General features: G+C 63.2%; 110 protein-coding genes, 1 pseudogene and 1 riboswitch (1 of these 112 running past the window's edge). Of the genes and pseudogenes, 36 read left to right on the top strand and 75 right to left on the bottom strand.

Annotated features, from left to right (window positions below; genetic code table 11):
* From nadC to ACZ5TB_RS00545, 3 genes are all read right to left on the bottom strand, one after another.
* On the bottom strand, positions 1–348 hold the beginning of the coding sequence (gene nadC / locus ACZ5TB_RS00555; protein ID WP_464792449.1) for a carboxylating nicotinate-nucleotide diphosphorylase. The gene continues 501 nt to the left of window position 1, outside the view; 348 of the gene's 849 nt are visible here — the first part of the coding sequence; its start codon is at positions 346–348; its stop codon lies beyond the left edge, outside the window.
* Between the two features lie 158 nt (positions 349–506).
* Positions 507–1,493, bottom strand: coding sequence for a quinolinate synthase NadA (nadA, locus tag ACZ5TB_RS00550; protein ID WP_464791623.1), 987 nt, complete (start codon positions 1,491–1,493; stop codon positions 507–509).
* Between the two features lie 72 nt (positions 1,494–1,565).
* Positions 1,566–2,444: an MBL fold metallo-hydrolase gene (locus ACZ5TB_RS00545; RefSeq protein WP_464791622.1), complete on the bottom strand. Its 879-nt coding sequence runs from the start codon at positions 2,442–2,444 to the stop codon at positions 1,566–1,568.
* 89 nt (positions 2,445–2,533) lie between these two features.
* Between ACZ5TB_RS00545 and ACZ5TB_RS00540 the strand changes: the two genes are divergently transcribed.
* Positions 2,534–3,430 carry a tyrosine recombinase XerC gene (locus ACZ5TB_RS00540; protein WP_464791621.1) on the top strand — a complete coding sequence of 299 codons (897 nt, stop codon included), beginning with the start codon at positions 2,534–2,536 and terminating at the stop codon, positions 3,428–3,430.
* Between the two features lie 165 nt (positions 3,431–3,595).
* Here the strand turns inward: ACZ5TB_RS00540 and ACZ5TB_RS00535 are convergent, their stop codons facing one another.
* From ACZ5TB_RS00535 to rsmI, 4 genes are all read right to left on the bottom strand, one after another.
* Positions 3,596–4,195 (bottom strand): DedA family protein, encoded by a 600-nt coding sequence (locus ACZ5TB_RS00535; protein ID WP_464778918.1) that lies wholly within the window; start codon positions 4,193–4,195, stop codon positions 3,596–3,598.
* A gap of 105 nt (positions 4,196–4,300) precedes the next feature.
* Entirely contained in the window at positions 4,301–5,275 is a 975-nt protein-coding gene (gene gshB, locus ACZ5TB_RS00530) for a glutathione synthase (protein WP_464791620.1), read from the bottom strand.
* Between the two features lie 30 nt (positions 5,276–5,305).
* Positions 5,306–5,659, bottom strand: coding sequence for a YraN family protein (locus ACZ5TB_RS00525; RefSeq protein WP_464778916.1), 354 nt, complete (start codon positions 5,657–5,659; stop codon positions 5,306–5,308).
* A complete protein-coding gene (gene rsmI / locus ACZ5TB_RS00520) occupies positions 5,656–6,498 on the bottom strand; it encodes a 16S rRNA (cytidine(1402)-2'-O)-methyltransferase (RefSeq protein WP_464791619.1) in 843 nt (280 codons plus the stop codon). The genes ACZ5TB_RS00525 and rsmI overlap by 4 nt, the downstream gene beginning before the upstream one ends.
* A gap of 11 nt (positions 6,499–6,509) precedes the next feature.
* Here rsmI and ACZ5TB_RS00515 point away from each other — a divergent pair, with 11 nt between their 5' ends.
* Positions 6,510–7,712 carry a penicillin-binding protein activator gene (locus ACZ5TB_RS00515; protein WP_464791618.1) on the top strand — a complete coding sequence of 401 codons (1,203 nt, stop codon included), beginning with the start codon at positions 6,510–6,512 and terminating at the stop codon, positions 7,710–7,712.
* Between the two features lie 98 nt (positions 7,713–7,810).
* Here ACZ5TB_RS00515 and ACZ5TB_RS00510 read toward each other — a convergent pair whose 3' ends face one another.
* Complete coding sequence (locus ACZ5TB_RS00510) at positions 7,811–8,590, bottom strand: ABC transporter ATP-binding protein (RefSeq protein WP_464791617.1); 780 nt, start codon at positions 8,588–8,590, stop codon at positions 7,811–7,813.
* On the bottom strand, positions 8,584–9,579 hold the full coding sequence (locus ACZ5TB_RS00505; protein WP_464791616.1) for a FecCD family ABC transporter permease: 996 nt from the start codon (positions 9,577–9,579) through the stop codon (positions 8,584–8,586). Before ACZ5TB_RS00505 ends, ACZ5TB_RS00510 begins: the two co-directional genes overlap by 7 nt.
* Before the next feature lie 125 nt (positions 9,580–9,704).
* Between ACZ5TB_RS00505 and ACZ5TB_RS00500 the strand changes: the two genes are divergently transcribed.
* Entirely contained in the window at positions 9,705–10,544 is an 840-nt protein-coding gene (locus tag ACZ5TB_RS00500) for an ABC transporter substrate-binding protein (protein WP_464791615.1), read from the top strand.
* A gap of 36 nt (positions 10,545–10,580) precedes the next feature.
* Here the strand turns inward: ACZ5TB_RS00500 and ACZ5TB_RS00495 are convergent, their stop codons facing one another.
* Positions 10,581–12,449 (bottom strand): TonB-dependent receptor plug domain-containing protein, encoded by a 1,869-nt coding sequence (locus ACZ5TB_RS00495; protein WP_464791614.1) that lies wholly within the window; start codon positions 12,447–12,449, stop codon positions 10,581–10,583.
* Positions 12,450–12,617: 168 nt separating this feature from the next.
* Positions 12,618–12,878, bottom strand: a riboswitch (cobalamin riboswitch).
* 27 nt (positions 12,879–12,905) lie between these two features.
* Here ACZ5TB_RS00495 and mobA point away from each other — a divergent pair.
* Positions 12,906–13,442 (top strand): molybdenum cofactor guanylyltransferase, encoded by a 537-nt coding sequence (gene mobA, locus ACZ5TB_RS00490; RefSeq protein ID WP_464791613.1) that lies wholly within the window; start codon positions 12,906–12,908, stop codon positions 13,440–13,442.
* 84 nt (positions 13,443–13,526) lie between these two features.
* Here mobA and cobA read toward each other — a convergent pair whose 3' ends face one another.
* From cobA to ACZ5TB_RS00455, 7 genes are all read right to left on the bottom strand, one after another.
* Positions 13,527–14,309 (bottom strand): uroporphyrinogen-III C-methyltransferase, encoded by a 783-nt coding sequence (gene cobA, locus ACZ5TB_RS00485; protein ID WP_464791612.1) that lies wholly within the window; start codon positions 14,307–14,309, stop codon positions 13,527–13,529.
* A complete protein-coding gene (locus ACZ5TB_RS00480; protein WP_464791611.1) occupies positions 14,296–16,908 on the bottom strand; it encodes a molybdopterin-dependent oxidoreductase in 2,613 nt (870 codons plus the stop codon). Before ACZ5TB_RS00480 ends, cobA begins: the two co-directional genes overlap by 14 nt.
* Before the next feature lie 124 nt (positions 16,909–17,032).
* Positions 17,033–17,368: a nitrite reductase small subunit NirD gene (gene nirD, locus ACZ5TB_RS00475; protein ID WP_464791610.1), complete on the bottom strand. Its 336-nt coding sequence runs from the start codon at positions 17,366–17,368 to the stop codon at positions 17,033–17,035.
* A gap of 5 nt (positions 17,369–17,373) precedes the next feature.
* Positions 17,374–19,881 (bottom strand): nitrite reductase large subunit NirB, encoded by a 2,508-nt coding sequence (gene nirB / locus ACZ5TB_RS00470; protein WP_464791609.1) that lies wholly within the window; start codon positions 19,879–19,881, stop codon positions 17,374–17,376.
* Positions 19,882–20,273: 392 nt separating this feature from the next.
* Positions 20,274–21,518 carry a nitrate/nitrite transporter gene (locus ACZ5TB_RS00465; protein WP_464791608.1) on the bottom strand — a complete coding sequence of 415 codons (1,245 nt, stop codon included), beginning with the start codon at positions 21,516–21,518 and terminating at the stop codon, positions 20,274–20,276.
* 350 nt (positions 21,519–21,868) lie between these two features.
* Positions 21,869–23,071 carry a CmpA/NrtA family ABC transporter substrate-binding protein gene (locus ACZ5TB_RS00460; RefSeq protein WP_464791607.1) on the bottom strand — a complete coding sequence of 401 codons (1,203 nt, stop codon included), beginning with the start codon at positions 23,069–23,071 and terminating at the stop codon, positions 21,869–21,871.
* Positions 23,068–23,649, bottom strand: a complete 582-nt coding sequence (locus tag ACZ5TB_RS00455) for an ANTAR domain-containing response regulator (RefSeq protein ID WP_449471103.1) — start codon at positions 23,647–23,649, stop codon at positions 23,068–23,070. The genes ACZ5TB_RS00460 and ACZ5TB_RS00455 overlap by 4 nt, the downstream gene beginning before the upstream one ends.
* A gap of 187 nt (positions 23,650–23,836) precedes the next feature.
* On the opposite strand from ACZ5TB_RS00455, the gene ACZ5TB_RS00450 reads away from it, so the two are divergent.
* Positions 23,837–25,414 (top strand): ABC-F family ATP-binding cassette domain-containing protein, encoded by a 1,578-nt coding sequence (locus ACZ5TB_RS00450; protein WP_464791606.1) that lies wholly within the window; start codon positions 23,837–23,839, stop codon positions 25,412–25,414.
* Positions 25,415–25,424: 10 nt separating this feature from the next.
* On the opposite strand, the gene ACZ5TB_RS00445 is transcribed toward ACZ5TB_RS00450, so the two are convergent.
* The 3 genes from ACZ5TB_RS00445 to ACZ5TB_RS00435 are packed head-to-tail and all read right to left on the bottom strand — an operon-like array spanning position 25,425 to position 29,612.
* On the bottom strand, positions 25,425–26,903 hold the full coding sequence (locus ACZ5TB_RS00445; protein ID WP_464780060.1) for a DHA2 family efflux MFS transporter permease subunit: 1,479 nt from the start codon (positions 26,901–26,903) through the stop codon (positions 25,425–25,427).
* A 56-nt stretch (positions 26,904–26,959) separates the two neighbouring features.
* Complete coding sequence (locus ACZ5TB_RS00440; protein ID WP_464778901.1) at positions 26,960–28,108, bottom strand: EmrA/EmrK family multidrug efflux transporter periplasmic adaptor subunit; 1,149 nt, start codon at positions 28,106–28,108, stop codon at positions 26,960–26,962.
* Positions 28,101–29,612 (bottom strand): efflux transporter outer membrane subunit, encoded by a 1,512-nt coding sequence (locus tag ACZ5TB_RS00435; protein ID WP_464792570.1) that lies wholly within the window; start codon positions 29,610–29,612, stop codon positions 28,101–28,103. Before ACZ5TB_RS00435 ends, ACZ5TB_RS00440 begins: the two co-directional genes overlap by 8 nt.
* A gap of 89 nt (positions 29,613–29,701) precedes the next feature.
* Here ACZ5TB_RS00435 and ACZ5TB_RS00430 point away from each other — a divergent pair, with 89 nt between their 5' ends.
* The gene (locus tag ACZ5TB_RS00430) at positions 29,702–30,373 is read left to right on the top strand and encodes a TetR/AcrR family transcriptional regulator (RefSeq protein ID WP_464778900.1); all 672 of its coding nucleotides are present in this window, start codon (positions 29,702–29,704) and stop codon (positions 30,371–30,373) included.
* 52 nt (positions 30,374–30,425) lie between these two features.
* Positions 30,426–31,049 (top strand): response regulator transcription factor, encoded by a 624-nt coding sequence (locus ACZ5TB_RS00425; protein WP_464791605.1) that lies wholly within the window; start codon positions 30,426–30,428, stop codon positions 31,047–31,049.
* Positions 31,050–31,062: 13 nt separating this feature from the next.
* Here the strand turns inward: ACZ5TB_RS00425 and ACZ5TB_RS00420 are convergent, their stop codons facing one another.
* The 5 genes from ACZ5TB_RS00420 to argH are packed head-to-tail and all read right to left on the bottom strand — an operon-like array spanning position 31,063 to position 35,688.
* On the bottom strand, positions 31,063–32,019 hold the full coding sequence (locus ACZ5TB_RS00420) for a zinc transporter ZntB (protein WP_464791604.1): 957 nt from the start codon (positions 32,017–32,019) through the stop codon (positions 31,063–31,065).
* A complete protein-coding gene (locus tag ACZ5TB_RS00415; protein WP_464791603.1) occupies positions 32,016–32,774 on the bottom strand; it encodes a precorrin-2 dehydrogenase/sirohydrochlorin ferrochelatase family protein in 759 nt (252 codons plus the stop codon). Before ACZ5TB_RS00415 ends, ACZ5TB_RS00420 begins: the two co-directional genes overlap by 4 nt.
* A complete protein-coding gene (lysA, locus tag ACZ5TB_RS00410) occupies positions 32,774–34,039 on the bottom strand; it encodes a diaminopimelate decarboxylase (protein ID WP_464791602.1) in 1,266 nt (421 codons plus the stop codon). The genes ACZ5TB_RS00415 and lysA overlap by 1 nt, the downstream gene beginning before the upstream one ends.
* A 12-nt stretch (positions 34,040–34,051) precedes the next feature.
* On the bottom strand, positions 34,052–34,318 hold the full coding sequence (locus tag ACZ5TB_RS00405; RefSeq protein WP_464792569.1) for a hypothetical protein: 267 nt from the start codon (positions 34,316–34,318) through the stop codon (positions 34,052–34,054).
* A gap of 2 nt (positions 34,319–34,320) precedes the next feature.
* Positions 34,321–35,688 carry an argininosuccinate lyase gene (gene argH / locus ACZ5TB_RS00400; protein ID WP_464791601.1) on the bottom strand — a complete coding sequence of 456 codons (1,368 nt, stop codon included), beginning with the start codon at positions 35,686–35,688 and terminating at the stop codon, positions 34,321–34,323.
* Between the two features lie 58 nt (positions 35,689–35,746).
* Here argH and ACZ5TB_RS00395 point away from each other — a divergent pair, with 58 nt between their 5' ends.
* The gene (locus ACZ5TB_RS00395; protein WP_464791600.1) at positions 35,747–36,343 is read left to right on the top strand and encodes a TlpA family protein disulfide reductase; all 597 of its coding nucleotides are present in this window, start codon (positions 35,747–35,749) and stop codon (positions 36,341–36,343) included.
* Positions 36,344–36,381: 38 nt separating this feature from the next.
* On the opposite strand, the gene ACZ5TB_RS00390 is transcribed toward ACZ5TB_RS00395, so the two are convergent.
* The 7 genes from ACZ5TB_RS00390 to ACZ5TB_RS00360 all read right to left on the bottom strand — a co-directional run bounded on the left by ACZ5TB_RS00390 (position 36,382) and on the right by ACZ5TB_RS00360 (position 41,191).
* On the bottom strand, positions 36,382–36,555 hold the full coding sequence (locus ACZ5TB_RS00390; RefSeq protein ID WP_464791599.1) for a Trm112 family protein: 174 nt from the start codon (positions 36,553–36,555) through the stop codon (positions 36,382–36,384).
* Positions 36,552–37,163: an LON peptidase substrate-binding domain-containing protein gene (locus tag ACZ5TB_RS00385; protein ID WP_464791598.1), complete on the bottom strand. Its 612-nt coding sequence runs from the start codon at positions 37,161–37,163 to the stop codon at positions 36,552–36,554. Before ACZ5TB_RS00385 ends, ACZ5TB_RS00390 begins: the two co-directional genes overlap by 4 nt.
* Before the next feature lie 11 nt (positions 37,164–37,174).
* Positions 37,175–38,086, bottom strand: coding sequence for a tetratricopeptide repeat protein (locus ACZ5TB_RS00380; protein WP_464791597.1), 912 nt, complete (start codon positions 38,084–38,086; stop codon positions 37,175–37,177).
* Between the two features lie 83 nt (positions 38,087–38,169).
* Positions 38,170–39,012, bottom strand: coding sequence for a MipA/OmpV family protein (locus ACZ5TB_RS00375; protein ID WP_464791596.1), 843 nt, complete (start codon positions 39,010–39,012; stop codon positions 38,170–38,172).
* Between the two features lie 72 nt (positions 39,013–39,084).
* Positions 39,085–39,522, bottom strand: a complete 438-nt coding sequence (locus ACZ5TB_RS00370) for a DUF2141 domain-containing protein (RefSeq protein WP_464791595.1) — start codon at positions 39,520–39,522, stop codon at positions 39,085–39,087.
* Positions 39,519–40,247: a sterol desaturase family protein gene (locus ACZ5TB_RS00365; protein WP_464792568.1), complete on the bottom strand. Its 729-nt coding sequence runs from the start codon at positions 40,245–40,247 to the stop codon at positions 39,519–39,521. Before ACZ5TB_RS00365 ends, ACZ5TB_RS00370 begins: the two co-directional genes overlap by 4 nt.
* Positions 40,248–40,300: 53 nt before the next feature.
* Positions 40,301–41,191, bottom strand: a complete 891-nt coding sequence (locus tag ACZ5TB_RS00360) for a prephenate dehydratase (protein ID WP_464791594.1) — start codon at positions 41,189–41,191, stop codon at positions 40,301–40,303.
* A 187-nt stretch (positions 41,192–41,378) separates the two neighbouring features.
* Between ACZ5TB_RS00360 and ACZ5TB_RS00355 the strand changes: the two genes are divergently transcribed.
* Positions 41,379–42,038: a c-type cytochrome gene (locus ACZ5TB_RS00355; protein ID WP_464791593.1), complete on the top strand. Its 660-nt coding sequence runs from the start codon at positions 41,379–41,381 to the stop codon at positions 42,036–42,038.
* A gap of 102 nt (positions 42,039–42,140) precedes the next feature.
* Here the strand turns inward: ACZ5TB_RS00355 and ACZ5TB_RS00350 are convergent, their stop codons facing one another.
* From ACZ5TB_RS00350 to ACZ5TB_RS00335, 4 genes are all read right to left on the bottom strand, one after another.
* Positions 42,141–42,482 (bottom strand): ArsC/Spx/MgsR family protein, encoded by a 342-nt coding sequence (locus tag ACZ5TB_RS00350; protein ID WP_464792567.1) that lies wholly within the window; start codon positions 42,480–42,482, stop codon positions 42,141–42,143.
* 61 nt (positions 42,483–42,543) lie between these two features.
* Positions 42,544–43,212, bottom strand: coding sequence for an aquaporin (locus ACZ5TB_RS00345; protein ID WP_464791592.1), 669 nt, complete (start codon positions 43,210–43,212; stop codon positions 42,544–42,546).
* Positions 43,209–43,577, bottom strand: coding sequence for an ArsR/SmtB family transcription factor (locus ACZ5TB_RS00340; protein WP_464791591.1), 369 nt, complete (start codon positions 43,575–43,577; stop codon positions 43,209–43,211). The genes ACZ5TB_RS00345 and ACZ5TB_RS00340 overlap by 4 nt, the downstream gene beginning before the upstream one ends.
* Before the next feature lie 316 nt (positions 43,578–43,893).
* On the bottom strand, positions 43,894–45,210 hold the full coding sequence (locus tag ACZ5TB_RS00335) for a hemolysin family protein (RefSeq protein WP_464791590.1): 1,317 nt from the start codon (positions 45,208–45,210) through the stop codon (positions 43,894–43,896).
* 153 nt (positions 45,211–45,363) lie between these two features.
* On the opposite strand from ACZ5TB_RS00335, the gene ACZ5TB_RS00330 reads away from it, so the two are divergent.
* Positions 45,364–46,044, top strand: a complete 681-nt coding sequence (locus tag ACZ5TB_RS00330) for a YiaD family glycine zipper/OmpA-like lipoprotein (RefSeq protein ID WP_464778882.1) — start codon at positions 45,364–45,366, stop codon at positions 46,042–46,044.
* A gap of 189 nt (positions 46,045–46,233) precedes the next feature.
* Here the strand turns inward: ACZ5TB_RS00330 and ACZ5TB_RS00325 are convergent, their stop codons facing one another.
* The 10 genes from ACZ5TB_RS00325 to ACZ5TB_RS00280 all read right to left on the bottom strand — a co-directional run bounded on the left by ACZ5TB_RS00325 (position 46,234) and on the right by ACZ5TB_RS00280 (position 55,782).
* Positions 46,234–46,851, bottom strand: coding sequence for a MarC family protein (locus tag ACZ5TB_RS00325; protein WP_196225271.1), 618 nt, complete (start codon positions 46,849–46,851; stop codon positions 46,234–46,236).
* The gene (locus ACZ5TB_RS00320; protein WP_464791589.1) at positions 46,848–47,498 is read right to left on the bottom strand and encodes a YybH family protein; all 651 of its coding nucleotides are present in this window, start codon (positions 47,496–47,498) and stop codon (positions 46,848–46,850) included. The genes ACZ5TB_RS00325 and ACZ5TB_RS00320 overlap by 4 nt, the downstream gene beginning before the upstream one ends.
* Positions 47,495–48,388: a bifunctional methylenetetrahydrofolate dehydrogenase/methenyltetrahydrofolate cyclohydrolase FolD gene (folD, locus tag ACZ5TB_RS00315; RefSeq protein WP_464791588.1), complete on the bottom strand. Its 894-nt coding sequence runs from the start codon at positions 48,386–48,388 to the stop codon at positions 47,495–47,497. The genes ACZ5TB_RS00320 and folD overlap by 4 nt, the downstream gene beginning before the upstream one ends.
* A complete protein-coding gene (locus ACZ5TB_RS00310) occupies positions 48,385–48,708 on the bottom strand; it encodes a DUF167 domain-containing protein (RefSeq protein WP_464791587.1) in 324 nt (107 codons plus the stop codon). The genes folD and ACZ5TB_RS00310 overlap by 4 nt, the downstream gene beginning before the upstream one ends.
* Positions 48,705–48,995 (bottom strand): YggT family protein, encoded by a 291-nt coding sequence (locus ACZ5TB_RS00305; RefSeq protein ID WP_196225267.1) that lies wholly within the window; start codon positions 48,993–48,995, stop codon positions 48,705–48,707. The genes ACZ5TB_RS00310 and ACZ5TB_RS00305 overlap by 4 nt, the downstream gene beginning before the upstream one ends.
* Positions 48,996–49,186: 191 nt before the next feature.
* Positions 49,187–50,092 (bottom strand): acetylglutamate kinase, encoded by a 906-nt coding sequence (gene argB / locus ACZ5TB_RS00300; protein WP_230463238.1) that lies wholly within the window; start codon positions 50,090–50,092, stop codon positions 49,187–49,189.
* Positions 50,093–50,280: 188 nt separating this feature from the next.
* Positions 50,281–51,795, bottom strand: coding sequence for a Ppx/GppA phosphatase family protein (locus tag ACZ5TB_RS00295; RefSeq protein WP_464791586.1), 1,515 nt, complete (start codon positions 51,793–51,795; stop codon positions 50,281–50,283).
* A gap of 6 nt (positions 51,796–51,801) precedes the next feature.
* Positions 51,802–53,940 (bottom strand): RNA degradosome polyphosphate kinase, encoded by a 2,139-nt coding sequence (locus tag ACZ5TB_RS00290; protein ID WP_464791585.1) that lies wholly within the window; start codon positions 53,938–53,940, stop codon positions 51,802–51,804.
* Positions 53,941–53,950: 10 nt separating this feature from the next.
* A complete protein-coding gene (locus ACZ5TB_RS00285) occupies positions 53,951–54,583 on the bottom strand; it encodes a P-loop NTPase family protein (RefSeq protein ID WP_464791584.1) in 633 nt (210 codons plus the stop codon).
* On the bottom strand, positions 54,580–55,782 hold the full coding sequence (locus ACZ5TB_RS00280; RefSeq protein WP_464792566.1) for a heavy-metal-associated domain-containing protein: 1,203 nt from the start codon (positions 55,780–55,782) through the stop codon (positions 54,580–54,582). Before ACZ5TB_RS00280 ends, ACZ5TB_RS00285 begins: the two co-directional genes overlap by 4 nt.
* Before the next feature lie 184 nt (positions 55,783–55,966).
* Between ACZ5TB_RS00280 and purM the strand changes: the two genes are divergently transcribed.
* The 6 genes and pseudogenes from purM to nadB all read left to right on the top strand — a co-directional run bounded on the left by purM (position 55,967) and on the right by nadB (position 61,197).
* A complete protein-coding gene (gene purM / locus ACZ5TB_RS00275; RefSeq protein ID WP_464791583.1) occupies positions 55,967–57,061 on the top strand; it encodes a phosphoribosylformylglycinamidine cyclo-ligase in 1,095 nt (364 codons plus the stop codon).
* Between the two features lie 108 nt (positions 57,062–57,169).
* Positions 57,170–57,748 (top strand): annotated as a pseudogene (gene purN, locus ACZ5TB_RS00270) (phosphoribosylglycinamide formyltransferase); the annotation flags it as partial.
* A gap of 40 nt (positions 57,749–57,788) precedes the next feature.
* Complete coding sequence (locus tag ACZ5TB_RS00265; RefSeq protein WP_464791582.1) at positions 57,789–58,079, top strand: LysR family transcriptional regulator; 291 nt, start codon at positions 57,789–57,791, stop codon at positions 58,077–58,079.
* 141 nt (positions 58,080–58,220) lie between these two features.
* Positions 58,221–59,147, top strand: coding sequence for an ABC transporter ATP-binding protein (locus ACZ5TB_RS00260; RefSeq protein WP_464791581.1), 927 nt, complete (start codon positions 58,221–58,223; stop codon positions 59,145–59,147).
* A gap of 8 nt (positions 59,148–59,155) precedes the next feature.
* The gene (locus tag ACZ5TB_RS00255; RefSeq protein ID WP_464791580.1) at positions 59,156–59,584 is read left to right on the top strand and encodes an endonuclease domain-containing protein; all 429 of its coding nucleotides are present in this window, start codon (positions 59,156–59,158) and stop codon (positions 59,582–59,584) included.
* An 8-nt stretch (positions 59,585–59,592) separates the two neighbouring features.
* Positions 59,593–61,197 carry an L-aspartate oxidase gene (nadB, locus tag ACZ5TB_RS00250; RefSeq protein WP_464791579.1) on the top strand — a complete coding sequence of 535 codons (1,605 nt, stop codon included), beginning with the start codon at positions 59,593–59,595 and terminating at the stop codon, positions 61,195–61,197.
* 11 nt (positions 61,198–61,208) lie between these two features.
* Here nadB and ACZ5TB_RS00245 read toward each other — a convergent pair whose 3' ends face one another.
* Entirely contained in the window at positions 61,209–62,054 is an 846-nt protein-coding gene (locus ACZ5TB_RS00245) for an alpha/beta fold hydrolase (RefSeq protein WP_464791578.1), read from the bottom strand.
* A 158-nt stretch (positions 62,055–62,212) separates the two neighbouring features.
* On the opposite strand from ACZ5TB_RS00245, the gene ACZ5TB_RS00240 reads away from it, so the two are divergent.
* Positions 62,213–63,358, top strand: a complete 1,146-nt coding sequence (locus ACZ5TB_RS00240) for a serine hydrolase (RefSeq protein WP_464791577.1) — start codon at positions 62,213–62,215, stop codon at positions 63,356–63,358.
* 7 nt (positions 63,359–63,365) lie between these two features.
* On the opposite strand, the gene ACZ5TB_RS00235 is transcribed toward ACZ5TB_RS00240, so the two are convergent.
* From ACZ5TB_RS00235 to ACZ5TB_RS00215, 5 genes are all read right to left on the bottom strand, one after another.
* Positions 63,366–64,199: an SGNH/GDSL hydrolase family protein gene (locus tag ACZ5TB_RS00235; RefSeq protein ID WP_464791576.1), complete on the bottom strand. Its 834-nt coding sequence runs from the start codon at positions 64,197–64,199 to the stop codon at positions 63,366–63,368.
* Between the two features lie 35 nt (positions 64,200–64,234).
* Positions 64,235–66,835, bottom strand: a complete 2,601-nt coding sequence (gene metH / locus ACZ5TB_RS00230; protein WP_464791575.1) for a methionine synthase — start codon at positions 66,833–66,835, stop codon at positions 64,235–64,237.
* 116 nt (positions 66,836–66,951) lie between these two features.
* Positions 66,952–67,998, bottom strand: a complete 1,047-nt coding sequence (locus ACZ5TB_RS00225) for a homocysteine S-methyltransferase family protein (protein ID WP_464791574.1) — start codon at positions 67,996–67,998, stop codon at positions 66,952–66,954.
* 162 nt (positions 67,999–68,160) lie between these two features.
* Positions 68,161–69,099 (bottom strand): methylenetetrahydrofolate reductase, encoded by a 939-nt coding sequence (gene metF / locus ACZ5TB_RS00220; protein ID WP_464791573.1) that lies wholly within the window; start codon positions 69,097–69,099, stop codon positions 68,161–68,163.
* Positions 69,096–70,067 carry an ArsR/SmtB family transcription factor gene (locus tag ACZ5TB_RS00215; RefSeq protein WP_464791572.1) on the bottom strand — a complete coding sequence of 324 codons (972 nt, stop codon included), beginning with the start codon at positions 70,065–70,067 and terminating at the stop codon, positions 69,096–69,098. The genes metF and ACZ5TB_RS00215 overlap by 4 nt, the downstream gene beginning before the upstream one ends.
* A 215-nt stretch (positions 70,068–70,282) precedes the next feature.
* Here ACZ5TB_RS00215 and ACZ5TB_RS00210 point away from each other — a divergent pair, with 215 nt between their 5' ends.
* Positions 70,283–70,510, top strand: a complete 228-nt coding sequence (locus ACZ5TB_RS00210) for a circumsporozoite protein (protein WP_464778864.1) — start codon at positions 70,283–70,285, stop codon at positions 70,508–70,510.
* 135 nt (positions 70,511–70,645) lie between these two features.
* Here the strand turns inward: ACZ5TB_RS00210 and ACZ5TB_RS00205 are convergent, their stop codons facing one another.
* Positions 70,646–71,056, bottom strand: a complete 411-nt coding sequence (locus ACZ5TB_RS00205; RefSeq protein ID WP_460987385.1) for a glycine zipper 2TM domain-containing protein — start codon at positions 71,054–71,056, stop codon at positions 70,646–70,648.
* Positions 71,057–71,332: 276 nt separating this feature from the next.
* Here ACZ5TB_RS00205 and ACZ5TB_RS00200 point away from each other — a divergent pair, with 276 nt between their 5' ends.
* Entirely contained in the window at positions 71,333–72,334 is a 1,002-nt protein-coding gene (locus tag ACZ5TB_RS00200; RefSeq protein ID WP_464791571.1) for an esterase-like activity of phytase family protein, read from the top strand.
* 122 nt (positions 72,335–72,456) lie between these two features.
* Here ACZ5TB_RS00200 and rpmB read toward each other — a convergent pair whose 3' ends face one another.
* Positions 72,457–72,750, bottom strand: coding sequence for a 50S ribosomal protein L28 (rpmB, locus tag ACZ5TB_RS00195; RefSeq protein WP_196225248.1), 294 nt, complete (start codon positions 72,748–72,750; stop codon positions 72,457–72,459).
* Positions 72,751–72,905: 155 nt separating this feature from the next.
* Here rpmB and ACZ5TB_RS00190 point away from each other — a divergent pair, with 155 nt between their 5' ends.
* Positions 72,906–73,127 (top strand): hypothetical protein, encoded by a 222-nt coding sequence (locus ACZ5TB_RS00190; protein ID WP_196225247.1) that lies wholly within the window; start codon positions 72,906–72,908, stop codon positions 73,125–73,127.
* A gap of 39 nt (positions 73,128–73,166) precedes the next feature.
* Positions 73,167–73,625, top strand: a complete 459-nt coding sequence (locus tag ACZ5TB_RS00185; RefSeq protein WP_464791570.1) for a nucleoside deaminase — start codon at positions 73,167–73,169, stop codon at positions 73,623–73,625.
* Here ACZ5TB_RS00185 and ACZ5TB_RS00180 read toward each other — a convergent pair.
* Positions 73,587–75,488 (bottom strand): hypothetical protein, encoded by a 1,902-nt coding sequence (locus ACZ5TB_RS00180; protein ID WP_464791569.1) that lies wholly within the window; start codon positions 75,486–75,488, stop codon positions 73,587–73,589. The genes ACZ5TB_RS00185 and ACZ5TB_RS00180 overlap by 39 nt on opposite strands.
* 45 nt (positions 75,489–75,533) lie before the next feature.
* Between ACZ5TB_RS00180 and ACZ5TB_RS00175 the strand changes: the two genes are divergently transcribed.
* The gene (locus tag ACZ5TB_RS00175) at positions 75,534–75,950 is read left to right on the top strand and encodes a GtrA family protein (protein WP_464791568.1); all 417 of its coding nucleotides are present in this window, start codon (positions 75,534–75,536) and stop codon (positions 75,948–75,950) included.
* An 8-nt stretch (positions 75,951–75,958) separates the two neighbouring features.
* Here the strand turns inward: ACZ5TB_RS00175 and ACZ5TB_RS00170 are convergent, their stop codons facing one another.
* Genes ACZ5TB_RS00170 through ACZ5TB_RS00160 form a run of 3 tightly spaced genes read right to left on the bottom strand, consistent with a single transcriptional unit; the run spans position 75,959 to position 78,391 of the window.
* The gene (locus tag ACZ5TB_RS00170; RefSeq protein WP_196225243.1) at positions 75,959–76,759 is read right to left on the bottom strand and encodes a LytR/AlgR family response regulator transcription factor; all 801 of its coding nucleotides are present in this window, start codon (positions 76,757–76,759) and stop codon (positions 75,959–75,961) included.
* Positions 76,756–77,862: a sensor histidine kinase gene (locus ACZ5TB_RS00165; protein WP_464791567.1), complete on the bottom strand. Its 1,107-nt coding sequence runs from the start codon at positions 77,860–77,862 to the stop codon at positions 76,756–76,758. The genes ACZ5TB_RS00170 and ACZ5TB_RS00165 overlap by 4 nt, the downstream gene beginning before the upstream one ends.
* Before the next feature lie 46 nt (positions 77,863–77,908).
* A complete protein-coding gene (locus ACZ5TB_RS00160; protein WP_196225241.1) occupies positions 77,909–78,391 on the bottom strand; it encodes a winged helix-turn-helix transcriptional regulator in 483 nt (160 codons plus the stop codon).
* 111 nt (positions 78,392–78,502) lie between these two features.
* Between ACZ5TB_RS00160 and ACZ5TB_RS00155 the strand changes: the two genes are divergently transcribed.
* The 3 genes from ACZ5TB_RS00155 (at position 78,503) to rplL (ending at position 82,395) form a co-directional block, all read left to right on the top strand.
* On the top strand, positions 78,503–80,608 hold the full coding sequence (locus tag ACZ5TB_RS00155) for a RelA/SpoT family protein (protein WP_464791566.1): 2,106 nt from the start codon (positions 78,503–78,505) through the stop codon (positions 80,606–80,608).
* Positions 80,609–81,423: 815 nt separating this feature from the next.
* Complete coding sequence (gene rplJ, locus ACZ5TB_RS00150) at positions 81,424–81,939, top strand: 50S ribosomal protein L10 (RefSeq protein ID WP_196225239.1); 516 nt, start codon at positions 81,424–81,426, stop codon at positions 81,937–81,939.
* 81 nt (positions 81,940–82,020) lie between these two features.
* Complete coding sequence (gene rplL, locus ACZ5TB_RS00145) at positions 82,021–82,395, top strand: 50S ribosomal protein L7/L12 (RefSeq protein WP_449471019.1); 375 nt, start codon at positions 82,021–82,023, stop codon at positions 82,393–82,395.
* 132 nt (positions 82,396–82,527) lie between these two features.
* Here the strand turns inward: rplL and ACZ5TB_RS00140 are convergent, their stop codons facing one another.
* The 7 genes from ACZ5TB_RS00140 to ACZ5TB_RS00110 all read right to left on the bottom strand — a co-directional run bounded on the left by ACZ5TB_RS00140 (position 82,528) and on the right by ACZ5TB_RS00110 (position 90,029).
* Complete coding sequence (locus ACZ5TB_RS00140; protein WP_464791565.1) at positions 82,528–82,803, bottom strand: Hpt domain-containing protein; 276 nt, start codon at positions 82,801–82,803, stop codon at positions 82,528–82,530.
* Positions 82,800–83,168, bottom strand: a complete 369-nt coding sequence (locus ACZ5TB_RS00135; RefSeq protein ID WP_464791564.1) for a response regulator — start codon at positions 83,166–83,168, stop codon at positions 82,800–82,802. The genes ACZ5TB_RS00140 and ACZ5TB_RS00135 overlap by 4 nt, the downstream gene beginning before the upstream one ends.
* 25 nt (positions 83,169–83,193) lie before the next feature.
* The gene (locus ACZ5TB_RS00130) at positions 83,194–84,807 is read right to left on the bottom strand and encodes a GAF domain-containing sensor histidine kinase (RefSeq protein WP_464791563.1); all 1,614 of its coding nucleotides are present in this window, start codon (positions 84,805–84,807) and stop codon (positions 83,194–83,196) included.
* A 248-nt stretch (positions 84,808–85,055) separates the two neighbouring features.
* Positions 85,056–85,550, bottom strand: coding sequence for an energy transducer TonB family protein (locus ACZ5TB_RS00125; protein WP_464791562.1), 495 nt, complete (start codon positions 85,548–85,550; stop codon positions 85,056–85,058).
* 281 nt (positions 85,551–85,831) lie between these two features.
* On the bottom strand, positions 85,832–87,451 hold the full coding sequence (locus tag ACZ5TB_RS00120; protein ID WP_464791561.1) for an NAD(P)/FAD-dependent oxidoreductase: 1,620 nt from the start codon (positions 87,449–87,451) through the stop codon (positions 85,832–85,834).
* Between the two features lie 65 nt (positions 87,452–87,516).
* On the bottom strand, positions 87,517–89,565 hold the full coding sequence (locus ACZ5TB_RS00115) for a TonB-dependent receptor family protein (RefSeq protein WP_464778851.1): 2,049 nt from the start codon (positions 89,563–89,565) through the stop codon (positions 87,517–87,519).
* 53 nt (positions 89,566–89,618) lie between these two features.
* Positions 89,619–90,029, bottom strand: a complete 411-nt coding sequence (locus tag ACZ5TB_RS00110; RefSeq protein WP_464778850.1) for a hypothetical protein — start codon at positions 90,027–90,029, stop codon at positions 89,619–89,621.
* A 97-nt stretch (positions 90,030–90,126) separates the two neighbouring features.
* Here ACZ5TB_RS00110 and ACZ5TB_RS00105 point away from each other — a divergent pair, with 97 nt between their 5' ends.
* From ACZ5TB_RS00105 to ACZ5TB_RS00095, 3 genes are all read left to right on the top strand, one after another.
* Positions 90,127–90,537 (top strand): MerR family transcriptional regulator, encoded by a 411-nt coding sequence (locus ACZ5TB_RS00105; RefSeq protein ID WP_464778849.1) that lies wholly within the window; start codon positions 90,127–90,129, stop codon positions 90,535–90,537.
* Positions 90,538–90,571: 34 nt separating this feature from the next.
* Complete coding sequence (locus ACZ5TB_RS00100) at positions 90,572–92,374, top strand: acyl-CoA dehydrogenase C-terminal domain-containing protein (protein WP_464791560.1); 1,803 nt, start codon at positions 90,572–90,574, stop codon at positions 92,372–92,374.
* A 307-nt stretch (positions 92,375–92,681) separates the two neighbouring features.
* Positions 92,682–93,758 carry an alpha/beta hydrolase fold domain-containing protein gene (locus ACZ5TB_RS00095; RefSeq protein WP_464791559.1) on the top strand — a complete coding sequence of 359 codons (1,077 nt, stop codon included), beginning with the start codon at positions 92,682–92,684 and terminating at the stop codon, positions 93,756–93,758.
* Positions 93,759–93,838: 80 nt separating this feature from the next.
* Here the strand turns inward: ACZ5TB_RS00095 and dnaJ are convergent, their stop codons facing one another.
* Positions 93,839–94,978, bottom strand: coding sequence for a molecular chaperone DnaJ (dnaJ, locus tag ACZ5TB_RS00090; protein WP_464791558.1), 1,140 nt, complete (start codon positions 94,976–94,978; stop codon positions 93,839–93,841).
* 98 nt (positions 94,979–95,076) lie between these two features.
* Positions 95,077–96,975: a molecular chaperone DnaK gene (dnaK, locus tag ACZ5TB_RS00085; RefSeq protein ID WP_449470994.1), complete on the bottom strand. Its 1,899-nt coding sequence runs from the start codon at positions 96,973–96,975 to the stop codon at positions 95,077–95,079.
* A 175-nt stretch (positions 96,976–97,150) separates the two neighbouring features.
* Between dnaK and ACZ5TB_RS00080 the strand changes: the two genes are divergently transcribed.
* Genes ACZ5TB_RS00080 through ACZ5TB_RS00070 form a run of 3 tightly spaced genes read left to right on the top strand, consistent with a single transcriptional unit; the run spans position 97,151 to position 98,482 of the window.
* Positions 97,151–97,609, top strand: coding sequence for a copper chaperone PCu(A)C (locus tag ACZ5TB_RS00080; RefSeq protein ID WP_464791557.1), 459 nt, complete (start codon positions 97,151–97,153; stop codon positions 97,607–97,609).
* Between the two features lie 3 nt (positions 97,610–97,612).
* Positions 97,613–98,077 carry a vgr related protein gene (locus tag ACZ5TB_RS00075; protein WP_464791556.1) on the top strand — a complete coding sequence of 155 codons (465 nt, stop codon included), beginning with the start codon at positions 97,613–97,615 and terminating at the stop codon, positions 98,075–98,077.
* Positions 98,078–98,122: 45 nt separating this feature from the next.
* The gene (locus ACZ5TB_RS00070; RefSeq protein ID WP_464791555.1) at positions 98,123–98,482 is read left to right on the top strand and encodes a hypothetical protein; all 360 of its coding nucleotides are present in this window, start codon (positions 98,123–98,125) and stop codon (positions 98,480–98,482) included.
* A 5-nt stretch (positions 98,483–98,487) separates the two neighbouring features.
* Here the strand turns inward: ACZ5TB_RS00070 and ACZ5TB_RS00065 are convergent, their stop codons facing one another.
* Both ACZ5TB_RS00065 and ACZ5TB_RS00060 read right to left on the bottom strand, forming a co-directional pair.
* Complete coding sequence (locus tag ACZ5TB_RS00065; protein WP_464792565.1) at positions 98,488–99,477, bottom strand: S66 peptidase family protein; 990 nt, start codon at positions 99,475–99,477, stop codon at positions 98,488–98,490.
* 41 nt (positions 99,478–99,518) lie between these two features.
* Positions 99,519–99,962 carry a cupin domain-containing protein gene (locus ACZ5TB_RS00060; RefSeq protein ID WP_464791554.1) on the bottom strand — a complete coding sequence of 148 codons (444 nt, stop codon included), beginning with the start codon at positions 99,960–99,962 and terminating at the stop codon, positions 99,519–99,521.
* Between the two features lie 50 nt (positions 99,963–100,012).
* On the opposite strand from ACZ5TB_RS00060, the gene dapE reads away from it, so the two are divergent.
* Positions 100,013–101,155 (top strand): succinyl-diaminopimelate desuccinylase, encoded by a 1,143-nt coding sequence (gene dapE, locus ACZ5TB_RS00055; protein WP_464791553.1) that lies wholly within the window; start codon positions 100,013–100,015, stop codon positions 101,153–101,155.
* Positions 101,156–101,158: 3 nt separating this feature from the next.
* Here the strand turns inward: dapE and ACZ5TB_RS00050 are convergent, their stop codons facing one another.
* From ACZ5TB_RS00050 to ACZ5TB_RS00035, 4 genes are all read right to left on the bottom strand, one after another.
* Positions 101,159–102,835: a putative bifunctional diguanylate cyclase/phosphodiesterase gene (locus tag ACZ5TB_RS00050; protein WP_464791552.1), complete on the bottom strand. Its 1,677-nt coding sequence runs from the start codon at positions 102,833–102,835 to the stop codon at positions 101,159–101,161.
* Positions 102,836–102,934: 99 nt separating this feature from the next.
* On the bottom strand, positions 102,935–103,468 hold the full coding sequence (locus tag ACZ5TB_RS00045) for a Smr/MutS family protein (protein ID WP_464791551.1): 534 nt from the start codon (positions 103,466–103,468) through the stop codon (positions 102,935–102,937).
* Positions 103,469–103,480: 12 nt separating this feature from the next.
* Positions 103,481–104,734, bottom strand: a complete 1,254-nt coding sequence (gene mltA / locus ACZ5TB_RS00040; RefSeq protein ID WP_464791550.1) for a murein transglycosylase A — start codon at positions 104,732–104,734, stop codon at positions 103,481–103,483.
* Positions 104,731–105,387, bottom strand: a complete 657-nt coding sequence (locus tag ACZ5TB_RS00035; RefSeq protein WP_464791549.1) for a Tim44/TimA family putative adaptor protein — start codon at positions 105,385–105,387, stop codon at positions 104,731–104,733. The genes mltA and ACZ5TB_RS00035 overlap by 4 nt, the downstream gene beginning before the upstream one ends.
* 186 nt (positions 105,388–105,573) lie before the next feature.
* Here ACZ5TB_RS00035 and secB point away from each other — a divergent pair, with 186 nt between their 5' ends.
* The 4 genes from secB to ACZ5TB_RS00015 all read left to right on the top strand — a co-directional run bounded on the left by secB (position 105,574) and on the right by ACZ5TB_RS00015 (position 109,627).
* Positions 105,574–106,074 carry a protein-export chaperone SecB gene (gene secB, locus ACZ5TB_RS00030; protein ID WP_464791548.1) on the top strand — a complete coding sequence of 167 codons (501 nt, stop codon included), beginning with the start codon at positions 105,574–105,576 and terminating at the stop codon, positions 106,072–106,074.
* A 134-nt stretch (positions 106,075–106,208) separates the two neighbouring features.
* Positions 106,209–107,801, top strand: a complete 1,593-nt coding sequence (gene murJ / locus ACZ5TB_RS00025) for a murein biosynthesis integral membrane protein MurJ (RefSeq protein WP_464791547.1) — start codon at positions 106,209–106,211, stop codon at positions 107,799–107,801.
* Between the two features lie 4 nt (positions 107,802–107,805).
* Entirely contained in the window at positions 107,806–108,810 is a 1,005-nt protein-coding gene (trpS, locus tag ACZ5TB_RS00020) for a tryptophan--tRNA ligase (RefSeq protein WP_464791546.1), read from the top strand.
* 169 nt (positions 108,811–108,979) lie between these two features.
* Entirely contained in the window at positions 108,980–109,627 is a 648-nt protein-coding gene (locus ACZ5TB_RS00015; RefSeq protein ID WP_464791545.1) for a DUF4136 domain-containing protein, read from the top strand.
* Between the two features lie 72 nt (positions 109,628–109,699).
* Here ACZ5TB_RS00015 and ACZ5TB_RS00010 read toward each other — a convergent pair whose 3' ends face one another.
* A complete protein-coding gene (locus ACZ5TB_RS00010) occupies positions 109,700–110,305 on the bottom strand; it encodes a peptidylprolyl isomerase (protein WP_464791544.1) in 606 nt (201 codons plus the stop codon).
* Between the two features lie 37 nt (positions 110,306–110,342).
* Complete coding sequence (gene dnaA / locus ACZ5TB_RS00005; protein WP_464791543.1) at positions 110,343–111,755, bottom strand: chromosomal replication initiator protein DnaA; 1,413 nt, start codon at positions 111,753–111,755, stop codon at positions 110,343–110,345.

The following is a 111,755-nucleotide window of genomic DNA, read 5'->3' as shown; positions in this document are numbered from 1 at the left end:
GGCAATGCCGGTCAGGTGCTGGACGGTGTTGAGCGCGGAACGCTCCGCCGTCAGCATAGCGCGGGCCTTGCCCCGGATGCGCATGATGTCAGTGCCCGGCGCGACGCGGTCGCCGTCCTGGCGGAGCAGCGCGATTTCCACATCCGGGTCGAGCGCGCGGAAGAAGGCGGCGGCTATGGGGAGGCCCGCCAGCGTCACCGCGTCGCGGCTGTCCATCACGCCATCGAAGATCGCATCGGCGGGGATCACTGCCTCGCTGGTGACGTCGCGGCCGTCGGGGCCGAGGTCTTCGGCAAGGGTTGAGGCGATGAAGGCGTCGAGATCGAAGCCGGGCAAGGTGAAGGTCATGGGCGCTCTTTGTGCATTGATCGAGATGGAATAGTAAAGGCTGGTGGCGCTCACCGCTTGGTCATCCCGGCCCTGAGCCGGGATCCCGCTTTCGCACGATTGAACGTTAAGCGGGACCCCGGGTCAAACCCGGGGTGACGGAGAAAACGGGTTACGCTTCAGCGATTGCCCACATCGCCCTTCCCTACCGTGCCGCTGGCCAGTTCCAGCATGCGGTCGAGGCTCTTCTTAGCGGCGAGGCGGAGGCCTTCTTCCATTTCGATGCGGGGCTGGAGGTCGCGGAGGGCGAGGTACAGCTTTTCCATCGTGTTGAGCGCCATGTATGGGCAGACATTGCAGTTGCAGTTGCCGTCCGCGCCGGGTGCGCCGATGAAATTCTTGTCCGGCACCGACTTGCGCATCTGGTGGATGATGTGCGGTTCGGTCGCCACGATCAGCGTGTCGCCGGTCATCGTCTTGGCATATTGCAGGATGCCGCTTGTGGACCCCACATAATCGGCATGATCGACGATATAGGGCGGGCATTCGGGATGCGCGGCGATGGGCGCTTCGGGATGCTGGGCCTTGAGCTTCAGCAATTCGGTTTCGCTGAACGCCTCGTGAACGATGCAGACGCCGGGCCAGAGCAGCATGTCGCGGTTGAACTTGCGCTTCAGGTAGCCGCCCAGATGCTTGTCGGGGCCGAATATGATCTTCTGGTCGCGGGGGATTTGGGAGAGGATCGTTTCGGCGGACGAGCTGGTGACGATGATGTCGGACAGCGCCTTCACCTCGGCCGAGCAGTTGATGTAGCTTAAGGCAATGTGATCGGGATGCGCTTCGCGGAACGCCTTGAACTGGGCGGGTGGGCAGCTGTCCTCAAGCGAGCAACCGGCGTCCATGTCGGGCAGGACGACGATCTTTTCGGGGCTTAATATCTTGGCGGTCTCGGCCATGAAGCGCACGCCGCAGAAAGCGATGACGTCGGCGTCGGTTTCCGCTGCCTTGCGGGACAGTTCGAGGCTGTCGCCGACAAAATCGGAGAGGTCCTGAATTTCGGGCTTTTGATAATAATGGCCCAGGATGACGGCGTTGCGTTCCTTGCGCAGGCGGTCGATTTCCGCGCGCAGGTCGATCCCCTGCGGGATTCCGGTGATGGCGTTCATGTCCCTACTCCTCACGGGCCTTTGCCGCGCCCCTAGCGGGCGGCGCGGCGGTTGGCCAGTAGCTGTTGTCCCTTAACGCAGTTGCCAGCGGCCGTCCCCTGCCGCCTCCGCCACGCCCCGTCCGTCCAAGTCGATGAGATGGGCAAGGACCGAGCGGCCAGCGGCGGGATGGAGGCGCGGATCGATGCCCTTGTACATCTCCGCCACCATCGCCGGGATTTCGGACGCGCCGTTGCGCTCAAGGAAACGCATGATCTGCCCTTCCCGCTGCTTGCGATGCCCCATCATGCCGCGCACCAGACGGCGCGGATTGGGCACGGGATCGCCATGGGCGGGATAGTAGATCGCGTCCTCCCGATCGAGCAACCGCTGCATCGATCGCATATAATCGGCCATGTCTCCGTCCGGGGGCGAGATGACGCTGGTGGACCAGCCCATGACATGATCGCCGGTGAAGAGGGCATTTTCCTGCAACAAGGCAAAGCAGAGATGGTTCGAAGTATGGCCGGGCGTGGCGACGGCTTCGAGCGTCCAGCCCTCGCCCGCAACCTGTTCGCCGTCGGCAAGGATGCGGTCGGGAGAATAGGACGGATCGAAGGCAGCATCGGCGCGCGGGCCGTCATCGTCCAGCACCAGCGGCGCGCAGCCGATGATGGGCGCGCCGGTCTGCACCGAGAGCGGCGCGGCGGCAGGGCTATGGTCGCGATGGGTATGGGTGCACAGGATTGCGCGCACGGGGCGGTCTGCGATCGCGGCGAGCAGCGCGGCCAGATGATCGGGATCGGCGGGGCCGGGATCGATGACCGCCACGTCGTTTGACCCGACCAGATAGGTCTGGGTGCCCGTATAGGTGAAGGGCGATGGATTGGGCGCAAGAACACGGCCGATGCGCGGCGAGATTTGCAGCAGCGTGCCCGTGGGCATGTCGGCCATGTCAGGTGCGGTTGCCATGCGCCTCATGTGCCCATCTGGGCGGGATTTTCAAGAGCCGGTTGATCGGGGGATTCCGTTTGGGCGAGGCTTCGCCTAGACTCCGGGTCATGAGCGCGAGCAGGGATCTTGTGGAGGCATGGCGGCAGCATCTGGCGCTGGACCGGCGGCGTTCGACGCATACGGTGCGCGCCTATATGGCGACGGCGGAGCGGTTGATCGCTTTCCTGACGGAGCATCGCGGGGAAGCGGTGACGGCGGCGGGCTTGGCGCGGGTGGATCAAGCCGACCTGCGCGCCTTCCTGACGGCGCGGCGGATGGACGGGATCGGCAATGGATCGGCGGCGCGGGAATTGTCGGCGGTGCGCGGGTTCCTGAGGTTCGTCGGCGGCGAGGATGCGCGGGTCCCGGTGCTGAAAGGCCCCAAGGTGAAGCGGGGTCTGCCCCGGCCGATCTCGCCCGATGAAGCGGTGGCGCTGGCGGGAGAGATTGCGGAGACGGCGCGGGAGGGATGGATCGGTGCGCGCGACTGGGCGGTGCTGCTGCTGCTCTATGGCGCGGGGCTGCGGATCGGCGAGGCGATGGGGCTGATGGGCGATGTGCTGCCGCTGGGCGATACGCTGCGGGTGACGGGCAAGCGGGGCAAGACGCGAATTGTGCCGCTGCTGCCGCAGGTGCGGGCGGCGATCGAGGCTTATGTGGCGGTTTGTCCTTATCCTGTGGAGCGGGATGAAGCGCTGTTCCGGGGGGCGCGGGGCGGTCCGTTGTCGGCGGCTTTGATCCGGCGCGCGGTGCAGGGTGCGCGAGGAAGGCTGGGGCTGTCGGATCGGACGACGCCGCATGCCTTGAGGCACAGCTTTGCGACGCATTTGCTGGGGCGCGGGGCGGATTTGCGGTCGTTGCAGGAACTGCTGGGGCATGCGAGCCTGTCATCGACGCAGATTTATACGCAGGTGGATGCGGCGCATTTGCTGGATGTTTATCGGAATGCGCATCCTCGGGCTTGAGGTGGGCGAGGCGCTGGAGGTGTATTCCCCTCCCGCTTGCGGGAGGGGCCAGGGGTGGGCGCGAGCGTAGCGAGCTTCCGGCGGTGCTGTTGTAGAAAAGCTTGGACGTTGCGCCAGCCCACCCCCTAACCCCCTCCCGCCTGCGGGAGGGGGAACAAACGACTGTCAGCCTCTCGGCTTCCAGGTTGCCAAGCGCCAGAGGTAGAGCGCGATTGCCCCGACCACGCACGCCGTCGCCACAGGCCCCACATATTTGTCGATATCGCGGAAATTCTGGCCGAGGACATAGCCTGCATAGGCAAGGATGATGTTCCAGATCAGCGCCCCGCCAGCCGTCCAGGCGAGGAATTTCACATGCCCCATGCGGAACAGCCCGGCGGGCAGCGAGATCATGGTGCGGAAGGCGGGCAGGAAGCGGAACACGAACACGACGATCTGGCCATATTTGCCGAAAATATGGTCGAGCGCCTCGACATTCCGCCATTCCAGGGTGGCCCAGCGGCCATAGCGGTCCACCAGCGGCTTGAGCCGTGCGAAGCCCAATATGTGGCCGACCAGATACCAGAAATAATTGCCCACCGTGGTGCCCAGCGTTCCCACGAGCAATAGCCACTCCATCGCCATGCGGCCCTGACCCACGCGGATGCCGCCGATTCCCATGATGAGTTCGGACGGAATCGGGGGAAAGACATTTTCCAGCACCATGAGGGCGAAGATGCCCCAATAGCCGCCCGCGTCGATGAGATGGAGGACCCAGTCAGTCACTTTTCGTCATTCCAGCCAAAGCTGGAATCTCTTTTGGAGGACACGGCTTGGGGCACCAGGTCCCAGCTTCCGCTGGGATGACAGTTCGGAACCGCGCGGAGTGGCTCAAGCATCAACCCTTGCCGCCAGGCGGGCGTCGATCGCATCCCAGATCATGGCGCCTGTGTCGGTGCCGTTAAAGGCGTCGATCGACACGATTCCCGTGGGCGAGGTCACGTTGATTTCCGTCAGCCATTCACCGCCGATCACGTCGATGCCGACGAACAAAAGGCCGCGCTGCTTGAGTTCCGGCCCCATGGCGGCGCAGATTTCCAGCTCCCGGTCGGTCAGCTCCGTCTTGGCGGCCGATCCGCCCACCGCGAGGTTGGAGCGTATCTCGCCCGCGCCCGGAATACGGTTGATCGCGCCTGCGATTTCACCGTCGATCAGGACGATGCGCTTGTCGCCTTGCGCCACGCCGGGGATGAAGGCCTGAACCATGAAAGGCTCGACCCACGAAGCGTTGAACAGTTCCACCAGCGCCGACAGGTTGGCGCCGGATTGCCCGACATGGAAGACCGCGTTGCCAGCATTGCCATAGAGCGGCTTCACGACGATCTCGCCATGTTCGGCAAGAAAGCTCTTCACTTCGGCCAAATCGCGGGTGATCATCGTGGGCGGCATGAACCGCGCATAGTCGAGCACGAACAGCTTTTCGGGCGCGTTTCGGACGGACGCGGGATCGTTCACCACCAGCGTTTCTTCCTGCACCCGCTCCAACAAATGGGTGGCGGTGATATAGCTCAGGTCAAAGGGCGGGTCCTGCCGCATCAGCACAACATCGACGTCGCGGCCGAGGTCCAGCAATTCGGGCTCGCCAAGGGCATAATGATCGCCTTTGACCTTCTGCACCTTCACGGGACGCGCCTTCGCCAGCACGCGACCGTCGCGATAGGTGAGGTCGGGCGCTAGATAATGATAGAGCCGATGCCCCCGCGCCTGCCCCGCCAGCATGATGTGGAAGGTGGAATCGCCCGCGATGTTGATCCCTTCCATCGGGTCCATCTGCACGGCGACGGTGAGGGGGTTGAGCTCAGTCATTTCCAATCCTTGTTCCGGGGGTGGAACAGATTACCCCCCATGCCAGACATTCGCCAGATGGCGCGGCGGACGCCCCGGCGCAAGGAGGATCACGTCGATCCGCATGTCGTCGCCGGGTTTGGCGAGATCGTAGAACAGCATTTCGGCGGCGGACGCGACGCGGGACAGGCGCCGTTCGTCTATCGCGAGGTCGAGGTCTGCGGCGGTGGCGCGGGCCTTTACCTCGACAAAGGCGAGCATTGCGCCGCGCCTTGCGACAAGGTCTACCTCTCCGGCGGGCGTGCGCAGGCGGCGGCCGACAATCTGCCAACCTTTAAGGCGCAGCCACCATGCGGCGATCCGCTCCGCCTGCCGTCCGCGTTGTTCGGCCTGTTGGCGCTTCATCCTTTCAGTTCCAGCGCGCGGTCGTAAAGGGCGCGGCGGTCGAGGCCGAGTTTCTTGGCGACTTCCCCGGCCGCCTTGGAGACGGGAAGGCGCTGCATCGCTTCGAGGAGGGCGGCGTCGGCGTCTTCGGCGCTGGCGGGGGGCGCTTCGCCGGGCGGACCGACGATGACGACGATCTCTCCCTTGGGCGGGGCGTCGGCGTAGCGGGCGGAGAGTTCGCTCAATGTGCCGGTGCGGGTTTCCTCAAATGTTTTGCTGATTTCTCGGCTGACGGCAGCTTCGCGGTCGCCTAGCCCCTCGGCCATCGCGGCGAGGCTTTCCGATAGGCGCGGGCCGCTTTCGTAGAAGATGAGCGTGGCGCGCAGGGCGGCGACTTCAGCAAGGGCGTCGGCGCGGGCCTTTTGCTTTGCGGGGAGGAAGCCCATGAAGAGGAAGCGGTCGGTGGGAAGCCCCGACAGGGTAAGCGCGGCGATGGCGGCGCTGGGGCCGGGCAGCGTTATGATGTTGCGACCGGCGGCGCGCGCGTCACGGACCAGCTTGTAGCCGGGGTCGGAGATGAGGGGCGTTCCGGCGTCCGACAACAGCGCGACCGATTCGCTCGCCATCCGCTCGATCAGGCGAGCGCGGACGCCTTCGGCGCTGTGGTCATGATAGGGGATCATCGGGCGATCCGACCCGGCATGGCGCAGCAGACGTGCGCTCACCCGTGTATCTTCCACGGCGATCACATCGGCAAGGCGAAGGACTTCCGCCCCGCGCGGGCTAAGGTCTCTAAGGTTGCCGATCGGCCCCGCAACGATGTAAAGCCCGGGCTTAAGCCCCGAAGTTGTATCTTCCATAAGGACGCCAAATGACAGAGACGGATGCCCTCCGGCAAGCGGACATGTTCGCTGCAATGAAGCGCGGTGCGCGTATCCTGTTCGCCGCCAGCGCATTGCTGTTGGCCGCCTGTCAGTCGATCGTGCCGCGTGGACCCGGCCCGGTGCGGCCGACGGAGCCTGTTCCCGGTGGTCCCGACGTGACGCAGGGCCTGCCCACCGACACGCTGCGCCATCGCGTCGCGCTGCTGGTGCCGATGAGCGGTCCTAATGCTGGCGTCGGCCAGTCGATCGCCAATGCGACGACGCTCGCCCTGCTGGATACCAAGGCCGACAAGGTGCGCATCACCACCTATGACACCAGCATGGGCGCAGCGGCGGCGGCGAACAAGGCGCTGGCGGAGGGCAATCGCCTGATCCTAGGCCCGCTGCTGGCCGAAGATGCGCGGGTCGTGGGGCCGATCGCGGCGCGGGCGAACGTGCCGGTCATCAGCTTTTCCAACGATGTGAGCGTTGCCGGGAGCGGCGTCTACATCATGGGCTATAACCCCAACCAGTCGATCGAGCGCGTGGTCGAGTTCGCCAAGGGCAAGGGGCTGTCGAAGTTCGCCGCGCTGGTGCCCAAGGGCACGTATGGCGAGCGGTCGGGCACATCGCTGCTGCGCGCGGTCGAGGGCGTGGGCGGGACGGTCGTGTCGATGCAGACGTTCGACCGGACGCCTGCTTCGATGACGGCAGCGGTCAAGAAGTTGCAGGCGTCGTCCAGCTATGACGCGCTGCTGATCGCTGACAGCGGGCGCGTGGCGTTGCAGCTTGCCCCGATCGTGCGGAAGAATGGCGGCGCGACGGCGCGGCTGCTGGGGACTGAACTGTGGAATACGGATCGCGGGCTGGCGTCCGCTCCGGCTTTGCGGGGCGCATGGTTCGCCAGTGTGTCGGACGGGCTGTATGGGCAATTGGCGGGGAAGTATCGGGCGCGTTATGGCAGCGCGCCGTTCCGCCTGTCGGCGCTGGGTTATGACGCGGTGCTGCTGACCGTGCGGATTGCGCGGGATTGGAAGCCGGGGACGGTGTTCCCGACGGCACGGCTGCGCGATTCGGGCGGCTTTTCCGGCATTGATGGCGCGTTCCGGTTCGGGCGCAGCGGGATTGCCGAGCGGGCGCTGGAAGTGTCGGAGGTGGGTGCCGGGACTTATACGGTGGTGGCGGCTGCGCCCAAGGCTTTTGGGGAGTGATATAACCTCCGTTCGCCCTGAGCTTGTCGAAGGGCTCTTCTTTCTTCAAGGAAAGTAAGGGGCTTCGACAGGCTCAGCCCGAACGGTTGTGGGGGTAATTAGCTTTTGATCCGCCCGGTCGGGAGTATCAGCGGCCATTCGCCGTCAGCCTCGATGCAAGCCGATATGCCGTATACTTCGGCAAGGCTCTGTTCGGTAAGGACCTCCATCGGCTTGCCCTCGGCAATCAGTCGACCGTTGTCCATCAGCAACAAGCGGTCGCAATAGCGTGCCGCCATGCCAAGGTCGTGCAACACCGTGACCACCAGCGACCCGGCCCGCGCTTCGGCCTTGAGCAGGTCCATGACGTCCAGCTGATGCCCCGGATCAAGCGCGGCGAGCGGTTCGTCGGCGATGAGAGCAGGCGCGCCCACAGCCAGCGCGCGGGCGAGGAGGACGCGGGCGCGTTCGCCGCCTGATAGCTCGGTTGCGATTCGGCCTTTCAAATGCAGCACATCGGCGCGGGCGAGCGCGGCATCGACCATCGCTCCGTCTTCGGGCGAGAGGCGGGACAACGGACCCAGATGCGGCATGCGGCCGAGCGCCACCAGCCGTTCGACGAGCAACGGCCAGTGCAACGTCTGGCCTTGCGGCAGATAGGCAACCCGGCGCGCAATATCCTTGCGGCTGAGGCTGGCGATGGGAAGGCCGTCGATCGACACACCGCCGCTTTCCATACGGACGAGGCCCAGCAACGCGCGGATCAGCGTGGATTTGCCAGCGCCATTGGGGCCGATGATGCCGACCAGTTGTCCCGGCTCCAGCACCGTGGTGACGCCGGTCACGGCGGCATGGCGGCCAAGGCGAACGGACAGGTTTTCGGCGCGGATGGTCACCATAGCCGCCGCTCCCGCATCAAGTGGACGAGGAAAACGGGGACGCCGAGCAATGCAGTCAGGACGCCGAGCTTCAATTCGCTGCTGGTGGGGATCAGGCGCACGCCAATATCGGCCAGCGTCAACAACGCCGCGCCGCCGAGCAGCGAAGGAAGCAGGATGGCCGAAGGGGAGCGATCCGTGAGGGGACGGACCAAGTGGGGGACGATGAGGCCAACGAAACCGATCGCACCCGACACGGCGACCGCGCCGCCGACACCGATGGCGACGCCCAGCATCATGCGCAGCCGCGCCTTGCCAAGATCAACGCCCAGTGCCTGCGCGCCCTCCTCCCCCAAGGTCAGCGCATCGAGGCTACGCCCATCGGCAATCAGTAGTGCAGCGCCGATGAGGACACAGGGCAGCGCGATCCAGACATGGGCGTAGCTGCGATTTTCGAGGCTGCCCATCAGCCAGCTCATGATCTCCATCGCCGCGAAGGGATTGGGCGAGAGGTTGAGCGACAGGCTGATCCCTGCCCCCGTCAGCGTCGCGACGGCGATGCCCGCGAGGATCAGGGTCAGCGGACTTTCGGAAGGCCCCGCCAGCAGGAACAGGGCCGAGATCGCGATAAGGCTGGTGGTGATGGCAAGGACCGGCAGGACGACCGGATGAAGCTGCGCAAGGCCGAAATATAGCGCGCACACGGCGCCGAGCGCAGCCGCGTTGGAAGCGCCAAGAACCGACGGTTCGGCGAGCGGATTACGGAGGTAACCCTGAAGCGCGGCTCCCGCGAGACCAAGCATCGCGCCGACGATCAGGCCGAGCAGCATCCGCGGCAGGCGCAGGTCGATGAGGATGGCGCGCGCGACCTCGTCACCGCCGCCGGTGAGGACAGCAAGGATGCGGGCGGGAGACAGTGCGACCGCGCCCAGCGTTAGCGAGCCAAGCGCTGCCAAAAGGGTGAGCGCGATCAGGATGGGGAGCAGCAGCGGATGGCGGCGGGCGCTCATGGCTTGCCTCTCCAGCCCTTAAACGCCAAGGCTGTCGTGCTCCTGCGCAGGCAGGAGCCCAGTTGAGACGGCGGAACTAGGCTCCTGCCTGCGCAGGAGCACAATGTTTTTAAGAGGCGAAGTGGATGCGCGCAGGAAAGATGATCGCGGCGCTTGTTGCGCTTGGCCTGACCGGCGCTGCGCCCGCGCCGCCTAAGCGTATCGTGTCGCTCAACACCTGTTCCGACCAATATGTGCTGGCGCTCGCCGATCCGGGGCAGATCGCGGCCTTGAGCCCCTATGGTCACGACCCCGAACTGTCGGCGGCGATCGCCAAGGCGCAGCGCTTCCCGGTGCTGAAACGTCCGGCCGAAGAGGTGCTGGCGCTGCGGCCTGATTTGGTGATCGGCTTTCCCGATGGCGCGGGCGGCGTGGTCGGCGCGCCGGATGGCCGATGGCGCAAGCTGGGGCTGGCAAGCGCGGACAGTTTTGCCGCCATCCGCGACCAGATCCGGCAAGTGGCGGCTGTAGTGGGCCACCCCGCGCGGGGCGAAGCGATGATCGCGGGCATGGAGCGCGACCTTGCCGCCCGGCCCCGGTCCCGGCGCGGCGGCGTCGCCGCCTATTATCAACGGCGCGGCTATATGACCGGCACCGGCACGCTGGTCGATGAGTTGATCCGGCGCGCGGGCCTCACCAATCTGGCGGCGAAGCTTGGCAAGCCAGCGCTGGCGCAGGTGCCGCTGGAGGAGATGATCGCGGCCAAACCCGACTATCTGATCGTGGAAGAGGGCAGCGAGAGGGTCGTCGATCAGGGGACGGAAATGCTGCATCACCCCGTGCTGCGATCCATCCCGCGCATCCGCGTGCCGCAGGCCTGGACCGTGTGCGGCGGCCCCGCCTATGTGCAGGCCGCACGCAGCATCGTGGCGCAGGCGGACGCCGCAAGCAAAGGCAGGGCGCGACCAAAGGCCACGCCCCGCTGATAAGGGGCAGTCGCCCACCCCCTTCACCTTCTACCGTCAGAAGCGGACACGCACGCCGCCATAGGCCGACCGGCCGTAGGTGCTGTAGCCATAGACGGTCGCATATTCTTCATCCGTAACATTGTCGATGCGGCCGTAAATCTCCAGATGCTCGTTGATCGGCAGTGAAGCGCGCAGATCCAGCCGCGCATAGCCATCGATCCGCTGGGTGTTGGCGGCATCGTTGAAGCTATCGCCGACCATGGTCACCGTTGCGCCGGTCGATAGGCCGAAGGACCAATCATAGTCGGCCGAGACGCTGACCGCATCCTTGGCGCGGCGGGGGAGGCGCTTGCCTTCATTAATGCCACCCTCGGAACGGTCGATGGCATCGATATAGCTGTAAGCGGCGGTGACGGTAAGCGCATCGACGGGCTTCAGCGTGACGGCTGCTTCCAAGCCCTTCGCCCGGGTGCTGGTAAGGTTGATGTAGCGACCGAAAGGCAGCGCAAAGCCGTCGAAATAGATCTGGTCACGGGTATCACGGCGGAACGCGGTGACGGAGATCATCGCGCGACCGCCGTCGAGGCTCTGGTCGAAGCCGACGTCATAACTTTTCGACCGTTCGGGCTTCAGGTCGAGATTGCCATAGGTGCCGTCGTAGATCTGATAGAGCGAGGGCGCACGGAAGCCTTCGCCATAGCTGGCGCGGATGTTGGTGCGGCCTTCATTGGGCGTGTAGTTGGCGTTGGCACCCAGCGTGGTCGCGCCGCCGAACTGGCTGTGATCGTCGTGGCGTACGCCGCCGGTCAGGGAGATGCCGGTGAACGGCTTTACGACCGCCAGCGCATAGACGCTATCGATGTTGACCTTGGCCGTGCTGACGACCTTGTCGCCTGTGAAGAAATCATAATAAAAAGAATCATAGTCCGGGCGTTCATGCTCATAGCCGAAGACCAGCTTGGCCTGATCCATGGGCTGATAGACGCCTTCATATTCGAAGCGCAGATTTTTGCCCGAATAGCCGTAATCCGGGGCGGAACTGGGCGCGAAGAAATAGTCGCGGTCGTTGCGGAACCAAGTTACCGCCGCACGCTGCGTCAGCTTGCCGTCGAATGACGCGAGGTTGAGCCCCGCATAGCCGATATATTGGTCAAGCTTGCTACTGTCCGTCGTGTCGGCCGGCGCGCCGAAGAAGATGTCGGTGTCGAGGTTCGCATGGATATAATAGCCGCGCAGGTCGAGGCTGAGATTGTCGGTGAAGGCGAGTTTCAGCTTCGCGTGGGTCGCGATATTTTCATAGCCGTCCTTCTCCGTGCCGCCCTGGGCAGCGGAGATGCCATCAGTGCGAAAATAGGCGACGCCCGCGCTGCCAGAGGCGATGCCTGTGCTGCCCGATATGTCAGCCTTCGCATTCAACGTGTCGGCATAGCCATAATCAACAGAGGCGCTGCCGCCAAAGCCTTCGCCGGGCTCCGCTGACATGATGTTGACCACGCCGCCGATCGCCTGGCTGCCATAGACGACAGAGTTGGAGCCGCGCAGGATTTCGATGCGGCGGATGTTGCCGGTCAGCAGATTGCCGAAGTCATAGGCATCGCCGATGACGCTCGGGTCATTGATCTTGACGCCGTCGAGCAGCACCAGCGTCTGCGTCGTTTCCGCGCCCCGGATCGAAATGCCGGTGACACCGCCAACGGCATCGGCGCGGTTGAGGCGAATGCCGGGGGTCGTGATCAGCAGGTCCGCGACGCTGACATTCTGGCGCGTTTCGATCGTCTTTTCGTCGATCACGGTCACCGCCTGACCGACCTCGTCGGTGGGCTGTTCGATGCCGAGGGCGGTGACGACGATCTCGTCCGCGTCTGCGGCGAGCGCGGGGGTGGCGGCGAGGAGCGCCAGCAGTGAAATTCCGGTCCTGATCATGTTCTGTCTTCCCTGAGCGCCATGCGACATGAGCCCAGGGCCTGCCGCTTGCGCGGCCGCTGCGCGGGAAGAAGAGACGCCAGCCCCGTCACGCGCACCGATGCGGCCCTGCGCCGCTTCGTCGCTCAGACGGAAAACCGTGCCCGGACCGATCCCTGGACCCAAGGCAAGAGCGACCATGCGCCGGCAGGTTTCCTGGCTCGCGGGTCGTCGCGGTGATGCACGCCTTCCCGGACTTTTGGTCCAGTGGCTGGTCCCCCTCGCCTTCCCCTTTGAAGGCTTGCAGGTTTCCCTGTGCATCGCGCTCGCCGCTTACAGTTGCAGGGACAGCCGCGGAGTTGGACGGTGATCCCGTCCGCACCGCATTCCCTTTCCGGCGCGATCTTCATGTCAGCGGTTGCCCGCTCACGCGGCGCGCCATAGGGGAAAGTGAGGCTATTGCCAAGGAGTGGATCGATGCGATTGCTGGGCGCGGTGCTGGCGGGTGGGCGATCCAGCCGGTTCGGGAGCGACAAGGCTTTGGCGCTGATGCCGGACGGGCGCACGCTGATGGCGCATGCGGTGGCGGCAATCGCGCCGCACGTGGAGGCCGTGGTGGTCTGTGGGCGGAGCGTCGATGGGCTGACGGGGCTGGCGGATCGGCCAGCGGCGGATATGGGGCCGCTGGGTGGGCTGAACGCGGCGCTGCATCATGCGCGCGGTCAGGGTTACGATGCGGTGCTGACGACGGGGTGCGACATGCCCGTCTATCCGGCGGCGCTGGTGGAGGCGCTGGTGGGTGACAGTGCGGCGGTGCTGAAGGGTCAGCAACTTGCGGGCTTCTGGCCTGCGTCGCTCGCGGACGAACTGGACGCGCATCTGGCGGAGGAGAATAATCGGTCGATCTATGGCTGGCTGGATCGGATCGGCGCGCGAGTGGTGGAGCGGCCGGAACTGGTGCTGCCCAATATCAACCGGCCGGAGGATCTGGCGCACTGGCGCGAGCCAAGCTGAGCTTGCCGAAGCCCCCTCCCTTCCTTCCAACTAAGTTCCGGGGCGTTCGACAAGCTCAGGGCAAAAGTTGCAAAGAGCCGGTCTTCAAAGCTGAAGAGCGACGCTGGCTGCAACCCCTACTGGCATGGATGTGCCCGCCACCGCTTCGCCGATCAGAAGAAGGGTCGGGTCTTCATCGCTGATGGTGGCGACAAGGAAGGCAAGCGCGGACAGCTTCCCCCGGATCAGGCGTTCGGTGGGGAGCGAGACATTGACCGCCACCATCACCGGCGTTTCGGGATCGCGTCCGGCGGCGATCAGCTGGCGGCTGATCTCTCCAGCGGCGGCGCGGCCCATATAGATGCCGAGCGTGCCGCCGGGACGGGCGAGCGCTTCCCAGTCAAGCTTGAGCGGTTCACCGGCTTTCAGATGCGCGGTCACCAGCGTCAGGCCCCGCGCCTTGCCGCGCAGGGTGAGCGAGGCGCTGCCGCTTGCCGCCGCCGCGCTGGCGGTGGTGATGCCGGGGCAGATGCGGAAGCGGATGCCGTCTGCGGCGAGATGCTCCATCTCTTCGGACGAGCGGCCAAAGACCGAGGGGTCGCCGCCCTTCAGGCGCACGACGCGCTTGCCCGCCTTGGCGGCGGCGAGGAGGAGGTCGTTGATGCTTTCCTGCGCCTTGCTGTGGCGGCCGGAGCGTTTGCCGACGCTGACCCGCTCGACGCCCTCGGGGATGAGGTCGAGGACGCCGGGGCCGACGAGGGCGTCGTAGAAGACGATCTCGGCAGCGGCGATCAGCTTTTCGGCCTTGCGGGTGAGGAGGTCCGGGTCGCCCGGCCCTGCGCCGACCAGCCAGACTTCACCGGGGGCGATCATCTCATTCGGCTGCATGAAGCGTCTCCTGCGGAAGTTGGGCGAGGATGTTGGCGAGTGCGGGACGGCAGGACCCACAATTGGTGCCCGCGCCGATCGCCTTGCCGATGGCGGGCACGTCGACCAGGCTCTGATCGCGGATGGCGGCGACGATCTGGTTGAGGCCGATGTCGAAGCAGACGCAGATGGTCGGCCCCTTGTCGGGCTGGTTGCCGGGACCGCGCGCGGCGAGGACGGAGGCGCCCACCTCTTCGGCTTCGAGCTGGCCGATGAGCCAGTCGCGCGAAGGGAGCAGGCCGGTGCGGGTGACGAAGAGGACGGCCGCCAGCTTGCCTTCGCGGATGATGGCGATGCGGCGGGTGCCGCGCGTCATGTCGACGGCTTCGACACGATCGCCCTTGGGCAGGCAGGCTTCAAGGCGCGTGGGATCGCCATTGCCCGCGACTTCGTAGAGCGCGCCGCCCGGAACGGTAACCTTCGTCGCCCAGAGGCAGGGGATTTTGGCGGGCTGCTCGCCGCGCAGGATGAGGAAGCCCTTCCACTCGGTGGCGACCTTCTCGATGCTGGCGGGCGTCGATTTGAAACCGGGCTGGCCCGAATGGGGATCGACCAGCGGGCGGGGCAGCAGGCCGGTGCGGCCGCCGGTCGAGACCTGATCGGTCCAGTGGATCGGCGTGAAGATTTCGCCCACACGCTGGCCTTCGCTGAAAGCCACGCGGAAGATGCTGTTGCCCTGCGCGGTCTGAACCCGGGCGAGGTCGCCGTCGCAAATGCCCAGTTCCTCGGCATCCTTGGGGTGGATATCGACCAGCGGCTCTTCGCGATGGCGGGCGAGCTTGGGCGACAGGCCGGTGCGCGTCATGGTGTGCCACTGGTCGCGATAGCGGCCGGTGTTGAGCGTCATCGGCCACTGCTTGAGCGGCTCCTGCACCTCCATCTGCTTGGTCAGCACCAGCCGCGCCTTGCCGTCCGGCGTTGAGAAACGGCCGTCGGCGAAGGGCTTCTCACCACCCCAACGGAAGGGCTCCATCGCTTCATAGGCGTCGTTGCCGATCGTCGCCTGGGCGCGGAGGTTGAGCAGGCGCTGACCATCATTCTGATAGGCGGTCAGGCGCGCATGTTCACGCCAGATGTCGGCAGGCCGATCATAGGCAAAGGCATTACGCCAGCCCATGCGGCGGCCAACTTCCTTGACGATCCACCAGTCCGGCTTCGCCTCGCCGGGCAGCGCCAGGAAGGGGCGCTGGCGGCTGATGGTGCGGTCGCTATTGGTGACGGTGCCATCCTTTTCGCCCCAACCGGCAGCGGGCAGGCGCACATCGGCATGGACGCTGGTGTCGGTGTCGGCGATGATGTCCGACACGACGAGGAAGGGGACGGACTCCAATGCCTCTCGCACGCGTCCCGCGTCGGGCAGCGAGACGGCGGGGTTGGTCGCCATGACCCAGAGCGCCTTGACCCGGCCTTCGTTGATCGCGCGGAACAGATCGACGGCTTTCAGGCCCGGCTTGGTGGCCATGTTCGGCGCGGCCCAGAAGCGGCCGACGCGCTCCACATTTTCTGGCGCAAAATCCATGTGGCTGGCGAGCGTCGAGGCGAGGCCGCCGACTTCGCGACCACCCATGGCATTGGGCTGGCCGGTGATCGAGAAAGGCGCGGCGCCCGGCTTGCCGATGCGGCCGGTGGCCAGGTGGACATTGACGATGGCGTTGACCTGATCGGTGCCACGGATCGACTGATTGATGCCCTGGCTGAACAGCGTAACGGTACGCGGCGTGGCGGCGAACATCTTGAAGAACTGTTCCAGCAGCGCGGGGGCGATGTCGCAGGTCTTCGCCGTGGTCCACAGGTCGTGGCCGGTGCGGATATGCTCCCAGAAGCCTTCAGGCGCGTTGACGTGATCGCCCAGGAAGGCGGGATCGGTGATCCCCTCTGCGTCGCACCACGCGAGCAGGCCGTTCATCAACGCAACGTCCGTCCCCGGCTTCACCGGCAGATGGAGGTCCGCACCCTCGCAAGTCTCTGTGCGCCGGGGATCGATCACGACCAGCTTGGTGCCGCGTTCGGCGCGCGCGGCCTGAATGCGCTGATAGACGATCGGATGGCACCAGGCGGTGTTCGAACCGACCAGCACGATCAGGTCCGCTTCCTCCAGATCGCCGTAGGTGGCCGGCACGACATCCTCACCGAACGCACGGTTGTGCCCCGCCACCGCGCTCGACATGCAGAGGCGGCTGTTGGTGTCGATGTTGGATGTGCCGATGAAGCCCTTCATCAGCTTGTTGGCGACATAATAATCTTCGGTCAGCAGCTGGCCCGAAACATAGAAGGCGACGCTGTCGGGACCATAGCGGTCGATGGTTTCGCGGAATTTCTTCGCAACGAGGTCCAGCGACTTGTCCCAGCTGGCGCGCTTGTTGCCGATCATCGGGTGCAGCAGGCGGCCTTGCAGCCCCACCGTCTCGCCCAGATGCGTGCCCTTGGAGCAGAGGCGCCCGCCATTGGCCGGGTGCGCCTCATCGCCCTTGATTATGACCGACCGGGGTCCGGTCGGCGTGGCCGAGATGCCGCAACCGACGCCGCAATAGGCGCAGGTGGTGCGGATGGCCTCTGTCATGTTCTTACCTCTTCGTCCCGAGGAACAGGAATTGGGTGGAGGCGCTTGCCGCAAGGGATGGCCAACAAGACACCCCCACCCGGGTCCCCGCCGTTTTGGCTAGGGACCGGAAGCTTGATGCTCGTCAGGCTGCTGCCTTCATCGCCGCCGGGCGAGCGATCAGGATGCGACCGCCCTCCTCTTTCACGGCGATGGTCGGCGTGCAGCCTTCATCATTGCCCTGCGCCTCGCCCGTTTTCAGGGCGATGTTCCAGTTGTGGAGCGGGCAGGCGACGCTGTGGCCGTGGACGATGCCCTGGCTCAGCGGACCCTGCTTGTGCGGGCATTCATTGACCAGCGCGAAGACCTTGTCGTCGCTGGTGCGGAAGACGGCGATTTCCTTTTCGCCTGCAATCTGCACTGTGCGAGCGCCGCGCTGGGGAATGTCGGCCAGCGTTCCGATGTCGATCCATGTCGTCATGTGTCTCACTCCGCAGCGATGGCGATGGGGTCGAGGTGCTGGTGCAGTTCTGCATTGGCACCCGCTGCGCGTTCGGCCCAGGGATCGTCCTGGCTGAAGCTTTGGCTGTAGAGGAAGCGGGCGCGCAGGGCTTCGCGGCCTGCGTCATCTTCCACGATCCGCTGCTTCACATATTCGACGCCGACACGCTCGATCCAGGGCGCGGTGCGCTCCAGATAGCGCGCCTCCTCGCGATAGAGCTGGGTGAAGGCGGCGCAATAATCGAGCGCCTCCTGCTCGGTCGCGACCTTGCAGAGGAAGTCGGTCGCGCGGACATGGATGCCGCCATTGCCGCCGACATGCAGCTCGTACCCTGAGTCCACGCAGACCACGCCAAAGTCCTTGATCGTCGCCTCCGCGCAGTTGCGGGGGCAGCCGGATACAGCGATCTTGAACTTGTGGGGCATCCACGATCCCCAGGTCATCCGTTCCATCTTGACGCCAAGGCCGGTCGAATCCTGCGTGCCGAAGCGGCACCATTCGGACCCGACACAGGTCTTCACCGTGCGCAGCGACTTGCCGTAAGCGTGACCCGACACCATGCCCGCAGCATTGAGGTCGGCCCATACGGCGGGCAGGTCTTCCTTCTTGATGCCGAAAATGTCGAGCCGCTGGCCGCCGGTGACCTTCACCATCGGCGCATCATATTTCTCGACCACATCGGCGATCGCGCGCAGTTCCTTGGGGTTGGTCAGGCCACCCCACATGCGCGGGACGACGGAGTAGGTGCCATCCTTCTGGATGTTGGCGTGCATGCGCTCGTTGACGAAGCGGCTCTGCTGGTCGTCGACATATTCGCCGGGCAGCGCGCAGAGCAGATAGTAATTGAGCGCGGGGCGGCAGGAGGAGCAGCCATCCGGGGTCGACCAGTGCAGCTTCTGCATCACCTCGGGGATCGAGCGCAGATTCTGCGCCACGATCTCGCGGCGGACATCGTCATGGCCGAAGCTGGTGCATTTGCACATCGTCTTGGGACCTGACTGGACGTCATCGCCCAGCACCACCGCCAGCAAATTCTCGACGAGGCCCGTGCAGCTGCCGCAGCTCGCCGAAGCCTTGCAGGTGCCGCGCACCGCATCGAGGCTGCATGCGCCCTTTTCGATGCAGGCAACGACCTGGCCCTTGCTGACGCCGTTGCAGCCGCAAATCTCGGCATCGTCCGAGAGCGCCGCAACGGCCGCCTTAGGGTCCAGCGCGCCTCCTCCAGAGGCGAAGGCCTGACCGAAGATCAGCAGGTCGCGGATTTCGCCGACATCTTCCTCGCGCTTCAGCAGGTCGAAATACCAGCCGCCATCGACGGTATCGCCGTAGAGGACCGCGCCGATGATCTTGTCGTCCTTGACGATGACGCGCTTGTACACGCCGCGCGAGGCGTCACGCAGGACGATATCCTCGCAGCCCTCACCGCCGGAAAAGTCACCGGCGGAGAAGACGTCCAGCCCGGCAACCTTGAGCTTGGTCGAGGTGACCGAACCCTTGTAGCCCGTATGCTGGTCGGTCAGGCCATCGGCGAGGCTGCGGCACATGTCCCAGAGCGGCGCGACGAGGCCGTAGACATTGCCGTCATGCTCGACGCACTCACCCACGGCGAGCACGTCCGGGTCGCTGGTGACCATATGGTCGTCGACCTTGATGCCGCGATTGACTTCGAGGCCAGCTTCGCGGGCGAGAGCGGTCGAAGGACGGATGCCTACCGCCATGACAACTAGGCTCGCCGGGATTTCCGTGCCGTCCTTCAGGCGGACGCCCTCGACCTTGCCGTCGCCGTAGATGCTTTCGGTGTTGGCTCCGGTCAGGATGGTCTGGCCACGGCCTTCGAGCGCACTCTTGAGCAACCAGCCCGCCGCTTCGTCAAGCTGACGCTCCATCAGCGTGTCCATCAGGTGGATCACGGTGACCTTCATGCCGCGCAGGGTCAGGCCGTGTGCGGCTTCCAGACCCAGCAACCCGCCGCCGATCACCACCGCAGAACCGCCCTTCCCGGCGGCTTCCAGCATGGTGTCGACATCCTTCATGTCGCGGAAGCTGATGACGCCCGGCAGATCCTTGCCCGGAACCGGGATGATGAACGGGTCGGAACCCGTCGCGATCAGCAGCTTGTCATAGCCAACAGTGCGACCCGACTGGCTCGTGACGGTTTTTGCAGTGCGGTCTATGCCCGTCACCGGATCACCCGCAATCAGCTCGATGCCGTTCTCGTCATACCATTCGCGGCTGTTGATGACGATGTCGTCAAAGCTCTTCTCGCCCGCCAGAACCGGCGAGAGCATGATGCGGTTGTAGTTCACATAGGGCTCAGCGCCGAAGATGGTGACGCGATAGCGCCCCGCATCCCGTGCCAACAGTTCCTCGACCGCGCGGCAACCGGCCATGCCGTTGCCCACAACAACCAGATGTTCGCGAACATCGTCGGAGGGCACGAAGATATCCTCTTCGTTGGCCGTCTCCGGTCCGGTGTTGTTCTGAAAATCCATCCCTTGACTCCAGACAATAAAAAAAGCCGCCATCCGGACCCCTGGGCTTTGAACCCAGGAGTCTGGATGGCGGCTTTGCCATCATTAGCGCTTTGACGATCCAACCGTGGATCACCGCAGCTATGTCAGTAGAGGACAACCTTGTCCTTCGCAGTGCAGCATAAATGAAACCTAGCTGGGGTCAAGCGATTCGGCAGAAAAGTTCGAGATTGCGCTCAGCTTCCACCTTTTCACCGTTCGCCCTGAGCTTGTCGCGGGGCTTCACTTCTGAGGAAGAAAAGGGCTGCGACAAGCTCAGCCCGAACGGAGGTAGAGCGGTTCTCATTGCCCAAAAACAAGGGCGGCGGCTCCTCTTTCGAGTGCCGCCGCCTCTCCTCTCCGGTAAACGTTGATCAGATGCGCGCGCCGGTGCTCCAGGTCGCGCGCCACTTGGCACGCACCAGCGAGATGCCGAGGAAAGCGACCACGGCAAGGCCAGCGAAGATCAGGAAGCCGGGCGCGAAGCTGCCGGTGAACTGCTTGGCGATACCCAGCGAGGATGCGAGGTAAAAGCCGCCAATGCCGCCAGCCATGCCGACCAGCCCGGTCATGACGCCGATTTCTTCCTGGAAACGCTGCGGCACCAGCTGGAACACCGAGCCATTGCCTACGCCCAGCGCCAGCATCGCGGCGACGAAGAGGCCCAGGGCAGCGACCAGCGTCGATGCATAGGAAACGCCCGCCAGCGCTAATGCAGCAGCGATATAGACGATCATCAGCGCCTTCACGCCACCGATCTTGTCAGCCAGCGCGCCGCCCATGGGACGAACCAGCGAACCAGCGAACACGCAGCCCGCGGTGCAATAGCCCGCAATGATCGGGGTAAGGCCGAACTGGTCGGTGAAGTAGATCGGCAGCGAGGCGGCCAGACCGACGAAACCGCCGAAGGTCACCGAATAGAAGCCCATCAGCCACCACGCGTCGGCGGTCTTCAGCGGGCGGAAATAATCCACCAGCTTCTTGGGCGCGGGCGCGTTGGGGGCGTTCTTCGCCATGAACATGTACAGAATGAAGACGATGGTCAGCGGAATGCAGGCAAGACCAAGCACCGCGTTCCAGCCGAACAGCTTGCCAAGGATCGGCGCGAACAGGGACGCCAGAACCGTGCCCGAATTGCCCATGCCGGCAAGACCCATCGCCTTGCCCTGATGCTCAGGCGGATACCAGCGGCTGGCCAAGGGCAGCGCAATGGCGAAGCTCGCCCCGGCAAAGCCCAGGATCACGCCCAGCGCCAGCGTTCCGCCGAAGCTGTTCACGCCCATGAACCAGGCGGTGAAGAGGCCAACGATCACGATAACCTGACTGATCGCGCCCGCCTGCTTGCAACCGATGCGATCCACCAGCAGCCCATTGACGACGCGCAACAGCGCCCCCGCCAGCGTGGGGACAGCGACCATCAGCCCCTTTTCAGCGGGGGTGAGGCCCAGCGTCATGGAAATGGAGGGCGCGAGCGGCCCGAGCAGCACCCACACCATGAAGGCGAGGTCGAAATAGAGGAAAGCGGCAATCAGGGTCGGCGTGTGGCCAGCTTTCCAGAAGCTGGTCGGGCCGGTTTCCCCCTCGGCGCCTTTCTCGCGATCCCAATAAGCAGTTGCCATGACGAGGTCCTTCAATCTTTGTGAAATGGACACAAAAAAAGCCGCTCTCCGGACGCCCGTTTGCGACGGGACCCGGCCAGCGGCTTTGCTGCAAATAGTGTTTGGGGAGAGCGCGACCCCATCCTTGGGCGTGCTCATCCATAAACGCGCTTCGTCGCGCGACCTTTGCCTTATCTAATGATTCGCTTCATGTTGCAAGGCACAATTTTTTCTAATCCTCCCTGCGCCGAAGGCGTGGGGAGGGGGACCAGCCGCAGGTTGGTGGAGGGGACAATGCGCAACGTTGCGAACTTCCCCTCCACCACTCGCTGTGCGAGCGGTCCCCCTCCCCATCTGCCGATGGGGAGGATTTAGAAACTCTTCAGGAAATCCTCGATATGTTCGGGGTCGAATGTGCGGCCGTCGAAGAAGCGGTCGGGGCCGAGCGTCAGTTCTCCCCGCTTCGAGCCCACCGCCAAAGGAGATGCGACGGCGCCTTCCACCTTCATGCTGGCGCCGGGAATCGGCACATTGCTTTCGGCCAGCGCGCGGCGGAAGATGTCGGGGCGGAATACTGATCCCGCCTTGGCCGCGTTTTCAGGCGTATGATCCACCATCTTCCAGCGGGCGAGTTGCGAATAGAGCCACAGCGCCTGACTGCGCCAGGGAAAGGGCGTCGCTTCGCGGGAAAAGAGCATGAAGTCGGGCATGTCGAGCGGTGGCATTCCCGGCCGTGCGACAATGCGGCCAGACAGTGCGCGCAGGATAAGATCGGCGGGCTGATCAACGAAATGCGGCTGCGACAGGAGGTGCGCCAGTGCCTCATGATTCGCCGGGTCGTCGCACCATGCGGCGGAACGGACCAGCGCGCGGATCAGCGCATCGACGGTTTGCGGATTTTCCTCCAGCCAGGGCGTGCGGAAGGCCAGCACCTTTTCCACGCCGCGCCGCCAGATGCGCTCGCCAATGGCGACAGCTTCGGCAAGGCCCGCTTCGACGGCAGCGCTGCCCCAGGGTTCACCAGCGATGAAACCGTCAATTTCGCCCCCGCGCAGGGCCTCCACCGTCAGCGAGGGCGGCACCACGCGCAACAGCACGTCGCGATCCGGATCGACGCCCGCGCTCGCCAGCCAGTAACGCAGCATGATGGCATGGCTGGAAAAGCGGTGGACGACGCCGATCACCGGCTTGCGTTTCCACAGACCAATGGCGGCAGCGAAGTCATGGGCGGTGCCCAGCGGATCGTCGAGCCGGGCAGCGACATCCGGGTCGAGCGCCTGCGCGAACTCGCGCGCCATCACCAGCATGTTGCCATTGACATTGAGCTTGTAGGGCGCGGCGAGCGGCGCGGGCTGCTGGCTCAAACCCAGCGTCACCGCAATGGCGAGCGGGGCCAGCATATGCGCGGCCTGCACCTGGCCGAAGATCAACCGGTCGCGCAGGGTTGCCCAGCTGACCGTGCGGACGAGATCGAGGGCGATCCCCTCCTCCTCCGCGAAACCCTTTTCCCGCGCAACCGCCAGCACGGCGGAATCGGTCAGCGGCAAATAGGCGATGCGCAGGCAAGTCGTCATAAGCCCCCTCCCAACAGGTCGCTGGCGGTGATCAGTGCCTGGGCGACATCCACGATCTTTTTCCCCTGATTCATCGCGCTCGACCGCAACAGCGCATAGGCGTCCGGTTCGTTGATGCCGCGCTGGCTCATCAGGATGGATTTGGCGCGGTCGATGATCTTGCGGTCGGAAAGCTGCGTCCGCGCCTCGTCCAGTTCGGTCTGGAGCCGGGCGAAGGCGTTGAAGCGGCGGACGGCGAGTTCCAGCACCGGCTTTACGCGTTCCTTGCGCAGGCCATCGACCACATAGGCCGAAACGCCCGCGTCGATCGCCGCGCCGATCATGGACTCGTCCGACTGATCGACGAACATCGCAATCGGCCGGGCGAGCGCGCGGCTGACCGACAGCATTTCTTCCAGCGTGTCGCGGCTGGGGCTGCCGAGGTCCATCAGCACGACGTCGGGCGCCATGCGTTCGAGCCGCGCGACGAAGCCGCCGCGCGGGGGGACGATGTGAATATCGTCATAGCCTGCCTCACGCAGTCCTTCTTCGAGAACCGTCGCGCGCAGGCCGCTGTCATCGATGATGACGATTCGCATTTGGACCCAGCCCTTTTGGCCCTTCAGTGGCCGCGATGCTGCGCCGCGTCAATCGGGGCAGAAGCCGCCGGTTGTCAGCGGAAGGCACCTGCTATATTAGCACAGGCCAGTTCCCGGAGGATCATAATCATGGACTTGCAACTGATCGCGCAGCCCCAACGCTCTGCTTTCAGGAAGTTTTTTGTCCATGCCCGCGATTACTCTCTCTCATATCAGCTGGTCCGCACCTGACGGGACATCCGTCCTTAGCGACCTCGATTTTCGTTTCACTTCCGAGCGGATCGGACTTGTCGGACGTAATGGTGTCGGCAAATCGACGCTGCTCGCGCTCATTTCGGGAAGGCTGAAGCCCAGCGGCGGCGGCGTTCAGCTGGACGGGACGGCGGCCGAACGGCGGCAGACGGTGCAGGTCGAGCCGGGCGAGACGATCGCCGACCTGTTCGGCGTGCGGGAGGCTATGGCGCTGCTCTCCAAGGCGGAGCGGGGCGACGCGGACATGGCCGAGCTGGAGGCGTGCGACTGGACGCTGCCTTCCCGCATGGAGGAGGCGCTGGCGGAGGTGGGGCTGAGCGTTGGACCCGATGCGCTCCTTAGCCAATTGTCAGGCGGCCAGCGGACGCGGGCGGCGCTGGCCGGAGCGATCTTTGCCCAGCCCGATTTCCTGCTTCTGGATGAGCCCACCAATAATCTGGACGCAGAGGGGCGCGCGGCGCTTATCGCTTTGCTCGCGCGATGGCGGGCGGGCGCGATCGTGGTCAGCCATGACCGGGCGCTGCTGGAGGAGATGGAGGCGATTGCCGAGCTGACGACGCTGGGCATCAGCCGTCATGGCGGGAATTTCTCGTCATGGCAGGCGCGCAAGGCGGTCGAACTCGCGGCGGCCGAGCAGGACTTGGCCCATGCCGAACGGCATCGGAAGGACATCGCCAAGCGGACGCAGGTCGCGGCAGAGCGAAAGCAGCGGCGCGACGCCGCCGGGGCGCGCAAAGGGGCCAAGGGCGACATGCCGCGCATATTGATCGGCTTGAGGAAGGACCGGGCCGAGGGCTCAGGTGGAGAGGCGGCGCGGCTGGCCGAGCGTCTGCGCCGGGAAGCCATACAGGCGGCCGAGACCGCGCGGCAACGGATCGAAGTGGTCGAGAGCCTGACCGTCGCCCTGCCCTCCACTGCCGTTCAAACGGGTCAGAGGATCGTGACGCTGGACCATGTTACCGCAGGACATGATGCCGACGCGCCGGTCCTGCGAGAATTGTCCCTGCGCGTCAACGGGCCGGAACGGATCGCGATCAGCGGGCCTAATGGCGCGGGCAAATCCACGCTGCTCCATGTGATCGCGGGTAGCCTGCCTCCCCTGGCGGGGAAGGTCGAGCGGCCGGTGGCCTGCGCGCTGCTGGACCAGAAGGTGGCGCTGCTCGATCCGGGAGCCAGCATCGCGGATAATTTCGCCCGCCTGCACCCAAATGCGACACATAACGAAGTGCGGGCGGCACTGGCGCGCTTCCGCTTTCGGGCGGATCTGGCGTTGCAACAAGCGGGTAGCCTTAGCGGCGGGCAGCTGCTCCGCGCCGGGCTGGCTTGCGTGCTGGGAGATGCCAGCTTGCCGCCGCTGCTGATGCTGGACGAGCCGACCAATCATCTCGACCTCGACAGCATCGCGGCGATCGAACAGGGCCTGCTGGGCTATGACGGCGCGCTGATCGTGGTGAGCCATGACGCGGCTTTCCTGCGCGCCATTGGCATCAGCCGGGAGATAGGCTTGCCTTAAGGCGTAACCCTTAGTGAGCCGCCGACATATCCACCTGCCCGGTCGGCTTGGGCGCGAACCAGACCAGCGCGCCCGCCAGGAGCAGCACCAGCGCGGCCACGAAGAAGACATGGTTCATCGACAGGATCGCTGCTTGCTGATCGACCAGATTGGCGATCATCTGCGGCGTCTGCTCAGCCGACAGCCCGGAACCCGCGAGCTGCGAACCCACGTTCGGATCCAGCGCGGACACCATCTCGTTGCGCGCGACACGCTGGCCATTGCCCCAGCCCGTCAGGACGATGGATGTAGAAATCGCCACCGCCAGCGTGCGCAGGAAGCTTTGCATGCCCGCCGCCGACGCCATCTCTTCCGGCCGCACCGATCCCAGCGTCAGGGTGGTCAGCGGGATCATGAAGAACGGCATGGCAAAACCCTGGACGATCTGCGGCATCGACAAAGTCCAGAAGTCGGCCGTGCTCGTCCATTCCGATCGCCACATGGTCGCCATGCCCATCCAGATCACCGACCCCGATATCAGCAGGCGCACATCAATCCTGCCGACCGAGCGACCGGCAAAGGGTGCGGCGACGATCGCGGTCATTGCCGTGAAGGCGGTGACGAACCCTGCGGAATAGGCAGGATAGCCCATGGACATCTGAAGCCATTGCGGGGTGATGACGATCCCGGCGAAATAGGCGCCGAAGCATAGCGACAATGTCAGTACGCCCGATGTGAAGCCGACATGGCGGAATACCCGCAAATCGACGATCGGATGCTCCTCCGTCAGTTCCCAAATGATGAAGACGAGGAAGCCGATCGCGGCCATCACGGCCAGCGCGACGATCATCGGATCGCCGAACCAGTCATGATCGCGGCCGGTGTCCAGCATGATCTGGAGGCAGCCGATCCAGAATATCAGCAGGGCAAGGCCGATAAAGTCGATGGGGAGCTTATGCCGTTCGGTTTCGGCGGGGCGCAGCAGCGCCATCGCTGCGAATACGCACCCCGCCGCGATCGGCACGTTGATGAAGAAGATCCAGTGCCAGCTCCAATTGTCGCTGATATAGCCGCCGACGATCGGCCCGACCGCCGGCCCGGCGAGCGTGGTCATGGCCCACAGCCCCATCACCTTTGCCCGCTGTTCGGGTGGGTAGATGCGCATCAGCAGCGTCTGCGACATAGGCATCAGCGGGCCGCCGCACAGCCCCTGCCCGATACGGCAGGCGACGATCATGCCGAGCGTCGTCGAAAGGCCGCAGAGCAGCGAGAATAGCCCGAAGCCGATCATGCCCCAGATGAACAGGCGCACCGTGCCGAACCGCTGGGCGAGCCAGCCGGTCAGCGGCACGCAGATCGCCTCCGCCACGGCATAGGATGTGATGATCCAGGTGCCCTGGTCAGGCGTGATGCCCAAATTTCCGGCGATGTGCGGCACCGACACGTTCGCGATCGTCAGGTCCAGCACGACCATGAAATTGCTAAGCGCCAGCACGAACCCGGCCAGCATTCGCCGCCGGGGGTCGAGGAAAAATCTCTCCGCCGCCTCGGTCACGCCAAGCTACCTCAAGCGCCCGAAAGGTCGATCTCGACCTCGGTCGAGAGGCCCACGCGGAGCGGATGCGCAGCAAGTTCCTTGGGATCAAGCGCGATGCGCACGGGCAGGCGCTGAACCACCTTGATCCAGTTGCCCGTCGCATTTTGCGCGGGGATCAGCGCCAAAGACGATCCGGTTCCTCCCGAAAAACCGACAACCTTGCCATGATAGACGACGTCGCCGCCGTAGATGTCAGCCACGACCGTGGCGGGCATGCCGACGCGCACCCGGCGCAACTGCCGTTCCTTGAAATTGGCATCGACATAAACTTGGCTGAGCGGGACGATGCTCATGATCGGGCTACCCTGCGCCACCCGCTGTCCAACCTGCACCTGACGGCGTGTCACCACACCATCGATCGGCGCACGGATGATCGTGCGGCCAAGGTCGAGCCGCGCATTTTCCAGCTTTGCCTTGGCGGCGAGGACGGCGGGGTCCGTTTCGACCGTAGAGCCACTGACTAAGGCATCATTCGCGGCAAGCTGTCCTTCGGCAGCGCCCTGAGTCGCGCGTGCCGTCGCCACGCCTGCGCGTGCCTGTTCAAGGCCCGCTCGTGCGGCGGCAAATGCCTTGCGCGCGCTGGTGACTTCTTCACCCGACACGGCTCCTTCGGGTGCCAACGCCTCGCGCCGCTGAAGATCGACGCGCGCCTTGTCATAGTCCGCCTGCGCAGCGGCGAGCTGCGCGCCCGCCTGCGTGATGTCGGCACTGCGCGCCTGCACCTGAGCAGCGAGCGATGAACTGGTCGCGGCGGTCTGGCGGAAGCGGCGGCGCGCTTCGGCAAGGTCAGCCTCCGCCTGCGCGACGGCGATGCGGGCGTTTGTGGGGTCCAGCCGCACCAATATGTCGCCGCGCTTCACCGCCTGCGTGTCGGTCACCCGCACTTCGATCGCCTGCGCGGAGATGAGCGGCGTCACCTGCGCGATCTCGGCATTCACATAGGCATTGTCGGTGCCGACATGATTGCGGCCGATCAGCAGATACCAGAGGGCATAGATCGCGCCGATGACGAATACGGCCAGGGCGAGGCGAACCAGCCACTTCTTGCGCTGCTCCATCCGCGCGCTCTTGTCGGCACTGCCGGTATCAGCTGTAAATTCGGGGGCTGCATCAGCCATTGGGCAGGTCCTTGGACGATGTGCCGCTGGTGGCGAAGCCGCCGCCCAGCGCGCGAATGAGGGCAATATCGGTCGAAAAGGTGAGGGCCTCAAGCTCCGCAACGGACTGGCGGGCCGAAAGCAGCTGGTCCTCGACATTCAGCACGTCGAGGAAGGTGAAAAGGCCGCCTCTGTAGCGCTTCTGCGCTATGGCATAGGCTTCTTCCGATGCGGCCAGCGCGGCGCGCGCCTCCGTCAGCCGCTGACCCAATATCCGGCGGCCGGTGACGGCGTCGGCCACGTCGCGATAGGCGCCAAGGACGGTCTTGTCATAATTGGCGACGGCTTCGTCGAAAGTCGCCCGCGCGCCACGATAGCGACCACGCAGTTCCCCACCATGGAAGATAGGCAAGCTGATCGCTGGCCCGACATTGCCGAACAGCGAATCCTTGCTGAACAACGTGTCGAGGAAAGAACGGGGACCCGTCACCGACTGGTCCGTGAAAGATGTGTTGTAGCCAAGCGACTGCGCCCCGACGAGGGCACTCAGGCTGATGGCGAGGAAGAAGTCGGCGCGGGCAACCTTGATGCGCTTGGCAGCGGCTTCCGTGCGGGCGAGCGCGGCGGCGACATCGGGGCGCCGTGCCACCAGATTGGTGGTGACATCGGCGGGCAGGCCCAAATCCGCGACCTTGCCCAGATGCGGCTGCGCGATGGCAAGGCTGCGGTCGGGGCCTGCACCGATCAGCGCCGCGATCTGATGCTGCCGGACCGCGATGGATTGGTCGATTCCCGCCAGCACGGCGCGGGCGGCGGACACGGTCGCATCGGCTTGCCGCACGCTACCCCGCGTTTCCAGCCCGTTACGCTGCCGCTCCGTCACGAGTTTCTGGCTGGCGGATCGGATGTCCAGCGCGCGCTGCTGGATCGCCCGTTGGTCGAACAGGCGGGCAAGGTCAGCATAAGCATCGGCGATCCCCGTCGTCAGCGCCAGCCGCGCCTGCTGCGCATCGATGCGCGCGGCCTCCGCTTCCGAAGTTGCGGCGGCCAGCGCCGCCCGGTTCCGGCCCCACAGATCAAGGTCGAAATTCATATCGAGCGCGACTTGCCCCGTGCCCAGCCAACCTTTGGGCACGAAATCCTTGGGGAAGCCCATATTATAGCTCTGCTTCGTCGCGGCAGTCGATCCGGTGAGATCAACCGACGGCAAAAGCGGGGCTCCGGCCTGCTGCGCGGCGGCGGATGCCTGACGAAAGCGGGCCGAGGCGGCGGCGATGTCGGGGGAGGCGGCGAGCCCCTCCTCCATCAACGCATCGAGTTGCGAGTCGCCATAGCTTTTCCACCATCCATCGGCTGGCCACAGCGCCTCGCCCTGCCCCAGCGTTTGCGATGCCGCGATGCTGGACGCTGTCCGGGGCGTTGGGGCCTTGCCCAGGTCTGGCACCGCCGCGCAGGCGGAAAGCGCCAATATCGCCACCGGCAAAAGACCGGCTCGCGTGGAACGAATGAGACAATGCAGGGACATAAGAAACCGTACCATGTGGTATGAAAACCGCCTTTGCGCCTGCCGCACGGGCTTGTCAACAATATTATCGTACTCTATGGTACACCTTTATGACTGACCAGACAGACATGGCCACCCTATCCCGTCGTGAAGCGAACAGGCGCGATCGTCGTGACGCGATCGTCGCGGTCGCCCGGCGGTCGTTCCTGGAAAATGGCTATGCCGCGACCACCATGTCCTCCATCGCAGCCGAATTGGGTGGGTCGAAGGGCACCTTGTGGAGCTACTTCCCCGGCAAGGAAGAATTGTTCGCCGCCGTCCTGCGGGACGCGACGGAGACCTATCATGCCAGCCTTGCCCAGCTTCTCGATACGGGTGGCCCGCTTGAACAAAAGCTCCTGCGCTTTAGTCATGACCTGTTGCGCAAGGTAACATCGCCTGACGCGATCGCGCTGCATCGGCTGGTGGCCGCAGAATCGAGTCGCTTTCCCAAAATGGGGGAGATTTTCCTGGAACTGGCGCCTTTATATACCCGCAACCTGCTGGCCCGTTTTCTGGAGGTAGCGATGGAGCGGGGGCGGTTGCGGCGTGCCGATGCCCTGCTTGCGGCGCGGACGCTGATCGTGCTCACCTTGTCGGGCAGTCACCAGCAGATGATCTGGGGCAATGGTCAGCCGCCCACGCCCGAACAGGTGGACGCCGACGTGGCCTTCGCGGTCGATTGCTTCCTGCGCGCCTATGCGCCCGAAGCGGAGGCACCTTCACAGGGAAGATCGCATTAACCATTTATTTGCGCACTTATCCTAGATCAAGGCGTGTGAGGAGACGCACGCCATGCAGTTTTTCAAATCCGCTGCGAGGACGCTCAATACAGACAGCGACAAGGTAAAGAGCGCTCGCCCGCTCCGCCGCCGCAAGCTTCTACTGATCGAGGAAGACGACACGGCCCGGGCCGTGATCGCGCGCCGCCTCTCCCATCTCCATTATGATGTCGTGCTGGCCGAAAACGGCTTCGTCGCGCTGAACCGCCTTCTCTCTCGCTCGGTGGACATCATCCTGATCGACATGGGACTGGCGATCCTGCCGGGCATAGCCACCATGAAGAAAATCCGCGCCGCTGGCCTTGCCGGTCAGGCGAGTTTCGTGATGATCGCGGGCAGGCAGGATAACGCCAGCGTCGTGGAGGCTTTGGAAGCAGGCGCGGACGATTATGTCACCAAGCCCTTCGACTTCGACGTGCTGGACGCGCGGCTGCGCCATCTGTGCCAGCGCGCCGATGAGTTGAACGCCCTCACCCGGCACAATGCCGAACTCGACGCTCGCATTGCGCGACGCGCCGTGGAATTGGGCGAGACGCGCGACGCGCTTGAGGAAATGCAGGTCGATAGGGCGCGGCTGGTCTCATCGATCCAGGCGTTGAATGATGAAATCGCCCGGCTGAACGCTGCCCGCACCTGAAACGATCAGAGCTTCAGCGCTTCAACCAGCGAGTCGCGGTGAACCAACCGCCAATCCCGATCGCCATGGCGACGCAGACCGCCACCACGCCCCAAAAGGCCCAGGCTTCATGGGCGAAGGGAATGCCGTTGACGTTCATGCCGAGCAGCCCGGTCAAAAAGGTGAGCGGCAGGAAAACCAGCGCCACAACCGATATGATCAACGCCTGCCGGTTCATCTGTTCAGCGCGCAGGTCGGTCAGTTCTTCATGCGCCAGCGCCGATCGCTCGCGCACCGCCTCCAGCTCCTCCGCCATGCGGGCGCAGCGATCCGCTGCTTCCTGCAAATGCAGCCGGTCATCGGGATGAAGCCAGGGCGCATCCGCCGCCGACAATCTTTCGAGCGCCTGCCGCTGCGGTGAGATGAAGCGGCGATAGCTGATCGCCGACGCCCGGATTTCGGACACCTGCCGCCGTACCTCCGCCGCGCCATTATCGCTTAACGTGCTTTCGATCTCGTCCAGATCATCGCCCAGCTGCGCCACTTCCGGATCAAGCGCTTCGGTGATTTCCTGCGCAAAGGCGGCGATGAGGTCGCCCGGATCGCGAATCTCTCCGGCCAGCATCTGCTGCACCACCGGCTCCATCGCCGCCAGCGGGCGGTAGCTGACGGTGATCACCCGCGCATGTTCCGCCCATAGCCGGATCGACACCAGCGGATCGCCGCCCGCGTCCTCATCCGCCCCCAGGCCGCGCAGGTTGATGAGCGCACCATGCGCCATCACCGTGCAACGCGGCCGGGTTTCCTGCGCCAACAGCGCCGACAGCGCCGCCTGCGGCATATGGTCGCAGCGCGAGACGATGCTCTGCGCATCCTCCCGCCAGCCATCGGCATGAATCCAGCTGAAAGGCGCATGGTCGGCCTGCGCGCAAAAATCATCGAGCGAGATTTCGCGCGCCGCTTCGCTGTTATAGACGAACACCCGGCTCATTGCGGCATCTCCAGCCAGAGCGAGAGCCCCTCCCCCGGTGTTTCCGGCGGCGTGGTGGCGGGAATGCGCACAGCGTCGGCGCGGGCACGGTCGAGGATCGCTGCTGGCACATCGGGCCTATGATAAATGCGATCAGCCTCGCCAAGCAGGCGCGCCGCCCGGAGCGTCAGGTCATCGGGATCGCTCGACAGCAGGCACAGCGCGACAAGACGGGAGGGTTCCGCATCGCCCTGCTCAGCAAGCCAGCGGGGCACCTCGTCAGCGGCATCCTCGCGCAACGGGTCGATGAGGCCACCAGCCGACAGCCCCGCATCGATCGCACGGCGGCGGGCGCTGGCATCGGGCCAGCGTGCGCGGATGGCGTCTCGGGCAGCGTGCAGCGCAGTGGCAAGCCTGCCCAGCTTTTCCGGCAATATTGCCTCGATCCGCTGGCGCAGCGCCTTTGCCAGCCCCGCCGACGCACCGCCCGTGCCGATGGCGATCAGCACCGGCTCACGGTCGATGATGGCTGGCAGAGTGAAGTCGCAAAGCTCCGGCCGGTCGGTCGCATTCACCAGCACGCCCCGCGCCTTCAGCCGCGCAGCCGTCGCATCATCGCCATCGGCGACAATCGCGATGGCCGCGTCCTCAGCCTCCCCGACGACGCGCGCGCCCGCCCGTTCGAGCAACCGCCGCTTGGCGTCCGCAGCCTCGCCGCTCCCCGTCAGGATGACGGCCCTACCCCTCAACACCAGGAAGACGGGCAGGCTTTGCATCAGCCCTGCACCCAGTCGGGAATGCTGTCCGCCTCGATCAGCGCCTCGATCGGCGGACGCGCGCGGACCACAGCCCACTTGTCGCCGGAAACCAGCACCTCGGGCGTCAGCGGGCGGCTGTTATAGGTGCCCGCCATGGTCGCGCCATAAGCGCCCGCCGTCATGAAGGCGACCAGATCGCCCGCCTGCACCACATCCATGTCCCGATGCATGGCGAAAGTATCGCCCGTCTCGCAGACCGGCCCCACCACATTGGCAGTCTCCCGCGCGCCCGAAGGATCAACCGCGCGAATGTCATGCCAGGCATCGTAGAGGCTGGGCCGCATCAAATCGTTCATGGCAGCATCGACGATGACGAAAGGCGCCTGCGCGCCCTGCTTGACGCGCACCACCCGCGACAGCAGCGCACCCGCATTGCCGACGATGACCCGGCCCGGCTCGAACATCAGCCGCACGTTCCAGCCCTGCGTCGCCCGCGTCACCATCTCGCCATAGACAGCAGGCAGCGGCGGAATCGGGAGCGACGGGTCATAGGGGACGCCCAAGCCCCCGCCCAGATCGGCGGTACGGATGGCATGCCCAGCGGCGCGCAGCTTCTCGATCAGCGCGCCGACCTTCGTGAAGGCGGCCTCAAGCGGGGCAAGATCGGTCAGCTGGCTGCCGATATGGACAGCAACGCCCTGCACATCCAGACCCGGCAAGTCGCGCGCAGCGGCGTAGCTTTCCAACGCCCGATCATAGGGAATGCCGAACTTATTCTCCGACTTGCCGGTCGAAATCTTGGCGTGGGTGCCTGCGTCCACATCGGGGTTAATGCGATAGGCGACGGGGGCCGTCTTCCCCATCGACAGCGCAACTTCCGACAGCATCTCGGCTTCCGGTTCGCTTTCCAGATTGAACTGGAAAATGCTGTGCTCCAGCGCCAGCCTCATCTCTTCGGCGGTCTTGCCGACCCCGGAAAAGACGATGCGATTGGCCGGAATGCCCGCCGCGATCGCGCGCAACAGCTCGCCACCCGAAACCACATCAGCGCCCAGCCCCAGCTTGGCCAGCGTCGCCAGCACCGCGCCATTGGGATTGGCCTTGACCGCAAAGGCGATCAGCGGATCATCCAGCCGGGAAAGGGCATCGCGGAAGACATTGACGTGGCGCGTCAGGGTCGCGGTCGAATAGATATAGACCGGCGTGCCGACCGCCTGCGCGATCTCCGCCATCGGCACCTGCTCCACATGCATGGCGCCGTTCACATAGTCGAAATGGTCCAAGGCTTGTCTGTCCTAGCGAAGCGTATCAGGGCTGGTTTCGGGCGGCAGGTCGAACGGATCATCCTGGCGCTCTTCCGACTGCGAGAGGATGTCGACGCTCCGTTCCGGCCGGGCCTGAATGGAGGGAGTCATCAGTTGCTGCGCGGTCGGGGCGGCAGCGGCGCCGACCGGCACGGCAGGCATTTTCTGCCCTTCGATCGGCTTCAACGGCTGGCGTCCACCACAGGCGGCGAGCCCAAGCACCAGCAGCGCAAAGGCGACATTCCGGCTGATGGTCATCCTCATGCCGTCTCCTCCCGGGCCTGCTCGATACGCGCGCGCACCTGGTCGGGCGCAGTGCCGCCATGGCTCTTGCGGCTGGCGACTGATGCATCGACCGTCAGCACCGCATAGATGCGCTCATCGATACGGGCGTCAATGGCTTTCAGCGTCTCGATCGGCAGGTCGGCGAGCGGCGTGCCCGCGCTCTCCGCCGCCGCGACCGCGCGGCCGGTAATATGATGCGCCTCACGGAACGGCACATTGGCCTCGCGCACCAGCCAGTCGGCAAGGTCGGTGGCGGTGGCAAAGCCGCTCTCGGCAAGGCCGCGCATCCGATCGGTGCGGAACGTTACCGTCTCGATCATCCCCGTCATCGCCGCGATCGACAGGCCCAGCAGATCATGCGCCTCGAACACCGGCGGCTTGTCGTCCTGCATGTCCTTCGAATAGGCGAGCGGCAGGCCCTTCATCGTGACGCACAGCGCCGTCATGCACCCCATGATGCGCCCGGCATGGCCGCGCACCAGCTCGGCTGCGTCGGGATTGCGCTTCTGCGGCATGATCGAGCTGCCGGTCGAATAAGCATCAGGCAGCTTCACAAAGCCGAAGGGTTGGCTCGCCCAGATGATGAACTCTTCCGCCAGCCGCGACAGGTGCAGGCTGCATTGTGTCGCCGCCATCAGATAATCGAGCGCGAAGTCCCGGTCGCTGACGCTGTCCAGGCTATTGTCGGTCGGCTTGGCAAAGCCCAGCGCCGCCGCCGTCGCATGGCGATCGATCGGAAAGCCCGTCCCGGCCAACGCCGCCGCGCCCAGCGGGCATTCATTCAGCCGCTCACGCGCGTCGGCGAAGCGGCTGCGATCGCGGCGGACCATCTCATAATAAGCCATCAGATGATGGCCCAGCGTCACCGGCTGCGCGGACTGAAGATGCGTGAAGCCCGGCATGACCGCATCGGCATGTTCCTCCGCGCGGGCGAGCAGCGCCTGTTGCAGCGCCTCAAGCCCCGCCGCCACCTCGTCGATTGCATCGCGCACCCACAGGCGGAAGTCGGTCGCCACCTGATCATTGCGCGACCGCGCCGTATGCAGCCGCCCTGCCGCCGGACCGATCAGTTCGGCCAGCCGGGACTCGGTCACCATATGAATATCTTCAAGGTCCAGATTCACCGGCACGCCGTTCGCTTCATACTCGGCGGCGATGCGGTTCAGCCCCTCGGTGATCGCCTGCGCGTCCTCGCCCTCGACGATGCCCTGTTTGGCCAGCATGGCGACATGCGCCTTCGACCCTGCGATGTCCTGCTTCCACAATCGCTTGTCGAACGGGATGGAGGCATTTATCTCGCGCATGACCGAAGCCGGACCAGCTGCGAAGCGTCCGCCCCACATGCTGTTGGAGCCGTCTCCCGTGCGACCTTCCCCGTCCCGATCAACTTTGCCCTGCGTAATGACACTGCTCCTGCTGGCTGGCCTCGGCGCGTGCGATAGGCAATCGCCGGGCGCGGGGCAAGATCAAGCCAATAGCAGCGCGCCAGTCCCCCCGACAAGCGGCGAGGCAACAGGTGCCCCGCAAAGCGGCAAGGGCGCGTTCAGCTTCACGCTCGACCGTTCAAAGGCAGGCACCCCTGCCCCCGATTTCGCCTTCACCGGGCCGGATGGCAAGGACGCCACCTTGCAGGATTTCGCGGGCAAGCCGTTGCTGGTGAACCTGTGGGCAACATGGTGCGCACCCTGCATCGCGGAAATGCCGACGCTCGATGCCGTCGCCAAGGCTTACGGGGCCAAGGGTCTGGCGGTGCTGACCATCTCTCAGGACAGCCAGGGCGAAAGCGTGGTGAAGCCGTTCTTCGCCAAGCACGCGCTGCCGCACCTTAAAAGCTTCATCGATCCGGAAAACCAGTTCGGCTTCCACTATGCGACCGGCATGCTGCCCACGACCGTGCTGTACGACCGGCAGGGCAAGGAGATGCTGCGCGTGATCGGCGCGATGGACTGGAACAGCAAGGAAGGCCGGGACCTGATCGAGGCGGCGTTGGAATCTTAGAGACAAATCCTCCCCATGCCGAGCATGGGGAGGATTTTCTAACCTAACGCACGCGCTTCACGCACCACCATTACGGGGACGCCATCGCGCACAGGAAAGGCCAAACCAGCCGCATCCGACACCAGCTCGCTCCTTTCCGCATCCCACCGCAACGGCGTCCGCGTCACGGGACACACAAGCTTCGCCAGCAAATAGGGGTCAGGCGAAATCATTGCATCGTCGCCCCGCCATCGGGCTCCATCCGCCCGACGATCTGCATCAGCTGAATGATCCGGTCGCACCGCTCGCTTAAGCTGTCCGCCTCCAGCAAGGTCTGCTTGGCGGCGGGATCGAATGGCGCGATCTGGGCAATGCCGTTCACCAGCGACGTGTCGTCAAGCCGCGACACGGCGGTCCAGTCCACAACATAGCCCAACGCGTCTGCAAAGCGCCGCGACTCCTGTTCCAGCGCCGCGCGTTCGACGGAGTGCAGCACCTCATCCTCCGGCGCCTGCTCGACATCGGCCTCGATCTGGCGGAAAGCGGTGGTGACGTCGAGTTCGCGGATCACCCGAAAACGCGCCAGCCCTTCCAATATGATGTTGAAACGGCCGTCATCCAGCACCTCGAATTCGCTGATCCGGCCGAGGCATCCGACATCGTACAGGGCGGGCTTGACCCCCTCCCCGCGCGGTTGGATCATGCCGATGCGGCGGTCCCGCGCCATGGCGTCATGGATCAGCGTCCGGTAACGCGGCTCGAATATATGCAGCGGCATGTCCATGCCCGGCAACAACAGCGCCCCGGACAGCGGAAAGATGGAGACGCGCGCGCGGTTCACCGGCCGCGCCGTCAGGAAAAGAGGATCTGCGACAATTTCCGCCGCTGCCCTGCGACCCAAGGGTCTTCAAGGCCGGTGGCCTCGAACAGCTTGAGCAGTTGCGCCTTTGCCGCGCCTTCATTCCATTCCCGGTCGCGGCGGACAATCTCCAGCAGTTCCTCGGCGGCCCGGTCCCGCTCGCCATTCGCCATAAGGCCGCCCGCCAGTTCAAAGCGCGCCCCATGATCGTCTGGATTGGCGGAGACCTTCGCCTCGACCCCGGACAGGTCGGCGACAGGCTTTGCGTCGCGCGCCAGAGCAATGGCGGCGCGGGCGCGGTCGATCGCCTGATCCTTGGCGACATCGGCGGGCAGCGCGGCGAGCACCGCCTCCGCCTCATCCAGTCGGCCAAGCGCCACCAACGCGCGGGCATGGCCCGACGCGACCTCACCATTGTCCGGCGCCATCTGGCCGATCTGCTCGAACACCGAAAGCGCCCGGTCGGGCTCGCCACCCGCCAGCATTTCCTCGCCCATTTCAATGAGCGGGGCGATTTCCTCCAGCTGCGTCTTCTCATCCGATTCGATCGGCAACTGCGCCAGCAACTGGTCGAGATATTGCTTCAACTGCCCCTCGGTCCGCGCCTGGCTGAGGTCAGCGACCGGCTGGCCCTGGAACACGGCATAGACGGTCGGGATCGACTGGACACGAAACTGGGCGGCGATGAACTTATCTTCATCGACATTGATCTTCACCAGCTTCACGCCCTTGGACGCATAGTCGGCGCAAACCTTTTCGATGACCGGGGTCAGCTGCTTGCACGGCCCGCACCATTCCGCCCAGAAATCGACGATGACAAGGCTGGTGCGTGACGGATCGACGACGTCGCGCCGGAACGCCTCCACCGCTGCCTTATCGGTGTCGCTCATTCCTAGGGTCGCCACTGCCGTATTCTCCTGCCTTGTTGCGGTTGGGTGCCGCCTCCATACAGCGCCTTATGTGGGGCGTCACCCTATCCGCACAAGACTCAGAAGGTATATCCGACGCCAGCCGCGGCGATCCATTGGTTCCTGGAACCCGCGATGCTTACGATGGGCGAATTCCCATAGTCGCCCAGCATCCGCGAATAGCCCCCCAGCGCGAACAGCGCCCAGCCCTTCCGAATATCGCCCGACAATGACACGCCACCTGTCAGATTGACGCCAACCTTCTTGAAGCCCGACCCATCGCCCGCGCGCGAATATTCCGGAAGACCGGACGCCAGCGCCCCGGCGGTATCGACATCATAATAATAGCGGCCATATTTCTTGCCCACATAATCGGCCGACACGCCCAGGCCCACGAAGCTGCGCGTCGAAAGCGGCGTGAAATATTCGATCGCTGGCGTCACGATGAAGCTTTCATGCGCGCCCGCGACATCCTTCGTCACGGCCACGCGCACCGACAGATTATCGTAGGCGCTGGTGATGATGCCGGTCTTGCCGATGCCGACAAAGCCGCCAAGCTCCACCGCCTTATCGCGCTTACCAAGCGCGCGCACCGCGTCATCCTTGATATTCTTGATGCTCGACCGATCGAAACGGACGCCCGCCACCGGCCCCAGCTGAAGGTCGATATCCTGCCCTCGGTTGGGAATGACATCGAAATAAAGGCTCGGCCCGCGCGTCCAGAAGGCGAAATCGCTCACCTTGCCGCGCAGCTGCGGGACAGGGATCACCCGATAGTCGTCCGACCCTTCATAGCTCGGAATGACGGCGGCGCCGATCCCGACGGTCAGCACATTGCTGTCGTTCGTCTGGGCGAACGCCGTGTTAGCGGCACCCAGCGCAATAAAGGCAAGGCCCGCGAACAATATCTGTCGATGGTTCATAAATCCCCTGTTCCATCAATATGGTCAGCTTTTAGAATGTTTCGCTGCCATTACAGTTCCGGACGGATGCAGTCAGAGGAAATATTTGACCTTTATATCCTGACGCATCGCCGACCCCGTCACGGTAAATTGCGCCGAACGGAAGCTGGGCGCGCCGAACCTTATGGCCGGGTTCCGGGAAAAGCCCACGCCCTCGCGCGGGATGCCGACGAAAGTGTCGAGCTTCCCATTGCCATTTTCATCATGAATGATCGCGACGCTATAGGTGCCGGGCGCCAGATCGCCCAGCGGGATCGCCGCTGATGTCGTGGCGACGACCAGGTGGCGCTTGTCGGGATCATGACTGCAATCGGGAAAATAGGCGGGCGACCGGGCGACGCAGACCAGCAGGTTTCCCTTGTGCGATCGCAGGCCTTCAACCCCGATGCTGATCGGCTGCGGCTGGCCCACTGGCGCGGCGCCGGGCAGGATCATCATGGCCAGGGCTGCGAACAGCAATTTTTCCTTCATCCGTGCGTCTTCCTAAAATCGCCCAGTCCCCGATCGGTCCCGCACAGACGGTCCCAGACACGGAAATAAAGCCCGTAATTGCAGCTATATTGTTCATGATGTCGCTGATGATGGCTGGCGGTGATCAACCAGCGGCCCGCCGGTCCCTGCACGATCCAGCGCGGAAACATCTCCCACCCCATATGATTCGACACACCCATCACGGTCATGATCGCCAAAACGCACCCCAGCGCCCCGACATGGATCGGGATCAGGAAAACCAGCGCCGGAATGACGATGGCACCGCTCAACGCCTCCCATGGGTGAAAGCTCATCGCCGCCCAGGCGGTCGGCGGTCGGCTCGCATGATGCACGGCATGCGCGGCCCGGAACAGACGCGGCCGGTGCATCCAGCGATGCGTCCAGTAAAACCAGCTGTCATGCGCCGCCAGATAAAGCAGCACCGAAACCGGCAGATACCAGAGCGGATAGGCGCTCACATCGGTATAGATGCGCGTCCAGCCCTGCGCCTGCCAACCCCATGCGACCACGCCCGCCGGGATGCCGTAAATCAATGCCGATGCCAACGACCACGCAATCTCTCGCCGGATCTGCGGGTCCAGCCCGGCATAGAGTCCCGGCTGCCGGACACGCGTCGCCAGCGCAAAGCCGCCGCTGGTAAGCAGATAGCGCACCGCCACGATCGCGCTCATGGCAAGAGCGGAAAGAAGGATCGCGGCCAGCATGGGATCGACTATAGGCAGCAGCGCCCGGCCCGTCACCCCATCAGGTCCCCCCATCAGGTCCGTGGCCGCGCCTGACGATAGCTGCCCAGCATGCGCACCCACTTGCTGTGGAATTCCAGCTCGGCGAGCGCGCGATCCACGGCGGGATCGCCCGGCATCCCTTCGATATCGCAGAAAAACTCCGTCGCGGCGAAGCTTGCGCCCCGCTGGTAGCTTTCCAGCTTCGTCATGTTGACGCCGTTCGTCGCAAAGCCGCCCATCGCCTTGTAGAGGGCAGCGCGCACATTCTTTACCTCGAACAGGAATGTCGTCATCACCGGACCATCATCGGGTTCCGGCATGGTCGGCTCGCGCGAGAGCACCAGGAAGCGCGTCATATTGTCGTCGCTATCCTCAATATTCTCCGCCACCATTTTCAGCCCGTAAATCTCCGCCGCCAGATAGGGCGCAACGGCGCCCTCCCCCGGCTTGCGGGATTCCGCCACCAGCGCCGCCGCCCCCGCCGTATCGGCATAGGCAATCGGCTGAATGCCCCGCTCGCGCAGATAATGGCGGCACTGCCCCAGCGCCTGCGGGTGGCTGATCGCGCTTTTGACCGGGCTATCGTCGATGGCCATCAGGCAGTGGCGGATGCGCAGGAAATATTCATCGACGATGTGCAGCCCCGATTCGGGCAGCAGGAAATGCATGTCGGCGACCCGGCCGTGCAGGCTGTTTTCGATCGGAATGATCGCCCGCGCCGCCAAACCATTGCGCACCGCGTCGATCGCATCTTCAAAGGCAAAGCAGGGCAGCGGCACCCAATCGGGCGCATAGCCAAGCGCGGCAAGGTGCGAATTGGCGCCCGGCGCGCCTTGATAGGCGATAGCGCGCGACGGGTCGGCTGCGGCCTTTTCGGCGAGTTCCGCGACCAGCGCGCGGGCGGGGGCAGGATAGTTTTCCATGGATGAAGCGCGCTTAGGCACTCCTCCGCGCGCGCGCAAGCGTGTCGAAATCCCCGACTGAAACCGGGCAAGGTGCCATAGCTGCCAACCATGCTTGCACGTTCGCTCTTGCGTCATTATGGCAGCGCGCTAGAGGGGGCGCGGAAACCAAGCCGCCAGAACAGAAATTCAAGGGAATCCAAGCGAAATGGGTGATCGTTTCAACACCGTTGCAGGCTGGGCGTTGTTTGCGGGGATCATTGCGCTGGGTGGCGGCATCGTCAGCTCCAAATTTTTCCATTCGGAACGGCCCGAAACAATGGGCTACGCGATCGAAGGGGTGGAGGCTGAAGGCGAAGGCGGCGCCGCTGCTGGGCCGGGTCTGAACACGCTTCTCGCCAGCGCCGACGTTGCCGCCGGTGAAAAGGTCTTCGCCAAGTGCGCGGCCTGCCACACCGTCAACCAGGGCGGCGCCAACGGCATCGGCCCCAATCTTTTCGCAACCGTCGGCGAACCGATCGGTCAGGGCAAGGGCGGCTTCGCCTTCTCGGACGCGCTCAAGAGCAAGGGCGGTAACTGGACCTTCGAGAATCTGGATCACTGGCTGAAGAGCCCGCGTGAATTCGCGCCCGGCACCAAGATGACCTTCGCGGGCCTGGGCAACCCGGCCGACCGCGCGAACCTCATCGCCTGGATGAACACGCAGGGCTCCAACCTGCCCCTGCCCGCCGCCGATGCCGCACCCGCCGAAGCGAGCGCAACGCCGGCCGAAGCCGCCGCCAACGCCACGAACGCCGCCGAAAGCGTCGAGGGCAAGGCTCCGGCCAACGCGGCTCCGGCGACCGGACCTGCCGCTGCTGGCAAATAACATCGGAGGGGTCAGCCCCTCCTGTTGAACCTGACGGGCGCGGCAGTGAATGCCGCGCCCGTTGCGTTTTGGGAAATGCGCCTTTGTGAAACTCAGCTCGTCTCAGGGCTTTACGACTTCACCATCCTCTTTGGTAAATCGATCGGGCTGGCGATCCAATAGGGTCAATACGACCTCTGATGGACGACACAGTTTTGTGCCCAGGGGGGAGACCACAATGGGGCGGTTCACAAGGATGGGGTGCTCAACCATCGCCGCCAGGATTTGATCATCCGTGGCATCCGCGCTCATCAAGCCGAGTTCCGCAGCAGGGGTGCCCTTTTCTCGCAACAGATCACGCGGCGACGCGCGCATATCGGCGATCAGGCGCTCCAGTAGGGAACGGGTCCAGCCGATGTCGCGATACGCAATGACCTCGGGACGATAGCCCGCAGCCTGGATCATCGCCAACGCGTTACGCGACGTGCCGCAATCGGGATTGTGATATATCGTAATGGGAAAGGCATCAGGCACGATGCGGGTCCTCCTGTAAAAGCCAGCCAAACACCATCAGCGCGACTATGGCGCCTGCACTTTGGCCGCCGATGAACAAGGGGATCGATGATGGCGCAATCCCCGCAAAGCTGTTCGTAAAGCCGCGAGCCACGGTCACGGCAGGATTGGCAAAGGATGTGGACGCCGTGAACCAATAAGCGGCGGTGATGTAGAGCCCCACCGCCGTCGGCGTGAATTCGGGTCGGGACCGCTGCGTCGTCAATATCGTTCCGATCAGGCCGAAGGTGGCGACGGCCTCCGCAAAACCTTGCCCCCAGCCGTCGCGCAATTTGGTCGAGATTTGCAACACCGGCTCGGCGAACATTGCGTGCGCCATCCATACACCAACAACAGCGCCGCAAATCTGTGCGACCACATATTGCAACGCCTTTTGGAGGGTGACTTCACCCCGCAGCAGGAAAACAAGCGTTACCGCCGGGTTGAAATGTGCACCTGACAGCGGCGCGAACATATGGATCAGGACGACGAGGCCCGCCCCGGTCGCCACCGTGTTCGCCAACAATGCAATCGCATCATTACCGGCGGCAAGTCGCTGTCCCATGATGCCCGATCCCACGACGACGGCCAGCAGCATGGCCGTGCCCAAGGCTTCAGCGGCAATGCTGCGGATGACTGTCATTGAGGCGAACAGCAATTTGCGGTGTCCACCATGGCGACCAAAGGTGCGCAGATTTCCGGACGTCCAGCGCAGCAGTCGGAAACGAGAAACTTCAAAAGATCACCCATCCCCTCAAAATCGGCGGAGTAAATCACCGATCGCCCCTCGCGTCGGGACTGGATCAGGCCAGCATGCCCCAGAATAGTGAGATGCGTGGAGAGCGTGCTTGGCAATGCGCCCACTTCGCGCGCTATTTCTCCGGCCGGGATACCTGAGGCGCCTGCACGAACAAGCAGGCGGAAGACGGCTAGCCTGTGATTATGCGCCAATGCCGACAGTGCCTCGACGGCGTCCGGTAACGACATCTGCTGATTTTCATGTGTCACGGACGGTGACCCTTCGATTCGACTATTCGATAAAATCCGAAATATCGAATTATATCACCCAAGCCAAGGGGTGCGTTCGGCTAATCAAACGTCCTTATGACCGACCTTGGTCCTTAGTCGCCGTCCCCCATATTTGAGACATTAGCCCCTCCCCTTCAGGGGAGGGGTTGGGGTGGGGGCACGCTGTTATAGGTCAGCTTTCCCTTGGGGCACGCCCCACTCCTCGGTCCCCTGCCCTGAAGGAGACGGGATGAAGGATGTCCGCGACTGGTCACACGCCGACCCGAACCTCCTGCAACGTCGCCGGAAGGCCCTTCTAACGCTCCGCCACCAGCAGCTTATCGATCTTGCGCCCGTCCATATCGACGATCTCAAATCGCCACCCCTGATCGTCGATGAAATCGCCGACTTCGGGCAAGCGCTTGAGCAGCCACAGCGCGTGGCCCGCGACCGTGGCATAATCGCGGTCTTCGGGCAGGTCGATGCCGATCCGGTCGGCGAGCAGGTCGACGGGCATCTGGCCCGACACCAGCAGGCTGCCATCGTCCCGTTCCACAATGTCGGGTTCGTCATGCAGGTCGCGATCGGACGCGAAATGCCCCGCGATGGCGGACAGCAGGTCGGCAGGCGTCGCGATGCCTTCGAAATGGCCATATTCGTCATGCACCATCACCATCGGCACATCGGCCCGGCGCAGCACTTCCAGCGCGTCCATCGCATCGACCTGATCGGGAACCACCTCAACGCGGCGCATCAACGACCCCAGGTCAAGCCGTTCTCCACGGAACAGCGCCGTCATGATGTCGCGTGCCTGCACCACGCCGATAATATCCTCGACCGTTCCACGCCCCACCGGCAGGCGAGTGTGCGGCGTTTCGAGCAGCCTCGCGCGGATGGTCTCCTCATCCGCGCCGATGTCGATCCAGTCGACGTCCATGCGCGGCGTCATGACTTCGCGCACCGGCCGGTCGGCCAGCCGCACCACGCCTGAAATGATCGCGCGCTCGCTTTCCTCGATCACGCCCGACCGGCTCGCTTCCGCGACGATCAGGTGCAATTCCTCGGCCGTCACATGATGTTCCGACTCCCGCGTCATGCGCAGCAGGCGGAAGATGATCGCGCTCGACCCGTCCAGCACCCAGACGATGGGCGCGGTGATCCGCGAGAGCAGCAGCATCGGCGTCGCCATGAGCACCGCGATGGGTTCAGGCGAACGCAGGGCGAACTGCTTGGGCACCAACTCACCAATAATCAGCGAGGCGTAGGTGGTGAGGCCAATGACAATCGCAAAGCCAAGATTTTCGGCCGCATTGGACGACAGCCCCAGCAGTTGCAGCCGCTCGCCCACCGGCCCACCAAGGCTCGCGCCAGAATAGGCGCCCGCGACGATGCCGATCAGGGTGATGCCGATCTGGACGGTCGAAAGAAACTTGCCGGGATCGCTCGCCAGCAGCAGCGCCGTGTTCGCGCCGCGCCGCCCTGCCTTCTCCATCGCCTGCAACCGGGGGCGGCGCGCCGACACGATCGCCAGTTCCGACATGGCGAAAACGCCATTCAGAGCGACCAGCGCCAGAATGATGACAAGGTCTGCCCAGGGAAAGGGCGTCGGAGCGTGCGGGGGGATCGTGGCCATGGTGGTCAGCTACGCCCTATAAACCTGTTCCTTACAGTTTCACAACCATCGCATCACCTGCCGTTCAGTTCGCCAGTGGAACAAAAGCATGGCTTTGACGATTGGGGCCTGCATCCGCGCTTTCGGGTGCAAGACAAAAAGGGAATTGAATCTATGCGGATTTCTCATCGCATCATGGGTACGGCAGGTCTGGCCGCCATGCTCGCCACCGCCGCCTGCACGACGGATCCCAACACCGGACAGCGTCAGATTTCCAAGGCAGCGATCGGCGGCATCGGCGGCGCACTGGGCGGCTATCTGCTCGGCGATCTGGTCGGCGGCAAGCGTGACCGCACGGAGAAGATCCTGGGCGCAGGCATCGGCGCGGTCGCAGGCGCTGGCATCGGCGCCTATATGGACGCGCAGGAACGCAAACTGCGCGAGGAAACCGCCGGCAGCGGCGTCGATGTGATCCGCGATGGCGACAATCTGGTGCTGCGCATGCCGTCGGGCATCACCTTCTCGACGGACAGCGCGGCCGTGCAGCCGCAATTCCGTCCCACGCTGGACGAAGTGTCGTCCGTCCTCGCGCAATATCCCAAAACCTATATCGACGTGTACGGCCACACCGACAGCGATGGCGCCGACGCCTACAACCAGACCCTGTCCGAACGCCGCGCCCAGTCGGTCGCCGACTATCTGACCAGCCACGGCGTCCAGTCGGCCCGCATCGCAACGCGCGGCTTTGGCGAAACCCAGCCCATCGCCTCCAACGCGACCGCAGAAGGCAAGGCCAGCAACCGCCGCGTCGAAATCAAGATCGCGCCGGTCACTGAAAGCGACGTCCGGGCGTAAGCCTGCCGCCACTACGAACGGAGCCGGGACGCGCCATAAGCGCTCCCGGCTTCTTTCGTGGGCGAGCCACCTCCCCAAAAAACTCCGTTCGCCCTGAGCCTGTCGAAGGGCTCTTCTTTTCTTAAGAGGAGTGAGTGGCTCCTAACGGCTCAGCCCCACGGGCAGGGCTTTGATAAAACGAACCGAACCTCAAAAACTCGCCTTCAACCCGTCAATCACAAACTGCGCAGCCAGCGCCGCCAACAGCACCCCCAATAACCGCGTAATCACTGCCTCGATCTTGCTGCCCAGCCGCGCCATGATCGGCCCCGCCGCCAGCAACGCGCCCAGCATCAGCACCAGCGTCACCAGCACCGCGCCCATGACGACAAGCCGCTCGCTCAATCCCTCGGCCTGCGACATCAGCAGCATCACGGTGGCGATCGAACCCGGTCCCGCGATCATCGGCATCGCCATCGGGAATACCGACACATCCTCGACCTCGGGCGTCTCGGCGATCTTGTGCGCGCGGTCCTCGCGCCGCTGGGTGCGCTTTTCGAACACCATGTCCATCGCGATGATGAACAGCATGATCCCGCCCGCGATCCGGAAGCTGTCGAGCGCGATGCCCAGCACCCCCAGCAGCTGCTTCCCCCACAGCGCGAAGATAAACAGGATCACCGCCGCGATCCCAACCGCGCGGATCGCCATTGCGCGCCGCTGCGCATGGCTCGCCCCGGTGGTCAAGCTGGCATAGATCGGCGCGCAGCCGGGCGGATCGATGACCACGAACAGCGTGACGAAGGCGGAGATAAACAGCTCGATCATGTTCCGGGCGCCGCCACCCTGTCGTCTATCACCACATCATACCCCGCGCCGTTCCAGACGCGCACCATGACATGGCGGCTTCCATCAGGAGCAACCTCCGCATTCCACAACAGGCTTTCATCGGCAGGCGGCACCGCTGCTTTCGCCTCGGCTCCCACCGCTTCAGGCGCTTTACCTCGTTTGCAAGTCGCGACCTTCCCCACCAGAAACTCCGACGCAGGACGCGGCGCGGCAAGCGTATCGCCATGATCCAGCACCCATTTCCACGCGCCTTGCTTGTCCCGCCGCCAGATCGTCGTGAAATAGCCGACAGAGCCATCCGGCCGCTGCCAGTTACCCGTACTTGCCGCCAGATTGCCGTCGCACGACACATATATGGTAGCAGGCGTCCAACTCACCGGCTTGGGCGGATCGGCCCGCCCTTTCAGCCATTGTTTCGCCATCACCCGCTGCGGCACGAACATCACCGCATCCTCGGCCGCCGTTTCGCGAAAGGCGGTCCACTGCCCCTTGTCGCGCGCCAGACGGTTGAAGGCGATCTCTGCGGCAAAGACGGAACTGGGATCAGGCTGATGCCGCATCGGGGGCCGCGCCGCCACCAGCCCTATCAGGCAAGCCGCGATCAGGACGGCCCGCCTTGCCGTCACAGCCCCTCCGGCTTTGCCAGCCCCGCGCGCGCATGCGCTGCCACCAGCGTATTGCGCAGCAGCACCGCGATCGTCATCGGCCCAACCCCGCCCGGCACCGGCGTGATCGCCCGCACATGGGCCAGCGCTTCAGCCGTCGCGACGTCGCCTACGATCCGGCTCTTGCCATCCTCGGTATCGGTCACGCGGTTGATGCCGACGTCGATGACGGTGGCGCCCGGCTTGATCCATTCGCCCTTCACCATCTCGGCGCGGCCTACGGCAGCCACCACAATGTCGGCGCGATGCACGACCGAAGCCAGGTCCCGCGTGCGGCTATGCGCGATCGTAACCGTGCAATTCTCAGCCAGCAGCAGCTGCGCCATCGGCTTGCCCACGATGTTGGACCGGCCCACGACCACCGCCTCCATGCCGGACAGGTCGCCCAATTCATCCTTCAGCAGCATGATGCAGCCCAGCGGCGTGCAGGGCACCAACGCCTCCTGCCCCGTCGCCAGCCGCCCGCTATTGACGACATGAAATCCGTCCACATCCTTGGCTGGGTCGATCGTGCCGATCACCGCCGCCTCGTCGATATGGTCGGGCAGCGGCAGCTGGACCAATATGCCGTCCACCCGTTCATCGGCGTTCAATTCCTCGACCAGTTCGAGCAACGCATCCTCGCCAATGCTGGCGGGCAGCTTGAACTCCAGGCTTTCCATGCCCGCCTCGACCGTCATCTTGCCCTTGTTGCGGACATAGACGGAACTGGCCGGGTCCTCGCCCACCAGCACGACGGCCAGCCCCGGCTTGCGCCCCGTACGTTCGACAAAGGCGGCGACGCCGTCTGCCACTTTCGCGCGCAACGTGGCGGCGAAGGCTTTTCCGTCGATGATCTTGCCGATGGTCATGCTGCCTCAACCCGTTCCTTGATGATGGCGGACAGGCGCGCCAGCGCGTCGACACCGCCCTTGATACGAAGCCGCTTTAGCCGGTTGCTGTCACCCGATTCCAGCGAAATCGCGCTCCTCGGCCAGTCCAGTGTCTTGGCGAGCAGCGCAATGAGCGCCACGTTCGCCCTGCCCTTTTCCGGGACGGCGCGGACGCGCGCGCCCAGCCACTCAGCACCCTTCTCATCCGTCCAGCACCCGCATATGTCTTCACGCGCCGCGCCCGGCGTCAACCGGACAGACAGCAGCAGGTCGTTTCCGTCCTGCCTCCAGACGCTCACACCAGCCCGAAGAGCGGCGGCAATATGGCCTGTCGGATGATCAGGATGGCGAGCAGCACGACCATGGGCGACAGGTCGAGCGCGCCAAGGTCAGGCATCACCCGTCGGATCGGATTGTAGATCGGCGCCGTCATCCGGTCGAGCGCCACGATGATCGTGCGCACGATGTCGCTGGACGTGTTGATGACATTGAAGGCGATCAACCAGCTCATGATCGCCTGGATGATGATGATCCACCACAGCACATCGAGCAGGATGACAATGATCTGATAGAGCGCGTAGGCCATGCGGTCTCCAAATTGACTGCCGCTGCTCTAGCCGAGGGAGAGGCTCCGCGACAAGCCGGGAGCAGGTGCTTTCCGATGATTGGGATTTTGCAACCCATCCCCGTTCGTATCGAGCGAAGTCGAGATACGGATGCGCATACAGCTTCTCGACTTCGCTCGAAGCGAACGGTCGCTGCTTCCAAAACCCCGGCTCACCGCCGCACTAAAGTACCGGCACCACGCTTGGTGAAAATCTCCAGCAGCATCGCATGCGGCACCCGTCCGTCCAGGATGACGGCAGCGTCCACGCCGCCCTCGACCGCCTTCACGCAGGTTTCCAGCTTCGGGATCATCCCGCCGCTGATCGTGCCATCCTCTTGCAGCACCTTGATCGCCGCCGGGTCGAGGTCAGTCAGCAACTGCCCCTGCTTGTCCAGCACACCCGCCACATCGGTCAGCAGGAAGAAGCGCGAAGCCTGAAGCTCCGCCGCGATCGCGCCCGCCATGGTGTCGGCGTTCACATTATAAGTGTGCCCGTCAGCGCCAATGCCCACCGGCGCGATGACCGGAATGATGCCGCTCTGCGTCAGCGTGTCGAGGATCGACCGGTCGACCTTCACCGGATCGCCGACAAAGCCGAGATCGACATTGCGCTCAATACCCGAATTGGGATCGGGCGCGCGCGTATCGCCAACCTTCTCGCACAGGACGAGCCCGCCATCCTTGCCGGAAATGCCGACAGCCTTGCCGCCAGCTCCGGAAATCCAGCCGACAATCTCCTTGTTGATGGAGCCCGCCAGCACCATTTCGGCGATTTGCGCGGTTTCCCTGTCGGTGACACGCAGGCCGTTCACAAAGTGCGATTCGACCCCCAGCTTCTTGAGCATCGCGCCGATCTGCGGCCCGCCGCCATGGACGACGACGACATTGATGCCGACCGCCTTCATCAGCACCACATCCTCGGCGAAATCGCGCGCCGCTTCGGGGTCGCCCATGGCGTGGCCGCCATATTTCACGACGAAGGTCTGCCCCGCATATCGCTGCATATAGGGCAGCGCCTCCACGAGCGTTTCGGCCTTGGCGAGGAGAGCGGGGTCGGGGGCGTGCTTGCTGTTCATGGGCGCGCGCAATAGGGGCTTATGGATGCGGGGGCAAGTTTGTGCAGAAGGACTATAATCCCCTCTTCCCTTCAGGGGAGAGGGTGCCGAGCGTAGCGAAGGCGGGAGAGGGGACTGTAAAGCCGAGAGCGTATTCCCCTCTCCCCAACCCTCTCCCCTAAAGGGGAGAGGGAGAGACTTCGCCCCCCTCACCAAGCCATCCGATATTTCACCCCCATAGCTTGCGCCAGATGCCGCTGTCGTCGCTCGACTGCCTCGCCGAACAAATCCATATCCACGCCCTTCAGCCGCAACTCCAGCGTATCGCCATCCATCTCCAGCTTGGACGCCAGCAACGGCCCCTCGACCCCGCCCGACAGCCGCTGCCCCAGCCGAATCGCCAAGCCCCACAAAGTCGCCCGCTTCAACGCCGCCGCCGAAGCCAGCCCCACAATCCCGGCAGGCGGCACGGATGAGCCGCCAAAATTGCTATGCAACGCCTGCGCCAGCATCGCCCGCTCGGGCGCGGTGATGCCCACCCAATTGCTGTGCAGGGCAATTTCCACCCCACGTTCCGCACGGAAATCCGGATTGGCGCGCCAGCCGACATCGGCCAGCAGGCAAGCCGCCCTGCGGATGCGCCGCCATGACGGCTCATCGTCGCGGAACAGCGGCCCGATCCAGCGATCGATCATGTCCCCATGGCCCGCAAAGCGCCCCTGCGCCTCGCCCTCCGCCTCCGCCGCGACCAGCAACGGGTCATGGGTGCGAATGTCGGCGGGCAAATCTTCGAACAGCAGCCCCTCGCGCAGGCCATAGGCCGACACGACCAGTTCACTCGACTTCAGCTGCCGGACGACCACCGACAACAATGCCGCCGCATCGGGCAAAGTCGGCACGCGCGATCCGGTGATCGACGGAATATCCTTCAACCGCGCCCGGCCCACATGGGACACGATCCGCGTCAGCTGCTCCGCGCGCGCGGCGGGCATCGCATATTGATGCACCACCGGCAGCGGGAAGTTGGTCAGCTGCATGTCGAATCGGGCCAGCGCGCGCCACGACCCGCCCACCAGATAAAAGGGCAGGTCAGGCCCGGCATTCCAGCCCGCCTTCGTCAGCATCTTCTTCACTTGCCGCTCCAGCACGCCCGGCCCCTTCGCCCGGATCTGCGGCAGGCGCAGCACGCCCAGCGGCAGCGATATCGTCTCATGCACCGCGCCATCGCGCACCCGCGCCAGTTCCAGGCTACCGCCGCCCAGATCGCCGACAATGCCGTCCGCGCCCGGTATCCCCGACAATACGCCATAGGCCGCCGCCACCGCCTCCTGCGCCCCCGACAGCAGCTCGACCTCCAGCCCCATGTCCCGCGCGCGCCGGATAAACTCATCGCCATTGGCGGCATCACGCACGGCGGCGGTGGCGACGCAGCGCACGTCCCGCACCTCCATCTCGCGGCACAGATGGGCAAAGCGCCCCACGGCCCGCAATCCGCGTTCCATGGCTTCCGGCTCGATCCGCCCCGTTCGCCCAAGCGACGCGCCCAGCCCCGCCATCACCTTTTCATTGAACAGGATGAAAGGGATGCGGCGCGGCCCGTCATAGACGACCAGCCGAACGCTGTTGGACCCGATGTCGATGATCGCCGTGCGCGCCTTGGCATGGGCGGGTGATGTCACCATCGTCTCGGCGATGGCGCGCACCTGGCTCAGCATCGAATTCATGGCCGTTCAGGCCCGTCCGCGCAGGCGCAATGTCGGCACCGCCCCGCTATCCAGCGCCGCGCCCCGGCCCGAAAGCGACGGGTTGGTCATGAAATAGCGATGCAGGTTGAAGGGCCGGTCGGTCGGATCGAGCCGGTCATAATGGCCGTCGCTGTCCAGTTCCCAACTCTGTTCGGTATCGATGAGGTTCGCGACCATCACCTGGTCCAAAATCTGGTCGTGAACGGTCGGGTTCTCCACAGGAGCCAGAAATTCCACGCGCCGGTCAAAGTTCCTCGGCATCCAGTCGGCCGAGCTGATGAACACCTTGGCGCCATTATTGGGCAGCGCCTTGCCATTGCCGAACGCCGTGATGCGGCTATGTTCCAGAAAGCGGCCGACGACCGATTTCACCCGGATATTTTCCGACATGCCCGGCACGCCCGGCCTCAGGCAACAGATGCCGCGCACGATCAGGTCGATCTGAACCCCCGCATTGCTGGCAGCATACAGCTTCTCGATGATCGCCGGATCGACCAGCGAGTTCATCTTGGCCCAGATATCGCCGGGGCGGCCAGCGCGGACATGCTCGATCTCCGCATCGATCAGCTGACAGAGCCGATCGCGCAGGTCGCGCGGGCTCATCACCAGCTTCTCCAGTGACTGCGGCTCAACATAACCGGTGATGTAATTGAACAGCGCGGCGGCATCGCGGCCATAAGCGGGATCGGCGGTGAAGAAGCTCAAATCGGTATAGATGCGCGCCGTCACCGGATGATAATTGCCGGTGCCAAAATGGCAGTAGGTCCGAAACGCCTCGCCCTCCCGCCGGACCACCATCGACACCTTGGCGTGCGTCTTCCAGTCAATGAAGCCATAGACCACCTGCACGCCAGCCCGCTCCAGCGCGTCGGCCCACATCAGGTTCTGCTCTTCATCGAACCGCGCCTTGAGTTCAACGACCGCCGTCACCGACTTGCCCGCCTCCGCCGCGTCGATCAGCGCGCGGATGATCGCCGACTGTTTGCCCGCGCGATACAGCGTCTGCTTGATCGCCACCACATCCGGGTCAGACGCTGCTTGTTTCAGGAACGAAACAACCACGTCGAACGCTTCATAAGGGTGATGGACGACAATGTCCTTCGCCCGGATCGCCGCAAAGCAATCCCCGCCATATTCGCGGATGCGTTCAGGGAAACGCGGCGCATAAGGCTCGAACTTCAGGTCCGGCCGGTCCTCCTCGACAATGCCGCTCAGGTCGCCGATGCCGACAAAGCCCTCGACCTCGGCGATGATCGCCTCATGCCCCTGAAGCATGTCCTGCAACATTTCCTCGACCGGCTCGGGAATGCGCTCCTCAATCTCCATGCGGATCACGCGGCCCCGGCGGCGGCGCTTGATGGCGCTGCGGAAATAGCGGACCAGATCCTCTGCTTCTTCCTCAATCTCGATGTCGCTGTCGCGGATGATTCGGAACACGCCGCTGTTGCGCACCCGGTATCCGGGGAAGAGATCGCCCGAGAAACGACGGATCACCGCCTCCAACGCCATGTAGCGCGCCGGATTGCCAGGCATACGCACGAAGCGGGCCAGCGAAGACGGGATCATCACCAGCTCGCGGATCGGCTGCTTGTCCGACAGCCTTTCGAGGTCGAAGACGATCGACAGCCCCTGATTGGGGATGAAGGGGAAAGGATGCGCCGGGTCCAGCGCCTGCGGCGTCAGGATCGGGAAGATCTGGCCCAGGAAATGCTCCCGCAGCCATGTCTCGCATGACGGATCGAGCGGGCTCGACGGGCCGATAACCTCGATCCCGACCCGCGTCAGCTCACCATGCAGCGCGCCCCAGACCTTCTGCTGCGCCGTCATCAGCCGCGCGGTTTCATCGGTGATCGCGGTAAGCTGCTGCGCCGGGGTCAGCCCATCGGCCGACCGCATGTCGACATCCTGCAACTGCTGGCCTTTCAGCCCCGCCACGCGCACGCTGAAAAATTCATCCAGGTTCGCGCCGGAAATCGACAGAAAGCGCAGCCGCTCCAGCAGCGGATGCGCGCGGTTCATCGCCTCTTCCAGCACGCGCTGGTTGAACGCCAACCAGGACAGCTCCCGGTTGAAATAGCGGTCGGTGGGCAGTGTCAGGCTGGCGGACGGATCAGCTTCGGCCACGTCTCTCTCACTATGATGAGGGGTGCGGATCGTCCGCCACTATAGGCAGGAAACCAGCCGCTTGCAGACTCTCTTTAGCCATAGCGACAGAAATTTTACGTCCCGATGACAATGCCGCCTCATTCAGCAGCCGCGTCACCGACTCGATCGCGGCGTAGCTGCGCTCGATTCGGCGCAGCAGCCACTCCGGCAAATCCTGCGCATATCGCGAACCCGCGCGGCCCAGCGCCCGTTCGACAAGCGCCCCGGCAAGCGGCTCGTCAGGCTCTTCGATCGCGACATGCGGCGCGGCGGCAAGGCGCGATCGCAGGTCCGGCAGAGCCACACCCCACAACGTCGGCGCACTATCCCCGATCAGCAATAGCGGCTTGCCGCTCGTCTGCGCATCATTCCACGCGTTGAACAGCAGCCGGTCTTCCTGCCCCTGCGCATCATCGATCGCCATGCCGCCGCTCATCGCGGCGAAACGGCGGCCGAGCATCGATCGCCCAGACCGGGCCGGACCACTCAACACGCTGATCGCCAGCGGCCATTCGCGCCAATTTTCCAAATGGCGGACGGCCACCTGATTGGCGTCGCTGACAAGGAAATCCTCATCCGTCCCCTGCCCTGGCCATTCGAACGGCAGGCTGATCTGGCTCATTGCGGCGCCGATGCTCCCGCTCCAGAAGGCGCCGCGCCGCCCCGCCGAATGCGTAGCACATTTCCGGAACCGGACACGGTAAAGCCCCGCGCCTGAAGCCCGGCGCGTAAGGCATCGACGCTACCGTCGAAGCTGACCTGCATCACCGAAGTTCCGCCAAGCGCAAGGCTGCTGGTCGCCGCCGACCTGACGCCCAGGATGGACCGCACCGCCGCCTCGCCCTGCGCCACCGATCCTACATCGGGCGTGTCGAACTGGATCGAAACGCTGCTGGTGGTCGCGGATGACGTCGGCGTGTCGAGCGTCTCCAACGGCAGCTCGGTCGCATTTTCGATATCGAGCGCGTCCGGATTGACGGGCTCTTCAATGATCAACGACGGGTCGGGCCGCAAACGGCCGTCATTAAGAGCGGCGGTATAAAGCTGATCGATTCGCCGCGCCGCTTCATCCAGCATCTGCGGAATCGCGCTCTCGGCCGACGCGCGCAGGGAAAAGCTGCCGATCAACGTATCGTCCGGCCCATAGCGCGCCGTGAAGGTGCCCCTCACCGGACCACCGGGATATTCGCGCGCAAGCCGCGCGATCGGCACCACCACATCGGCCGCGCCATATTGGTCCAGCAACACGCGCCACCACAGCCGCCCGCGCCGCCCCACCTGACCCGCATTCAGCAGGATCGGGTCAGCGATCGATCCGCTCACCCGCACATAGTCGATCGCGCTGTCCCCGGTGCGGAACCGCGCCCAGGCCTTCTGCCATTCGTTGATCCGCTCATAGGAAACAGCGGACCCGCCATCCCACATCACCGGAATCACCAGCAGCGGCGGCGAACGCATGACATGACCCGATACGCCCAGCAGCTGCCCCGTCCGCGCGCGGTCGAACAATATGCCCAGCGTCGCGACATAGCGCGTCGGCCCGATCTGCTCATATTCGATCTCGATGCCGGATATCATCGCTTCCAGCTGCGAATCGGAGAGGTTCGGCACCCCTGCCGCGCCATGGGTGCGCGTCCACAGCATCCGCCAACCCTGCCGCTGCGCCAGTCGCCAGCCCGCCAGGCGCGCGCTATTGGCGTCCTTGCCCAGCACATCGACCTTGATGCCGCCAACCTGATAATCGCCCCCGCTGGCGATCGGCGGCACGCCGCGTTCGCCCTCCATCTGCGCGAACAAGGCGGCGGCAGCGAGGCCGAGCATGATCGCGCCCAGAATCTGGACGGGCCGCGACAAGCGGCGGATCAGCGACGAAGGCCGGAAAATCTGGCTTTGGAAGGCAGTGGACAGGCTCACGCGCGCCCTTTTGGCGAGATTTCCCCCATCTGCCAAGCGGCAACCCATTTGCCGTTCCGTTTTCCGCATCATTGCTATAGTGGGCGCGGGCATGAGCGACACCGAATCCTACAGCTACGCCAAGGCTGGCGTCGATATCGCGGCAGGCAATGCACTGGTCCGCGCCATCGCCCCCTTGGCCAAGGCCACCCGCCGCCCCGGCGCTGATGCTGAACTGGGCGGCTTTGGCGGTTTCTTCGACCTGAAGGCCGCTGGCTATGACGACCCGCTGCTGGTCGCGGCCAATGACGGCGTCGGCACGAAGCTCAAGCTCGCGATCGACCATGACCGCCATGACGGCGTGGGCATCGACCTCGTCGCCATGTGCGCCAACGACCTCATCGTGCAGGGCGCGGAGCCGCTCTTCTTCCTCGACTATTACGCCACCGGCAAGCTGGAGAGCGGCGTCGCCGAACGCGTGATCGCGGGGATCGCCGAAGGCTGCAAGCAAGCGGGCTGCGCCCTCATCGGTGGCGAAACCGCCGAAATGCCGGGCATGTACGCGGCAGGCGACTATGATCTCGCCGGTTTCTGCGTCGGCGCGGTTGAACGGTCGAAGGCTCTCACCGGCAACAAGGTGAAGGCAGGCGACGTCCTGCTTGGCCTCACCTCCTCGGGCGTCCACTCCAACGGCTTCTCGCTCGTCCGCCGCCTCGCCGCGGACAAGGGCTGGAAGCTCGACCGCCCCGCGATCTTCGACAATGAAATACTGCTGATCGACGCGCTGATGGCGCCGACGCGCATCTATGTGAAGCCGCTGCTGCCGCTGGTGCGCGGCGGCAAGATCAACGCGCTGGCCCACATCACCGGCGGCGGCCTACTCGAAAACATCCCCCGCGTCCTGCCCGAAGGCTGCCATGCCGTGGTGGACGCCGACGGCTGGGAACAGCCCCGCCTGATGGCGTTCCTGCAAGCGCAAGGCCATATCGAACCGGAAGAAATGGCCCGCACCTTCAACTGCGGCGTCGGCATGGTGCTGGCGGTGGACGCTGACGCGGCGGACGCCGTTACCGCCGAACTCGAAGCCGCAGGCGAAACCGTCGTCCGCGTCGGCATGGTCGAAGCGGGCGACAAGGGCTGCACCGTGAAGGGAAGCCAGGAGACCTGGAGCGCCAAGGCCGACTGGACCGCCACGCATTTGGGGTAATCAGACGCCCAAGATAGGAAAAACCGTTCGCCCTGAGCTTGTCGAAGGGCTTCACTTCTCTTCAAGAAAGGGAGGGGCTTCGACAAGCTCAGCCCGAACGGGGAATCGATGCAAAAGGCCAAAGTCGGCATTCTCATTTCCGGGCGAGGGTCCAACATGGCAGCGCTGCTCTACGCCGCCAAGCATCCCTCCTGCCCCTATGAAATCGTCCTCGTCGCCGCCAACGACCCGCAAGCCGCTGGCCTCACCCTCGCCCAAGCGGAAGGCATCCCCACCTTCGCCCAAAGCCACAAGGGCCTGAAACGCGCCGAATTCGACCAGATCATCGACGCGCAGCTGCGCAAGGCTGGCGCGGAATATGTCGCGCTCGCCGGTTACATGCGCCTGCTCTCCCCGGAATTCGTCGCGGGCTGGGAAAACCGGATGCTCAACATCCACCCCAGCCTCCTCCCCAAATATAAGGGCCTCGACACCCACCAAAAGGCGCTCGACGCAGGCGATAGCCATGCAGGCTGCTCCGTCCATGTCGTCACCAGCGAACTGGACGACGGCCCGGTGCTCGCCCAAACGGAGGTCGCGATCCTCCCCGGCGACACCGCCGACAGTCTGGCCGCGCGCATCCTGATTGCAGAGCATCAACTCTACTCCCGCACCCTCGCCGACTTCGTCACCCGCGAGCGTCAGCCGCCCCTTCCAAAATAGGATTTCCCCTGATCTATCCTGTCGGATGGACCAGCCTCTTCCTCCCCCACCCGCCGCGCCAGACCTGACACCGCAATCCAGCCACGGCCGCTGGACCCCGGCCCGGCAGCGCCTCTTCCTCACCGCGCTGCTCGAAACCGGCAACGTCTCCCATGCCGCGCGGTCGGTTGGCATGTCGCGATCCAGCGCCCACCGCCTGCGGCATCGCCTCGCCGACACCGCCTTCGACCGCTGCTGGACCGACGCGCTCAAGATCCACGCCACCCGCATGGCCGATCCTTTCGCCTTGGAAACCCGCTCCCGCGCACCGGCCTGATCCTGTCGCGCACCTGTCGCGTTCCCGTCGCCTTTCCGGCGCAATCCCGTCGCCTTGCGCCCAAATCGCCCGACGACGGTGTGAACTTCGCCCCGCCCAGCCTCTTTCCTTCCCCGCCCGCGATCCCCATAGAGATCAGCCATGACCGAAACGACCCAAGCCGCGATCGAGATCACCAACCTCACCAAAGTCTATGCTGGCGGCAAGCGCGCGCTCGACAATATCAGCCTCACCATCCCGCGCGGCCAGATTTACGGCCTGCTCGGCCCCAACGGCGCGGGCAAGTCGACCACGATCAACATCCTGGCTGGCCTCGTCAACAAGACGAGCGGCACCGCGAAAATCTGGGGCTTCGACATCGATCAGAACCCCCGCAATGCCAAGAACAGCATCGGCATCGTCCCGCAGGAGATCGTCTTCGATCCCTTCTTCACGCCCTTCGAGACGCTGGAGAATCAGGCGGGCTATTATGGTGTGCCCAAGGAACGCCGCCGCTCGATGGAACTGCTGCGCGCCGTCCATCTGGAGGACAAGGCCAACGCCTACGCCCGCACCCTGTCGGGCGGCATGAAGCGCCGCCTGCTGGTGGCAAAGGCGATGGTGCACAGCCCGCCGATCCTCGTGCTGGACGAACCGACCGCAGGCGTCGATGTCCAGCTTCGCCAGCAACTCTGGGCCTATGTCCGCGAACTCAACGCGCAGGGCGTCACCATCGTCCTTACGACGCACTATCTCGAAGAAGCCGAAGAGCTGTGCGACCGCATCGGCATCATCAACCATGGCCGATTGATCACCGACAAGCCGACCCGTGAACTCATCGCGATGGCGCAGGAAAAGGTCGTGCAGGTGACGGTCGATCGGGACATCACGGTCGCGCCGGACGCCCCCTGCTTCGAAAAAGTCGAACTCTCCGACCCGAGAACGCTCACCATCACGTATATGAAGGACCGCGCCAACGCCGGGCAGGTGCTGAGCGCCGTCCAGGCGAGCGGGCTCTCCATCGTGGATGTGGTCACAAGGGACCCCGATCTGGAAGATGTCTTCCTCAACCTGACGGCAGCGGCGTGACAGGGGGCATGCCTGTTTCCCCTCCCGCAAGCGGGAGGGGGTTAGGGGGTGGGCCAGCGCAACCTTTCACCCCGCGCAACACAGCGCGCGCGAAACAGCTAAGAAACACCGCCCCGACTCCCGAACGCCTTCTGTGGCAACAACTCCGCGCTCGCAAACTCGGCCACAAATTCAGCCGCCAGATGCCGACAGGTCCCTACTTCGCCGATTTCCTCTGCCGTGAACTGAACCTCATCATCGAGATCGATGGGGGAAGTCATGACCACCGCGCAGCCTATGATCAGCACCGAGAAGATTACTGCCTCGCCCGAGGCTATCAAATCTTGCGCTTTTCAAATGCCGATGTGATGAAAAATCTTGAAGGCGTCGTCTCGCACATCCAGGCGACGCTTGCGCAGGCCCACCCCCAGCCCCTCCCGCTAGCGGGAGGGGAGTAAGGTATAGAATGCCCACCACCACCCACGACGTCGTCATCATCGGCTCCGGCGCGGCAGGCCTCACCGCCGCCATCAACCTGGCACAGGACCGCAAGGTCATCGTCCTGGCCAAGGCCGCGCTCGACAGCGGCTCGACCAATTGGGCGCAAGGGGGCATCGCCGCCGTCCTCGACGCAGGCGACAGTTTCGAAGCCCATGTCAACGACACCATGGTCGCGGGCGCAGGCCTCAACAATCGCGAAACGGTGGAGCTGGTCGTCTCCGAAGCCCCCGCCGCCATCGAAAGGCTGGCGAAACTCGGCGTCCCCTTTAACGGCGGCGAGGAGTTCGGCGAACGCTGGCACCTGACGCGTGAAGGCGGCCACAGCCACCGCCGCATCGTCCATGTCGACGACGCCACCGGCCACGCCGTACAGGTCGCGCTGCTCAAGGCCGCCCGCGCCAATCCCAACATCACCCTGCTGGAGGATATGGTCGCGATCGACCTCATCACCTCCCGCCATGGCGAGCGCTATTCGGGCGACGGCCATGTCTGGGGCGTCTACGCCTTCAACAAGCGGACCAAGCATGTCGATGCGCTGCTGGGCAAGGCAACGATCCTCTGCACCGGCGGCGCAGGCCGCACCTATCTCTTCTCCACCGCCCCGCGCGGCGCGACTGGCGACGGCATCGCCATGGCCTGGCGCGCGGGCTGCCGCGTCTCCAATATGGAGATGAACCAGTTCCACCCGACCTGCCTCTACAATCTGGAGGTCAAGAATTTCCTCATCACCGAAGCCGTGCGCGGCGAAGGCGGGCATCTGAAGCTCCCCCCCGGCGTCCCCGGCGGCGGCGAGCGTTTCATGCCGCGCTTCGACCCGCGCGCCGAGCTCGCCCCCCGCGATGTCGTCGCCCGCGCCATCGACCATGAGATCAAGCGGCTCGGCCTCGACTATGTCCATCTCGACATCAGCCACAAGGAACCCGAGTTCGTCAGGCAGCACTTCCCGACCATCTACGCCCGACTGCTGGACCTCGACATCGACATCACCAAGGAGCCGATCCCGGTCGTCCCGGCGCAGCATTATACCTGCGGCGGTGTCATCATCGACCTCGATGGCCGCACCGACATGCCCGGCCTCTATGCCGCGGGCGAAGTCACCGAAAGCGGCCTCCACGGCGCCAACCGTCTGGCCTCCAACTCGCTGCTCGAATGTTTCGTGTTCGGCGAGACGGCGGCCCGGCACATCCGCGCCCATTGGGACGATCTGCCCGCCCCCCCGCCAATCCGGCCATGGGACGAAAGCCGCGTCACCAACAGCGACGAGGAGGTCATCGTCCAGCATAACTGGAAGGAAATCCGCCGCTTCATGTGGGACTATGTCGGCATCGTCCGCACCACCAAGCGGCTGGAGCGCGCGCAGCACCGCATCGACCTGCTAGCCAAGGAAGTGGACGAATATTACGGCCATTTCCGCGTGACACCCGACCTCATCGAACTGCGCAACCTGCTGGAAGTCGCCCGTCTGGTCGTGCGCTCGGCGCTCCGCCGCAAGGAAAGCCGGGGCCTGCACTACACGCTCGACTATCCCGACATGCTGCCTGAAGCCGTGGACACGGTGCTCGCGCCCTGACGGTGGGTGGCTCAACTGGACAGGAATTGCTTCACCGCCACGCTGAACCGCGCGGGCTGATCCGCCATGATGACATGGCCGCCCGGCCCGATGGGCGTCAGCGTCAAATCCTTCTTGGCCGCATAAGCCGCGCGAAAGTTTCGACCGATCTGCGCCGCTTGGGCAGCATCGGACCCGGTGGCATAAACAACGTCCATGGGCACGCTGATGCGGCCAAGCTGCGGACCAAGGTCGATATTGGCGAGGTCGCGAAGAGCATTGGCAATGACGTCCGGGTCACTGCCCCTCGCACCGGGAGCTTGCGCCAATATCTGCGCAAGGTAGCTCCGCCCCGCCTTGGTTCCCGTGAAATATTGGCTAAGTTGATCGGCCAGATAGCCCATGCCACGCGCCGTGCCGCCAACCATGGCCGCGCCATCGGGCAGCATATCGACCACCATCAATCGTCCAGCCACGCCCTTCAGCCCCAGCATCATCGCCAGCGTGCCGCCCATGGAATGTCCCACGACCGCTGGCCGCCGCAGCCCGGTCGCACTGATGTAGCGCGCAATCTCGTCTGCCAGCGGCTGGATCAAAGGTCCGCTGGCATTGGCATCGGCGGCCAATCCGGCAAAGCCACGCACATGGACAAGGTGCCAGCGATAGCCCGGCAAAGCCGCCATCACGCCGTTCCACAGCCCCGGCCCGCTCGCCAGCCCTGCTATCAGTATCACGTCGCGTCCGGCGCCCCGAACCGTCACGGCGATCCTGCGCGATGCGAACGGCGCCGCCGTGGCGGCACTGCCGAACATCATCGCGCCCGCCGCAGCCGCGCTACCCATGAGGAGCGTTCGCCGGTCCAAAACCTCTATGTTCATCTCGCCTCCATCACCGGCCACGGCTTAACCTTAACTGAGCGCAAGAAGCATTCCGTTCAGACTCCTTACATCGCAATTGTGGAATCATTCGTCGCATGAACCTTGTCAGCCGAAGGGCTCGCGCCACCAAGAGAGGTAGGGAGAGCGCGGGGACGCAGATGAAGAATGGAAATGACGGGCGCGACGCGCGTCCTTATGGCGGTTCGGTTCGTCTTGTGTTGTTGATGGCGGCGCTTTCGGCTTGTGTCAGCGCGCCTGTTGAACATCAGGCCCGTGCCACGCAGCGGGTACAACCGACGACATCAACCTTCCCCATCAAGCCTGTCGCCAATCCGCCAAAGCCTTTCCAGGCGCTGGACGTCGATCAACGCGAAACGCCGCCCCCCGCTCTCGTCAGCGTCGTTCGTAACCTGGGCCAGAGCTTCAACGGGAAAGTCGGCATCGCCGTTCGCCGCATCGGCAGCGACTGGACCGTAGCGTGGAATGGCAACTCGCTTTTCCCGCAGCAGAGCGTGTCGAAGCTCTGGGTATCGATGACGTTCCTCGACGCGGTGGATCGCGGCAAGATTCGCCTGTCTGATTCGGCGACGATCACGCGGAAAGACCTGACGCTGTTCCACCAGCCAAGCGCCGCGCTGGTGGGGAATAGCGGTTGGACGACGACTTATTCCGACCTGATGCGCCGGGCGATGATGCAAAGCGACAATACGGCGAACGACACCTTGCTGCGCGCGGTTGGCGGGCCGGAGGCTGTGCGATCCTATCTTTCCCGGCGCTACATAAAGGATGTTCGCTTCGGGCCTGGCGAACGGCTGCTGCAGGCCACCACCGCCGGCCTTGAATGGCGGCAGGATTATTCGATCGGCCGCAATTTCTACGCGGCCCGCGCCAGGCTGCCGATGGCGGCACGAGCGAAGGCGCTCGACAATTACCTCGCCAGCCCGCCCGATGGCGCCGCGCCCTCTTCGATCGTGCAGGCGCTCGCCAAGCTCAAGGAAGGCAGCATGCTGTCCCCCGCTTCGGCCCAATTGCTGATGTCCATCATGAGCGAAGCCAAGACCGGGCCGCAGCGTATCAAGGGCGGCGTCCCCGCCGGCTGGCATTATCTGCACAAGACCGGGACCGGGCAGGAGCTGGGCGCTCGCTCCACCGGCTATAACGACATCGGCATCATGACTGCGCCCGACGGCACCAGCTATGCCGTGGCGGTGATGATCGGCAGCACGACCGAGCCCATCCCGGTCCGCTGGCAACTGATGCAGGCAGTGGCAAAGGCCGTCGCGGCGAACCACGAGAAGCGATAGCGCAGGCTTATTTGTCCAGCATTCGGTCGAGCGCGTCGGCGATAGCCGTCATGCCGGGCAGCGTCGGATGATAAGGCGCGCCGACCGTTTTGCCGGGTATCGGATAGCCGTTCATCCACGGATCGGGCGCGCAGGCGTCATGCCCGGCCGTCAGCCGTGATGCGGCAAGGATCGACCCGCCCGTCTCCTTCGCCACGCGCGCCGTCAGCGCGGCCAGTCGCTTCGCCATGACACGCGCCGCATCCGCCTGCTCGGCAGTAAGCGGCGTCGCCGGGCAGATGCCCCGCTCGGGCAACACGACGGGATAGTCGACCCACACCAGCCGTGCCTGGGGCGAACGCTGCCGCACCTCGGCCGCGATCCGGCGCAACGCGGCCTCCAGCGCCGCCCATTTCTCCTCGGTAGCTGGAAGCGCAGGTGGACAGCGGACACTGCTCGCCGCGTTCGCTCGGGCACAGGATGCCGCCATCAATCCGCCGATATAGCCCACGTCATTGCCGCCCATGGTGATCGTGACCAGCCGCGTCTCACGCGTCAGCGCATTGATCTGAGGCGCAATCCCCGCCCACCCATCAAGCACGCCGCGTGTCGTCGCCCCACTGCAACTGACATCGGCAAGCCGCAGCCCCCGGCGCTTCGCCAGCTGCTGAGCATAATTATTGGCCGACCGCGCGCACATGACCGGCTTGCTGCCGGCAGAAGGCGCTATGCCCGGCCCTGCGGCAAAGGAACTGCCCATCGCCACATAAGACGCCCCGACAGGAATCGCAGTATCGGGGCGGCTGTCCCGATCATGCGCGCAACCCGCTGCGGCGACGATCAGCCCCGTCAGCAGAAACAATCTTGAGGCATATAGGGTCAAACGGTGACGCTCCCTCAATCCAGGTTCGGCCGCAACCAACGCTCCGCTGTTTCCAGGTCGATCCCGCGCCGTTGCGCATAATCCGCCAACTGGTCCCTGCCCACACGCGCCACACCGAAATATTCGGCCTGCGCGTGACCAAAGTAAAAGCCGCTGACCGCCGCGGTCGGCAGCATGGCAAAGCTTTCCGTCAACGTGATGCCCGTCGCATGATGCGCGTCCAGCATGTCGAACAGCAGCGGCTTCAGGCTGTGCTCCGGGCAGGCCGGATAGCCCGGAGCCGGACGAATGCCGCGATATTGCTCGCGGATCAGCGCCTCGTTGGTCAACTGCTCGCCCTCGGCATAGCCCCAGAGCGCCGTGCGCACATAATGGTGCAGCCGCTCGGCAAAGGCTTCCGCCAGGCGATCCGCCAGCGCCTTCAGAAGAATGTCGGAATAGTCATCGATAGCCGCCTTGAAGCGGGCCAGATGCGGCTCGATGCCGTGAATCGACACGGCAAAGCCGCCCATCCAGTCACCATTGGGGCTGATGAAGTCGGCAAGGCACATGTTCGCCCGACCTTCGCGCTTGGCGATCTGCTGGCGCAGCATCGGCAGCGTGACATGCTTTTCATCCTCGACATGGACGATGATGTCGTCGCCCTCGCGACGGCACGGCCACAGCCCCACGACCCCGCGCGCCGTCAGCCACTTCTCGCTGACGATCTTGTCCAGCATCTTCTGCGCATCGTTGAACAGGCTGGTGGCGCTTTCGCCGACGACCTTGTCCTCAAGGATCGCCGGATAATTGCCCGCCAGTTCCCACGCGCGGAAGAAAGGCGTCCAGTCGATATAGTTGATCAGGTCCTTTAGGTCCCAATCAGGGAAGCTGTGAATACCGGGCAGCAGCGGACGGGGCGCCTTCAGCGTTTCATCCATCTCGAATGCGTTGGCACGGGCATCCTCGATCGACAGCAGCTGGCTCTGCCCCTTGCCTTCGCGCGCCTTGCGGACGTGGTCATAATCGTCCTTGGTCTTCTGGACGAAGTCGGCCTTTTGCGTTTCGGACACGAGCGCCGTCGCCACGCCCACCGCGCGGCTGGCATCCAGCACATGGACGACCGGCCCGGTAAAAGCGGGATCGATGCGGAGTGCCGTATGCACGCGAGAGGTGGTCGCGCCGCCGATCAGCAGCGGCATGGTCATGTTGGCGCGCTGCATTTCCTGAGCCACCGTCACCATCTCATCCAGCGAAGGGGTGATGAGGCCAGACAGCCCGATCATGTCCGCGTCATTCTCGTTCGCGGCCTTGATGATGTCCTGCCACGGCACCATCACGCCCATGTCGATGACTTCAAAGCCGTTGCACTGGAGCACGACGCCGACGATATTCTTGCCGATGTCATGAACGTCGCCCTTGACGGTCGCCATGATGATCCGGCCCTTGCCCTTCGCGCCCGGTTCCTTCGATGCTTCAATGAAGGGGAGGAGGTGCGCCACCGCCTTCTTCATCACGCGCGCCGACTTCACGACCTGCGGCAGGAACATCTTGCCCGCGCCGAACAGGTCGCCCACGACATTCATGCCGTCCATCAGCGGACCTTCGATCACCTCGATTGGCTTGACGGCGGCCAGGCGGGCTTCCTCGGTATCCTCGACCACATACATGTCGATGCCCTTGACCAGCGCATGTTCCAGCCGCTTGGCGACCGGCCAGCCGCGCCATTCCTCGGCCGCCTTTTCGGACGCCGCGTCCTTGCCTTTGAAGCTTTCGGCAAGCTCCACCAGCCGGTCGCCCGCCTCGGGATCGCTGTTCAGCAGCACATCCTCGCATGCCTTGCGCAGCGCGGGGTCGATCGCATCGTAGACGTCGAGCTGCCCCGCATTGACGATCGCCATGTCCAGCCCAGCCGGGATGGCGTGGTAGAGGAAGACCGAATGCATTGCCCGCCGCACCGGCTCGTTGCCGCGGAAGGAAAAGCTGAAGTTCGACAGCCCACCCGAAATATGGACATGCGGGCAGCGCTTCTTGATCTCGCGGCAGGCCTCGATAAAGTCGACGCCGTAATTATTATGCTCCTCGATCCCCGTCGCCACCGCGAAAATGTTAGGGTCGAAGATGATGTCCTCCGGCGGAAAGCCGATCGACATCAACAGCTTATAGGCGCGCTCGCAAATCTCGACCTTGCGCGCCTGCGTGTCCGCCTGCCCCGTCTCGTCGAAAGCCATGACGACCACCGCCGCGCCATAGGCCATGCACTTGCGGGCGTGGTCGAGGAAAGCCTCCTCGCCCTCCTTCATGCTGATCGAGTTCACCACCGGCTTGCCCGAAACGCATTTCAGCCCCGCCTCGATGACTTCCCACTTGGAGCTGTCGATCATCACCGGAACGCGGCTGATGTCCGGCTCCGAAGTCATGAGTTTCAGGAAGGTCGTCATCGCCTCCACGGCGTCGAGCAAGCCCTCGTCCATATTCACATCGACAATCTGCGCGCCATTTTCCACCTGATCGCGGGCGATATCGATGGCAGCGGCATAGTCGCCCGCCATGATCAGCTTCTTGAACTTGGCCGAACCGGTGACGTTGGTGCGCTCACCGATGTTGACGAAGGTGGCGGTGGAGGTCTGGGTCATTTCATTCTCTTCCCCCCTCCCGCAAGCGGGAGGGGCCGGGGGTGGGCTGTCTTGGAGCGGCGCCTGGACCGGCCCACCCCTAACCCCCTCCCGCCTGCGGGAGGGGGAACATCTTTTTACGCCGCGATGTGCATGGGCTCCAGCCCGGCAAGCCGCGTCACTACCGGCAATTCCGGCACCACCCGAGGCTTATGCCCCGCCAGCGCCTTCGCCACCGCACCAATATGCGCAGGTGTTGTGCCACAGCAGCCGCCAACCATATTCACCAGCCCCTCATCCACCCACTGGCGAATGAGCGAAGCGGTCGTCTCCGGCAACTCGTCATATTGCCCCAACTCATTGGGCAGCCCCGCATTGGGATAGGCCAAAATCAGCGTATCGGCATTCTTCGCCAATTCGCTCAGATAAGGCCGCAGCAAATCCGCCCCAAAGGCGCAGTTCACCCCGATGGTCAGCGGCTTCAAATGCCGCAGAGAATACCAGAAGGCGTTGATCGTATGTCCAGACAGATTCCGCCCCGACATGTCGGTAATGGTAAAGCTCAGCATCAACGGCACCGGCCGCCCCGCCGCCGCCTCGGCCTCCCGCGCCGCCATGCCCGCCGCCTTGGCGTTCAGCGTGTCGAAGCAGGTCTCGACCAGCAGGAAATCCACCCCGCCCTCGATCAGCGCATCGCACTGCTCGCGATAGTCGGCCTTCAGCGTGTCATAATCGACCTCGCGATAGGCCGGATCATTGACGTCCGGAGAGATCGACAGCGTCTTGTTCGTCGGCCCGATCGACCCCGCCACGAAGCGCAGCCGCCCGTCCTTCGCCGTCGCTGCCTCGCATGCCTTCCGGGCAATCCGCGCGGCGGCGATGTTGATCTCCCGCACCAGATGCTCGCAGCCATAATCGGCCATCGCGATCTTGGTGGACGAGAAAGTATTCGTCTCGATCATGTCCGCCCCCGCGTCGAGATAGGCGGTGTGAATACCTTCGACGATGTCAGGCCGCGTCAGGCACAGAAGGTCGTTATTGCCCTTCTGATCCTTCGCCAGATCGAGCGACCCGCGATAATCCGCCTCGGTCAGCCCGTGCTTCTGGATCGACGTGCCATAGCCGCCGTCGAATATCATGATCTTTTCAGCAGCCACTTTACGGAATTGTTCTTCGGCAGTCATTTTCGCATCCTTCTCCCTCTCCCCTTCAGGGGAGAGGGTCGGGGAGAGGGGAATATCAGGAGAAGTCGCCTCACCCGGCCCCTCTCCCGCTGCGACTAACCTCGCCTTACGGCTCGGCAAGTCTCGCTTCCCTCTCCCCTGAAGGAGAGAGGGAATATCCAGTTACGCGGGCTTCAGCTCCTTCGCCTTCGGCCTCAGCCCCAACAAATGGCAGATCGCATAGCTCAATTCCGCCCGGTTGAGCGTATAGAAATGAAAGTCGCGCACCCCGCCCGCATAGAGCTTGCGGCACAATTCCGCCGCCAGCGTCGCGGACACCAGTTGCCGGGCCGCTGGCAAATCATCCAGCCCCTCGAACAGCTTGCCCATCCATCCCGGCACATCGGTATTGCACATGGCCGACATGCGCTGGACAGCCGCGAAATTGCTCACCGGCATGATGCCCGGAATGATATCCGCCGTAATGCCAGCAGCCGCCACCGTGTCACGAAAGCGGAAAAAGGTTTCCGGTTCGAAGAAGAATTGCGTGATCGCTCGGCTGGCTCCCGCGTCCAGCTTGCGCTTGAGGTTATCGATATCGCTCTGGGCGCAGGACGCATCCGGGTGCGTTTCGGGATAAGCGGCCACCGAAATCTCGAACGGGTGACGCTTGCGCAAGCCTTCGACCAGCTCGGCCGCGCCCTTATACCCTTCAGGATGCGGCTCGAACTTCGCGCCCATTTCAGGCGGATCACCGCGCAACGCCACAATATGCCGCACGCCTGCCTCCCAATAGGCGTCCGCCACCTCGTCGATCTCGGCCTTGCTCGCGGCAACACAGGTCAGGTGCGCAGCAGCCGACAAGGGCGTTTCCTTCGCGATCCGCGCCACTGTATTATGAGTCCGCTCCCGCGTAGATCCGCCAGCGCCATAGGTCACCGACACGAACTTCGGCGCCAGCGGCGTCAGAGTCTCGATTGCCGACCAGAGCTGCTCCTCCATCTTCTCCGTCTTGGGGGGGAAGAATTCAAAGCTCACATTCAGATCGCCTGCCAGATCGGCGTAGAGCGGCGCTTGCCAAGCCCGCGCGGCTTCTTCGACGGATGGAAAGCTAAGGGTCATAGGGAAAGTCGTCCTTCGATAGGCAGGATCCGCGCGCCCCGGCGGCGCCCCAGCCATAATACTACCGTCAATTCCTGGCCGGGCAGCACCTCTACCCGTTCCAGTTCCAAACCTGCGTCCGCAAACCAGCTTTCGATCTGCTCGTCCGAAAAGCCAAGCCGCGCATGTTGATCGCGCAGCCGCAATTCTTCCCGTTCATGCGCCGCGAAATCGGCGATCAGCACCCGGCCGCCAGCCCCGGTGACGCGCGCCGCTTCCGCAATCACCGCTTCGGGCGCCTGCGCATAATGCAGAACCTGATGCAGAACCACGGTGTCCACGCTGCCCGGCCCCAACGGCAGAGCCCCGAAGTCGCCCAGCACCAACGCATATTTGTCACCTGCATCGGCAGGCAGCTTGGCCCGCGCCAGCCGCAACATATCGGGGCTGCGGTCGAGCGCTGTAACCTGATCCGCCGAGCGCCCGAACAGCTCGATCATCCTGCCCGTACCCGTGCCGATATCGAGCAGATGGCCGATGGCTTCAGCACCCAAGAGCGCGGTCATGGCCGTTTCGACATCGACATCGGGCACATGCAGCGACCGGATCGCGTCCCATTCCTCGGCATGTTCCGCAAAGTAGCTTTCCGCTGCCCGTGACCGATCCGCACGGACCGCCGCCAGCCGGGCAAGGTCGGCCTTCTGCCACAAATCCTCGCTTTCCGACGGCACCAGCTGATCGAACAGCGTCAGGAAAGGCGCCATGGCTTCACCCCTGACCAGTCGCAGGAAAACCCAATTGCCTTCCTTGCGCCGTTCGACCAGACCCGCCTCCGCAAGGATACGGACATGGCGGGATACGCGCGGCTGGCTCTGCCCCACGACCTGCGCGATTTCACCGACCGCAAGCTCCATGGCGCGCAGAAGATAGATGATGCGCAGCCGCGTCGGATCGCCAAGGGCGCGAAAGATGTCGAGTGCGGCGCGCATGGGCACATCATATAAAGAAATCTTTATATACGTCAATGGGCCTGCGGCCTTCCAAACAGGCCATAGAAGTGGAAGCCCGGAAATTGGCGAGTCGCACTATGGGGATTGCCTTGAGTGATCCAAGGCATTACGAATCGGCCCCGCAGGCGCAATGGGGGGTGAACTTTTCTCCGAGAGTGGTCTGCGACGTTTTTATCTCTGAGAGGGGTTTGCCCATGTCCAAGTCGATTGCTCTTTCGCTCGTTCTCGCCGCTTCGCTCGGCCTCGCCGCTTGCTCGAAGGGCGAAGACAATGCCGCCAATGCTTCGGCCAATGCTGCTGAGAACGCTTCGAATGCTGCTGACAACGCCATGAACGCTGCCGAGAACGCTGCTTCGGACGCCGCCAATGCTGCTTCGAACGCCAGCAACACTGCCGCGAACGCAGTTGCGAACGCGATGTAATTCCCTTCTCGGGATATTATATTGGAAACAGGGCCGCACCGGCGACGGGCGGCCCTTTTCTATTGGGCCGCGTAATTTCAATGAAAAGGGCCGCCCTTTTGGGGCAGCCCTCCTCTATCCAACATCAGGCGACGATCAGCAGTCCCGGTCGATCGCCCGTCCGGCCAGCGCACCTACGCCCGCGCCGACAATCGCGCCCGTGGTGCCGTCACCCCGGCGCCCGTAGCGGCCACTACCCTTGCCGATCTCATTGCCGAGCAGACCACCGGCGATTGCACCTATGATCGTGCCGCCCGTGCCATTGTCCCGGCAGCGATAGCCGCCGCGATAGCCGCGATAATAATTGTCGCGATAATAGCGGTCGCCACGATAGCCGCGATAATAGTCACCCCGGTATCCGCGATAGCCTCGATCGCCCCGATAATAGTCGCCGCGATCATAACGGCCCCAGCCGTCACGGGCCTGCGCAGGCGCTGCGGTTACGGCCAAGGAAGCAACGCCCATTGCCAGCGCGGCCCCCATATTGATCAGAAACTTGGTTTTCATGGCGTGCTCCTCAATCATCTCGTTACCGACTCCGGCGCGCCTTCGCCGCCCCATCGATTGCACCCCTTTTGGCCGATTCGCATTGAGCCAAGCCTGAATGGGCGTGTCAGCCACCGTTCAGATAGAAAAGCACCCTCTCCAGCCGATGCCGCTCATCAAGACCTGACCGAAACGCTCTTCACCATAATGGAAAACTTGGCCCCTGTCCCGGAAGCGGACAGCGTATATGGGTAATCAGCCGTTGGTCCGACGGGCCGGATTGCCTATGGCGGGGCGATGCGCCGTATTCTGATCGTCCTGCTGCTTGCGATCCTGCTTTTGCCAGCGCCCCACAAGAACAAACCTGAACTATATGGGCCTGGTCCGCTGCTCGTTACCACGCGCGCCCTGCCACTAAACGCGTCCGATCCAGCTGTTCGCAGCGTCGGCGCTCTCGATTGTCTGGGAGGCTGGCAACTCAGCAGCCCGCACCATGGATTTGGCGGCATCTCTTCCCTGCTTGTAGATCAGCAGGGACAGGTCCTGGCGCTGAGCGATTCCGGCACTCTCCTGGGTTTCGCGGTCAATCCCGCACGCGATCGCCGCCATCCCTTCATCGCTCCCTTGCCAATCAGGCCGCAGGACGGATCGCAGCCGTGGTGGGCATGGGATTCAGAGGCGATGGCGCATGATCCGGAATCGGATCGCTACTGGGTCGGCTTCGAAATGCTTCAGCGCATCTGCCGCTACGCCCCCGGCTTTTCGCGGGTCGAAACGTGCCGCACATGGCCGGAGATTGAAGCCTGGCCGGAAACGGGCTCGATCGAATCCATGGCGCGCCTACCTGACGGGCGCTTCCTAGTGATCGCGGAAATGGGAATGACGGCGGATGGAAGCCATGACACGCTGCTCTTTGCCGGAGATCCGGCGGAGCAAAGCACCGCATCACCCCTACACCTTCGCTATGTAGCGCCACGGGGCTATCGTCCGACGGATGCCGTCGCTCTGGATGACCGTCACATTCTGGTGCTCAATCGCCGCGTGACGCTGCGCGATCTGTTCACGGCCACTCTGGCCCTCATAGAGCTGCCATCCCATCCGGAATCCGGCGATCGGTTGACCGCCCGCACGATCGCCCGTCTTGCTCCGCCCCTGCTGGCCGATAACTTCGAAGGGCTGGCTATCACGCGTGAGACCGGGCGCACTATCGTCTGGATCGTGTCAGACGATAATCATGAATTTTTCCAGCGCACCCTGCTGCTGAAATTCGCGCTGCGCGGGGCGAGCCGGACCCGTTGAGAGAAAAGCCGCATCAGGCAGCGCCGCACATGCAGGAACGACGCGCGAGCGCATCCTCCCGGCACGCAAAAAAGCGGCCCGTCGCCAGGCCGCTTCTTAAAGCCGAAACGAATCGAACCGAATCAGGCGGCCGGAGCAGCCTGCTTCTTGACGATGTCGCGCTTCAGACGGCGCGCCTTCAGCGACAGCTTGTCGTCGTTGGTCTTCAGCAGCCAGTTGTCCAGCCCGCCATTATGTTCAACCGAACGCAGGCCATGCGTCGACACGCGCAGCTTGACGGTGGTTTCCAGCGTTTCGGAAATCAGCGACACATTCTGCAAGTTGGGCAGGAACACGCGCTTCGTCTTGTTATTGGCGTGGGAAACATTGTGACCCACCTGGCGACCCTTGCCGGTCAGCTCGCAAATGCGCGACATAGTCAATCAACCTTGTAGTTCATGTTCGTTCGGAAAGCGGCGCCAGTAGCGGGATTCCGGAAAGCCGTCAACCCGCCCACCGGCCAGATCGGATCGCTTTCGCAACCCTTTCCACGGCTCGGACGTTTGCAGCCGATAGACGAAAGGAGGGAGCAATGCGACTCATTGGTGGCTTGTTGGTGATTGTTTTGCTGGTGCTGGCCGCTGGCATCGCGACCGGCTTCATCGATCTGCAAAAGACCCAGGAGGGCAGCCTGCCCAAAATCGCCGTGGAAGGCGGGCAAATGCCAAAGTTCCAGGCCGACGTGGCCAAGGTCGAAGTGGGCACGCGGAACGAAACCGTCGAAGTGCCGACCGTCGATGTGAAGAAGCCCTGATCATTTTATAGACGATAGCTATGCTGTAAGGGCTGGCGGATGGCACCGCCCTTTCCACTTCCCGAACCCATGCGCCGCGCGCTCGACCTCGCACGCGCGGCCGAACTTGCGGGCGAGGTGCCGATCGGTGCCGTCGTCACTCTCGATGGTCGGGTCGTCGGCGAAGGAGAAAATCGCAACCGGCGCGACTGCGATCCTACCGCCCATGCTGAGATCGTCGCGCTTCGGGCTGCGGCGGATCGGCTGGGCGATTTCCGCCTCACCGGCTGCGATCTTTGGGTAACGCTGGAACCCTGCCCGATGTGCGCGGGCGCCATATCCCACGCGCGCATCGCCCGGCTCTATTATGGCGCTGCTGACCCCAAAGGTGGCGCGATCGAGCAAGGTCCTCGACTTTTCACGCAACCGCAATGCCTGCACCGCCCTGAAGTCTATGGCGGACTGGGCGAAGCGGAAGCGTCAGCGCTGCTGCGTGACTTTTTCGCTGCCCGCCGCTGAATAATCGATGCGATAGAGGGTGTAGGGCAAGGCAAAGCCGCTCTTCAACGCCACGGGACGCAGCCAGCCGGGAACCTCGCCGCGCATTAACCCCGCATAAAAGCCGCGCGGGCTGCGGGATTGGTAAACCGTCCCTTCCGGAAAGCCGGGGCAGATCAGCAGGTAGGTCGCATGATGCCGCGCGGCGATCGGCCGGAATGCGTCCGCCGATCCGTCGAACGCATGGTGCAGGTCCAGAATAACCTTGCCGTTGCGATGATAGGGACCCGCGATCGCGCTATGATGCGTGGTCGCGATCAGGCGCGGCCCCAGGTCCACCATCGTGAAAATGGTAGCGGAAGGAAGCTGGTTCAGCACCTCCAGCGCTGGCAGCGATCGGCAGCGGCCATTGGCCTTGCTGATCGATTGTAGTCGAGCCTTCGCCGCTGGGCGCTGCACTTTGGGCTTTTCGCCAGTCGCTGCTGCCCAGAGCTGGTTGATCTGCGGGTAAAGCGGCGTCGCGAACGCTGCTACGGCGAGCAGCGCGGTTCCAATGATGCCGAACACCCGCGCGAGGGGCCTACCAAAGAAGACAAGCTGAAGCACACGATGCGCCGCCCATGCCGCCGCCGGGATAGCGAGCAGCTGCGCCGCTGGTCCGGCCCGCAATTGCCAGAACAGCAGCGCCGTCGAGAACAGCATCATCAGCCCGACCGTCGCCCAGGCCCACAGCCGGTCGCTGTCGCGCCGCGACTCCCAAAGCGCCCAGATCAGGCCGAACAGCCCCGCAACCGGAATGGCCATCAGCGGCACGATCAGGCTCCACGCTTGAACCGTGATCGGCTTGGCCTCACGAATATTGGCGAGCCACAGCCGCTCCAGTTCCGGCGAAATCTGATAGGCGCCCGTCAGGCATTGCGGCCAACTGAGCCATGCAAAGGCCGCGACGGCACCCCCCACCAGCACGCCCGCGCCCAGTCGGGCCTGCCAGCTGCGTAGTGGCAGCAGTGCCAGCAGCGTCATGCCCGCGCCAACCGCGCCGAATATGGCAACCCAGATGGGCGAGATGGCGTCGCAAACCATCTGCCGGTTTGCGTAGCTGGCAAACAGCAGGAAAAGGATGGAAACCGATCCGGCAAGGCTCAGCGCATAGGGCAGCATCCGCCTTGCCGCGCCTTCCTTGAATACCCCACGAAGCGCGATCAGCGCCCCGCCCGCCGCCAGATAGACGATCATCTCCATGCCGATGGTGATCGACAGCGCGCTGCTCACCCCCGCCACGATGCCGCCGCGCAGCCAGTTACGGTCGATCAGCCCCGCGAGCATCAGTACCGTCAGCGCCAACTGCCACCCATGATGATCGATCCGCATCGGCAGGAACATGCTGATGCCCATCTGCGCCGCGAAGGGTGCCAGGGCGGCCAGTATCCAGCCATTGCCGCCAGCGAGGCGGCGCGCAATGAAACCCAGCCCCAGCATCAGCGGCAATAACGGGATCATCGGCGCAATCGCGCAGGCCAGCCGATCCGCCAGCCCCTGCTCCAGAAACGCGCGGAAGAACAGCATCAGCGCAGCAAGCGGCAGATCGACCAGCCGCGACCAGTGGATGTTGAACCCGGCAGGCGGGTCCAGCCGATATTGCTTCAGATCGTACCAGCTCTGCCCCGCCAGCCAGTCCTTGACCTGCAAATACCGCATATTGTCGTCGGTATCGTTGAGCGTCAGCCAGTGGATGGCGGGCCAGCGCGAATAGAGCAGCCAGGTCACGGCCGCGACCCAGATGAGGAAGGTCAGCCATTTCCAGTGCACCTGCGCCCGTGCAGACGTCCAGACCAGGGCACGCCGGGATCTTTCCCGCAGGGTGAAGCCGCTTTGCAAGTTCATGGCCGGTGGATTAGAGCGTTCGCATCAAATCGCAACGGGGCCTTCATGAAATTGCTGTCACGTCTGACGCCGGAACGGCAGGCCCTGTTCTGGCAGATCGTGCGATATGGCCTCAGCGGCCTCTTCATCACAGCCTGCCAGGCCACCATCTACTGGACGCTCGCGGCTCTGGCCGGATGGCACCCGCAGCTTGCCAACACGACCGGTTATGTGGCGGCAGTGATGATAGGCTATGTCACCCACAGCCTCTTCACCTTCCGCGATCAGGATAGCGACGGAAACCATGCGACGCGCGGCGTCAAATTCGTGGCCGTATCCCTGCTGAGCTATGCTTTGAACGCCCTCTGGGTCTTCCTTTGCGTCACCCATATGCAATGGCCGGAATGGTCGCCCATCCCGGCCATGATATTCGTGACGCCAGCCGTGGTGTTCGGCCTCAACCGCCAATGGGTATTCCGCTAGACGCGCCCTCAATGGACGAAGCGGGCCACCACATCCCTGTACGACCGGCTGACCTTCACCTGAGCGCCTGATTCCAGCACCAGGAAGCATTCGCCATTGGTGTGGGGCTTCACCTGCCGCACTTGGCTGAGGTTCACGATGGTCGACCGATGCACCCGCTGGAAATTGCGCGGGTCGAGCCGCTTCTCCAGATCCTTCATCGTCTCGCGCAGGATGAGCGAATTATCCGCCGTGTAAATGCACATATAGTCGCCCGCAGCGTCGATCCGCTCGATCGAGTCCACATCGACGCGGAAAATCTGCCCCCGGTCCTTGATGTTGATGAGCTTCTCGAACCGGTTTGAAGACGGCGCCTCTTCGTCCGCGTTGAAATCGTTCATGGCATCGGGCGCGACCTCGGCCAGCACCTCGCGCAGCTTCTCCGCTTCCTGCACCTGCTTCTTTTCCGACAGGCGCTGGCGCACCCGGTCCAGCGCATCCGCAAGGCGACCCTCATCCACCGGCTTCATCAAATAATCCACCGCCTGCGCCTCAAAGGCACGAATCGCATGATCGCTATAGGCGGTGCAGAAGATGAACAGCGGCGGCTCGACTTCCATCAGGCCCTGAACGACCGAAAAGCCATCGAATCCCGGCATCTGAATGTCGAGGAACACAAGATCGGGTTTATGCGTCTTTATGGCGCGGATGGCTTCACGGCCATTCGAGCAGGTTTCAACAATTTCGACATCCTCATGCGCTTCCAGACGGAGCTTGAGGCCTTGAATAGCCAGGCTTTCGTCATCGACGAGGATTGTTCTGATGGTCATGCGGCCACTTTCGATGGTTCATCCAGATTAAGCGGCATTTCGATATGGACCGAAAAGCCGCTTGGCGTGGAACGCGTTTCAAAGCTCTGTCGTTCCCCGAACGCCTGAATCAGGCGATCGCGGATATTCGCCAGGCCAACGCCTGTCCCCTCGCTCATTGCGATGTTCGGGCGAGTGAACCCCTCGTTCAATCCCGGGCCGCTATCCGATACGACGATCCGGACATTTTCACCGGCAGGCTGCGCCGTGATGGAGATTTCGGCGCCTTCTTCCTTGGGGGTGACCGCATATTTGATGGCATTTTCCACTAGCGGCTGGAGCAGCAGGGAAGGCAATCGTGACTGTGCGACGGCCGGATCGATGTTGAATACCGGCCGCAAGCGGTCCTCGAACCGCATCTTCTCAATCTCCAGATAGAGTTTGAGCGTCTCCACCTCCTGCTCGATCGTCACCTGCGCTGTGGGTTCATTAATCAGTGTATAGCGCAAAAAGGACGACAGGCGTGACAGCATCGCATTGGCGCGATCCGTCTGCTTCAAAAGCACCAGCGTCGATATGCTGTTCAGCGTATTGAACAGGAAATGCGGATTGAGCTGATAACGCAGCATCGCCAGTTGCGCGCTCGACGCCTGATTTTCCAGATGCAGCAGCTGGTCCGCCTGCTCCTCCACCTGAAGGTAGAAGTTGATGGCGTAGTAAAGCGCCGACCAGGCACCCAGCAACGTTATGCTGAGATAAAAGGCGCCAAGGAAGAGTTGCAGACCCGCCGTTTCGCTCGCCCGGTTCTGGGTCGAAAAAACCCAGGCGTCGATAAAGGCGACCAGACCCGCCGCCATTACCACGGTCACGATCGACGCACCCCAGGTGATGATCGGCCGCTGTCGTTGCAGAAATCGGAAGATGACCGCGATCAGCAGGGTCACCGAATAGCCCGACACGGTGGAAATCATCACCGGGATCAGGCTGGAAAGCGGTTGCCCATTGGCGATGGTGGACGACCCGCGCAGCAGGAACGCTCCCGCCCATCCGACGGATTGCAGGTTCCAGAAAGCGCGGTTCTTGTCAGCGAAAAAGGGCTGAGGCTGAATAGGTTGAACAGACATCGCCGCCAGCCTAGGCGAATTCAGGTTCAGGGTGAAGCCACCCAAGTTACGCCGCCGTAGCAGCTTCCTGATCCATCGGCGTGACCTCGTCCGGGCATAGCCAGACAAGGTCCCTTAATTCCAGCGGTCGGCCGTCATGCGCCTGAATGGTCACCCGGCGTATCGGCTGGCCATCGCGCTTGTCCGCCAGCACCTGACAAGACGGCGATCCGCATCCCCATTTCTCACCCCATTGGCGCAGCGCGATCATGACGGGGGCCAGTTCCTGCCCTTTTTCCGTCAACCGATATTCGATCTTGCGCCGGTCGCATTGCATGGGCTGGCGCAGCATGATCCCATTCTCGACCAGCCGGGACAGCCGGTTCGCCAGGATGTTGCGCGCAATGCCGAGCGAGGACTGAAAATCTTCAAAATGCCGGATGCCCGACAATGCGCCGCGCAAGATGAGAAACGACCAGCGCTCGCCCATCGCTTCCAGCGCGCTGGGAAGCGCGCACTGTTCCAGGTCCTGCGCCAGATTATGTTTCATCGTCCGTCTAGATAGCTCAAAGCCACAGCCCATGCAAAAGAGCAGCCATTTTGTCCAAAGATGGGATTTTTTTGTTGCACAGCAAGATGCTTCCCGGACAATCGGGTCACGATGCTGCGTCAATATGAACTTGTTGAGCGGGTGAAGCGCTACGATCCGGATGCGGACGAGGCGATGATCAACCGCGCCTATGTCTTTTCCGTCCAGAAACACGGGTCCCAGAAGCGCGCCAGCGGCGACCCCTATTTCAGCCATCCGATTGAAGTCGCTGGTATTTTGACGGATTTCAGTCTGGACGACCAGACCATCGTCACGGCCCTGCTGCACGATACGATCGAGGACACGCTCGTCACCTATGACGAGATCGAAAGCGCGTTCGGCAAGGACGTCGCCAAGATGGTCGATGGCGTCACCAAACTGTCGAAGATCGAGGCAATGTCGGAAAACGAGCGGGCGGCGGAAAATCTGCGCAAATTCCTGCTCGCCATGTCGGACGACATCCGCGTGCTGCTGGTGAAGCTCGCCGACCGCCTCCACAATATGCGCACGCTGCACTTCATCAAGAATGAGACCAAGCGCCGCCGCATCGCGCGTGAGACGATGGACATCTACGCCCCGCTCGCCGAGCGGATCGGCATGTACGACTTCATGCGGGAAATGCAGCTGCTCGCCTTCCGCGAGCTTGAGCCCGAAGCCTATGACAGCATCACCAAGCGGCTGGAGCAGTTGAAGGAAGGCGGCCATGACAAGGTCGACCGCATCGGCGCCGAACTGCAACTGCTGTTGGGCAGCAAGGACCTGCCTGTCACCGTGTCGGGCCGCGAAAAACATCCCTATTCCATCTGGAAGAAGATGCAGGAAAGGCACATCAGCTTCGAACAGCTGACCGACGTCATGGCCTTCCGCGTCATCACCGAAACGACCGAGGATTGCTACCGCGCGCTGGGCGTCATCCACCAGACCTACAAAATGGTGCCGGGCCGGTTCAAGGATTACATCTCCACGCCCAAGCGCAACGGCTACCGCTCGTTGCACACCACGGTGATCCACCAGGATAACGCCCGGATCGAGGTGCAAATCCGCAGCCGCGACATGCACAACGACGCCGAACTCGGCCTGGCCGCGCACTGGGCCTACAAGCAGAAGGGCGACGCGGCCGACCATCATGCCGCATGGCTGCGCGACCTCGTCGAAATCCTGGAGCAGAGCCAGGATGCAGACGAGCTGCTCGAACATACCCGCATGGCGATGTATCAGGACCGCATCTTCGCCTTCTCGCCCAAAGGCGAGCTGCACCAGTTGCCCAAAGGTTCAACGCCGGTGGACTTCGCCTATGCCGTCCATACCTCGCTCGGCAACCAGACGGTCGGCGCCAAGGTAAACGGCCGCGTCGTGCCCTTGCGCACCGGCCTTGAAAATGGCGATCAGGTCGAAATCCTGAAATCGGAAGGGCAGGAACCGCAACCCGGCTGGCTGACCTTCGCCATCACCGGCAAGGCTCGCGCCGCCATCCGTCGCTATATCCGGCAGAAACAGCGCGGCGAAGAAGTTGCGCTGGGTGAGAAGCTCTATGAGGAAATCATCGGCCGCTTCTCGCCCGAACTGGCGAGCGAACTGGGTGACAAGGCGCTGAAGGCTGCCCTGAAGCGGTTGAAGCTGGATGACCGGGCGTCTCTGATGGTGGCCATCGCCACCCATCGCCTGCTCGATTCAGAGGTGATGGAGGCTCTTATCCCCGGCTCCACCAGCGTAGACGGGATTGAGGAAGCCCATCCGCGCCAGCACGCGCCCGTCTCGATCCGTGGCCTGACACCCGGCATCGCCTATAATCTGGGCGACTGCTGCCACCCCGTACCCGGCGACCGCATCGTCGGCGTGCGCCGCACGGGCGAACCGATCGAGGTTCACACCATTGACTGCCGGTCGCTCGAAGCCGGGCAGGACGACGATTGGGTCGATCTCAGCTGGGACAGCAAGTCCAAGGGCGGCACCGCGCGGCTCCAGGTCATCGTCAAGAACCAGCCCGGCGCGCTCGCTGCCGTCGCCAACGTATTCGGCGCGACCAAGGCGAACATTCTCAACCTCCAGCTGGTAAATCGCGAAGGGCCGTTCCACACCGACATTATCGACCTGGAGGTCAACGACGCCCAGCACCTGAACCGCATCCTCTCGGCATTGCGAGCATTGGACGCGGTAGTACAGGCCGACCGGGTTTAATCCGCGAAGGCGTACCTGCTCCCCCTCCCGCAAGCGGGAGGGGGCCGGGGGGTGGGCTAGCGCAACGCAAGATCTTATTCTTAAGCAGCACGCCAACAAAGGCTGGCATCTCGGGCAAAAGCGCTGACCGCAGATCTTCTCCCTCTCTCCTTCAGGGGTCGGTGAGAGGCGCGTGACTCTCATCGAGGCCGGGGAGAGGGGAATGACGAGCCGCAGCTCCTTATGGCCCCTCTCCCGCCATCGCTTCGCTCGGCACCCTCTCCCCTGAAGGGGAGAGGGAATGTTCCTATCAGTCGCAAGCCATCCCCACCTGTATCCCCCAAACCACACCCCACAAAAAAACCATCCTATTCCCCCCAACACCTCCCATTCCCGCTGTCCTACACAGCCCAACCCGCTTATCCCCCAGCCGTCTTTGAAACGTCGAACCGCTTCCCATGACGCCCACGCGCGCCCGGGCACGCGCGCGCATATGGTGTGAACTTCGGGACAAAAATGGCGCTTTTCCGCCAGTCCCTACGTCACTTTCAACTTTCGCGTGACAGGAAACCTCCAATTCTGTAGAGGGCCCCGCAGCAGACCCTTCGGGGTCTTCCGTCCGAGACAGTCGGTGAAGGGAATTTGCCCTTCTTAATTTCCGGCCTAGACGGGGAAAAGCTCTTTACCGGCCGGGCCTTGTGCCCTGTCCGGGTCTGCCTGTTCTCCTCAAGGGATACGGGCCAGTCGATCTCTCCCCTTCGGACTTTAAGTGCCCCGCGTTCGCGCGGGTTTTAGTCGTTTGCTGGTTCGCCAGCGAACATGAAGTGGAGAATGGCATGGATCGTAATCAGAAAGCTGAGGTCGTTTCCGCGCTGAACGCACATCTGGCAGAAGTTGGCGTGGTCGTCGTGACCCGCAACCTCGGGCTGACGGTCGCCCAGTCGACCCAGCTGCGTCAGAAGATGCGGGAAGCCGGTGGCACCTACAAGGTTACGAAGAACCGCCTCGCCAAGATCGCCTTTGAAGGCACCAGCTACACCAACCTCAGCGACCTGCTGACTGGTCCGGTTGGCCTCGCCTCCTCTGCCGATCCGGTTGCAGCCGCCAAGGTTGCAGTCGATTTCGCCAAGACCAACGACAAGCTTGAGATCGTTGGCGGCGCAATGGGCGAAGTGCTGCTGAACGCGGAGGGCGTCAAGGCGCTCGCCTCGATGCCGTCGCTGGATGAACTGCGTGCGAAGATCGTTGGGCTGCTCGTTGCACCCGCGACCAAGCTTGCAACCGTCACCCAGGCACCGGCTGCGCAGCTCGCGCGGGTCTTCAACGCCTATGCGGAAAAGAACGCGGCCTAATCGCCGCAGTCCTACCGACAAGACAGGTTATCAACTTTCAATTGAGGGGCTCATGCCCCGCCCAGAAGGGAATATAGTAACATGGCAGACATCAACGCACTGGTCGATCAGCTTTCGGCCCTCACCGTCCTCGAAGCCGCTGAGCTGTCGAAGGCTCTGGAAGAAAAGTGGGGCGTTTCGGCCGCCGCTGCTGTCGCTGTAGCCGGTCCGGCTGCTGGCGCCGCTGCTCCGGCTGCTGAAGAGCAGACCGAATTCGACGTGATCCTGACCGGCGACGGTGGCAAGAAGATCAACGTCATCAAGGAAGTCCGCGCCATCACCGGCCTGGGTCTGACCGAAGCCAAGGCGCTCGTCGAAGGCGCGCCGAAGGCCGTCAAGGAAGGCGCCAGCAAGGACGAAGCCGAGAAGATCAAGAAGCAGCTGGAAGAAGCCGGCGCGACTGTCGAGCTCAAGTAATCGGTTTTGCTCCACTTCGCGCGGAGCACCGATCCAGCTCAGCTGGAACAAGGGCGGTGTCTTCGGATGCCGCCCTTTTTCTATACGGATACAGCGCAGCAGCCTGCCTGAGTCCTTCTGGATCAGTCGACCCTAAACGCGCCCCAGCGCTTCTATCAGCGCCTGCCCAAGTCCCTTTACGGCCGCATCACCAACGCCCGCGTCCAAAGCCTCCTCCAACGCGGACGCATGACCGCCAATATCGGCATAGCCAAAAATCCCGGCCACGCCCGCCAATCCATGGGCGAGATGCAAAAGGCGGGAGCGATCCCCGGCTTCAAGCGCCGAAATGATGGCACTCCGATCGGACGCGGCCCGCGCATGGAAGCGCTGTCGCAACTTCTGCATTTGCGCTTCGGCGTCGCTCATGGCTCCAGCAATGTCCGCACGGTCCCCGCAAGGCTCATCGGGTCGAACGGCTTGGCAAGCACGGCCCGCGCACCGAGCGCCTTGAGGTTCGTCACGTGCCGTGGATGCGTTTTGGCCGTGATGAATGCGACGGGAATTGTCGCGGTGGCGGGCTCAACCTGCAACGCCGCCAAAGTCGCAGGCCCATCCATGCCCGGCATCATCACATCAAGCAGGATGAGAGCAGGCTGCCACTGCCTCGCCTGCTCCAGCGCTTCTGCACCCGAGGCCGCCGTTCGCACCTCGAACTCCAGGTCCAGCTCAAGCGACATGGCCGCGATCTCCCGCAGGTCTGCCTCGTCATCAACATAAAGAATGCGGGTCAACTCGGGCCTTTCTGTCAATTCGGCATCACAGCGGCAATTCGACAATAAACGTTGCCCCTGTTTCCGCCGCCGAATCCAGCGCGATGCTTCCGCCATGCGCCTCTACGATGCCCTTGCTGATCGCCAAGCCAAGGCCGGTGCCCGCATGGCCATGCTGATGCGCACCATCTTCCTGCTCGAAACGCTTAAACAGCCGCGCACGAAACTCCGGCGAAATCCCCGGCCCCTCGTCAGCAACGCTGATCCGCGCGACATCCCCCGCCCGCTCAAGGCAGACATGGACGGTCCCACCCGAGGGCGAGAATTTGCAAGCGTTGGACAATAGGTTGGTCATCACCTGACACAGGCGATTGCCATCAACCTTCGCGACGACCGCTTCGCCCGGGCGGTCGAATTCAACCTTAACGCCGAAACGCTCCGCATATGGCCCAATCTGCTCGATGGCCTCGGTCAGCAGCAAGCCCAATTCCCGCTCGTCAAAATGAAAGACCAGCTTCCCGGATTGAAGCTTGTCCATGTCGAGCAGGTCATTGACCAGATGAATCAGCCGCTCCGCATTCTTGCTGCCGATCGCGACCAGTTGTTTGGCCCTGTCAGGCAACTCCCCAGCGGCGCCACCCGCCATTAGTCCCAATGCGCCGGAGATAGCGGTCAACGGCGTACGCAATTCGTGACTGACGGTCGATACCAGTTCGTCCTTCAGGCGGCTGATCTGCCGCTCCTGCGTCACATCCCGCGCCGTCATGATGAACCGCCCACCACGGATCGATTCCCGGCGGATATCGATGATGCGACCGTCCCTGCGCTGAATCTCCAACCGACGACTGTCGCTCGTGCGGATGGACTCGACAAAGCCCGCGACGATCTGATCCGGGTCGCCGGGTCCCAGTTCGCCGCGTTGCGCGGTCAGGCGGATAAGTTCACGCGCATCCCTTCCGCCCGTCACGCTATCGGGAGCATAGTCAAACAGATCGACGAAGGCCTGATTCCACAGCATCAGCCGCAGGTCCCGATCTACCACCGCGACGCCGCCGCTCACATTCTCCACCGTCAGCTTCAGCAACTGGCGTTCGTCATCAAGCTTGCGTCGATGTTCGTCAGCCGCAAATCCTTCGACCCGCAATTCTATGAGGTCGATCACCGTTCGTGCCAGCTGGGCTAGACGCTGCCGATCCGCCTCGCTGAAATCACGCGGCTCGTAATCGATGATGCACAAGGTCCCGAGCGGCTGGCCATTGGCCACCCGCAAGGGCGCACCGGCGTAGAAGCGGACATGCGGCGGCCCCGTGACCAATGGGTTGCCGCGAAACCTCGGATCCTTCGTCGCATCCGGCACCACCATGACCTCGGGTTGCAGGATCGCGAAGGCGCAAAAAGCGACATCCCGCGAGGTGTGGGTCTCATCGATGCCGCACGCACCGCGAAAACATTGCGTGTCAGATCCCACGATCGACACCAGCGACATGGGCACATCGAACAGGTCAGCTGCGAACTGGGTTATATGGTCGAACGGACGTTCCCGACCGATGCCGCCAAGCCGATAATGTTCCAGTGCTCGCAATCGATCCGCCTCATCCGCCGGGATGGGAGGCTTCACCGCCTCGGTGCCCTCGGGCTGGCGCTCCTGCATCGTTGGCATCGGTCCTCAGGTCCCGCTCATGATCACGGCACCAATCGACACCTTAACTGGAATGAAATCAACACCTTCCTTGAGGATGAATGTTAAAGCGGGTCGGGATCGAGATGATCGCGGGTAAAGCCGGTGCCATTGTGAAGATCAAAATGAAGGCGGCGCATGGCATGGGGAACGCCGCCTTTGACGGTAAGTGTCACGCTGCTCAAGACGTACATTTCATGCCGCGCGCCTGGAGCCGCCTCTTTCACTATCTAGCGCGCCGCTAGCAGGATCGGCCGATCGGCGGCCGCCTGCGCAAAGTGTTGAGCGCGCAAACTACTCAGCATATTGTCCCTCTCCGTCGCATCATTCGCCACAATCACCCATGCCTCGAACTTCGACCCAGGGCGCACCTCCTGCGGTAAGGGGTGAAGCGATCCCATCGATCGGATAGCGCGCATCGATATGCGATCGACACTGCGCGACGCCGAAGAGCCCGCCAGAGAAATATTTTCCGGCCGACCCTGTTCGCTCAGCCGGAACTGCACGCGGGAATATCCGATCGATCCTCCGTCACGATAAAGGGACGTTGCCTGACGGATGCTCCGCGACAATCTTGATGCTGTCCGATCCGTCCACTTTTCATAGCTTATGGCGCTTTTATCGGGTGCTACCACCGTCAGTTGCCCAGATCCCTGCCTGGCATCTGCCGCCATCGGCACCGCCAAGCAGACGCAAAGCGCCGCCATCACAGGCTTGGCATACATAGAGGCCTCCTCTGGTTCTCTAGCAATTTTTTACTGAAAGGCCGCTGCGGCAGCGTCGGACCAGCCGAGAGCAGCGGCTGCTTATATATTGCAAAGCCGCGTGGCCGGGTAACAAATTATCGCCAATGAAGTCATGGGTATAAGAATTATTTCATCGGGGCTTAATTTATCGATCAAAAGTAACTTGCGCGCTTAACTTGTTTGAGCTTGCCAGAAGACAGCGTTAAACCGCCACCCTCATTGGATTTTGATGGGCTTCCCGTACGGTAACGCTGCACGACTCAGGTGGAAATCGCCAGGCCGACGGCTTCCCCAACCTTGATGCCATCAATGGCCGCCGACAATATGCCGCCTGCATAGCCTGCGCCTTCGCCAGCCGGGTAAAGTCCGGCCACATTCAGGCTCTGAAAATCCTTGCCGCGTGTGATGCGGATGGGGGATGAGGTTCGGGTTTCGACACCAGTCATGACCGCATCGGGGTGATCATAATTGGCAATCTGTCGGCCAAATGCAGGCAGCGCCTCGCGAAAGGCGTCGATCGCAAAGTCAGGCAGGCAAAGGGACAGATCGGTCATGGTGACGCCCGGCTTGTAGGAAGGAACGACCTCCCCCAGCGCCGTGGAGGGACGCCGCGCCATGAAATCGCCAACCTTTTGGCCTGGCGCCCAATAGGAGGAGCCGCCCGCGACAAAGGCCTGACTTTCCCAATGCCGCTGAAGGTTGATGCCCGCCAAAGGCCCTCCGGGGAAATCACGCTCCGGCTCTATGCCAACCACCAGGCCTGAATTGGCGTTGAATTCCGCACGGCTATATTGGCTCATGCCGTTGGTGACGACACGCCCTTCTTCAGACGTGGCAGCGACCACGCGCCCCCCCGGACACATGCAGAAGCTGTAAACGGTGCGGCCATTCTCGCAATGATGTGCAAGGCTGTAGGCTGCCGCTCCAAGTACCGGGTGACCCGCGCAATTGCCGTAGCGGGCTCGATCGATCCAGCTTTGTGGATGCTCGATCCGTACCCCGATCGAAAAGGGTTTGGCTTCGATATGAACACCGCGCCGGTGCAACATCTCGAAAGTCGGGCGGGCGCTGTGTCCGACGGCAAGCACAACATGGTCGGCCTCTATAAAGCTGCCGTCGGAAAGATGCAGTCCGCGCAGGCGCTGCGTTCCGTCGCCTTGCCGCTCCATTTCCAGTTCATCGACCTTGTGCTGCCAGCGATATTCGCCGCCCAGCTGTTCGATCTGCCGGCGCAGGCTTTCGACCATGCTGACGAGGCGAAACGTCCCGATATGGGGATGCGCTTCGATCAATATGTCTTCAGGCGCGCCCGCCGCGACAAATTCCTCCAGCACCTTGCGGCCCAGGAAACGCGGGTCCTTCACACGGCAATAAAGCTTGCCATCCGAAAAGGTGCCCGCGCCACCTTCCCCGAACTGGACATTGCTGTCAGGATTCAGTTCGGCTCGCCGCCAAAGGCCCCAGGTATCCTTGGTCCTCTCCCGCACAACCTTGCCACGGTCGAGGATTATGGGCCGGAAGCCCATCTGCGCAAGGATCAGTCCCGCGAAAAGCCCACATGGACCTGCGCCCACGACGACCGGGCGCTTCCCCGACCAGCCTTGCGGCGCATGCGTGACAAAGCGGTAGTCGGTGTCCGGGCGGCGGCGAACGTCATGGTCACCCCCAAGCCGTTCAAGCACCGCAGCCTCGTCCACCAGCTCGACATCGACGGTGTAAACCAGCTGGATTGCACTCTTTCGCCGGGCATCATTGCCCCGGCGCACGATTACATGGCGTAGGAGGTCCGATGCCTCAATTCCCAGCCGCTCGCAAATGGCGGCAGGCATCGCATCGGCCGGGTGGTCGAGGGGCAGCTTGAGGCCGGAGAGACGCAACATGGCGCCGCCTCTAGCCCCATTTACCGCCCCGCTCCACCCCCTCATGAGGATAGGCCGCTGCCTTTTCAGAGACGCGCGCGCAGGCCCGCGTAGACCGCCCGGCGTTCGATGGGATAGAAGGCCGCACTGGCCTGGTTTCCCGGCGTAAGTGGATCATCCGGCTTGTAGCTTACGAGCGCTCCGATATCGCCTATCGCTCGCTTACCCGTCAGATTGCGTGCATCGACGAACAGGCTGATGCCCTTCGTCAACTGCGCCTGCGCCCCGAGGCTGAAAGTCGCATAGTCATCAACCCGCTTGCTATTGTTATAATCGACCCAGGCACCCTGCGGCACCCATTCCACAGCCGGAGCGATGCTGGCGCGATCGGTTCCCAGTTTCACTTCAGCGCGATAGAAGTGGCGCGGCACGACGGGTAGGCGGTTATCGCCGAACTGCGCGTCATTCCGGAAACGGAAGTCGCTATACTGGTAGACCTGCCGCAACGTCGCCCACGGCGCGAGGGTCAGGTCCAGCGCGGCCTCGATGCCCTGGTGCCGTGTCCGGCCCGCGTTGAATGTTGCCGCCGGAATGACGCCCGGCTGGACACTATATTGCAGCAACTCGCCTTTCAGGTCCGCGCGATAGAAGCTTATGTCCCATCGAGCTGGGCCAACGCTGCCGCGCGTACCGATTTCCGCCGTCCAGGCCCGCTGCGCATCAAGGGGCGTGAAGCCGGGCAGCGGCCCACTTGGTCCAGCGGCAATCTGGCCCAGTTCGATGAAGCCAGGCAACTCCACAGACCGGCTGTAATTTGCGTAGACCTGCACCGCCTGAGAGGGTGCATACAGAAGCCCGAATTTAGGAGAGAAACTATCGAACTTCGCCTCGCCGCTGCGTAAAGGCAGCAGGCGATTGTCCAGCCGCCTCTCTCCATGCGTATAGATGCCACCTGCGATCAGCCATAAGCCCTGAACCGGAGCGATCCTCGCCTCCGCATAGCTATTGATCGTCCGCGCCCGTGCCTTTTGAATGGACGTGAGAGCGCCCGAATTGCCGTTGATATTAACGAACTGCCGGAAGTCACCATGGCCAAAGCGTGCCTGCGTCCCCACGGTCAGCTCGACCGGGAGGCCTTGCACCTCTCCCGAAAGGTCAAAGCTGGCGAACAGCCCACGATCCTCTGATTTCTGATCGACCACCTGATAAATGGGATGGTTCAAAGCCTTCGCATTGAAATATGCGCCAAAGGCAAGTTGGCCGCCGTCCAGTTCAACCGTGGTGCGGTTTTGAAACCGGATGGAATCGATGTTGCGCGCCTGATCACCTGCGAAATTGCCCTTTGCCGGATCATTCAGCGCATCCGCTTCGGTCAGCGCTCCCGACAGCTTCTGCCGGATCGTCTGGGCGCTGACATAGAAACGGGTTTCCACCCGATCGTTCAGCTTGATTCCAACATTGCCGTTGAAACGCAGCGCGCGCCGCGCGCCATGATCGCGGTCCCCATCGGACCTGTCGGCGGTAATCGCTGCCCAGACGTCACCACGAGCATCGGCGTAACCATAGGCCGCCTTCGCACGCAGCGTATCGAACGAGCCGCCATCTATGCGCAATTCCGTGCCCGGCATCGTCCGTCCGGTGGGTGTGACCGCATTGATGGCGCCACCCAATGTCGATCCGCCAAATCGCAGCGCATTACCGCCGCGATAGACTTCCAGATGCTGGAACACCTGCGGATCCAGCTCCTGAAAGTCTCCGTTGTCGTCGGCCATGTTGATCGGGATGCCATCCTGTAACAGCGTGAGGCCCCGCATATGGAAGCTCCGTGACAGTCCGGAACCGCGTATCGAAATGCGCACCTCCTGACCAAAGCGCGGTTGCATGTAGACACCTGCGGAGAAGGCCAGCGCGTCGCGCAGCGATACGGCCAGCTTGTCTTCGAAATCCTTGGCAGCAACGACATCGGCGCCGCCCGCCGTCCGGCTTATATGGGTAGCGGCGTCCTCTACCGTCGGACTGGCGGTAACGATGATACGACCCTGATCGCCAGCTTCATCAGCGAAAGCAGGGGTGGCAAGCAGCGAACAGGCAAGGGCGCACAGCGACACGCTGCGCAAGGCGGTAAATGCAGACATGAATTCATCCTCAAGAAAATCGTGCCGCGCTCAGCGCAGCATTAACGACAGCTTCAGGAGGATAGTGGGGGACCGGATGATGGCGGGGGCGGTGCGGCAAGTCGGGCGATCAGCCCCGTCTTGAGCGCGAATGCGATAGGTCCGAAAACAGTTTGCCACGCTGGCAGTGGCAGATCGGCTAGTATCAGCGGGGGAACCACCGGCTGAACCGAGGCGGCAAAGGAGCAATGTTGCTGAACGGGGACGCCGTCATCCTGCGAATGATTCGCTTTCCCCGGGGTCTGTTCACGATCGACCAGGACGCTGACCGCGCCCTGCCCCGTACAGAGGGTCACCATCACGCCCCAATCCGTACGAACCGGCATAAAACCGGCGGGCGTAATCAACTGGATGGCCAGGACAAGCAGCGCCAACGCGGCCAGCAAGCCCCGCGCGACTTCCGATTGTCTGATCGCCCCCGTCATCAGGCGCCGCTTAACCTCCCCCGGTGCTTCTGTCATCAGGTCAAATTGACCCAGATCATACTTGACGTTAACGTCAACCTTTCCTAGCTAAGACGCCATGGACCAGCGCAGCAGCATTGCGGGCATTGAATTGCCCGACAACAAAGAACGACAAAGCTACACCATCACCGACTTGTCGGACGAGTTCGGCGTCACGGCCCGCGCCCTGCGTTTCTATGAGGATGAAGGGCTGATCGCACCGGAACGCCATGGCCTCGCCCGCATCTATTCGCGCCGTGACCGAGCCCGACTTGCGTGGATCCTGCGTGGTAAAAGGGTCGGCTTCAGCCTCGCCGAGATCCGCGAAATGATCGACCTTTATGATGCGGATGAGGAGCATGAGGAGCAGCGACGCGTCACAGTCGCCAAATGCAAGGCGCGCATCGAACTGCTCACCCGCCAGAAAAGCGACATAGATGCCGCCATCGCGGAACTTTCCGGCTTTGTCGCGGCTCTCGACAAGCCCTGAACATTCGCGACGAAAAGATAACCGGAGAAGATTGATGCCCAGCTATTCCGCCCCGATCCGCGAAACGCGCTTCATACTCGACCATGTGGTGGGCCTTGATCGCTATACCAATCTGCCCGGCTTTGAGAGCGCGACGCCGGATTTGGTGGATGCCATCCTGACAGAGGGCGCGAAGATTGCTGAGGAAGTACTCTTTCCGCTGAATGCCGTCGGCGACAAGGAAGGGTGCGTTCGGAACCCGGATGGCAGCGTCACGACGCCACCGGGCTTCAAACAGGCGTTCGACACCTATGTCGGGGGCGGCTGGACCACGCTGCACGCGCCGGTCGAATATGGCGGACAGGGCCTGCCCAATGTCGTCGCGTCGGCTGTCGGCGAATATGTATTGTCGGCCAATCACAGCTTCGAAATGTATCATGGCCTGACCAGCGGGGCCGTGTCCGCCCTGCTCGCCAAGGGCAGCGAAGAACAGAAGCAGAAATATATCCCCAACATGGTGTCGGGCAAATGGACCGGCACGATGAACCTGACCGAGCCCCATGCCGGCACGGACCTTGGCCTGATCAAGACCAAGGCGGTGAAGCAGGATGACGGCAGCTATGCCATCACGGGCACGAAAATCTTCATTTCGTCAGGCGAGCAGGACCTGACCGAGAATATCATCCACCTCGTCCTCGCCAAGACGCCGGACGCGCCGGAAGGCAGCAGGGGCATATCGCTGTTCGTGGTGCCCAAGTTCATCGTGAAGGACGATGGGTCGCTGGGTGAGCGCAATGCGGTGTCCTGCGGTTCGCTCGAACATAAGATGGGCATTCACGGCAACGCGACCTGCGTCATGAATTATGACGGTGCCAAGGGATGGATTGTGGGCGAGGAAAATAAGGGCCTCGCCGCCATGTTCATCATGATGAACGCGGCGCGCATGTGGGTCGGCATGCAGGGCCTCGGCCAAGCGGAAATCGCGTTCCAGAACGCAGTCCATTATGCGCGCGACCGGCGGCAAGGCCGCGCGCTGACCGGCCCGCAAGACAAAGACGAAAAAGCCGATACGCTGTTCGTCCACCCCGATGTGCGGCGCATGCTGATGGAGGCGAAGGCGCTGACCGAGGGGCTGCGCGCGCTGATGCTGTGGGGCGCCTTGCAGGTCGATCTGGCGCAGCACGCCGCGAGCGAGGAGGAACGGCAGGCCGCCGACGATCTCGTCCAGCTGCTGACCCCGGTGCTGAAAGGCTATGGCACCGACAAAGGTTTCGACGTTGCGGTCATGTGCCAGCAGGTGTTCGGCGGTCATGGCTACATCTGGGAAAATGGCGTCGAGCAATATGTGCGCGACGCCCGCATCGCCCAGATCTACGAAGGCACCAACGGCGTGCAGGCGATGGACCTGGTCGGCCGCAAGCTGCCGATGAATGGCGGCCGGGCTTTGCAGGCTTTCCTGAAGATCGTTGCGGACGAGGTCGCGGAGGCGAAGGGCAATGAGAAGCTGGCGGGCGTGGCTGAAGCGCTGGAGAAGGCCAGCGGGCAGTTGGGCGCCGCGACCATGTGGCTGATGCAGAATGCGATGCAGAACCCCAATAATGCAGGGGCTGGCGCGGTGCATTATATGCATATCCTCGGTATCGTTTCGACGGGCCTCATGTGGCTGCGCATGGCGAAGGCTGCTGCTGCGCTGCTGGAAGCGGGCGAAGGCAATGCGCGCTATCTGGACGCGAAGCTGGTCACGGCGCGCATCTTTGCCGAGCGGGTGATGCCGGATGCGGGCGCGCTGCGGCGGAAGATCGAGGGTGGCGCGGAAAGCCTGATGGCGATCGATCCGGATATGTTTCTGGCGGCTTGAGGTGAGGCCGATGTCCGGCGGTTTCTGCTACCTGCCGTGGTATGGTTATGGCGGTATATGGTCTGCATTGGGTCGCGCTGAGCCTGTCGAAGCAAGCCCTCAACCGCAACAACTGCTTTGACAGGCTCGGACGGAGTTGATGTAGGGCAGCTCACGAGGAAGTGCGCCCTTGGTGGCTTACCGCCCCAGGAAAGCATCATCCTTCGTTGACGCATGATAAATAGAACCGTAACGTACGATATCCGCAGCTAGTGGGCTGGGAAGCGATCGCGGCGATCATCCGCTGATCCTATGGGGGAGGATAGTAATGCGTCACCTGATCTATAGTGTTGGCCTGTTCGCCTTGGCCGCCCTGCAGGGCGTCAGCCCGGCCTCCGCCCAGTCCAAGCCAAATCCAATTGAAGCGGACGGAACGGTGAACGTGCCAGCGTTTCGATTTCCGCCCTCCGTCTATCTGAGCGACGAAGCGCGGAAGTCCCTGCCCCGCCGCCCGTTCGACGCCAATGACATGCTGACCCAACTGATCGAAAAGGGGCGCGTCCCGGCCGCCCGGCAGACGATGGCGCGCAGCGCAGCGGCGGCAATCCGTAAGCTGGCGGAGCAGCATCAGGTCACCTATCGCGAAGTCACTATGGGCGGCGTGCATGGCTATCTGGTCACGCCCGCCAAGCGGAGTGCGGGCGGCAAGCGCGGCAACATCCTGATCAACCTGCCTGGCGGCGGTTTCATCATGGCCAATGCAGCGGGAGGCGGGCTGCAGGAATCCATTCCGCTGGCCAGCCGCACCGGATTCGAAATCCTGACCATCGATTACAGGCAGGCTCCGGAAGTCGTCTTCCCCGCAGCCAGCGAAGACGTCGCGGCGGTCTATCGGGAACTGCTCAAGACACGCAAGCCTTCACAGATCGGCATTTTCGGCAGCTCCGCAGGTGGGCTTCTCACCGCCCAGGCCATCGCCTGGTTCCAGCATGTGAAACTGCCCTCACCCGGCGCGGCGGGCATATTCTGCGCGTCGGCGGACGCGCGCTGGGCAGGCGACAGCTGGTATTCGTTCAAGCCGATGCAGGGTTTGACCACGCCCGCCACGCTCGATGAACGCTTCTACTATGGCGATCACGACCTGTCGGACCCGCTCATGTCGCCGATGATGTCGAGCGACGTGCTGCGCTTCTTCCCGGCCACCTTATTGGTGACATCCATGCGCGCGGGCGAAGTGAGTGCTGCCGTCAACACGCATCGCGAATTGATCAAGGCCAAGGTCGATGCCGACCTTCATGTGTGGGACGGTCTGGACCATTGCTTCTTTGCGAACCGGAATCTGCCTGAAGCGCAGGAAGCGCTGGATGTGATGACGGACTTTTTCCTGCGAAACCTGCGGAAATAGCGGCGCAGCGACGATAGGAAAAAGGCCGGGGCAGATGATGCTGCGCCCGGCCTTCTGATATCAGGTCTGGAACGGCGCGCTTAGTCGCCCCACAATTCCTTGAGCTTGCTGAAGAAGCCGGTGGATTGCGGGCATTCCTCGCCGGTTTCCGTGTCGCGGAAGGCTTCGAGCAGTTCCTTCTGCTTGGCGGAAAGGCGGGTCGGGGTTTCGACATCGACCTGTATCACAAGGTCGCCCTGTCCCCGGCCGTTCAGCACCGGCATGCCTGCGCCGCGCTGGCGGATCTGCTTGCCCGATTGGATGCCGCTCGGGATCTTGATCTCGTGCCGCTGGCCGTCGAGGCCGGGCACTTCGATGCAGCCGCCGAGCGCCGCCGTGGTGAAGCTAACCGGCGCGCGGCAGAAGAGCGTCGTGCCGTCGCGTTCGAAGAGGGTATGCCGCTTCACATGTAGGAAGATGTATAGGTCGCCCGATGGTGCGCCGCGCGCGCCAGCCTCGCCTTCGCCGGAGAGGCGGATGCGGGTGCCTTCATCGACGCCGGCCGGGATGTTGACCGACAGCGTCTTGGGCTTGTCCACGCGACCTTCGCCGCGGCAGGTGCGGCAGGGGCTTTCGATGACCTGGCCCGCGCCATGACAGCCGGGGCAGGTGCGTTCGACGACGAAAAAGCCCTGTTGCGCGCGGACCTGGCCGTGGCCGCCGCAGGTGCCGCAGGTCTTGACGCCGGTGCCGGGCTGCGCACCCGATCCGTCGCAGCTTTCGCAGGAGGCGGAGACTTCGATCTCGATCTCGGTCTTCTTGCCGTGATAGGCTTCGTCGAGCGTGATCTCCATGTCGTAGCGCAGGTCGGCGCCGCGCCGCTGCGCCTGACGGCCGCCGCCGCCAAAGCCGCTCTGGCCGAAGATCGTCTCGAAAATATCGCCAAGGTCGGAAAAGCCGCCCGCGCCGCCACGCCCGTTGAAGCCACCGCCGCCGCCGCCATTTTGGGCGTTGGTATAGGCCGCATGGCCATAGCGGTCATAGGCCGCGCGCTTCTGCGGATCTTTCAGGCACTCATAGGCTTCGGAAACCGCCTTGAACCGCGCCTCGCCGTCGGTACATCCCCCGGTTTTGTCCGGGTGGTATTTCATCGCCAGCTTGCGATAGGCGCTCTTGATCGTGCCTGCATCAGCCGAGCGCTCGACCTCGAGCAGTTCGTAATAGTCCAATTCGCTACTCATCTCGCCCCCGGCGCGCGCACGTCCCTCGGCTTCGCCCGGCACGAACGGCTACCATAACCGTTCGGTTCGAGCGAAGTCGAGAACCGTTTCATCGGGCCTTATGCCTTGTTGTCGTCTACTTCCGAAAATTCGGCGTCCACGACATCGTCATCAGCCTTCGGAGCTTCAGCGCCCGGAGCCGAGGCCTGAGCCTGTTCCTTCTCGTAGATCGCCTGGCCGAGCTTCATCGCGACCTGGGCGAGTTCCTGCGCCTTGGCCTTCATCGCTTCGGCGTCGCCGCCTTCGACAGCGGACTTGGTCGCGGCGATCGCGGTTTCGATCTCGGACTTGAGGGCCGCGTCCACCTTGTCACCATGCTCGCTGAGCTGCTGTTCGGTGGTGTGGATCAGGCTTTCGGCATTGTTCTTTGCCTCGGCGCCTTCACGCCGCTTCTTGTCCTCTTCGGCGAAGCGTTCAGCGTCCTTCACCATCTGGTCGATGTCGGCGTCGGACAGACCACCCGAAGCCTGAATGCGGATCTGCTGTTCCTTGCCGGTGCCCTTGTCCTTGGCATGGACGTTGACGAGGCCGTTGGCGTCGATGTCGAAGGTGACTTCGATCTGCGGCACGCCGCGCGGCGCGGGCGGGATGCCGACCAGGTCGAACTGGCCGAGCAGCTTGTTGTCCGCCGCCATTTCACGTTCGCCCTGGAACACGCGGATAGTCACCGCCTGCTGATTGTCGTCGGCGGTCGAATAGACCTGCGACTTCTTGGCAGGAATGGTGGTGTTGCGATCGATCATGCGGGTGAACACGCCGCCCAGCGTCTCGATGCCGAGCGACAGCGGGGTCACGTCGAGCAGCAGCACGTCCTTGACGTCACCCTGCAGCACGCCCGCCTGAATCGCAGCGCCCATCGCGACGACTTCATCCGGGTTCACGCCCGTATGCGGTTCCTTGCCGAAGAATTCCTTCACGGCCTCGCGCACCTTGGGCATGCGGGTCATGCCGCCGACGAGGACGACTTCGCTGATCTCGCTCGCGGAAATGCCAGCGTCGGCCATAGCCTTCTTGCAAGGCTCCATGGTCCGCTTGATGAGGTCCGTCACCAGACGCTCAAGATCGGCGCGGGTGATGTTCTTCACCAGATGCTTGGGACCGTTCTGGTCAGCGGTGATGAAGGGCAGATTGACTTCGGTCGACTGCGCGGACGACAGTTCGATCTTCGCCTTTTCGGCTGCTTCCTTCAGACGCTGGAGAGCCAGCTTGTCCTTGGTGAGGTCGATGCCCTCATCCTTCTTGAAGCCTTCGGCCAGATATTCGACCAGCTTGGCGTCGAAATCTTCGCCGCCCAAGAAGGTGTCGCCGTTGGTGGACTTCACCTCGAACACGCCATCACCGATCTCCAGAATCGAGATGTCAAAGGTGCCGCCACCAAGGTCATAGACCGCGATGGTCTTGCCGTCCTGCTTCTCAAGCCCATAGGCCAGCGCAGCGGCGGTCGGCTCGTTGATGATGCGCAGCACTTCAAGGCCCGCGATCTGACCGGCGTCCTTGGTCGCCTGACGCTGGGCGTCGTTGAAGTAGGCAGGGACGGTGATGACCGCCTGCGTGACCGTCTCGCCCAGATAGCTTTCGGCCGTTTCCTTCATCTTCTGCAGGGTGAAGGCGGAAATCTGTGAAGGCGAATAATCCTTGCCGCCCGCCTGGACCCATGCGTCGCCATTGCCGCCCTTCACGATGTGATAGGGGACGAGTTCCATGTCCTTCTTGGTGGTCGGATCATCGAAGCGGCGGCCGATCAAGCGCTTCACCGCGAAAATCGTGTTGTCCGGATTGGTGACGGCCTGGCGCTTGGCGGGCTGGCCGATCAGGCGCTCGCCATCCTTGGTGAAGGCCACGATCGACGGCGTGGTGCGCGCGCCTTCCGCATTTTCGATCACCTTGGGCTTGCCGCCGTCCATCACAGCCACGCAGCTGTTGGTGGTGCCAAGGTCAATGCCGATTACTTTTCCCATCTTGTCCTCTTTGAACCCCAATTTCATTCAGCGGTTGACGGCCCCATACCTCACGAAAGCGCCAAGGCAAGGCCGGTTTGCGGATGGGATATAGGCGCGATCTTTCTTGGCACAAGAAGTGGCAGCGATTACCGTAACAACCGACCGGAAACGAGACAGTCACGAAAGCCTCCTGATGCGCGCATTCTTCACCCTCCTTGCCCTCGCCGCCCCCTTCACGCTTGCGGCATGCGGCGATCCTGCACCGACCTATATCGACCAGGCGTGGGTGCGCCTTAGCCCCAACAAGGACACGCCATCGGCTGGATATTTCGTGGTGCATGGCGGTGACGCAGCGACGCAATTACGCGACGTGCTCACCGATTACGCGCTCAAGGTAGAGATGCATGAGAGCATGGATCACGACGGCATGATGATGATGCAGAAGGTCGATTCAGTCGACATTCCCGCCAAGACGAAAGTCGCCTTCGCGCCGGGCGGCAAACATCTGATGATCTGGGGAGTCAATGATACGGCTATCAGCCGGGGCAAGATGACGCTGACCTTCCTCCTCGCCAATGGCGACCGCCTGCTGGTCGATGCCGCGATCCAGAAACCCGCAGCGTCAGCTCCCAAAGCCGGGGGAACCGAATAAGCTTTGACCAGCCGACCCCTGACCTCGGGAGAAGTCACGCTCGCCCGATCAGTGTTCGGCGACGCAATCGCCTATGATCGGGTACTGGCACATAACCGCAAATGGTGGCCATTTCAGCCCGCCCGCGTGACCATGTCACCGGACGGCCATCTTTGGTTCAATCCCAAGAGCGGCCTCTTCTGTGCGGATTTCTGCGACCAGGGGCTGCACTTGCAGGGTCATTTCATCCATGAGATGACCCATGTCTGGCAGGCTCAAAGGGGCGGGAAATGGTTTCTGCCACTAATGCGCCACCCCTTCTGCCGCTATGGGTACGACATCATGCCGGGGCGGCCTTTCGGGCGATATGGACTTGAACAACAGGCGGAAATCGTCCGTCATGCGTTCCTGATGCGGAAAGGCGCACGCGTGGAGGGGAAGCCACCGCTGCATGTCTATGAAGAGCTACTCCCCTTCAGCCGGGCCTAGTCGTAAGACAGGTTTTCGTCGCCAAAATCTGTTATCTTGGCCCGCATGCGGCTGATCGCACCCTTCCTACCGCTGGCGGCCTTCTTCGCTACGCCAGCATTGGCAGAGCCTTCACCCGCTCAGCGTGCGGGCCATTATTATCTCCGTGGCGTCATGGAGACCGGATCTGAACTGATGCTCCGGCCGGATGGGCGGTTTCAATGGTCTCTCATCTACGGCGCTCTTGATCTTTTCGCCGAAGGACGCTGGCAGGAGGTAGATGGCGCCGTCCGGCTCCTAGCCGAACCGACGAAAGACGTGCCGCAGCCCGGTTTCAATATGCTGACACTGACCATCCGGGGTAACGAACTGATCCCGCCTGATGGACGTGGAGCTTACATCCGCCCCTCAGACGAAACGGACTGAAATTCTCAGTTAACCGCCGCCTCCAGCAAACGGATGCTCCCCACATCAGCATCAATTTCAGCGCGCACGCCCAATGGCAGGCTGAACTGGCTCGCGACATGACCTATGGCAGCGCCTTGAAACGCTGGAACGCCAAGGGGGCTGAAATGCTGCTGTAGCACTTGCGACAAGGTGAAACCGCCATAGGATGGCTCCCGTGCGCCACAGCTTGTGCACTGACCAAACACCACGCCCGCCACCTTGCCCAGCACGCCTGCCTGCGACAGCTGGGTCAGCATCCGGTCGATCCGGTAGGGTGCCTCATCTACATCCTCCAGAAACAGGATGGCACCCGCGAAGTCGGGCAACCAGCCCGTGCCCATCATGGCCGCCAGCACAGTCAGGTTACCGCCCAGCAATCGCCCGCTGGCCCGCCCTGCGCCAAAGGTCCGGATGCGCCCGCCTAATGGAACCAGCCGGTCCTCCTTGGGCTGCGGATTGATCAAGGTCGGTGTGGCGCCTTCAAAGGCAATTGCGCGGAAGGCGTCCCAACTGAATTGCGGCCAACTGCTTGCGGCATTGGGTCCATGGATCGTCGTGAAACCCGCCCGTGCCGCAAAGGCCATATGGAGCGCGGTAATATCGCTGAATCCGATTAGCAGCTTGGGGTTCGCCCGAATCGTTGCAAAATCCAGATGAGGCAGGATGCGCGCGCATCCCCATCCGCCGCGAACAGCAAAGACTCCCCGGACCTTCGGATCAGCGAACATCGCGTTGACGTCGGCGGCCCGGTCCTCGTCCTTGCCCGCCAGATAGCCATGTCGTTCGACCAGATGCCGGGCAGGCTTGGGCTTCAACCCCATCGCCGCTATCGTTTCCCGCACGACAGCCAGATCGAACATGTCATCCGTAAAGCCCGCTGGCTCGACAAGTCCCACAACATCGCCCGGACGCAAGCGTGGCGGCTTGATGAGAGTTGGAGCAGGCGCCTTGGCGGCCAGCAGGGCGGTCCCCATGCCCGCCAGCATCATCCGCCTGTCGAAGCCCGGACAGCCGTTCAAAAAGCGCTCCCGTCCTTGCGCCGATAGCCTCCCATCGACCATCGAAGATCAATGTCAGGATAATGCGCGTCCCCCTGTGGCACCCGTCCGAAAGCCAGGAACTCGCAATCGCCGTCGCTTTCATTGATCAACTGGTGCCCATTCGGCTCTCCCTTGGGGAAAGCAGCCATGTCACCTGCCTGCATCGAAAAGCGGCCTTCTTCTTCGATCAACACTGCCTGCCCGCTCAGCATGACGACGAATTCATCCTCATCCTCATGCCAGTGCCGCTGCGATGAAGCCGCACCTGGTTTCAATATCACATGACTGATGCCAAAATCGGCGAGCCCGCAACCATGGCCGAGCTTTCGCACCCAGCGTCCATCGACTGCCCCAGAATAGGGTGCCGGATAACCGGTCCTGTTGTTCTGCTCTATGGCTGCAAGATCGATCTTGGGCATGATCTCTTCCTCCGCTGGCAAAGGCGCTCGGCTTTCGCTAACGCAGCCCCATGAGCATGACCAGCACCAATGCCGACACAGTGGACATAGCACGAAAGCTGATTGCATGTCCTTCGGTAACGCCCGCGCGGGGTGAGGTTTTTGCCGTCCTGGAAGCGATGCTGGTTCCGCTCGGCTTTACCGTCGACCGCTTCATTGTCGGGGAGGAGCCCGACGGTCCGGTCGAAAATCTGCTCGCGTGGCGCACGACCGGGGCGGGTCCGCACTTCGCCTTTGCCGGGCATCTGGACGTCGTGCCGCCTGGGGATGGCTGGACAAGCGACCCTTTCACGCCCGAACTTCGCGGCGACCTGCTCTACGGTCGCGGCGCGGTTGATATGAAGGGATCGATCGCTGCATTCGTCGCCGCGCTCGCCAGCATTCCGGAAGATTTGCCGGGTACGGTCAGCCTCATCATCACTGGCGACGAAGAAGGCCCTGCGGTTTTCGGCACGCTGGCGCTCATGGATCGCATGGCCGCGCATGGACTGCGGCCAGACCTCTGCCTGGTTGGCGAACCCACCTCGTCCCAGCGGCTCGGAGACGTCATCAAGGTGGGCCGACGCGGTTCGGTGAACATGTGGATCCGGGTTGACGGAGTGCAGGGGCATGTCGCCTATCCGCATCTGGCCGACAATCCCGTGCCACGGCTCGTTCGCATTCTTGCCGCCATAGATGCCGTGGTGCTGGACGAAGGCACCGACTGGTTTCAGCCAAGCAATATTGAGATCACCGACCTGGAAGTCGGCAACCCCGCGACCAATGTCATTCCAGCTACAGCGAATGCACGCATCTCCATCCGCTTCAATGATCGACATAGTGGCGCGCAGCTCATTGAACGGATCAACGCGATCGCCGCAGCGGAGGGTGGCACCGTCACCGCAAAGATCAGCGGCGAACCATTCCTGACCGAACCCGGCGCCTTGTCCAGCCTTGTCGCAGGAGCGATCAGGGAGGTGACCGGTGTGGAAGCAGAACTTTCAACCACTGGCGGCACTTCGGACGCCCGTTTCCTCTCTCGCCTCTGCCCCGTGGTCGAATTCGGCCTGAATAATGCGACGATGCACAAGCTGGATGAGGCGGTGGCCGTGCAGGACCTGCAAGATCTGACGCGCATTTACGCGCTTATTGTCCGCCGGGCGCTAGCGGCCTGACCTTCAAACCATTCGGCGCTGGATGGACTGCTTCGGTGCAAAGCGGGCCAGATAATCCTGCTCGCTGGTGGGTCGGGCGAAATGATATCCCTGGAACAGCGTGCAGCCGATAACGCGCAGCATTTCCATTTGCGCTTCCGACTCGACACCCTCCACCACAACCTCCATCCCCAGCCCCTGGATCAGGCCGACAACGGCACTGCAAATGGTACGTGCTTCGGCTGATACGGCGATGTCGCGCACCAGACTCCGATCGATCTTGATCCGATCGACAGGCAGTTCCTTCAGGCGGGACAGGTTGGAATAACCAGTGCCAAAATCATCGATGGCGATCCGCACGCCTTCCTCACGCAGCGCTTTCAACTGCGCACGCACCCGATCGTCCATTCCCATCGCCAGCGATTCGGAAATTTCCAGCTCCAACATGTGCGGCGGGGTCTGATGCGCCGCCATGGCATGCCGCAGCCGCAGGAAGAAATCCGCCTGGGACAGTTCCCTTGACGAGATGTTGACCGCGATGCGCTGCCCCACCTCGGCCTTCGACCAACGCGCCGCCGTTTCGCAAACGCGGCTCATTACCCAATCGCCCAACGCCACGATAGCGCCGCTTTCCTCCGCAACAGGTACGAAGAAGCCTGGCATGACCATGTCACGTTCGGGATGTGCCCAGCGGATCAAGGCTTCGGCCGTGACGACCCGGCCACTCACAGCCTCCACCTGCGGCTGGAACTCCAGAATGAACTCATCCCGTTGCAACGCCAGCAACAGATCTCGCTCCAGCTCGGCGCGGTCGGCGGCTTCCAGCGCCAGTTCTGCGGTGAACATCTCGGCCCGGTTCCGTCCCCGATGCTTGGCATGATACATGGCGATGTCGGCGGATCGCAGCAGGGCAGAGAGGGTATCGCCGTGATCGGGGTAGCAGGCGATGCCAATCGATGCGCCCAATTCTATATGCTGGCTGCCCAGATCAAAGCGCTCGCTCAGAGCGAACTGAATGGCGCGCGCGATGCGGTTCGCAGCGTCGGGGCCGGGCAAGCTGGGGAAGAACATCGTGAACTCGTCACCCGCGAGGCGGCCAATGACGGCGTCACTATTGCCAGCACTGACCTGCGCCATGACAACTTCGCGAAGACGGCCCGCAACCCGGGCTAGGATCTGGTCGCCCGCAGCATGGCCCAGCGTGTCATTCACCCCCTTGAAGCCGTCGAGGTCGATGAAGAGCAGCGCCGCTGCAGAGGTCTCTTCCCGCTCGGCAAGCAGCCTTTCAACCTGTCGGCAAAAGCTGGTGCGGTTGGCAAGGCCCGTCACCTGGTCAAACAATGCGAGTGTTTGGACATGGTCCAGATTGGTGCGGACCTGACTGAACAGGCTGGTCATCGCTACGGACAGATCGGGCAACTCGACGGCGATCTCAGGCGGTACGGACGATTGCAGGTCGCCGTGGGCAGCGGCGATCAGCCTTTCGGTTGCGACATCAATGGCGCTCGCAGTCGTGGCGACTGTCTGGCGTGCCGACGCCCAGCTCAATGTGCCGCACAGGATCGCCACGATCAGCGATCTGCCGATGCCCAGGATGTCGTCAGCCTGGTCCTGCCCGAGCACAAGCGACAGGATGAACACCAGCGCCCCCGCGGCGCAGGCGAAGGCAGTGGCGCGGCTTTTCAATGTCACGCCCTGCATGTGCCTCCTGCCCAGAGCGTAGCTCGCTAATGAGCCACGGATCGAGACGCTTATGGAGGACGCTGGTTAAGAAAAGGTCAGTGACCCAGCTGGGCGCGCCTATTTTTTGCGCCGCAATATGATATAGATAGCTCCGTCCCCGCCATGGCGGGGGTGGGCCTGTCTAACGCTCGCGATCCGGTCGGCAAAGGGGCTGGTCTCCAGCCAGTGACCGATCTCACCCCGGATTGCGCCCCGCCGGGATTCGCGGTTTGGAGCGGCCGTTTTCGGAGGCTTCCCTGTAATCACCAGCAAGATGCGCAGTCCACGGGCGAGCGCGGAAGACAGCGCCTGGTTCAGCATTGCATGCGCGCTGGACAGGGTATGACCGTGAAGGTCGATCGCCATGTCCGGCACCAGCGTCCCGCCCCGGATGCGGCGCTCCCACCCAGTATCGAGAATAGCTGTCGGGGAGCGGGATGGACGGGTTTCTATCGGCCGCGAAGGAACAGGCGGCAAAGCTCGACTGCCTGGCACCGTTGCAACAGGTTCAGCCATATCGACTTTATGCCGACCGGACCGTAGCGGGCGAACGGATCGAGTAAGAGCGCTCCAAAGCGCCTGTTCCTCGGAGGAAAGATGCCGACGGGCCATCGCCAGCAGCAATTATTGTGACGCCAACCGCGCCGCCGATCCAACGGGCAGCAGGATCAGCGCGCTACCGCGTGCCGACATGCCCCCGGCGATCGACCGCGCTCGACTGCCTGCGCCCCAGAAGCTGTCGAACCGATTGGCGCCTTTGATGGCACCGCCCGTGTCCTGGGCAATCCAGACGCCATTGGGCTCCGCGCGATCAAGCGAAAGCAGCACTGGCGCCCCCAGTGGAACATATCGCGGATCAGCCGCCACGGTCGCCTCAGCCGTCACCGGCACCCCCATGGCGCCAATCGGCCCCGGCCCCGTCAGTTCGCGAAAAAACACGAAACTCTTGTTTTCATTCATGATCTGCGCCCCCTCCACCGGGTTGGCGCGCAACCATGCCATGATATCCTGCATCGATCCCGCCTGGATCAGTCCGCGATCCTTCATCAGCTTGCCGATGCCTGTGTAATCGCGGCCATTCTGCCCGTCATAGCCGATCCGCATGACATCGCCGCCGGGCAGCAGCAGACGCCCACTGCCCTGCACCTGAAGGAAGAAGAATTCGACTGGGTCCGCCGCCCACGCGAGTTCAAGCCCACGCCCCGCGAGGGAACCGGCGACGATTTGGGCGCGCTCGGCAAACGGAACAAAATTGCTCCCTTGCACCTTGCCGCGGATGGTCTTGCCCTTCAGGCTGTCACTGAACAAGCCAAGATTGACGTCGATCAGCTCGGGGGGACGGCGATAGATCGGGACTTGGTAGCCCGCTTGTTCAGTTCGCGATCCGGAGATTTCCGGCTCATAATATCCAGTAACGAACGCTGCGCCGGGGCCGACCTGCACCGCCTCGAAATAACGGGCAAAAAATTCGTTGGCGCTCGCTTCAGGCCAACTGGACGCGGCAGCGCAGGCGTTGTTCCAATCCGACCCTTTTGTAAGGCCGCTCTGATCGATGCGCTTCATCAGCGACGGGCAGGAAAGACGAAATGCCTTCAGCGCCTTGCGTGAACGCTCTCCCGCTTCGATCAGTGGTGCGATGTCGGGACCACGCATAACTCCAGCGGCGACCGCAGTTAAATTGTCGGCAGCTTGGGTCGACGGCGTCGCGGACGGCAAAGCTGGGCGCGCGGTAGCGGGGATTGGACGAGCCGAGGTCTCCGGGCCGCGCACTGGCCTTGAAGGGGCAGGACCTGTGGCTCCGGGTGGGATGACACCGCCCGCGCATGCCGACAAGAGCAGCGCAGCCGACAGCGCTGCCCACGGCTGCCTGAAGTTCATGCGGCCTCGTCGGTTTCGCTAAGCTTCCAGTTGGGATCGGTGCTGCGCAAGTCGCGCGTGAATGTCCAGATATCGTTGGTGCTCACTGCATCGGTCAGCGAACCAGCGACGACATTGCCGTCCTTGTCCCTCGTCACCGCTGCGATATCGGCCTCGAACCGAAGCGAAACTTCCGCAACGCGCCCCTCGACGCTGGCGCCGACAATCTGCGCCTTCTCGATTCGAACAAGCCGGTTGTCGAGCACATGGCCCGCAACCTCACGCTGTGCGATGGATTCCTCGAAAGACGTCAGCACATCGATATCGCACAGCCATTCGAGTTCCGAACGATCGCCCCGCCAGAATGCCTCCAGAACCATCTTGTAGGCTGCTTTTGCACCCTCGACAAATTGCGGGACATCGAAATTCCGGTCGGCCGCGATCAATGCGCGTACGCCAGCTTCGCCACCCTGGGCGATCAAGCCATCGGCCAACCGCACCGAATCACCGGTCATGTCCGCCATCGTGCGAGGCTGAAGGACAGTGACCTTCGCCCTTTCCTCAGCCGGACGCAACGCAGGTTCCTGCTCATGCCCCGTCCGCTTTCCCAGTACGGAATAGAGCCGCAACGCCAAAAAACCGGCGATGAGGGCGAGGATCACGATTACATACACGGGGCAAAGAACCCTTTAGACTAGATCTGAATACAACAACGCAATCAACATAGGCATGTTTCCGCCCATATTCAAATGGCGCCTTTTGGCGGCGGCATTGCCCTGCCCCGCGCCCCCTGCTAAGCGCACGGGCCAACGTCTTGGGGCTTGTTGCCCCCGGACCAACAGGAAATTCAGGGAACTAAAATGGCCGACGAAGCCGATACGATCCAGACCAGCGCGGGTAACGGCGCCGACACGAGCCCACAGATCGCGCTCATCAGCCAATATGTGAAGGATCTCTCGTTCGAGAACCCCAATTCGCCCGCCGTCTACCAGTGGCCGGACCAGCCGCAAATCGATGTTCAGTTCAACATCGGGGCTGACAAGGTCGGTGATGAAGTCGCCGAAGTTTCGTTGAAAATCGAGGTGAAGGCGCTCGCTCCGCAGGGCACGGCTTTTGCGGTCGAACTGTTGTACGCCGCGCTCTTCGGCATGCGCAATGTGCCTGACGAACAGCTTCAGCCGTTCATGCTGGCAGAAGCGCCGCGCCTGATCTTCCCCTTCGCTCGCCGCGTACTGGCTGACGCGATCCGCGATGGCGGTTTCCCGCCACTGTTGCTCGACCCGATCGATTTCGGTGGACTTTACGAGCAGCAGGCACAGGCGATCGCCCAAACCGCTGGCGAACCGGCCGGTCACGCCTGAAGCACATATGAGGTCGCACTCCGCTCCCGCTGGGCTCGCAAAGCTTGCGGTAAGCGGAGTAAGCGAACTGCCCTGCGCTTCGGCCGTCGGCAGAACGGGCCAGCCCAACCTCGCGCGGCGGGAGAGATAACCCCATGAAGTTGGTCAAGGCGCTTGGCTCGGTAGGCGGGCTGACGCTCGCCAGCAGGGTGCTAGCGCTGGTCCGTGACTCATTGGCCGCGCGCTACGTCGGTGCAGGCTTTGCGTCGGACGCCTTCAATGGCGTAGCTTTCCGTCTGCCGAACATGTTTCGCGCCCTGTTTGCGGAGGGCGCTTTTTCCGCCGCCTTCATTCCGATGTTCAACCGCAAGGCTGCGGGGCCGGGCGGTGTCGCGGACGGCTATCATTTCGCAGAACGTGCGCTGGCCGTCCTGCTGCCGGTGCTTATCTTTTTCACCATCATCCTGATTGCTGCGGCATATCCGGTCACCTGGCTATTATCCGGCGGTTTCTCACGCCAAAACCCGACACCCGAGCAATTCGCCTTTGCGGTGCTGCTGTCGCGCATCACCCTACCCTATCTCGCGCTGATCAGCCTTGCTTCGTTGCTGGGCGGGATATTGAATTCGCTCGATAAATTCTGGGTAAATGCCGCAGCGCCCATATTGTTGAATGTGGCCATGATCGCGGGGCTGTGGCTTTTCCACGGTGCCGACGAATATGAGACGGCCCGGGTCCAGGCCATTTCGGTCACCGTGGGCGGAGCTCTCCAACTCTTGTGGTTGATCTGGGCCTGCCGTCGCGCGGGCGTTTCGATGAAGCTCAAACGCCCTCGCCTTGATGGCGATGTGCGTGAGTTGCTGCGTCTTATCGTGCCAGCCGCCGCCGGTGCTGGCGCTTCGCAGATCAACCTGCTCATTTCCACGGCCTTGTCCGGTTGGCTGCTAGCCTCCGGGTCGATCACCTATATTTACTATGCCGACCGGCTGAACCAATTGCCGCTCGGACTGATCGGAATCAGCCTCGGCACCATATTGCTGCCGACGATTTCCCGGCTTCTGTCGACGGGGCAGGAGCAGGTGGCCATGGAAACGCAAAATCGCGGCGTCGAACTGGCCCTCTTTCTCACATTGCCAGCGACGATCGCCTTCATCACGGTCGCCGAGCCGATCGTTCGCGGCCTTTTTCAATATGGCCGTTTCACCGTTGAGGATGCGCGTCGCTGTGGCTGGGCATTGTCCGCCTTCTCGATCGGCCTCCCCTCCTATGTGCTCGTGAAGGTTCTGACGCCCGGCTATTATGCACGTGGCGACACCAAGACCCCGGTGCGTTATGCGATGCTGTCGATCCTCATCAACATCATCGGCAATATCGCACTAATTCCCCTGCTCGGGCATGTAGGCCCGCCGCTGGCAACTGCGATGTCCTCGACCGTCAATGTCGCCATGCTTTATGCAACGCTGGTAAAGCGCGGCCATTTCATCGCTGACGCGCAACTGCGCCGACGGCTGCCTCGACTAGCGCTGGCGGCCCTGGTCATGGGCGCTGCGCTCATCGCGGGTGAGAGCCTTCTTGAACCGTGGTTGGCCGGCGCAATGATCCAGCGTTATCTTGCGCTGGCCGTGCTTGTCGGCGCGGGGATAGCGCTTTACGGGATAGCCTGTTTCCTGACGGGCGCCTATCGGGTGTCCGACCTTAAGGCACTCATGCGCCGTCGGGGCTCAACCACAACCCAAGAGAATGGATAGAAGAATGCGCGTCCTTTCCGGCATCCAGCCGACCGGTAATCTGCACCTGGGTAATTATCTGGGCGCGATCCGCAATTGGGTGCGGATGCAGGACGAGATGGATGCGGCAAGTCAATGCTTCTTCTTTCTGGCCGACATGCATTCGATCACCGTGCATGAGGAGCGCGAGCAGCGCATCCGTAATGTCCGCGATATGGCGGCGGCGCTTGTCGCTGCGGGGATTGATCCGGATCGCTCTGTACTTTTCAACCAGGCGCGGGTCCCCGCCCATGCGGAGCTATGCTGGTTGCTGAACGGTACGGCGCGGATCGGCTGGCTGAACCGCATGACGCAGTTCAAGGATAAGGTCGGCAAGGATCGCGAGGGCGCCTCGATCGGCCTGTTCGTCTATCCGGTACTCCAGGCAGCCGACATACTCGTCTACAATGCTACGCATGTGCCTGTGGGCGAGGATCAGAAGCAGCATCTCGAACTGGCCCGGGACATCGCCACAAAGTTCAACACGGATTTCGGGGTAGAACTGTTCACCTTGCCTGATCCGATCATACCCAAGGAGTCGGCGCGCATCATGTCCTTGCGCGATGGCACTGCAAAGATGTCGAAGTCCGATCCGTCGGACATGAGCCGCATCAACCTCACCGATGAGGATGACGCGATCATGCAGAAGGTGAAGAAGGCCAAGACTGATCCGGAACCATTGCCCGAGACGGCAGAGGGTCTGCAGGGTCGGCCGGAAGCGAATAATCTGATCGGCATCTACGCGACTTTGACCGGAAGAACGGCCGACGCCGTGTGCGCCGATTTTGCGGGCAAGGGTTTTGGGGCTTTCAAACCCGCCTTGGGCGAACTGCTGGTTGAAACCCTCCGGCCTATCCGTACGCGTTTCCTTGAGCTACGCACGGATGACGCGGCGCTCGACGCCATATTGGAAAATGGTGCCGCAAAGGCGCGAGTCGCCGCTGAGCCCACGCTGCGAGCGGCCTATGATGCGATGGGCCTGATGCGCTGAAACGCTGCCCGTCGTCTTCGACGGAATAACGATCGCCGTGGCGTCCTGCCTATAGCTGACATTTATTGCGTCCGCCCGCCTTGTTCGAGCGTTCAAATGATGTTCAGTTGCGTTCTGCTATTGTCGGGCGCAAGGTTGAAATGGCTCTCTGCCTTAGGGACGCAGGAATATGAAACTTATCAAAAAGATTGGTATGGTTGCGGCGCCGACGTTGGCGCTGATCGCCCTTTCTGGCTGTGCTTCATCCTTCAAAGCGAATGTCGCGCGCTTCCAGCAATTGCCTGCACCAGCCGGGCAGAGCTTCACCATCGTTTCCGATGACCCGAGTCTCGCCGGTGGCCTTGAATTTTCGCAATATGCACGGATGGTAGGTCAACGCCTGGCGCAGACAGGCTACACTCCCGCATCTGATCCGGCCCGTGCGGACCTGATCGTCCGCGTCGCCTATCATGTCGATAATGGGCGTGAGAAGGTGCGCTCTACGGGCTTCGGCCCGCCCGACCCCTATTTCTATGGCGGCTGGGGCTGGCGCGGCCGGTGGGGTAGGCCCTGGGGCTACGGCTTCTATGACCCGTGGCTGTTCGGCCCCGGCTACAACGACGTCAGCAGCTATACCGTATATACCAGCGACCTCAGCATGAAGATCGATCGGGCAGCTGACAACCGCCGGCTGTTCGAGGGCAAGGCTTCCGCGCAGTCCCTGTCGAACAGGTTGACCTATCTGGTCCCCAATTTGATCGACGCCATGTTCATCGGCTTCCCAGGGCAGAATGGCGAGGATGTAAAGATCACCCTGCCGCCGGAACGGAAGGGCTGATCTCAGCCGAAGCACTCGTCGACGGTCTTCTCCTCGGAGTAGGAGACCGCCGAATTCCTCTGCTCGGCGGGATCAGGGAAGCCGACGGGCTGTCGTGATCCTTATGGGTTGCTGAAGCATCTGCCCCTTCATAACCCCCTCGCCCGCAGTCGGCGACTTTGGTGCCGACAGGATCGCGCGGACCACGTCCATACCCTCCGCCACATGGGCAAACACAGCGAAGCCGTGATTATCCCCCGGCGAGGCGGGTTGCGCGTCCATGCTGGGCATCTTGCCAAGGACGATGAAGAAATCCCCGGTGGCGCTTCCCGGCGCATAGCGTGCCATGGAAAGCGCGCCTTCATCATGGGTAAGCCCGGTTTGCGTGGTGGGTTCATGGGCGATGGGTGGCAGTGTGCGCGCGGGATCATTCTGCGTTCCGCCCTGGACGAAACCATAATCAGCTGTCCCCACAGCGCGGTAGAATGTGGTGCCATCCAGCCGCTTCTGATCGACATAGCGCAAGAAGTTGCGCGCGGTGATCGGCGCCTTCGCTAGATGGACGGCGACGATAATGCGGCCAGCACTTGTATCGATCGCGACCTGCACGTCCTGTGAAGGAGAAGAAGCCGTAACCTGAGCGGCGGCGGCCGTGAAGGAAAGTAGAGCGGCGAGCAGCAGGGCGATATATCGGATCACCGCTGCACCCTAATCCATCGCCCCATTGCTGTCAGCGTCAGTTTTCCAGCTGGCGCAGGAGGGTACGGACGTCGGCGTCGATGTCAGCGTTCGTCTGCCGCAATTCCTCGATCGTGCGCACGGCGTGGATGACGGTGCTATGATCGCGGCCACCGAAGATGCGTCCGATCTCGGGCAGCGACCGGGGCGTCATCTTCTTGGCGAGATACATGGCCACCTGACGGGGTCTCGCCACAGCGCGAGCGCGGCGCTTGGACCGCATTTCCGAAGCGTCGATCTTGTAGTGGGCCGCGCAGACCTTCTGGATCTCGTCTACCGTGATGCGGCGGGCGTTGGCGCGCACGGCGTCGGCGAGCATGCTCTGGGCAAATTCCAGATCGACGGAGCGGCCGGTGAGTTGGCCGTAGGCGATCAGTTTGTTGAAAGCGCCTTCTAACTCACGAATGTTTGAGCGAATTGAACGCGCCAGGAAATCGACGACCGCGTCAGGGACCGGCGGGTCGCCGGCGATGGCGCGTTTGGCTTCCAGGATGGAGAGGCGGAGGTCAAGGTCGGCCGGGCGGATGTCGGCGACCAGCCCTCCGGCGAGGCGGGACAGGATGCGGGCGTCGATCGAATCGAGCAGTTGCGGGGCGCGGTCGGCGGTGACGACGATGCGGGCGCCGGAATCGATCAAGTCATTGATAGTGTGGAGAAATTCCTCCTGCGTCGAGCCCTTGCCAGCGATGAACTGAATGTCGTCGATCAGCAGCAGGCGGGCGGCGCGCAGGCGAGCCTTGAACATCATGGTCTCGTTCGCACGCATCGCGTTCACGAACTCCATCATGAACCGCTCCGCCGACATGTAGAGCACAGGCGCGGCCGGTGAATGGGTGGAGAAGTGCTGGGCGATGGCGTGGAGCAGGTGAGTCTTGCCCTGTCCCGTGCTGCCATGGATGAACAGCGGGCTGAAGCGGGGCTGCGCTTCTGCCGCGATCGCCTGCGCCGCGGAAAAGGCGAGGTGGTTGGATTCGCCGGTTACGAAATCGGCAAAGCTGTGGCGCGGCTGGAAATTGCAGGCGGGGGCGGCATCAAGGGAAACCGGATCAACAACGGCGGTCTCCTCCACCGGTGCGGCTTCAAGCAAGCGCGGGCCGACGGAGTTAGGCGCGCGGCGAAGCCGGACCTCCCGGACCCCCACGCCAGCACAGCGCCATGCCATGCACAGCCGGTCACCAAAATGACCGGACACGAAATTGGCCGTGAAGTCGGAGGCGAACAACAGGTCCAGCGTCTGGGATTCGGGGCAATAGTCGCCCAGCCGAGCGGCCTTCAGCCACTGATCGAACATGCGCGGGCCGATGTCGCGGCGAAGCCCGGCGCGGATCGCGTCCCACGCCGATTCCAGACGCGCATGATCATGCGATGCCTGAACGCTCAAACTATCCGCCACTGCCGTGAAACCCTTCAT

Source organism: Sphingobium sp. TomTYG74 (genome assembly GCF_055393875.1).
The sequence above is the reverse complement of the archived record's forward strand: the minus strand, read 5'-3'. Positions and strand labels throughout refer to the sequence as shown.

Excerpts from the sequence above, each read along its gene's own strand:
- argB (WP_230463238.1), bottom strand. The coding sequence starts at position 50,092 with ATGAACAGCAAGCACGCCCCCGACCCCGCTCTCCTCGCCAAGGCCGAA.
- ACZ5TB_RS00335 (WP_464791590.1), bottom strand. The coding sequence starts at position 45,210 with ATGGCCACGATCCCCCCGCACGCTCCGACGCCCTTTCCCTGGGCAGAC.
- ACZ5TB_RS00305 (WP_196225267.1), bottom strand. The coding sequence starts at position 48,995 with ATGGCCTACGCGCTCTATCAGATCATTGTCATCCTGCTCGATGTGCTG.
- ACZ5TB_RS00240 (WP_464791577.1), top strand. The coding sequence starts at position 62,213 with ATGAAGAATGGAAATGACGGGCGCGACGCGCGTCCTTATGGCGGTTCG.
- ACZ5TB_RS00015 (WP_464791545.1), top strand. The coding sequence starts at position 108,980 with ATGAAACTTATCAAAAAGATTGGTATGGTTGCGGCGCCGACGTTGGCG.
- ACZ5TB_RS00390 (WP_464791599.1), bottom strand. The coding sequence starts at position 36,555 with ATGATTTCGCCTGACCCCTATTTGCTGGCGAAGCTTGTGTGTCCCGTG.
- ACZ5TB_RS00295 (WP_464791586.1), bottom strand. The coding sequence starts at position 51,795 with ATGAATTCGATGCTGAGCCAGGTGCGCGCCATCGCCGAGACGATGGTG.
- dnaA (WP_464791543.1), bottom strand. The coding sequence starts at position 111,755 with ATGAAGGGTTTCACGGCAGTGGCGGATAGTTTGAGCGTTCAGGCATCG.
- ACZ5TB_RS00460 (WP_464791607.1), bottom strand. The coding sequence starts at position 23,071 with ATGACGACTTGCCTGCGCATCGCCTATTTGCCGCTGACCGATTCCGCC.
- rsmI (WP_464791619.1), bottom strand. The coding sequence starts at position 6,498 with ATGGAAGATACAACTTCGGGGCTTAAGCCCGGGCTTTACATCGTTGCG.
- ACZ5TB_RS00095 (WP_464791559.1), top strand. The coding sequence starts at position 92,682 with ATGCGTCACCTGATCTATAGTGTTGGCCTGTTCGCCTTGGCCGCCCTG.
- ACZ5TB_RS00435 (WP_464792570.1), bottom strand. The coding sequence starts at position 29,612 with ATGTCCCTGCATTGTCTCATTCGTTCCACGCGAGCCGGTCTTTTGCCG.
- mobA (WP_464791613.1), top strand. The coding sequence starts at position 12,906 with ATGCGATTGCTGGGCGCGGTGCTGGCGGGTGGGCGATCCAGCCGGTTC.
- nadA (WP_464791623.1), bottom strand. The coding sequence starts at position 1,493 with ATGAACGCCATCACCGGAATCCCGCAGGGGATCGACCTGCGCGCGGAA.
- ACZ5TB_RS00190 (WP_196225247.1), top strand. The coding sequence starts at position 72,906 with ATGCGACTCATTGGTGGCTTGTTGGTGATTGTTTTGCTGGTGCTGGCC.
- gshB (WP_464791620.1), bottom strand. The coding sequence starts at position 5,275 with ATGACTGAGCTCAACCCCCTCACCGTCGCCGTGCAGATGGACCCGATG.
- ACZ5TB_RS00115 (WP_464778851.1), bottom strand. The coding sequence starts at position 89,565 with ATGTCTGCATTTACCGCCTTGCGCAGCGTGTCGCTGTGCGCCCTTGCC.
- ACZ5TB_RS00200 (WP_464791571.1), top strand. The coding sequence starts at position 71,333 with ATGCGCCGTATTCTGATCGTCCTGCTGCTTGCGATCCTGCTTTTGCCA.
- rpmB (WP_196225248.1), bottom strand. The coding sequence starts at position 72,750 with ATGTCGCGCATTTGCGAGCTGACCGGCAAGGGTCGCCAGGTGGGTCAC.
- ACZ5TB_RS00225 (WP_464791574.1), bottom strand. The coding sequence starts at position 67,998 with ATGACTGCCGAAGAACAATTCCGTAAAGTGGCTGCTGAAAAGATCATG.
- ACZ5TB_RS00285 (WP_464791584.1), bottom strand. The coding sequence starts at position 54,583 with ATGAGCCAGATCAGCCTGCCGTTCGAATGGCCAGGGCAGGGGACGGAT.
- ACZ5TB_RS00430 (WP_464778900.1), top strand. The coding sequence starts at position 29,702 with ATGACTGACCAGACAGACATGGCCACCCTATCCCGTCGTGAAGCGAAC.
- ACZ5TB_RS00130 (WP_464791563.1), bottom strand. The coding sequence starts at position 84,807 with ATGCCAACGATGCAGGAGCGCCAGCCCGAGGGCACCGAGGCGGTGAAG.
- ACZ5TB_RS00255 (WP_464791580.1), top strand. The coding sequence starts at position 59,156 with ATGCCTGTTTCCCCTCCCGCAAGCGGGAGGGGGTTAGGGGGTGGGCCA.
- ACZ5TB_RS00050 (WP_464791552.1), bottom strand. The coding sequence starts at position 102,835 with ATGCAGGGCGTGACATTGAAAAGCCGCGCCACTGCCTTCGCCTGCGCC.
- ACZ5TB_RS00060 (WP_464791554.1), bottom strand. The coding sequence starts at position 99,962 with ATGCCCAAGATCGATCTTGCAGCCATAGAGCAGAACAACAGGACCGGT.
- ACZ5TB_RS00465 (WP_464791608.1), bottom strand. The coding sequence starts at position 21,518 with ATGGCAACTGCTTATTGGGATCGCGAGAAAGGCGCCGAGGGGGAAACC.
- ACZ5TB_RS00140 (WP_464791565.1), bottom strand. The coding sequence starts at position 82,803 with ATGAGCGACGCCGAAGCGCAAATGCAGAAGTTGCGACAGCGCTTCCAT.
- nadB (WP_464791579.1), top strand. The coding sequence starts at position 59,593 with ATGCCCACCACCACCCACGACGTCGTCATCATCGGCTCCGGCGCGGCA.
- nirD (WP_464791610.1), bottom strand. The coding sequence starts at position 17,368 with ATGACGACATGGATCGACATCGGAACGCTGGCCGACATTCCCCAGCGC.
- nirB (WP_464791609.1), bottom strand. The coding sequence starts at position 19,881 with ATGGATTTTCAGAACAACACCGGACCGGAGACGGCCAACGAAGAGGAT.
- ACZ5TB_RS00455 (WP_449471103.1), bottom strand. The coding sequence starts at position 23,649 with ATGCGAATCGTCATCATCGATGACAGCGGCCTGCGCGCGACGGTTCTC.
- metF (WP_464791573.1), bottom strand. The coding sequence starts at position 69,099 with ATGACCCTTAGCTTTCCATCCGTCGAAGAAGCCGCGCGGGCTTGGCAA.
- ACZ5TB_RS00100 (WP_464791560.1), top strand. The coding sequence starts at position 90,572 with ATGCCCAGCTATTCCGCCCCGATCCGCGAAACGCGCTTCATACTCGAC.
- ACZ5TB_RS00215 (WP_464791572.1), bottom strand. The coding sequence starts at position 70,067 with ATGCGCGCCGCACTCGACATCTTTCGCGCCCTTGGCGATCCGACGCGG.
- ACZ5TB_RS00495 (WP_464791614.1), bottom strand. The coding sequence starts at position 12,449 with ATGATCAGGACCGGAATTTCACTGCTGGCGCTCCTCGCCGCCACCCCC.
- ACZ5TB_RS00260 (WP_464791581.1), top strand. The coding sequence starts at position 58,221 with ATGACCGAAACGACCCAAGCCGCGATCGAGATCACCAACCTCACCAAA.
- secB (WP_464791548.1), top strand. The coding sequence starts at position 105,574 with ATGGCCGACGAAGCCGATACGATCCAGACCAGCGCGGGTAACGGCGCC.
- ACZ5TB_RS00505 (WP_464791616.1), bottom strand. The coding sequence starts at position 9,579 with ATGAGCGCCCGCCGCCATCCGCTGCTGCTCCCCATCCTGATCGCGCTC.
- metH (WP_464791575.1), bottom strand. The coding sequence starts at position 66,835 with ATGACCCAGACCTCCACCGCCACCTTCGTCAACATCGGTGAGCGCACC.
- dnaK (WP_449470994.1), bottom strand. The coding sequence starts at position 96,975 with ATGGGAAAAGTAATCGGCATTGACCTTGGCACCACCAACAGCTGCGTG.
- ACZ5TB_RS00325 (WP_196225271.1), bottom strand. The coding sequence starts at position 46,851 with ATGATCGAGCTGTTTATCTCCGCCTTCGTCACGCTGTTCGTGGTCATC.
- ACZ5TB_RS00395 (WP_464791600.1), top strand. The coding sequence starts at position 35,747 with ATGACACTGCTCCTGCTGGCTGGCCTCGGCGCGTGCGATAGGCAATCG.
- ACZ5TB_RS00180 (WP_464791569.1), bottom strand. The coding sequence starts at position 75,488 with ATGAACTTGCAAAGCGGCTTCACCCTGCGGGAAAGATCCCGGCGTGCC.
- ACZ5TB_RS00120 (WP_464791561.1), bottom strand. The coding sequence starts at position 87,451 with ATGTTGCGTCTCTCCGGCCTCAAGCTGCCCCTCGACCACCCGGCCGAT.
- ACZ5TB_RS00525 (WP_464778916.1), bottom strand. The coding sequence starts at position 5,659 with ATGAAGCGCCAACAGGCCGAACAACGCGGACGGCAGGCGGAGCGGATC.
- ACZ5TB_RS00210 (WP_464778864.1), top strand. The coding sequence starts at position 70,283 with ATGTCCAAGTCGATTGCTCTTTCGCTCGTTCTCGCCGCTTCGCTCGGC.
- ACZ5TB_RS00445 (WP_464780060.1), bottom strand. The coding sequence starts at position 26,903 with ATGCTGGCCGGGTTCGTGCTGGCGCTTAGCAATTTCATGGTCGTGCTG.
- ACZ5TB_RS00175 (WP_464791568.1), top strand. The coding sequence starts at position 75,534 with ATGAAATTGCTGTCACGTCTGACGCCGGAACGGCAGGCCCTGTTCTGG.
- ACZ5TB_RS00155 (WP_464791566.1), top strand. The coding sequence starts at position 78,503 with ATGCTGCGTCAATATGAACTTGTTGAGCGGGTGAAGCGCTACGATCCG.
- ACZ5TB_RS00370 (WP_464791595.1), bottom strand. The coding sequence starts at position 39,522 with ATGAAGGAAAAATTGCTGTTCGCAGCCCTGGCCATGATGATCCTGCCC.
- ACZ5TB_RS00355 (WP_464791593.1), top strand. The coding sequence starts at position 41,379 with ATGGGTGATCGTTTCAACACCGTTGCAGGCTGGGCGTTGTTTGCGGGG.
- cobA (WP_464791612.1), bottom strand. The coding sequence starts at position 14,309 with ATGCAGCCGAATGAGATGATCGCCCCCGGTGAAGTCTGGCTGGTCGGC.
- ACZ5TB_RS00245 (WP_464791578.1), bottom strand. The coding sequence starts at position 62,054 with ATGAACATAGAGGTTTTGGACCGGCGAACGCTCCTCATGGGTAGCGCG.
- ACZ5TB_RS00510 (WP_464791617.1), bottom strand. The coding sequence starts at position 8,590 with ATGGTGACCATCCGCGCCGAAAACCTGTCCGTTCGCCTTGGCCGCCAT.
- ACZ5TB_RS00105 (WP_464778849.1), top strand. The coding sequence starts at position 90,127 with ATGGACCAGCGCAGCAGCATTGCGGGCATTGAATTGCCCGACAACAAA.
- ACZ5TB_RS00450 (WP_464791606.1), top strand. The coding sequence starts at position 23,837 with ATGCCCGCGATTACTCTCTCTCATATCAGCTGGTCCGCACCTGACGGG.
- ACZ5TB_RS00375 (WP_464791596.1), bottom strand. The coding sequence starts at position 39,012 with ATGAACCATCGACAGATATTGTTCGCGGGCCTTGCCTTTATTGCGCTG.
- rplL (WP_449471019.1), top strand. The coding sequence starts at position 82,021 with ATGGCAGACATCAACGCACTGGTCGATCAGCTTTCGGCCCTCACCGTC.
- ACZ5TB_RS00160 (WP_196225241.1), bottom strand. The coding sequence starts at position 78,391 with ATGAAACATAATCTGGCGCAGGACCTGGAACAGTGCGCGCTTCCCAGC.
- dnaJ (WP_464791558.1), bottom strand. The coding sequence starts at position 94,978 with ATGAGTAGCGAATTGGACTATTACGAACTGCTCGAGGTCGAGCGCTCG.
- ACZ5TB_RS00185 (WP_464791570.1), top strand. The coding sequence starts at position 73,167 with ATGGCACCGCCCTTTCCACTTCCCGAACCCATGCGCCGCGCGCTCGAC.
- ACZ5TB_RS00420 (WP_464791604.1), bottom strand. The coding sequence starts at position 32,019 with ATGAGCCGGGTGTTCGTCTATAACAGCGAAGCGGCGCGCGAAATCTCG.
- ACZ5TB_RS00540 (WP_464791621.1), top strand. The coding sequence starts at position 2,534 with ATGAGCGCGAGCAGGGATCTTGTGGAGGCATGGCGGCAGCATCTGGCG.
- rplJ (WP_196225239.1), top strand. The coding sequence starts at position 81,424 with ATGGATCGTAATCAGAAAGCTGAGGTCGTTTCCGCGCTGAACGCACAT.
- murJ (WP_464791547.1), top strand. The coding sequence starts at position 106,209 with ATGAAGTTGGTCAAGGCGCTTGGCTCGGTAGGCGGGCTGACGCTCGCC.
- ACZ5TB_RS00415 (WP_464791603.1), bottom strand. The coding sequence starts at position 32,774 with ATGCAAAGCCTGCCCGTCTTCCTGGTGTTGAGGGGTAGGGCCGTCATC.
- ACZ5TB_RS00070 (WP_464791555.1), top strand. The coding sequence starts at position 98,123 with ATGCGGCTGATCGCACCCTTCCTACCGCTGGCGGCCTTCTTCGCTACG.
- ACZ5TB_RS00170 (WP_196225243.1), bottom strand. The coding sequence starts at position 76,759 with ATGACCATCAGAACAATCCTCGTCGATGACGAAAGCCTGGCTATTCAA.
- argH (WP_464791601.1), bottom strand. The coding sequence starts at position 35,688 with ATGTGGGGCGGACGCTTCGCAGCTGGTCCGGCTTCGGTCATGCGCGAG.
- ACZ5TB_RS00440 (WP_464778901.1), bottom strand. The coding sequence starts at position 28,108 with ATGGCTGATGCAGCCCCCGAATTTACAGCTGATACCGGCAGTGCCGAC.
- ACZ5TB_RS00350 (WP_464792567.1), bottom strand. The coding sequence starts at position 42,482 with ATGATCCAGGCTGCGGGCTATCGTCCCGAGGTCATTGCGTATCGCGAC.
- purM (WP_464791583.1), top strand. The coding sequence starts at position 55,967 with ATGAGCGACACCGAATCCTACAGCTACGCCAAGGCTGGCGTCGATATC.
- ACZ5TB_RS00165 (WP_464791567.1), bottom strand. The coding sequence starts at position 77,862 with ATGTCTGTTCAACCTATTCAGCCTCAGCCCTTTTTCGCTGACAAGAAC.
- ACZ5TB_RS00280 (WP_464792566.1), bottom strand. The coding sequence starts at position 55,782 with ATGCTCGGCCTCGCTGCCGCCGCCTTGTTCGCGCAGATGGAGGGCGAA.
- ACZ5TB_RS00480 (WP_464791611.1), bottom strand. The coding sequence starts at position 16,908 with ATGACAGAGGCCATCCGCACCACCTGCGCCTATTGCGGCGTCGGTTGC.
- ACZ5TB_RS00045 (WP_464791551.1), bottom strand. The coding sequence starts at position 103,468 with ATGGCCCGTCGGCATCTTTCCTCCGAGGAACAGGCGCTTTGGAGCGCT.
- ACZ5TB_RS00330 (WP_464778882.1), top strand. The coding sequence starts at position 45,364 with ATGCGGATTTCTCATCGCATCATGGGTACGGCAGGTCTGGCCGCCATG.
- ACZ5TB_RS00065 (WP_464792565.1), bottom strand. The coding sequence starts at position 99,477 with ATGGGGACCGCCCTGCTGGCCGCCAAGGCGCCTGCTCCAACTCTCATC.
- mltA (WP_464791550.1), bottom strand. The coding sequence starts at position 104,734 with ATGAACTTCAGGCAGCCGTGGGCAGCGCTGTCGGCTGCGCTGCTCTTG.
- ACZ5TB_RS00500 (WP_464791615.1), top strand. The coding sequence starts at position 9,705 with ATGCGCGCAGGAAAGATGATCGCGGCGCTTGTTGCGCTTGGCCTGACC.
- ACZ5TB_RS00405 (WP_464792569.1), bottom strand. The coding sequence starts at position 34,318 with ATGACCATCAGCCGGAATGTCGCCTTTGCGCTGCTGGTGCTTGGGCTC.
- ACZ5TB_RS00205 (WP_460987385.1), bottom strand. The coding sequence starts at position 71,056 with ATGAAAACCAAGTTTCTGATCAATATGGGGGCCGCGCTGGCAATGGGC.
- dapE (WP_464791553.1), top strand. The coding sequence starts at position 100,013 with ATGAGCATGACCAGCACCAATGCCGACACAGTGGACATAGCACGAAAG.
- ACZ5TB_RS00545 (WP_464791622.1), bottom strand. The coding sequence starts at position 2,444 with ATGGCAACCGCACCTGACATGGCCGACATGCCCACGGGCACGCTGCTG.
- ACZ5TB_RS00125 (WP_464791562.1), bottom strand. The coding sequence starts at position 85,550 with ATGTATGCCAAGCCTGTGATGGCGGCGCTTTGCGTCTGCTTGGCGGTG.
- ACZ5TB_RS00425 (WP_464791605.1), top strand. The coding sequence starts at position 30,426 with ATGCAGTTTTTCAAATCCGCTGCGAGGACGCTCAATACAGACAGCGAC.
- ACZ5TB_RS00360 (WP_464791594.1), bottom strand. The coding sequence starts at position 41,191 with ATGGAAAACTATCCTGCCCCCGCCCGCGCGCTGGTCGCGGAACTCGCC.
- ACZ5TB_RS00345 (WP_464791592.1), bottom strand. The coding sequence starts at position 43,212 with ATGACAGTCATCCGCAGCATTGCCGCTGAAGCCTTGGGCACGGCCATG.
- ACZ5TB_RS00080 (WP_464791557.1), top strand. The coding sequence starts at position 97,151 with ATGCGCGCATTCTTCACCCTCCTTGCCCTCGCCGCCCCCTTCACGCTT.
- ACZ5TB_RS00265 (WP_464791582.1), top strand. The coding sequence starts at position 57,789 with ATGGACCAGCCTCTTCCTCCCCCACCCGCCGCGCCAGACCTGACACCG.
- folD (WP_464791588.1), bottom strand. The coding sequence starts at position 48,388 with ATGACCATCGGCAAGATCATCGACGGAAAAGCCTTCGCCGCCACGTTG.
- ACZ5TB_RS00365 (WP_464792568.1), bottom strand. The coding sequence starts at position 40,247 with ATGCTGGCCGCGATCCTTCTTTCCGCTCTTGCCATGAGCGCGATCGTG.
- ACZ5TB_RS00515 (WP_464791618.1), top strand. The coding sequence starts at position 6,510 with ATGACAGAGACGGATGCCCTCCGGCAAGCGGACATGTTCGCTGCAATG.
- ACZ5TB_RS00110 (WP_464778850.1), bottom strand. The coding sequence starts at position 90,029 with ATGACGGGGGCGATCAGACAATCGGAAGTCGCGCGGGGCTTGCTGGCC.
- trpS (WP_464791546.1), top strand. The coding sequence starts at position 107,806 with ATGCGCGTCCTTTCCGGCATCCAGCCGACCGGTAATCTGCACCTGGGT.